The organism is Arthrobacter sp. Y3224055 (assembly GCF_059090825.1).
Window position 1 is genome coordinate 55,997 of record NZ_JBNHGB010000003.1, and the last position, 115,343, is coordinate 171,339.

A 115,343-nucleotide genomic window follows, 5' to 3' on the forward strand; every position below is an offset into this window, starting at 1 on the left:
ACCCACACCCACTGCCCGCGTTGCGGCCACCGCACGGAGATCGAGCAGGGCGGCTGGGTTCGCCGCTGTCCCGCCGACGGAAGCCAGCATTTCCCGCGCACCGATCCCGCCGTCATCGTTTCGGTCATCGACGAGGACGACCGCCTGCTGCTCGGCCGCAACAGCGCATGGCCGGCCAGCCGGTATTCGACCCTTGCCGGCTTCGTCGAGCCGGGGGAGTCGCTCGAGGCCGCGGTGGTGCGGGAAATCGAGGAGGAGTCCGGCGTCGTCGTGCACTCGCCGCGCTACCTTGGGTCCCAGCCGTGGCCGTTCCCGGCATCGCTGATGATTGGTTTCACGGCGGTCGCGACGGACGCGGCGTCGGTGCCCGACGGCGTGGAGATCCTGGACACACGGTGGTTCAGCCGGGAGGAACTGGCCGCGGCACTGAAGGCCGACGAGGTCCAGGTGGCCAGCGGCATTTCAATTGCGCGGGCACTGATCGAGCACTGGTACGGCGGCGAACTGCCGCAGGCCGGACGATGAGCGCAGCGGCAGCCGGGCCCCTCCCGGACAGCAGCCTCGAAGACCGGATCCTGGCCGGACTGGACGACGAGCAGCGGCAGGTGGCCACCAACCTGGCCGGACCGCTGTGCGTCCTCGCCGGAGCGGGCACCGGCAAGACCCGGGCGATCACGCATCGGATCGCCTACGGGGTACACACCGGGGTGTATACGCCGCAGCGGGTGCTGGCGGTGACGTTCACCGCGCGCGCGGCCGCCGAGATGCGGACGCGGCTGCGCGACCTCGGTGTTGGCGGGGTGCAGGCGCGAACGTTCCACGCCGCGGCGCTGCGCCAGCTGCAGTTTTTCTGGCCGCAGGCGGTCGGCGGTCCGTTGCCCGGCCTGCTGGACCACAAGGCCAGCGTCATCGCCGAATCTGCCCGGCGCCTGCGGCTGACCACCGACCGCGCCGCCATCCGCGACCTGGCGGCCGAGATCGAGTGGGCCAAGGTGTCCATGCTCACGCCCGAGAGCTATGTCCGCCGGGCGGCCGGGCGCGCCGCACCGGCAGGCTACGACCTGACGACGGTGGCGCGGCTGTACCAGGCCTATGAGGACGTGAAGACGGACCGGAACATCATCGACTTCGAGGACGTCCTGCTCATCACCGTGGGGATCCTCGAGGAAGACCCGAAGGTGGCGGCCGCCGTACGGGACCAGTACCGGCACTTCGTGGTGGACGAATACCAGGACGTCTCGCCGCTCCAGCAGCGGCTCCTGGACCTCTGGCTGGGTGACCGTGAAGAACTCTGTGTCGTCGGCGACGCCAGCCAGACCATCTACTCCTTCACGGGAGCGACCTCCCGGCATCTGCTCGAGTTCACCAAACGCTTCCCCGGAGCCGACGTCGTCAAACTGGTCCGGGACTACCGCTCCTCGCCGCAGGTGGTGCAGCTGGCCAACTCGCTGCTGGCCGCCCGCACCCGGCAGCCGGCGCGGGACAACGACAGCTGGCCGACCCCGCTGGAGCTCATCGCCCAGCGTCCGGCCGGGCCCGAGCCCTCGTTCACGGAATGCGCCGACGACGAGGCCGAGGCGGCCCAGGTGGCCACCCGCATCCGCAAACTGCTCGACGACGGCGTGGGCGCCGCCCAGATCGCCGTGCTGTTCCGCACCAACGGGCAGTCCCAAGCCTACGAACAGGCGCTGGCCAATGCCGGCATCGGCTATCAGCTGCGCGGCGGGGAGCGGTTTTTCCAGCGGCGGGAGGTCCGCGACGCGATCCTCCAGCTGCGGGCCTCCTCCCGGGCCGCCGGAACCGAACCCGTGCCGCAACTGGTCCGGGACGTGCTGGCGAACCTGGGCTACACGCGGGAAGCTCCGCAGACCGGCGGCGCGGTGCGCGAACGCTGGGAATCCCTGGCCGCGCTGGTGGGACTGGCCGACGAGCTGGACGCGGCCCGCGGTTCCGCGGCGGGCGGTGTTTTCACCATGTCCGACTTCGTGGCAGAGCTCGACGAACGCGCCGCCGCCCAGCATGCCCCCACCGTACAGGGTGTCACCCTCGCCTCGCTGCACTCGGCGAAGGGCCTCGAATGGGACGCAGTCTTCCTGGTCGGTTTGAGCGAGGGGCTGATGCCGATCTCCTTCGCCGACACCGACGAGGCCGTGGATGAGGAACGCCGGCTGCTCTACGTGGGCATCACCCGTGCCCGCCAGCACCTGGCGCTGTCCTGGTCGCTGGCCCGGACCCCGGGAGGCCGCGCCAACCGCAAGCCGTCCCGGTTCCTGGACGGGCTGCGGCCGGCCTCTTCCTCCTCCGTCCGCAGCACGCCGGGCCAGCGGCTGGCGCGGCGCAAGCAGGCCGCACCGGCGGCGTGCCGCGTCTGCGGCACCCTGCTCGGCAGCGGGGCGGAACGCAAGGTGGGCCGGTGCCACAACTGTCCGCCCACCTACGAGGAGTCGACGTTCGAGGCGCTGCGCGAGTGGCGCAAGGAGACGGCCAGTGAAGCCTCGATGCCCGCCTTTGTGATCTTCACGGATGCCACCCTCGTGGCCATCGCCGAAGCCCGGCCCCAGTCCTTGCAGGAGCTGTCCAGGCTGGCCGGCGTGGGGCCGTCCAAACTGGAGCGTTACGGCGAGGAGGTGCTGCGCGTCCTGGCCGCGAACTGAGACTGTGCGGGCCCGGAGGCGAGCGCGCTCAGGCCGCCGCGCCCAGCACGCAGCCGCAGCCCGGGTGCGGCGGGTAGGCGTGGCGCGACACGGTGCCGTCGCCGCTGTCGAGTTTGAGCACGGCGGAGAAGCTGCCGGGCTGGTTCCGTCCATCCAGGAACAGCAGGGCCTGCACCGCCGCCAGGCCGGCCGCGGCCACCGCCTGCGACACTTCGTCGGCCGCGCCCCGGTCTGCCTGCGGCTCCGCCGGCCGGCTGGTCAACCGGGCAACGACGTCCGGCCACCCCGGATCGGCGTCGGCGCGGTGCAGTTCAACGCAGCCAAGGCAGCTTGTCTGGCCGGGGACCACCAACGGTCCGATCAGGGTGTCCTGCTCGCGCACCAGGACGCTCAGGTGCGGGTGTCCCCGGCTCATGAGCGCCGCGGCGACCCGGGGATCGGCCACGTCGCGGTCGACGTAGACGGCCAGGCTGAGCGCGCGCGGAAAGATGCCTGCGGCACCCTGCTCCGCGGTCGAGCCGGGCAAGAGGTGGCAGGCTACCGTGGGATCCACCTGGTGCACCGCCCGCCGCACGGCCTGCCCGCGGCCCAGGCCGATGTCGGCGAGCCGGATGGCGCCGGAACCGACATCTGAGGCGGCGGCGACCGCCGAATCCTCGAGCAGAAGCGTGCCGACGCCGGCCGCAGCCAGGGCGGTGCCCAACGCTGCACCGGTGCGTCCCAGCCCGATCAGCTGAACGATGCAGCGGCCCCGGGCGGCCAGCGGTCCTTCACCGTCGGCCGAGTACACCGCCGACCAACGGCGCGCGTCCGGCGCGAGCCGATCGGCGCGCAACCCCGACAGGCGTTCCCCGCCGGAGTCCGGCAGCAGGACCGGTGCCAGTGCCGCCAACAGCGACGCGGCCCGCTCCCTGTCCAGGCCACAGGCTGCCCGCACGTCATCCAGGTCGGCCGATTCGATGCCCCGGCACAGCCGGGACAGGAAGTGCCGGTCCGCTTCCCCGGTCCCCTCGACCACCAGTCCGCCGGCGCCCAGGCCGAACTGGACGCTGCCCGCGGCGCCCTCCAGCATGCGCAGGCCTGGATTGATTCTCAACTGTGCCACCGCAACCCTCCTCGCCGCCTGCCCGTGGTCCGGGCGCGGCCCGGTCCTCCATGCTGGCACGGCGGCCGCAGGCGTCGGAGGGTTATCCACAGAAAACCGGGCACCGGGCCTGGGCGGATGCGGACGGTCGGATTGACCCGGTAACCTCGTCGCATGTCCCGAGCAGATCAGACGCAGGAATCCCGTGCCAGTGCAACGCCTCCGCGGCCGGTCCCGCTGGTGGCCGACACGGGGGAGCGGGTGGCGCTGACCACATCCACAGGGGCCCCCGTGGTGGTCAAACGGTCAGCACGCCGGCGCCGGACCGTCTCCGCCGCGTGGCGGGACGGGGCCGCCGTGATCTCCATTCCCGGCCACTTTTCGCCGGCGCAGGAACGGGAGTGGGTGCAGCGGATGCTGGCCAGGCTCGAGACGCGCGGCTCCCGGCCGGAGGGACGGACCGCCGCGGGCGACACTGACCTGGCCCGCCACGCGGCGGAGCTGTCGCAGCGTTACCTGGCCGGCAACGCCGTCCCGACCAGCATCCGATGGGTTTCCAACCAGAACGACCGCTGGGGGTCGGCAACGCCGGCCCGGGGCACCATCCGCATCTCGGACAAGATCAAGGACATGCCCGCCTGGGTCGTCGACTACGTGATCCTGCACGAGCTGGCACACCTGCTTGAGCCCGGCCACGGCCCACGCTTCTGGCGCTTGCTGCAGGCCTATCCGGAGCTCGAACGGGCCAAGGCCTTCCTCTCCGGCGCCGCCTTTGCCATGGGCCGCGGCCTGCAGGACGGGGACGACGTGGACGGTGCCGGCGAGAGCGACTGCTAGCCGCGGTCTCCGCTTCCGGAACCGTCCGGGCCTCCGTCGGCGGTGCCGGTATCCTCACCGCCAGCGGAGCCGTCCGGACCTCCGCCGGCGCTGCCGGAGTCTCCACGGTCGGCGGTGCCGTCCGGCTTCCGGGCATCGCCGTCGCCGGGCTGCTGCCCTTCGAAGCCACCGCTTAAGAGTTTCTGCAGCGCCTCGTCGACTTCCGCCTCCGAGGCGTCCAGCAGCTTCCGCCGGGCGCTGAAGCCGGCCGGATCGTCCAGATCCTCCGCGGTCGGCAGCAGGTCGGGGTGGTTCCAGATCGCGTCCCGTCCTTCGACCCCGCGTTCCTCCTTCAGGGCGGACCACAGGGCGGCGGCATCCCGCAGCCGGCGGGGGCGCAGCTCCAGTCCGACCAGAGCCGCGAAGGCGTGTTCCGACGGACCGCCGGTGGCCCGCCGCCGTCGGACCGTTTCGCGCAGCGCCGGTGCCGAGGGCAGGTTGGCCGCTGCGCCGGCGGTGAGCTCGTCCACCCAGCCCTCGACCAGCGCGAGCGCAGTTTCGAGCTTGGCCAGGGCGGCTTCCTGTTCCGGCGTGCGCTTCGGCATGAACACGCCCTGCGAGAGTGCCTGCTGCATGGATTCGGGGTTTGTGGGATCGAGGTCGCGGGCCACTTCCTCGATCCGCCCCATGTCGATATGGATGCCCCGCGCATAGCTTTCGATAGCGCCCAGCAAATAGCCGGAGAGCCACGGGACATGCGTGAACAGGCGGGTGTGCGCAGCTTCCCGGATCGCCAGGAAGAGCAGCACGTCCTGCCCCGGGATGTCCAGGCCCTCGCCGAACGACTTGACGTTGGCCGGCAGCAGGGCCATCTTGCCTTCCACCAGCGGGACACCGATGTCGCTGGAACTGACCACGTCCTTGGCCAGGGCGCCCACGGCCTGGCCCAGCTGCATGCCGAACATCGCGCCGCCGAGGTTCTGCAGCATGGAGTGTGCCCCGCCGAGCATCTGCTTCATCTCCTCCGGCACCTGCTCGGTCAGCGCGCTGGTCAGCGCGAAGGCGATGCTGTTGGCGACCGGCTCCGTCAACCGCTTCCAAGTCGGCAGGGTTGCCTCAACCCACTCGGCGCGGGACCAGGCCCTGCCGATGAGCCCGGTGCCGGGCATGCTCGTCACCGGATCGAGCCACATCTCGGCCAGCCGGAGCGCTTCGTCGACGGCGCGGCCCTGTGCCGTAGAGACGGACGGGTCGCTGTCCGAGGCGGCCACCTTGCGGGCGCTTTCATGGGCCAGTTTCCAGTTGACCGGACCTTCGGCGGGGGCACTCATCATCGCCTGGACCTGCTGGAACATCTGCGCCAAGGCAGTGGGGTCGGAGGGAAGTCCTGCCGCCTTGGCTATTTCCGCGGGATCCATTGCCCCGGCCTGGCCACCGAAGAGCTTGGCGAACATCTCCGCCAGCGGATCCTGCGGGTCGTCGTCGGGCTGCTTGGGGGTCATCACTACCACCGGTCCTCGAGGGTTGGAGCGGGCACGGGCCGCAGCGGCTGCCGGGGAGGCGGCGGGGGCTGTGCCCGGGGTGTTGCGTGAGTTCCACGTTACCGGCAGCCGGGATTCCTTGTCGCGCCGGGCACCGGCAGTTCGCTCAAGGCCGAGCAGGCGCAGCACCACCGATGCCGGGCCGACGGCGTACGCTAGAGCAGGCGCCGCGAGCGCCCCGGGCGGCAGCGCGTTGGGTGCACGGCCCGGACAGCTGCGGGAGGGAACCACCAGGTGACACAGTCCACCAACAACGGCACGGAGCACGGCACGGACGGCTGGTCCGGCAACGTTCCCGGCCCGCAGCCGGCTGCGCCGCCGACCCGAAACCGCAGGCAACCGGTCCTGGCGGCCGCCGCCGTCGTCGCTGTGGTGGCCGGTGCCGCAGGGCTGGCCCTGCCGGCGGGCTACGTCATCGAGACGCCCGGTCCTGCCATCAACACCATCGGTGAGGTTTCCGGCACCCCGCTGATCGAGGTTCCGGACCGGCCCACCTACGAGACTTCCGGCGCCCTGGACCTGACGACGGTGTACGTGGAGGGCGGGCCCAACTCGAACGTCAACATGCTGCAGGTCCTGGCCGCCTGGCTCCATCCCCAGCGCAGCGTCGCACCCGCCGACCTGGTCTACCCCCCGGACGTCACGCAGGACGACATCCAGCAGCAGAATGCGGCGCTGATGGCCTCGTCGCAGGAGTCCTCGATCGCGGCGGCCCTGACCCAGTTGGACGTGGAGTACTCGCAGACCCTCTCGGTGGCCGATTTCACCCCGGACGCGGCGGCGGCAGGAGTCTTGGAGCTGCAGGACGCGATCCGGACCATCAACGGCCGGCCGGTCACCGGCATCGAGGTGCTGCGTGAGGAGCTCAATGCCAGTGCCGGCGCCCCGGTCGAACTGGGCATCGCGCGCGACGGCCGCGAGGAAACCGTGGATGTGGCACCGCGGGCCAACGGCGACGGCGACTACCAGTTGGGCGTCCTGCTGGGCACCGACTTCGACTTTCCGTTCGAAGTGAAGATCCAACTGGACAACGTGGGCGGCCCCAGCGCGGGCATGATGTTCGCGCTGGGGATCATCGACATCCTGACGCCAGGCGAGATGACCGGCGGCAAGCACTTCGCGGGGACCGGCACGATTGACGCCGAAGGCACCGTCGGGCCGATCGGCGGCATCCGGCAGAAAATGCTGGGCGCGCGGGAGGCCGGCGCCACCGTCTTCCTGGCGCCGGAGGCTAACTGCGCGCAGGTCGCCGGACACGTTCCGGAGGGCCTTCAGGTCGTGTCGGTGGCGACGCTGGACGACGCCGTCAAGGCCGTCACCGCGATCGGCGGCGGCGGCGACGCTGCCGCCCTGCCCGGCTGCAGCTGATTCGTTTCAGCGGCGGCGCGGTCACATTCCGGCAACGGTGCCGGACCGTTCCCGCGCCGCGGTTCGCCGGGGCCGGTGTTGACAAGGCAGAATGGGAACGGAACCCTCCGAGACCGCCGTTCGTGGCATCTAGGGGGAGTCTCCCCGCAGCGGCGGTTTCGCCGTGATGCCACGCATGCAGACAACGAGGTAACGAGTGACGTTCGGACAAGACCGGTCTTACGGCGACCGGCCAACACCGCTTAACAGTCCTGGCAAGAAACGTTCCGCATTGGTGCCCACCCTGATCGTGGTGGCCGTCCTGGTGGTGGGCTTCGTCTTCTTCTCCCAGATCTACGCAGACATCCTCTGGTACAACCAGCTGGGCTACCTGGAAGTCATGCTTAAGGAAACCGGCACCAAGATCGCCATCTTCCTCATTGCCTTCCTGATCATGGGCCTTGCCGTCTACTTCAGCCTCCGGCTGGCATACCGTTCACGCCCGGTGTACGCGCCGGACAGCTCGCTGCAGGACAACCTTAACCGTTACCAGCAGCAGCTGGAGCCGGTGCGGCGCCTGCTGATGATCGGCATCCCGGTAGTGCTCGCCGGTTTCGCCGGCACCGCCGCCGCCTCGGCGTGGCAGACCGTCCTGCTGTTCTTCAACCAGCAGCCGTTCGGCCAGACCGATCCCCAGTTCGGCCTTGACTTCAGCTTCTACATGAACACCCTGCCGTTCCTCGGTTTTATTAACGGCTTCCTGATCAGCGTGGTGCTGATTGCCGGCATCGCCGGGCTGCTGACCCACTACCTCTACGGCGGGATCAGGCTGGAGGACAAGGGGTTCTTCGCCTCCACCGCGGCGAAGATCCATGTGGGAATCTTTGCCGCGCTGTTCCTCATCCTGCAGGGTGTCAACTACTGGCTGGACCGGTACGCCACCGTGCAGTCCAACGCCGGAAACTGGACCGGTGCGCTGTACACCGACGTCAACGCCGTGATTCCCACCAAGGCCATCCTCGCCGTCGCCGCCGTGCTGGTGGCCATCCTCTTCATCGTCTCGGCCTTCATCGGCCGCTGGCGGCTGCCGATCGTCGGCACGGCCATGCTTGTCGTCACCGCCATCCTCGCCGGCGGGGTCTACCCGTGGATCGTCCAGCGCTTCCAGGTGATCCCGAATGAGCAGGACGTCGAGGCCCCGTACATCGAACGCAACATCGCCCTGACCCGCCTGGCCTACGGGCTGGACGACGTCCAGACCATGAACTATGAAGCCGTCGTGGAGGCAGAAGCCGGCGCGCTGCGCGAGGACGCCGAAACCACGGCCAATATCCGCCTGCTGGATCCGAACCTGGTGTCGGACGCGTTCGCGCAGCTGGAACAGTTCCGCCAGTACTACCAGTTCGACGAGACCCTCAACGTGGACCGCTACACGGTCGACGGCGAGGTGCAGGACACCGTCATCGCCGTCCGCGAACTGAACACCGCGGGCGTGCCGGCCGGCTGGGTCAACGAGCACCTGCTCTACACCCACGGCTACGGCGTCGTCGCGGCTGCCGGCTCCCGCGTGGAGCCGGACGGCAAACCGTCGTTCATGCTCTCCGGGATCCCGTCGCAGGGCGTGTTGGGCGACGACTCGACCTACGAGCCCAGGATCTACTTCGGCGAAGCGTCTCCGGACTATTCGATCGTCGGTGCGCCCGAGGGCAGCACCCCGATCGAGATCGACCGGCCGCAGAGTGCCAATGCCGAAACCGATACCCGGAACACGTTCGACGGCGACGGCGGTCCCAACATCGGCAACTGGTTCAACCGGTTGGTCTATGCGCTGAAATTCCAGTCGACGGACCTGATGCTGTCGGACGCGGTCAATTCCGAATCGCAGATCCTCTACGACCGCGATCCGCGCCAGCGTATCGAAAAAGTCGCTCCGTACTTGACGGTGGACGGCAATGCCTACCCCGCCATCGTTGACGGCCGCGTGAAGTGGATCGTGGACGCCTACACCACCAGCGAGCACTTCCCGTACTCGACTCCGCAGCAACTGGAGTCGGCCACCATTGACTCCGGGACCACCGGGGGCGCCACGGTGGCACTGCCGGCGGAGGAGGTCAACTACATCCGCAACGCCGTCAAGGCAACCGTGGACGCTTACGACGGGTCCGTGGACCTCTACGCCTGGGACGACCAGGATCCGCTGCTCAAGGCCTGGACGAACGTGTTCCCGACGACGATCAAGCCGTACAGCGAGATGTCGGCCGACCTGATGGCGCACGTGCGCTACCCGGAGGACCTGTTCAAGGTGCAGCGGGAGTTGCTCACCAGGTACCACGTGACCAACGTCAACCGCTTCTACGAGAACTCCGACGCCTGGAGTGTTCCCACGGATCCGACGCTGGGCGAGGGATCGACCGTCAAGCAGCCGCCGTACTACCTGTCGCTGCAGATGCCCAACCAGGACGCGGCGTCCTTCTCGCTCACCACCCCGTTCATTCCGTTCGCCGTTCCCGGCGAGCAGGCACGCAACGTGCTGTACGGGTTCCTTTCCGCCAACGCGGACGCCGGCACCGGCGAAGACGGCGTGAAGTCCGAGGACTACGGCACGCTGCGGTTGCTCGAACTGCCGCGCGACATCACCGTGCCCGGTCCGGGCCAGGCACAGAACCTGTTCAACTCGGACACCGAAGTGTCGCAGGCGCTGAACCTGCTGCGCCAGGGCGCTTCCGAGGTGAAGAACGGCAACCTGCTCAGCCTGCCGGTCGGCGGGGGCATGCTGTACGTGCAGCCGGTCTACGTCCAGTCCTCGGGCGCTTCCTCCTACCCGATCCTGCGCCGCGTGCTGGTGAGCTTCGGTGAGGAAGTCGGCTTCGCCCCGACGCTGTCCGAAGCATTGGACCAGGTGTTCCAAGGCGATTCGGGCGCCACCACCGGCGACGAAGAAAACGTCGGGGAGACACCGGCGACGCCGGACGCACCGGAGACCAGTGCCGAGGAGGACCTGCAGGCGGCCCTGCAGGCCGCGCGCACCGCGATCCAGGAGGGACAGGCCGCGCTGGCGGAGGGCGACTTCGCCGCCTACGGCGAAGCCCAGGAGCGGCTCCAGGCGGCGCTGCAGGACGCCATCGACGCCGAGGCAGCGATCTCCGGCGCCGCCCCCGAAGGCGGAGCGGACGGGGCAACGGAGCAGCCTTCTCCGGAGGCGACCGAGGGCAACTGACCGATTTGCTTCGTTACCCCGCGGCCGGTAATGTATTCACTGCGCCGCGGGGTGGAGCAGTTCGGTAGCTCGCTGGGCTCATAACCCAGAGGTCAGAGGTTCAAATCCTCTCCCCGCAACCAAGAGCAAGGGCCCCGTCCGATGTCATATCGGGCGGGGCTTTTGCATGCCCCGATGCCGCAAGCCGGACCGGCTGTGCCCGGGGGGCCGCAAGCCGGACCGGCGTGCCCGGGGGCCGCGAGCCGGACCGGCTGTGCCCGGGGTGCCGCAAGCCGGACCGGCGTGCCTGGGCCGCAAGCCCCGGGCCGCGAGCCAGGCGGGTTAGTGCCCGAGGCCACAACCCCGACCGGTAGTATGGTTTCACCCGTCCCCGATTTTCCCTCGGAAAGATCGTTGTTGTCCCATGCTGGAATCAGTGAGCAGCTACGCCCTGGCCGCCGGAGCGGCAGCCCTGTTCAACCCCTGCAGCCTGCTCCTGTTGCCGGCGTGGCTCCTGATGGCCGCCGGCAGCAGCTGGCACAGCACGGCCGCTGACGCCGTGCGCCGGTCCGCCGTGACGGCTCTTGTCTTGACCGGCGGCTACACGACGTCGTTCTCGTTGGCGCTCCTGGCGGCAGGTAATCCGGCGACCCATGCCGGGGCCCTGGCCTACATTTCGGCCGGGACCGGGATGTTGTTGGTCCTGCTCGCGTCCTTCCTGGTGGCCGGCGGGCGGGTCCGGCTGTTGCAGGCAGCGGCGGCGGGAGGCGGAGCGTTCGTCCGGCTCAGCGCGATGGCTGTTGCTGGTGCGGTGCTCGGGCTGGCCTCGCTCGCGCCACAGCTGCCGGAATTGCTGGCCGCGGCCGGGGAGCAGGGCGGCGCGGAAGCCCCTGTCGCCGGCATGGCCGCCTACGTCCTGGGCCTGCTCGCCGGTTTCGGCCTGCTGTGCGCCGCAGCGTCCTCGGTCGGGGCCGCCGCCGGCCGGCGATGGCCCGAAGCCTGGCCGGTGCTGGAAAGAGCCCAGGGCTACCTGCTGCTGCTCGCCGGGCTGGGCACCGCCTACTACGCCTTCTTTGCTGTCCGGAATGCCGCGGGACACCAGGTCGAGGACCGGCTGATCGATGCCGCGCACGGGGCCCACGGGTTGCTTACCGATGTGCTGTACGCCGTCCCCGCCTGGTTGGTTCCAACTGCCTACCTTGCATTGATCGGCTGGCTACTGCTGCGCAGGCGGCGTCCCGGGCCCCCGGAACCTGAGTCCGGGCACGACCGGGCCGCCACCCCTGCTCCGGCCGCGGCGCCCGCCACCCCTGCTCCGGCCGCGGCGCCCGCCACCCCTGCGCCGGCCGCGGCGCCCGCCGCACAGCCGGCTCCGGCGGCGTCCCGGGCGGGCTCCCGCCGTCGTCCGTCGCCAGAGCAGGACGGGGGAGTGGCTTCGGCGCCGCGGGGGCGGGGCGCCGGCGTGCCGGACGCAGTCGAGCACCGTCCCCGGCACTACAACCCCAAGGCCCTGCGCCGCGCGCGGATCCGCGCCTCCGGACCCGGCCGTTTCACCGGCCGCAGCCTTCTCCGGGCCGTGAAGCCGCGCCGTTAACGCGATCGCACCGCCCCCGGAAAGGAAGGACCCGGGCCGACAGGAAAGGCTCCGGGCCACACCGGAAGGTGCGGCACGGAGCCATTCATGCCAGGGCGGCCGGAGGGCTGGTGCTCAGTAGCTCTCTGAGGTAGCTTCCTTGCCGGCCTCCAGCGACGACGGGGCCGGGCCGGTCCCGGACTTCAGGGCTGCCAACCGCGCCTCAACCTCCGTCTGCTCGCCGAGGTCTTCCAGGCTCTCGAACTGGGCATCCAGGCTGGAAGCGGCCAGCTCGGCCTGGCCGCGTACCTTTGCTTCCTCGCGGCGGATCTTCTCCTCAAAGCGGCCGACTTCGCTGGTCGGGTCGAGAATGTCGATGCTCTTGATGGCGTCGTGGACCTGCGACTGGGCCTGCGCGGTCTTGGCGCGCGCGATCAGCTCGTCACGCTTGTTCTGCAGCTCATTGAGCTTGGACTTCATCTGGTTGAGTCCCTGCTTGAGCTTTTCCACGATTTCGGTCTGCGAGGAGATCGTGGGCTCGGCGCCCTTTGCTTCGTTCTCCGAGGAGATCTGGCGCTGGATTGCCACCTTCGCGAGGTTGTCGAACTTCTCGGCGTCGGCGGCGTGGCCCGAGGTGCGGTACTCATCGGCCTTTCGGCTGGCGGCCAAGGCCTTGGCACCCCAGCTGCGGGCGTTCTCGAGGTCTTCGTTGTAGTCGTCCTGCAGCATGCGCAGGTTGCCGATGGTCTGCGCGACGGCGCTTTCGGCTTCGGCAATGTTGTTCGTGTAGTCGCGGACCATCTGGTCCAGCATCTTCTGCGGATCCTCCGCCTGGTCGAGCAGCGCGTTAATGTTTGCCTTGGCCAACTGTGCCATGCGGCCGAAAATTGAGTGCTTTACCACGGTGATGCCTTTCGATCGGGATTACTCGAACTTTGCCTTCCAAGCAGCCAGGATGGCTGCCCGGTCTGTCTGGTCTAGAAACCGCCGCCGGCTCCGCCGCCGTCGCCGAAGCCACCGAAGCCGCCGCCGCCACCGCCGAAACCGCCGAAGCCGCCGCCGCCGAAAACGTCACCGCCGCCGCCGCCACCGAAGATCCCGCCGCCGCCGTGCGAGCCGTGTCCGCCGTGCAGGATGGAATCGATGAGGATGCCGCCGAGGATTGCCCCGCCCAGGCCGCCGCCCCGACCGCCGAACATTCCGCCGCCGCCGAAGCCGCCCATGCCGCCGCCGAAACCGTCCACATCCTCCTGGGCCATCTGGCTGGCCTGCTGCGCCAGGGCATTGGCTTGGCGGGCGTAGTGGAGCGCCTGCTCCGGATCCGAGTCGGCGATGGCCAGCGCATGGTCGAGATTTCGTTCCGCCTCCGCCAGCCGGGTGCGTGCCTCGCTGCGAACGCCGCCGCGCCGCGCCTGGATGTAATCCGAGGTGCCGGAGATCTGGGCCTGCGCGGACATGATGGCGTGCTGCAGGGCCTCGCGGGCACGCCGGTTGCGGTCCTGGGCGTCCCGGATCCCGGAGAGCGAGGCATCCAAGGGCTCCATGGCTGCCTCCAGCCGCTGCACCATCATGATCGGATCGATGCGTCCCCCGGCGACCTCCTGCCGGACGGCGGACACGGCCGCCTCCAGCCCGGCCAAGGGGCCGGCAAGCTCGGGGTGCTGCCCGGAGGCGATGATGGCCCTGGCTTGGGCGATGTCCTGGGTCGCGTCGGCGATGCTGCGTTCCATGCTCTGCCGGGCGTCCTCGAGGTCCTTGGCCGTCCTGGCGATGGCCTCCAACAGGATGTTGGCCTGGTGCAGGCTCTCCTCGGCCGCGCGCACGGCGATCACGGCGGCGCTGCGGTCTCCTTCGTCGAGCTTGTCCTGCGCGGTGTCGGCCGCGTTCTCGACGAAATCCAGTCGTTCCCCGGCCTGGCCGATGTTGTCGGCGACCTGTTGCAGCGCGCTGTCGGCGAAGCGGGCGCGAAGCTGTTCCAGCCGGGCCGTGCCGTCGTCCAGCCTGCCGCGGGTTTCCCGGGCGGCGGCCCGAGCCTGCTCAAGCGCCTGCGGTGCGGTTTTTTCCAGCTCCCGCAGCGCGTCGAAGTCCTCTTTGTGTGCCTGGAGGGAATCGTTGACTGCCTCACAGCGGCGGATGATGTCGCCCAGCCAGGCGCGCTGCTCTTCTTCGGTGTCCGGAATATGGTCATCGAGCTGCTGCTGCAGTTTGAAAGACTCCATCATGTGGGACTTGGCCGCGGTGATGTCCTGGCGGAACGGCTGCACGGCTTCGTCCCCGTACTGGGCCATGGCGAAGCCCAGTTCCTGCTCGCTCGATTTGATCGCGTCGTCGGCGGCCACCAGCAGGCTGCCGGCCTTCTTGCGAAGGTCCTCCACGGACATGGCGTCATGCGGATCCAGCGGCCGCCCGTCGGGGCCGGTCTGCAGCTGAGGCTGCGGGCGCTGGTTCTTGTTCCGCTTGAATCGGGCATACAGCAGTGCCGCGCCGCCGCCCACCACCACGACGCCGCCAATGAGCAGCACCGGGCCCAGCGAGCCGCCACCGGATCCGACGGAACCGTCACCGCCGGTGGCGGCGTCCTCGACCGCCGCCACGGCGGTCAGCGCGGCCCCTGCCCAGTCCGCTTCGCCGAGGGCAGGCCGGATCGATTGCGCGATGTTCTGGTCCTGGGAGACGACGGGGTTGCCCTCGGCCGACTGGAACAGGTATTCGCGGCCGTCGACCGCAACGGCCAGCAAGCTGTCGACGGAGCCCAGCGAGTTGAGCTCGGCCATCTCCAGCACCCACTGCTTGCGGTCGGCCGGTTCGGTGAATTCATCCACGAAGACGATGTAGACGTTCAGGCCTTCGGACTGCTGCAGCTCGCGTACCGCGTCCTCGACCTCGGCCGTCCGGGCACCGAGCACACCGGCCTGGTCCACTACGAACTCGCCCGGCGGAATGTCGACCGGCGGCACCGCGTGCGCCAGCGCTGCGGGCGCGAGAAAGACTGCCGTCAGGCCGGCTACGGCCGCCAGACGCCTGAACGGTGAGCGCATAAAGGTCCCTTCAGCAGCAGCTGGGGCCGTGGCGCCCCGGCTCATCGGCGTGGTCCTGGCCCCGGGCGGGGCGGATCCACCCACTCGTGATTCTATGGTCCTGCGTTTGGCACCGTCCACCACAGCCCTCCGCCCGCGGCGAACACTCGAGCAGCTCCTCCGCCGCATGTGGAGGACTGCGATACACCGTTTGACCCTGCGGGCGGGCGTGCGGAGGCTTCCGGCGGGGCCGCGCCCCGCCGCCGGCATACGGCTGGTTTCCAGATTCCTTACAGGAAACGTGCGACGTTATCCCAGCGAAGCCGTGCATAGTGGAATGCAGACCAAGAAAGGACCTGCCATGAGCGAGAACAACCAGGAGCCGCAGCAGCGGCCCGCCCGGCCGATGCCACCGTTGCCGCAGAATCCGCCGGCCTTCCGTGCCGAGGAGCAGCCGGCGGCAGCCGACGAGACCCAGCGGTTCCGTCGCCCGGCACCGGAAGCTGCGCGGCAGGTTTCGGCGCAAGACCAGGCCCGGCAGGAGCCCCAACACCACACCCCGCAGCAGCCTCAGTACGGCCAGCACGCCCCGGGCACGTTTGGCCAGTATGCCGTGCCGTCCTACGGCCCGGAGAACGCCGGCAGTCCAGGCGGCTACGGGGGACAGGGCCACACCCCCGGATACGGGAGCGGCAGCCACGGGCAGGGGAACGGCTACGGAAACCCGGCAGGCGGGCAGCGTGCCGGGGCGGGCGCCAGGAAACGCTTTGGCACCGGGACGCTGATCGCCGGCATGTTGCTGGCAGGCCTGGCCGGCGGTGGAGTCGCCGTGGGTTCGCAGGCGCTGGCGGACGGCTCGGCGGGCACCTCCATCACCGGCAGCGGTCCGGAGCAGCTGATCGTGAACAACACGGACTCGGTCAACGAGATCACCGCCGCGGCGGCCAAGGCCTCGCCGAGCGTGGTGACGATCTCGGTGGCCAGCGGCAACACCGGGGGATCAGGATCGGGCATCATCCTGGACACGGAGGGGCATATCCTCACCAACGCGCACGTGGTGACGCTGGGCGGCCAGACGGCTAATCCCGACGTCGAGGTGCGCACCAGCGACGGCGGCGTGCACAAGGCCAAGGTGGTCGGCACCGATCCCTTGTCGGACCTGGCCGTGATCAAGATCAATGCCAAGGGCCTCACGCCCGCGACGTTTGCCGACTCCGACAAGCTCAACGTCGGCGACACCACCATTGCCATCGGAGCGCCGCTGGGCCTGGCGGGCACCGTCACCGACGGCATCGTGTCCACCTTGAGCCGCACCATCAGCGTCTCGTCCTCCGCCGTGCCGGAAAATTCAGGCGACAGTGCCCAGCCGGGCCCGGGCGACCAGTGGAACTTCCAGTTCCCCGGCGAGGAACGGTCCTCGAACCAGGGCAGCATTTTCCTGAACGTCATCCAGACCGACGCGGCGATCAACCATGGCAACTCGGGCGGTCCGCTCGTGAACACCAACGGAGAGGTCATCGGCGTCAACGTGGCCATCGCTTCCTCGGGCGAAGACAGCGGCAGCATCGGCGTGGGCTTTTCCATCCCCAGCAACTACGCGCAGCGGATCGCCCAGGACCTGATCGAAGACGGGACGGCGAGCCACGGCCAACTCGGTGTGACGGTGACGGCCAAGCCCTCCGGCAACTCCTCCGGCAACACCCAGTTCTCGGTGGGGGCGGCCGTCGTGGAGGTGGTTGAGGGATCGCCCGCCAAGGAGGCCGGCCTGCAAAAGGGCGACGTCATCACCCGGGTGGAAAACCGAGTCATTGACGACAGCCAGTCCTTGACCGCGGCCATCCGCGAACACGCCGCCGGCAGCACCGTGCAGGTCACCTACCTGCGTGGCGGCGAAGAACGCACCGTCGACGTGACCCTGGGCGAAGGCCAGGCCTGACCGCACGTCCCCGGTGAGGCACCAGCCCTCACCGGGACGGCGCACACCGGCAGCCCCGCAGGTGTTTACCGCCGTGGGGTTTGCCGTGGCGCAGGCGGCGGCCCCGCAGGTGTTTACCGCCGCGGCGATGCCGGTAAGGTTAGGGTGTTTGCAGCGGCCCGCAACACCCGCGCGGGCCGTGGACGGCGGAAGGAAGTTCAGCGAGGATGCAAAAAGCAGCAGGCACAGCCTTGAACATCGTGGTGCTGGTCAAGCACGTACCGGACGCACAGTTCGACCGGCACCTGACCGGCGATCCGGCAACGGTGGACCGCTCGGAGAGCATCCTGTCCGAACTGGACGAATACGCCATCGAAGCCGCCCTGCAGCTGGCGGAGGAGCGCGGCGGCCCGAAGGCCGGGAACCGGGTCATCGCACTGAGCATGGGCCCGGCAGCAGCGGCCACCGCCGTGAAGAAGGCGCTCCAGATCGGCGCCACCGAAGGCATGCACGTAAACGACGATGCCCTGGCCGGCTCGGACGCCGCCGGGACGTCGCTGGTGCTGGCGGCCGCCGTCCGCAGCCTCGGCGACATCGACCTGGTGCTCACCGGGATGGCATCCACCGACGGCGAAACCTCGCTGGTTCCGGCGCAGCTGGCCGAGCGCCTGGGCCTGCCGCAGCTGACCTTCGCCGCCAGCCTGGAGGTCGACGGGACCACCGTGCGCGCCCGTCGGGACGGCGATACCCACGCCGACAGCCTGGAAGCGGAACTCCCCGCGGTGGTATCGGTCACCGACCAGATTAACGAACCGCGTTACCCGAACTTCAAGGGCATCATCGCCGCCAAGAAAAAGCCCGTGGCCACCGTGTCGCTGGCGGATTTGGGCATCGAACCCGGCGCGGTCGGCACGGCGGGTGCCTGGACCGCCGTCGCCAAGGCAGAAGCGCGGCCGCCGCGGTCGCAGGGCACCATCATCACCGATGAGGGCGACGCCGGGATCCGCCTGGTGGACTTCCTGGCCGCCCAGAACCTGCTCTAGTCCGCCACGGAAACCGCGAAGGATATCGGCACCATGACTACTGTTCTTGTCTTCATCGACCGTCCCGGTCACGCCCTGCACAAGATCCACCGGGAACTGCTCACGCTCGCCCGCAACATCGGAGAACCGGTGGCAGCATTTAACGGCGATCTCACCGACGCCCTGCGGACCGAGCTCGGGGAGTACGGCGTGGGCACCGTCTACCTGCCGGCCGCGGACGTGGACGGCGCCCTGGTGGCCCCGAAGGCCGCCTTCCTGGCGGCGGCCGTGCGCCAGGCCCCTCCGGCTGCGGTGCTGCTGGACAACACGTTCGAAGGCAAGGAGATCGCCGCACGGGCCGGCATCAAGCTGTCATCCGGGGTCATCACCGACGCCATCGACGTCTCGGCGGACCTGACGGTCACCAAGAGCGTGCTGGCCGGCGCCTATACCGTGCAGGCCAACGTCACCGAAGGCACGCCGGTCATCACCGTGAAGGCCAATGTTGTGGCCGAGGCGCCGGCGGCCCAGGCCGCGGCGCCGCAGGTCGTGACGGTCGACGCGGGGGACTTCGGCCCCGCCGCCCGCATCACCGAACGCACCGAGAAGACCGCCACCGGCCGTCCTGACCTGACCGAGGCACGCGTCGTCGTGGCCGGGGGCCGCGGCACCGGCGGCGATTTCGCGCCGATCGAAGACCTGGCCGACGCGCTCGGCGGGGCGGTGGGTGCCTCCCGGGCCGCCACCGATGCCGGCTGGATCGAGCACTCGGCGCAGGTCGGCCAGACCGGCAAGACCGTCTCGCCCCAGCTCTACATTTCCGCGGGCATCTCCGGGGCCATCCAGCAGAAGGCCGGCATGCAGACCGCCAAGGTGATTGTTGCGGTCAACAACGACGCCGACTCGCCGGTCTTCGAGATCGCCGACTTCGGCATCGTGGGCGACCTGGCCACCGTCTTGCCGCAGGCCGCCGCCGAGATCCGCCGGCGGAAGGGCTAGCGGCGGTGACGGTTGAGGAATTCCAGCCGGCACGCGTCCTGGTCTTTGCCGCGCACCCCGACGACCTGGACTTCGGGGCCGCCGGCACCATTGCCCGCTGGACCGCGGCGGGCGTTGAAGTCAGCTACTGCATCATGACCGACGGCGACGCCGGCGGCTTTGACGACGCCCAGCGCGCCGGCATCGTCGAACTGCGGGCGGCCGAGCAGGCCAAGGCCGCGGCGCTGGCCGGCGTCACCGACCTGCATTTCCTGCATCAGCCAGACGGCTACCTGGAGCCCACCCACGAGGTGATCCGCCAGGTGGTGGAGCTGATGCGCCGCATCCGGCCCGACATCGTGCTGTCCATGCACCCGGAGCGTGCCTGGGACCGGATCCAAAAGAGCCACCCGGACCATCTGGCCTGCGGAGAAATCGTCACCCGCGCGATCTACCCGGCCGTGGAAAACCCGTACGCCTATCCCGAACTGCTCGAGGCAGGGCTGGCCGCCTACAAGGTGCCGTTCCTGTGGTTCTACGGCGGGCCGCGGGAACGCGAGAACCACTACGTGGACATCACCGACCACGTCGACACGAAGCTGGCCGCCATCAGGATCCACGCGAGCCAACACCCAGACCTGGCCGCCATGGACGCCCGTGTACGCCAGAACCTGGCGGAGAACGCCATGCGCGGCGGCCTGCCCGGACGCAGCGCCGAAGCCTTCCACGTGGTGGGGATCAATACCCCGGAAACCATCGCCGGATTCTGACGCAGGCCGCCCGCCGGCCGATCTGCCGCTCACGCCGGCACGGTGGGAGACCTGCGCCCCCACGGCGTCACAATGGCCGGTCGCGCCGGGTGCGTGCGCCCGTGCCTCGGCAGGTGGCCGGCGGCGCCGGGCTACGGCGTGGCGAGCGGAATGACGACGGCGAACGGCAGGCGGGGCGATTCCGCTCCGCCGGGTGCCTCGATGGAGACGGCCAGTTCGCGGCTGGTGGAGATGCCGTCGATTACCACCGGCTTGCCCGAGGTGATGTCGGCGGCGTCGATGGTGCCGGCCGACACCGGCGCCGAACCGTCCACCGGAAGCCGCCAGACCTGGTACGTGCGCCCCTCGGACGCCTGGACGCCGTGGAACGTCAGGACGGCGGCGTTCTCGCGGAGCGACACCGAGGCATCCACGGTGCCGCCTCCCTCCAGTTCCTGCTGGCTGGCGACGACGTCCGCGGCAGCCGTGACGTCCTGGTCCGAGGTTCCGCCCACGGTTTTCGCTACGGCGATGGCCCCCACCACCACGACGACGGCGGCCAGGGCAAGCAGCAGCCACTTCGTGACGGCCGGCATCGGCCGCCGCTCGGCGTCTTCCGATCCGCCGGTGAGCTGGTCGGCGTGCAGCACGGAGGCATCGTCATCCGGTGCGTAGTCGTTGTCCCCGGGGGAGTTACCGGGGCTGGCCAGGCGATCAGATGGCTGGGGCGTATCCATAGGATTCAAGTCTATCCGTCCCCGCCGAAGGCAGGGTCCAGCCCGACACGCCGCCGCACCGCACAGCGTGGCGCTACAGTTTGGCCCCGGCAAAACCGTGCTGCCGCCACGCCTCATAGACGGCGATGGAGGCCGCGTTGGCCAGGTTCAGCGACCGCAGCGACGGAAGCATGGGCAGGCGCAGCCGCGCCGTGACGTGCGGATCCTGTTTGACCGATGCCGGCAGCCCGACCGACTCCGGCCCGAACATCAGCACGTCGCCGGGAGCGTAGGCGACGTCCGTATAGGAACGCTCCCCGTCGGACGCAAAAGCGAAGACCTGTTCCGGCTGCAGGGCGTCCCACGCAGCCTCCAGATCCGCGTGGACCCGGACCACGGCAAGATCGTGGTAGTCCAGCCCGGCGCGGCGCAGCTTGGAGTCTTCGAAGGTGAAGCCCAGCGGCTCGACCAGATGCAGTTCGGCTCCGGTGACCGCGGCCAGCCGGATGGCGTTGCCGGTATTGCCGGGGATTTCGGGGGCGTAGAAGAGGATGCGGAACACGGATTACATCCTAAACGCGCCTCAGCCGCGGCCCGGCATCCGGCTGGCGGGCGGAGCAGCGCCCGGGGGGCGGAGAAGCACGCCGTCAGGCGTGCATGCCGCCCAGCAACTTCGCGAGCGAGGGGACGTGCACGGTGTTTGGCGCCGGGCCGGAGGACAGGAACTGTTTGAGCTCGCGCACCAGCCGCGCCGCGTTGACCACGTGCACCGGGACGATCCCGTCCGGGTCGTAGCCGCGCGTGTAATCGATCACCGGTTCGTGGAGGTTCCCGTCGGCGGAGTGGATCACCGTCCAACCGGTGACATTGAGCTCCGGAAACAGTTCCTGCATCCTGCGCACCGCCGGTGCCAGCCTCGGCGGTTCCACGATCCGTCCGTCCTTGTGCAGGGTGCGGCCGTCCCAGCGGAAATTCCCCCGCGGCAGCAGCATCGAATCAATCAGTGCCAGCCGGTAGCCTGCCAACAGCGCGTGGTCGATGAAGCCGTTGTCCGCCGGCGAGTGCAAGCCGTTGACCAGCCGTGCGGACGGGATGGCCGGCAGGATCTGCCGGCTGATCAGCTGCGCCGTCAGCGCCTCGCGCCGCAGCCGGGCCCCGGCGCCGAAGATGCCACGCTTCCGCGGCGCCCCATGGATGTGTTGGCGGGCGATGTTCTCCGGCAATGCGGGGGATTCGTCCGGGGAGCCGTAGGCGGGAACATAGACGGGGGAGTCCGACGCCGACGGGCCGCGTTGTCCGGGCGCAGAGTGCCGGGGGCCGGGGCCGGCCGCGAAGGTTCCGGTGCTGTCCGTCGGGGCGCCTGGGCCGGCGGCACCGTAGGAACGGTCGTAGCGGGACCTGGCCTGCGGGTTGCTGAGGACTTCGTAGGCCTGGCTGACGCGGCGGAACTCGGCGGCATCCCCGCCATGGTCCGGGTGCGTGGCGCGGGCGGCCCGGCGGTACGCGGCCTTGATCTGGTGCGCCGTGGCATTAACCGGCAACCCCAGGACGTCGTAGTGGGATAGGGGAATCACCGGCCGCCTCTCTGTCGGGTCTCGGGAGTCCTGCGCGAAGCCAAGTGTAACTGCCGGCCGCCTGTGTCGTACCGCGACCGCGGGCCGCCGCGATGCCACAATGATCTGCTGTGACCTCGCTGCCGTCCTCTGCGCCGATCGCCGTCGCGGTCAACCCCCGTGCGTCCTTTGGAACGGCCGCCGGTGCGGGAGCGGAGGTCATGGCCGAGCTCGCCCGGCGTGGCCGCCCCGCCGTCGAGCTGCGGGCGGAAACGGGGGCCGCGCTCGCCGACCTGGTCGCCGGCGCGCTGCGCCGCGGGGTCTCCGCCCTCCTGGTGGTGGGCGGTGACGGAATGGTTCACTTAGCAGTCAACGCGCTGGCGGGCACACAGGTTCCGCTGGGCATCGTGCCGGCGGGCACCGGAAACGACTTTGGCCGGCTGTTCGGCCTGCCCGCCGGGCCGGCCGCCGCCGTCGGGCATTTCCTGCACGCCTTGGAGCAGCCGCGCAGGGTGGACCTGGGCCGGGTGACGCATCCGGACGGGTCCACGGTTTGGTTCGCCGGGGTGCTCTCGGCCGGCTTCGATGCGGCCGTCAACGACCGTGCCAACCGCTGGAGGTTCCCCCGCGGCCGGCTGCGCTATCCGCTGGCCATGCTGCGCGAACTCGCCTCCTTCCGGCCCATCCGCTACCGGCTGGTCGTGGACGGCGTGCCGCGGGAGGTCGACGCGATGCTCGTCGCCGTGGCGAACGGCCGCTCCTTTGGCGGCGGGATGCGCGTGGTGCCGGGGGCGGCGTACGACGACGGTTTGCTGGATCTGTTCATCGTCTCGCCACTGTCCCGTCGGGCCTTCGTCGGCATCTTTCCGCGCGTCTACGCCGGCCGGCACCTCGGCCATCCGGCCGTCCGCATCGAGCGGGTCGGGACGGTCCGGTTGGAGGCTGCCGGCGTCACCGCTTACGCCGACGGCGAGCGGGTGGGGAGGCTGCCGGTGTCCGTGGACGTGGTCCCCGGTGCGCTGTCCGCGGCGGTGTAACGCAACAGCAGCATCGACCCGGACTCGAGCACCTGCCGCAGTTGAAGCCGCTGCAGCGACTCGCGCGCGCCGGGAACATGGTCTGATATCCGCTTGGCGGCCCCGCCGGTTAACACCGGGCTGATCGTCAGGCACAGCTCGTCCACCAGCCCCGCCGCCTGGAAGCTGCCGAAGAGAAGCGGCCCGCCTTCGCTGTGGATCTGCTCGTAGCCGCGGGCGGCCAGCGCCTTCACCACCCGCGCCGGTTCCACCCTGGTGGTGCCGGCGTCGAGCACGTCGGCGACCGGTTCCAGCGCCCGGCGCCGGGTCGCGGGCGACGCGGCGCTGGTCAGCACGATCGGCCGCACGGGCGCGGCGGTGAAGAATGCGCTGCCCGGGTCCAGGTCCAGCGACGCCGAGACCACGGCGACAGGCGGATGCGCACTCATGCCGCGGGCCAGGCGCCACGCCTGGGACTCCGCCGAGAGCAGCTCGCCGCCGTAGCCTTCGGCCCGGATCGTTCCGGCACCGACCAGCAGGACATCGGCCAGCCTGCGCAACAGCAGGAAGACCCGCTGGTCCACCTCGTCGCCCAGGGTTCCGGAGCGGCCGGCATAGGTCGAGGCGCCGTCCAGGCTGGCCACGAAATTGAAGCGGACCCACGGGCCGGAGCGGGGGAGATCGCCGTACCAGGCCAGCAGCTGCTGGTCGGTGGCCTGCTCCGGCCCAGGCGGCAGGAGGCGCCGGATCGGGCGTGTCACGGCGCCGCCGGTTCGTTGACGTCGCCCATGTTGTGCCTCAGGCAGGACGGTTCCCGCCAGCCCATCACGGCCTCGGTCATGCGGATGGCGGAGCTGGCTTCCGCGACGTTGTGCATGCGCAGGATCCGCGCCCCGTTCATGATGCACATGACCGCTGCGGCCAGCGAGCCGGAGAGCCGTTCCTGCTTGCGCTGCGCCAGCGTCTCGCCGATGAAGTCCTTGTTGGACACCGCCGCCAGCGCCGGGTAGCCGAGGGACGCGATTTCGGCAAAGCGCCGGGTGATTTCCAACGAATGCAGCGTGTTCTTGTTCAGGTCGTGGCCCGGGTCGACGATGATTTTCCCGGCCGGGATGCCCAGGTCCAGGGCCAGCTGCACCTTTCGTCGCAGGAACCCGGCGACGTCGTCGACCACGTCGTCGTAACGGGGGCGGGGAAAGACGGTGCGTGGGGCGGCGAGCGAGTGCGTGATGACCAGATGCGCCCCGCCTTCCGCCACGACCGCCGCCAGCTCCGGGTGGTGCAATCCGGTGGTGTCGTTGATGACGTTGGCTCCGGCGCGGATGCTCGCTTCGGCCACCTCGGGCAGGAAGGTGTCGGCGGAGATGATGGCGTCCGAACCGGCCCGCACGGTCTCGATGACCGGGACAACCCGCTCGGCTTCCTCCCGCGCTGACAATGCCGGGCCCGGGGCGAACGGCACGCCGCCGATGTCCACCCAGTCCGCGCCCGCGGCCACCGCCGCCAGGGCGGCGTCGATGGCGGCCCGCCGGGTGAAGGTGCGGCCGGTGTCGTAGAAAGAGTCGGGGGTGCGGTTGATGATGGCCATCAGCGCCACCTGGCGGCGGAAGTCGATCCGTCGGACACCGAAGTCATGCACCGGGTGGTACAGCTCGGGCAGGAAGGCGCTGGACGGCGACCGCGTCGTCAGTGGCTGGCTCACAGGCTGGTCAGCTCCTTGTCGGGATTGGACAGGTCCGCGGCATCGACGCTGCGGCCGGAACGGATCAGGTCCTGGATGGGCTCCTGGACGTCCCAGATATTTACATTCATACCAGCCACCACCTTGCCCTCACGCAGCCAGAACGCGATGAACTCCAATGAGTCCAGGTCCTGGTAGTTGCCCCGGAACACCGGCTCGCCCCGCGCCGACCAGGGGAAATAGCCGGAGTACTCCATGCCGATCCCGAACTGGTCGGTGTAGAAGTACGGGATGTCGTCGTTGGACGCGTCCTGGCCCAGCATGGCGGCAGCGGCGGTCTTCCCTTGGGCCAGGGCGTTCGCCCAGTGCTCGCTGCGCAGCGGGCCGCCGTAACCGGGATGGTAGGCACGGGCAACGTCGCCGGCAGCGTAGACATGCTCGGCGGAGGTGCGCAGGGTCTGGTCGGTGTCAATGCCGCTGGACACGGCCAGCCCCGCAGCTTCGGCCAAGGCGGTGTTCGGGACGGCGCCGATGGCCACCAGGACCAGGTCGGCGGGCAGGCGCTCGCCGTTGTCCAGGACAATGCCGGCGACCCTGCCCTCCCCGCCGTTGCCGTCCTCGCCGAAAATTTCCACCGGCCAGCGACGGGTGCGCAGCAGGACGCCCTCGCGGCGGTGGGTATCGGCGAAGATGCTGCCGACGGCGTCGCCCAGGGCGGGGGCGAGCGGGATGTCGCCGCGGCCCAGGACCGTGACCTCGTTGCCGAGCTGGCGCGCCGTGGCCGCAACCTCCATGCCGATCCAGCCCATGCCGATCACGACCAGCCGCTGGTCCCCGGAAGCCAGCACGGCGTGCAGGGCCCGGCTGTCCGCCAGCGTGCGCAGGTAGTGCACGCCGCCCAGCCCGGCGCCGGGCAGCTCCAGCCTGCGCGGCGATGCCCCGGTGGCCAGCAACAGCTGCGAGTACTCCAGCGTGCCCGCATCGGCGAGCGAGACAGTACGCGCAGCGGGATCGAAGGCTTCCACCGTGGTGCCGCGCAACAGTTGGACGCCGTGCTCCGCATACCAGTCGGGCTGCTGCACGAGCCCCGACTGTTCATCCTCCCGGCCCGCCAGAAAGCCCTTGGACAGCGGCGGACGAAGATAAGGGGGCTGGTCCTCGGCGCCGGCCAGCACAATCTCGTCGCTGAAGCCGCCGCTGCGCAGCTCCCTGGCCGCTGTCGCACCGGCCAGGCCGGCCCCGGCGATGACGATCGGTTTCCCAGCCATGGCAGCGCTCCTTCATGTGCCGGCGGGCACGCGGCGGGTCCGCCCCCTGGCCGCCGATCTGATGGAAGCACCGGCAGCTGCCTGTCGGGGCAGGGCCAGATGTTCTAAAATGGGTACATCCGACTTTAGAAACCGGTTCCGGATAAGTCAATGCACCCCCCCACCGGAAAGGACCCCATGGCCGACCAGCCGCCACCCGGACTCCCTGCCGTCTCGGCCCTTGGCGACGACGTCCGCCGCCGCCTCTTCGAATTCGTCCGCTACAGCGCCGAACCGGTGACCCGGGACCAGGCAGCCGCCGCCCTGGATTTGCCGCGCAGCACCGTGTCCCTCCAACTGGACGCGCTCGCCGGGCACGGACTGCTGAGCATCGAGTTCAGGAAACTCAGCGGCAAATCAGGGCCGGGCTCCGGCCGGCCGGCCAAGGTGTACGCGGCGGCGGTGCCGGAAGTATCGGCCTCCGTGCCCGAACGTGCCTACGGCCTGGCCGGCGAGTTGCTGGCCACGGCGGTCGAGGAATCGGCCAGGACCGCCCGCCCGGCGCACGAACTGGTGGCCGAGGCCGCCCACGCCAAGGGCCGCGAGCTGGGGGCCGGCGCCGGCGGCCTGGCGGAAGCCCTCGCCGCGGCGGGCTACCGGCCGCTGCCGGACGCGGCCGGTTTCGCGCTGGGGAACTGCCCGTTCCACTTGCTGGCCCGCAGCCACACGGAAACGGTATGCGGCCTGAACCTCGCCCTGCTGCAAGGGATGCTGGCCGGCTGCGCGGACCAGTCCCACCGCGTCGCCGCAGATCCGGACGGGCCGTTCTGCTGCGCCAGGATCAACCGGCGCTGAACCGCCCGCGGGCTCCGTGCCTCCCGGGGCCGGGCGACGGGCTGCAACCAGGCGCACCGGGGCATGTAAAATATTGGCGTGCCCGTGTACCTTGACCACGCGGCGACCACGCCCCTTGTGGCGCAGGCCCTGGCCGCACTCACCCATGAACTCAGCCGCAGCGGAAACCCCTCCTCGCTGCACGGTTCCGGCCGGCGTGCCCGCAGGGTGGTCGAGGACGCCCGCGAAACCATCGCCGCCGCGGCCGGGGCGCATCCGTCCGAGGTGATTTTCACGTCCGGCGGTACCGAAGCCGACAATCTTGCCGTCAAGGGCCTGTATTGGTCCCGGCGCGACGCCGACCCCCGGCGGCGGCGGATCCTGTGTTCGCCGGTGGAGCACCATGCCGTGCTCGACACGGTGGAATGGCTGGCGAAGCATGAGGGCGCCGAGGCGGTCTGGCTGCCGGTCGACGCCCACGGCGTGGTCTCCGTCGAGGCCCTGCGGCGGGAAATCGAAGCCGACCCCGCAGCCGTGGCGTTGGTCACGGTCATGTGGGCCAACAATGAGGTCGGCAGCGTCCAGCCGATGGCAGAAATAGTCGCCGCCGCGCAGCCGCACGGCATCCCGGTCCACTCGGACGCCGTCCAGGCGTTCGGCCACCTGCGGGTGGATTTCAAGGCCTCCGGGCTGGACACCCTCGCCATCAGCGGGCACAAGATCGGCGGCCCGGTGGGGGTCGGTGCGCTGCTGGTCGGCCGGGACGTGAAGCTGACGCCCGTCCAGCACGGCGGCGGCCAGGAACGCGACATCCGGTCGGGCACCCTGGACACCCCGGCGATCGCGGCCTTCGCCGCGGCCGCGGAGGCCGCCGTCGGGCAGTTGCCGGAAGAAGCCGCACGGCTGGCGGAATTGCGCGACCGGCTCATCGCCGGCGTCGCGCGCGGCGTCCCGGAGGCGGTGTTGCGGGGCACCCCGGATCCGCAGCACGAGGGCCTGCGGTTGCCCGGCAACGCGCACTTCACCTTCCCGGGCTGCGAGGGCGATTCGCTGTTGTTCCTGCTGGACCTGGCCGGCGTGGAGTCCTCCACCGGGTCGGCCTGCACCGCGGGAGTGCCCCGGCCATCGCACGTCCTGCTGGCCATGGGGCTGAGCGAAGAAGAAGCCCGCGGGGCCCAGCGCTTCACGCTCGGGCATACAACAACCGAGTCAGACGTTGACTCACTGGTGGCAGCGTTGCCGGAGGCATACGCGCGGGCCAGGAAGGCCGGGATGGCCGGCCACGTCTCCAGCATCCAGACCGCGGGCACGCAGTTCGGCTGAGGCCTCGGCGGACCGGGCAGGTGCGGTGGGGTACACGGAACGTGGCGGCCGCGGGGACACGACAACGAATCAGTAGGGAAACGAATTCATGAAGGTACTGGCAGCGATGAGCGGCGGCGTAGACTCCGCCGTGGCGGCGGCACGGGCGGTGGAGGCCGGCCACGACGTGGTGGGCGTGCACCTGGCCCTGAGCCGGATGCCCGGCACACTCCGCACCGGCAGCCGCGGCTGCTGCACCATCGAGGATTCGCGTGACGCCTGGCGTGCCTGCGACATTCTGGGCATCCCGTACTACGTCTGGGATTTCTCCGAGCGGTTCAAGGAAGACGTGGTGGACGATTTCATCGCCGAATACGCCGCCGGCCGGACGCCGAACCCCTGCATGCGCTGCAACGAGCGGATCAAGTTCGCCGCGCTGCTGGAGAAGGCACTGGCGCTGGGGTTCGACGCGGTATGCACCGGCCACTACGCCAAGGTCATCGAGGACGAGCACGGCAACCGCGAACTGCACCGCGCCGCCGACTGGGCCAAGGACCAGTCCTACGTGCTGGGCGTGCTCACCCACGAACAGCTGAAGCATTCCATGTTCCCGCTGGCCGAAACGCCGTCCAAGGCCGAGGTGCGCGCCGAGGCGGCGGCGCGCGGGCTCTCCGTGGCGAACAAGCCGGACAGCCACGACATTTGTTTTATTTCCGACGGCGACACCCGCGGCTGGCTGGCCGAAAAGATCGAGATGGAATCGGGATCCATCGTTGACCAGGACGGCCAGGTGGTCGGCGAACACGAGGGCGCCAATGCCTTCACCGTCGGCCAGCGCCGCGGACTGAAGCTGGGCCGGCCGGCGCAGGACGGCAAGCCGCGGTTCGTGCTGGAGATCCGGCCCAAGGAGAACAAGGTGGTGGTGGGCCCCGAGGACCTGCTGGCCGTCGACCAAATGCGCGGCATCAAGGTCTCTTGGGCGGGCCTGCCGTTGCCCGAGGTCGAGGCGCACACCGAGTTTGACTGCATGGTGCAGGTCCGCGCGCACGGCGACCCGGTGGCGGCGCGGGCGCAGGCGGAAGTTGGCGAGGATGGCCGGCAGCAGTTGGTCGTGACCCTCATCGAGCCGATGCGCGGCGTGGCCCCGGGCCAGACCATGGTGCTCTACCAAGGAACGAGGGTGCTGGGCCAGGCAACCATCGATTCGGCGCGTTCGCTGAGCTGGGACCCTGCCAACGTTTCCTAGATGACGCGGCACGCGCGGTGCGGAACACCTTCGTCCGCCGCGCCGGCGGCGGTCGTCCTTTCACGCCGGGGACGCGGGCCGGGACGGGCGGTGCTTCACAGAGCGGTAACCGGTGCACCTCCCGCGCGGGCCGAACCATAAACTGGTGGCATGACCGACCCCCACCTTGCCGATGACTACGACCCGACCGCCAGCTCCCTCTCCGATCAGGTAGCGCCCGAGGTGATGGCGGAGCTGTTGGCGGTGCGGGGAAGCATCGACAACATCGACGCAACGCTGGTCTATTTGCTCGCCGAGCGGTTCAAGGCGACCCAGCGGGTGGGGTACCTGAAGGCCGCGCACAAACTGCCGCCGGCTGACCCCGATCGCGAGACCGCTCAGATCAACCGGTTGCGGCGGCTGGCCGAAGAAGCGCATTTGGATCCGGCCTTCGCCGAGAAGTTCCTGAACTTCATCATTTCGGAGGTCATCAGGCACCATCAGGCCATCTCCGACGAGCACAACGGCGGCAACTGACGTGGCCGCCGGTTCCCACGGGCCTGCCGCCGACGTGCCCACCGCCGGGCGGCCCGCCCACGTGAGCGCCACCGGGCTGGGCAGCTGGCCCGGCACGGAACCAGCCGAGGCCGCGCGCATCGTCCGCGGTGAACTGGGCGAGCCGAACCTGCCGCATCTGGTCGAGCTGCCGGACCGAGGCGCCGGGTCGGATCCGACCGCACGAACCGCGGGCATGCTGGAGGGGCTGTTCATCGATCTGCAGCCGCACGGCTGGCGCTTGGTGGACCGTCCGGGGCAGGATCACCGCAGGACCGTGTCCGCGCTGCGGACCGACCTGAACGTGCTGGCCGATGTGGTCGGCGCCGAAGACCGCCCCGGCAGCCAACTCAAAATCCAAATGCGCGGACCGATGTCCCTGGCCGCCAACCTCCACCTGCACAACGGCGAACGCGCCCTGATCGACGCCGGCGCCCGGCGGGACCTCGCCCAGTCGCTCGCGGCAGGCGCGGCCGGACACCTGGCCAACGTCAGGGCCGCGCTGCCGGCCGGCACGGAACTGGTGGTCCAGCTCGAGGAGCCGGAGCTCGATGCCGTGCTGGCCGGGACCATCCCCACGGCCAGCGGATACCGCACGCTGCGCGCGGTCGCGGCCACGGAGGCCTCCGCCGGCTGGGATTTGGTGGCCGCCGCACTGCGCGATGCCGGAGCCGTGGAGGTGGTGGCCCTGGTCCCCGCCGCCGATGCGTCCCTCGACGCCGTGGCGGGCAGCGCACTGGACGGGCTCGCCCTCCCTACCGGTGCCCTGACCACCCGGCAGTGGGAGACCATCGCCGCCGCGGTGGAAGCGGACCGGACCGTGTGGGCAGGCATCATTGACCCGGCCGCGGGCGCCGTTCCGCAGGTCAGCGCGCTCGTCGATGCGGTCGTCCGTCCCTGGCGGCAGCTGGGCCTGCCGTTGACGCGGCTGCCCCGGGTGAGGATCACGCCCTCCGCCGGCCTGGCCGGACGTTCGCCGGAGACGGCGCGCGCGGTGGTCAAGCGGCTCACCCAGACGGCCGACGCCCTGAACCAGGTCGTCGCCGAGGCATGAGCCCGGAGCGGCTCCGCCCGGAGCGGCTCCGACAAGAGCCGGCGGCGGGCGGCCGGCAAAGAATCCCGGATTGCGCGCTGTGTTGGACTTCGATTAGGCGTGCACCGCGTACGTAAAGGATCCGGAGTATTCCAGCACGGTGCCGAGTTGGCGCTGGATGACCTTTGTCCGGATCCGGAAACGGCCCTCGGATCCGTCCCACCACTGTTCCGTGAAGGCCGCGGCATCCAGCAGCAGCGGAAGCCCGATGGTGAGCGGGCCGGCTGATATCCGGCATCGCCGCGACGCGAGGCGCATCCGGCCGTCGGCACCGACCGAGCACGCCACGTCCGTCAGCAGCCGACCGCTGCGGCCCAGCGCACCGACGGGCCGGCGCAGATCGTCGTCCCAGCTGGTCCGGTCCTCCACGATCCGGGTCCGGTCGTCGAAGCTGAGCGTCCTGACGGCGGTGAGCTCCGGCTGGCCGCTGGCGTTCAGGGAAGCCCGGTTCTCGATGCTGAAGGGCACATTCTGCTGGTACTCGGGGAACAGAGCGTTGTCGCCGCTGGTCAGGCCGAGGAACGGCCGCATCGCCGGAACCGGGCAGCCGGCGACGTCGAACAGGCCGGACCCGATGCCCCGGGCTTCGTGTCGGCCGTCGTCCGCTGCCGGCGGGGCGAGCGAGAAGTATTCCTGCAGTTCGGGCGCCAGACGGGGAAAGTCCGGCCCCAGGGCCATCTGGTAGACGGAAACCATTGCATCACCATCCGGGTCGGGAGGCGGGCCGGCCAGGCAGGCCGGCAGCGGGGTCCATGGCGGTTACAGCCGTCCGGCGGCTTTGAGCCGGATGTACAGGTCGGCCAGTTGAGGCGGCAGTTCGTGCGGGGGAGCGTCCACCACTTCCGCGCCGAACTGGCGGATCCGCGCGGCGACTGCCGCCCGTTCCAGCACGGCACGCTCGGCGGCGGCGGCCCGGTACGTGTCGTCGGCGGTCCCGCGGACGGCGCGCAGCCGGTCCACGTGCGGATCGCTGACGGAGGCGACCACCACGGTGTGCTTGGCGGTCAACTGGGCCAGCACCGGCAGCAGCCCCTCCTCCGCCGCCCCGGAGTCCAGCGAGGTCAGCAGCACGACCAGCGACCGGTGCGAGGACAGGGCGTGGATCTCCGCGGGTATCTGCGACCAGTCCGCTTCGATCAGTTCCGGTTCCAGCGGGGCCATGGCGTTGACCAGCTGGTTGAGCAGGTTGCCCTTGGCCGCGGAGGCAACCCTGGCCCGCGGCCGCCGGTCGAAGGCCAAAAAATCCACGCGGTCGCCGCCGCGCTCGGCGAGCACGGCCAGCAGCAGCGACGCCTCGATTCCGGTGTCCAGCCGCGGCTCGTCCTCGATCCGTGCGGCCGAGGTGCGGGAGGTGTCCAGCACGATCACTACCCGGCGGTCGCGTTCGGGACGCCAGGTGCGGACGACGACGGCCTGCCGCCGGGCGGTGGCGCGCCAGTCGATGGAGCGCACGTCGTCGCCGCGCACGTAGTCGCGCAGCGAATCGAACTCGGTGCCGGCCCCGCGGATTTGCACTGCCACGCGGCCGTCCAGTTCGCGCAGCTTGCGCAGCTTGGAGGGCAGGTGCCGCTTGGAATGGAACGGCGGCAGCACCCGCAGCCGGCCGGGCAGGGCGATGGTGATCTGGCGCGCGGCCACCCCCAGCGGCCCCAGCGACCGGACGGTGACGTGGTGCGCCTGCAGGTCGCCGCGGCGCTGCGGCGTCAGCTGCACCTCGACCAGCCGCCGTTCCCCCGGCGCGAGGCGCGCGCGCTGCTCCGGGTTGGTGGCGCCGGCCGAGGGCTGCCAGCCGTCGCGCACCACGGCCCGCAGCCGGCGGCGGCCATTGTTTGCCAGCAGCAGCCTGGCCGTCACGGATTCCCCCAGCCGGACATTCGACGGCAGCCTCCGCTGCAGCCCGACGCGGCGCGGCGACAGCGCCAGCGACAGGTCCACGCCGACCGCCGCGGCCAGCAGCAGGCAGCACACCAGGGCCGTGACCGGGCGCGGGAAGAGCATCAGCGGGATGACGCCCGCCAGGGCCAGCAGGACGAAACGTCCGGTGATCGCCACGGCGTCACTCAGCGGGGAACCGGCACGGTGGCCAGGATGCTCTGCAGTACGTCGTCGGCCTGCACTCCGTCCATCTGCGCCTCCGGCCGCAGTCCCACCCGGTGCCGCAGCGCCGGCAGGGCCATCGCCTTGACGTCGTCCGGCGTGACAAAACCGCGGCCGTTAAGCCACGCCCATGCCCGGGAGGTGTTGAGCAGGGCTGTGGCGCCGCGCGGCGAAACGCCCAGCTGGAACGACGGCGCGGACCGCGTGGCCCGGACCAGGTCCACGATGTAGCCGACCACCTCCGGCGCGATCGCCACCCGGGCCACGGCGGCCCGGGCCCGCACCAGGTCCTCGGCGGAGGCGGCGGCCCGCACCCCGGCGGCCTGCAGGTCGCGCGGGTCGAAGCCCTGGCTGTGGCGGCGGATGATTTCGATTTCCGCGTCCCGGTCGGGCAGGTGCATGGTGAGCTTCAGCAGGAAGCGGTCCAACTGCGCTTCCGGCAGCGGGTAGGTGCCCTCGTATTCCACCGGGTTCTGCGTGGCCGCCACGATGAACGGTTCGGGCAGCTTCCGTGAGGTGCCGTCCACCGACACCTGGCGTTCTTCCATCGCTTCCAGCAGCGAGGCCTGCGTCTTCGGCGGCGTCCGGTTGATTTCGTCGGCCAGGAGGATGTTCGTGAAGACAGGGCCCTCCCGGAAGCGGAATTCGGCCGTGTGGGTGTCGTAAATCATGGAGCCCGTGACATCGCCCGGCATCAGGTCGGGCGTGAACTGGATCCGTTTGGTGTCCAGGCTCAAGGCTGCGGAGAGCGAGCGGACCAGCAGCGTCTTGGCGACGCCGGGCACTCCCTCCAGCAGCACATGCCCGTGCGACAGCAGGGCGATCAGCAGCCCGGTGACGGTGGCATCCTGGCCCACCACTGCCTTCGCCACTTCGGTGCGGACGTCATGCAGGGTCTGGCGCAGGCGGTCGTCGTCGGCGGGCGGCGTGGCGACGGCCGGCCCTCCGCCGTACTGGGATGCCTGCCGCTGTCCTGGCTGATCGCTCATCGGTGCGTTACCTCTTTCTCTAGCTGCTGCAGTTCTTGTGCCCAGGCCGCCAGCCGGGCTTCGGTGCCGGGTGCCTCGTGGCGCAGGAGGCGCTCCAGTTCGGCACGCGGGCGGCTGCTGTCCCGGGCTACCGCATCGACGACGTCGGCGCTCGCGGCGCCTGCGGGCAGCCGCAGGTGGGCGGCGAGCCGGGTCAGGGTGGCGGCGCGCAGGTTGTCGGCGGCGTGGTTCACGGCCTTGGCGCTCCGGTACAGCCGGGCACGGCCCTCGATCGTCTCGGCCGAGCGGACCACCACCGGCAACGGCTCGGACACCAGGGGCCCGAGCCGGCGTCCGCGCCAGAACATCGCGGCGACGCCGACGGCCATGAGCCACAGGGACACCGGAAGCACCCAGGCGGGCAGCAGGCTCATGGGGTTGACCGCTTCGCCGGACACCGGAAGGTCCTCCAGTCCCGCCCGGTACCACACCAGCCGCTCGGTGGCTCCCAGCGTGCGCAGGGCCAGCGCGGCGTTGCCGGCGCGGACGACGCCTTCGTTGCTGAGCACATGGCCGGCGCCGAGCACGATGGTGGCTCCGTCGTCGGACACGACGAAGGGCGCCGCGTCATCGGCCGGTGTCTCGAAGGCGAAGCACAGCTCGCCGCCGCCGCGGTAGGCCAAGCCGCCGCGGGTGATTTCGCCGGCCGCGGCGGGGCCGGGCAGGCCGCAGGCGGCCGCGAGGTTGCCCCCGTCGGCAGGGACGACGCCGGCGGCCCGGACGCCGGGGGCAAGGGCCCGCAGCGCCTCAAAGCCGGGCTCGAGCAGCACGATCCGCGCGGCCTGCTCCTTCAGCGGTTTCAGCTGCCCGGCGGTCAGGTAGCCGTCCGGGTCGTGGATCAGCAGGGCGGCGTCGCCTGCCGTCAGCTGGTCCCGGGTCTCCTGCAGCGAATTCGTGGCGGTCACCTGCACCCCCTGCTGGCGAAGCACTTCGGCCACGGCCTGGGCCCCGTTGGGCGCGGCGTTGCCGGGGGAGAGGTCGGCGCGGTCGGCGGCCGGGCCGCGGAGCAGTTCCAGCGCCACGACGCCGCACAGCAGCACCAGCAGCAGGAGCCAGAAGCTCCACCGGCGCAGCCGGTCGCGCAGCGTGGACAGCACCGAGCCGCCGTCGCCGACGGTTTCCGGCAGGTCTCCGGGTGCGCCGCCGGTTCCGGTGGTGCCTCCGGCGAAGCTGTTGGCTGCCGCAGCAGTCCGGTCCGCGGCGCGTGCGTGGCTCATCGCGGAACCGCCAGCGGCGCCGGGCCGCTGCCGCCCGGCTGCGGGGAGGCCGCGGCCAGGGAATCGTCCAGGGCCGCCAGCTGGTCAAGGTCCGCACGCGTGGCGGGAACGTTGCCGTACCGCACGGCGTCGAACCGGTTGGCCGCAACCCGCAGCCGCCCGGCCTCGGCGCCGAACGCGGCGGCGATGCCTGCGGCCGCTTCGTCGGCGGTGCGGCCCGGCCGGGCATCCAGGACCACCCGCTCTTCCATCGAGCGCACCAGCGCGCGGAACCGCTCCGTCAGCGCCGCATCCCAGTCGCCCCGGTCCGCGGCCGCCCGGGACTTGCGGCGGTGTTCGTCGGCTGTGAGCGGGACGGCGCCGTCGAACATCTCCGCCGCCGCGCGGCTGCGGGCGTTGCGCCGGGGCTTGATCAGCCACACGGCCGCGCCGATCAGCAGCAGGGCGGCCAGGACCAGGACCAGCGTGCCGAGATTGGGGCTGAAGCCATTGAGTTGGGCGACCAGCCCGGCCAGCCAGTCGAGGATGGCCTGCAGCACCGATTCCAAGACCCCGGGCCGGGCATCCTGGTACTCCTCCTTGGCCAGTTCGCGGACGAGCAGTTCGCGCGCCTCTTCCGGCCCCGGCTCCACCGGGACCTCGAAGGGGACAGCTGCGGAACCCGGTGCCGCTGCCGCGATGCCCGGGGCGTGCACGGTCACGTCGGCCAGGGGCCGGCCGGCCCGGGAACCGCGGGGCCGGGTGCCGCGCCCGCGCCGAGTCCCGGAATGGTCCGGGTCTCCCGGCCGCCGGAGGCTTCATGTTCGCGCAACAGCACGACGTCGAACCCTTCGCGGCGGATCCTCAGGTCGATGTAGACCAGGGCGATCACGGCCGCTTGGAAGGCGTAGCCGATGGCCGAGAAGATGGAAGACAGCAGCATCGAGACCAGCGTGAGCGGCCCCATGGTCGCCAGCATGCTCTCGGGCGATGTGGGGTCGCCCAGCAGCGGACCGGCGAGTCCCACGATGAACGAGATGGGCATGCTGACCACGGAGGTGATCACCGTGACGATGATGGTGCACAAGAGGATGATGCCAAAGGTCCGCCACCAGCTGCGGTCGGTCAGCTGCCACGACCGGGCGAGCGCCCGGAAGACCGAGGCGCGTTCCATGATGATCACCGCAGGTGCCAGCATCAGCTTGATGCCGATCCAGACGGATACCGCCGTCAGGCCCACAATGATCAGCACGATGATCCAGGCCGAGGACACGCCGAGCTGGTCGGCCAGGAAGAAGGAGCCGGCGATGATCGCGACCAGTGCGGCAGCGGTGAGGGCGAGATAGAGCAGGGCCAGCCCGACCAGCGCACCGATCCGGCCCTTCGCAAGCGCGAACATCAGGCCGAAGCCGGTTTTCTGGTTGACCGCGGCCCGGGCGGTGGGAATGGCGAGGACGCCCTGCAGGACCAGGATCCCCACCCCGGACAGCAGGCCGAGCACGAGCGAGGAGATGATGATGGACAGGCCGAAGGCCACCGCGGATGCATCCGTGAGTTCCTCGTTGGCCATGACCTGCAGGCCGCCGAAGGCCGAAATGATCAGCCCGCCGACCAGCCAGGCCAGCGCGCTGACGACCACCTGGAGCAGCACCGCGGTGCCGAAGACCGCCGCGGCGTTCTTGCGGGCCGCCTGGAAGGCGCCGTCGAGGATCTCGCCGACGCCGAGCGGACGCAGCGGGATGACGCCCGGTTTCGGCGGAGCCACATAGCCGCGGTAAGGGCCCGGACCTGCGGGCGCCGGCCAGCCTCCCTGCTGCTGTGCGCCGGGCGCGGGCTGTCCCCACTGCGGCTGCGGGTTCCACCCGGACTGGGAGGGCGCCGGCCAACCTTCCTGCTGCTGTGCGCCGGGCGCGGGCTGTCCCCACACCGGCTGCGGGTTCCATCCGGGCTGGGAGGGCGGAGGCTGCTGGCCCGGCGGCGCCCACGTCGGGTGTTGCGCGCCCGGCCCGGGCTGTCCCCAGGCCGGCGGCTGGCCCCACACCGGCTGCTGCCCCCACGCAGGCTGGCCCGGCGCCTGGCTGTCGGCCCCGGCGCCGTTGCCGGGGCCCGTGCCGTCGGGGCCCTGGCCTTGCGGATCCCTGCTGTCGTGCCCGGCGTCATTGGCCCCGTGGCTCATCGCGTCCCGTCTTCCTCATCTCGTGTCGCCGGCTGCGGGAGGCCTCCGGCGAAGTGTTAGCCTCTCATCAGCCTATAGTTTCGGTCCGCCAGTTCCTACCATCCCGGCGCGGGCCCGCCGTGGGCGCAGTGTCGGTGTGCCCTGTGCGTCGTTACGTCAGGGATGAGGGGAATAGGGAACAATAGGGAGATATGAAGGCACGCATTCTGGTCGTAGACGACGACGAGGCCCTGGCCGAGATGATCGGCATCGTGCTGCGCAACGACGGATTCGATCCCGTGTTCTGCGCGGACGGCGCGCAGGCCCTCGAGGTCTTCCGCAGCAGCAAGCCGGACCTGGTGCTGCTCGACCTGATGCTCCCGGGGCTGGACGGCATCGAGGTCTGCCGCCAGATCCGTGGCGAATCGGATGTTCCCATTGTCATGCTGACGGCCAAGTCGGACACCTCCGACGTGGTCCGGGGCCTGGAATCCGGTGCCGACGACTACGTGCCCAAGCCGTTCAAGCCGGCAGAACTCGTAGCCCGGGTGCGCGCGCGCCTGCGCCCGGGCGACCAGCGGGCGCCCGAGACCCTGCGGATCGCCGACGTGGTGATCGATGTTGCCGGGCACGTGGTCCACCGCGGGGACGAGAAGATCTCGCTCACCCCGCTGGAATTCGACCTGCTGGTGGCCCTGGCCCGGAAACCCTGGCAGGTCTTCACCCGCGAATTGCTGCTGGAGCAGGTCTGGGGCTACCGCCACGCCGCAGACACCCGCCTGGTCAACGTTCACGTCCAGCGGTTGCGCTCCAAGATCGAACGCGATCCGGAGGCCCCCGAAGTGGTGCTCACGGTGCGCGGCGTCGGTTACAAGGCCGGCCAAGGGTAAGTGGAGCCGGTTCTCAGCCGGTGGACAGCCAAGCTGAAGGCGGCAGCTGAGGCCGCTTGGCATGCCACGCTGCGGGCCCGCGAGTTCCTGAACCGGAAATGGCGGCGGTCGCTGCAGTTCCGTACGGTGACCGCCGCCGTCCTGCTCACCGCCTTCGCCTTCATGGGCGTGGGCGCGTTCCTCTCCAGCCAGATCGCCTCCGGGCTCTACCAGGAGCGGGTAAACCAGGCGGAAGCCGAGTCCCGGCGCGGGCTGTCCCAGGTCAAGACAATCTTCGAGAGTTCCTCGGCCAGCGACCGGGCGACCGTCTCCAGCATGGTGGCGGACACGCTGAAACTGCTGGAAGGCACCGGCGCCGAAGCGCCGCGCTACTACCTGCTGACGCCGCTGCCGGGCGGCCAGAACCTCTACGTGTTCAGCCAGTCGAACACCTCCATCACCGCCAACATCATTCCGGAGGGGCTGGCCCGGGAAGTCGCCACCGGCACCGGGCAGTACCGCCAGGCGCTCGCGCTGCCCGTGGGCGACAGCGATGTCCCCGCGATCGGATTCGGCACCAAGGTGTCGTTGCCGCCGGGCAATTCGTATGCGCTGTACCTGATCTACGACCTCTCCTCGGTCCAGCAGACCCTGGACTTCATTCACCGGGTGCTTTGGATCGGCGGCGGGCTGCTGCTGATCCTGGTCGGCGGCATCGTCTGGCTGCTGACCCGCGCCGTCGTGCACCCGGTCAGCCAGGCGGCGATCGCCTCGGAGAAGCTGGCGGCAGGACAACTGCAGGAGCGGCTGGAAGTCCGGGGCGAGGACGAACTCGCCCGGCTGGGGGCCTCCTTCAACCACATGGCCAACAGCCTGCAGGAGCAGATCACGCAGCTGGCGGCGCTGTCGGAAATGCAGCAGCGGTTCGTGTCCGATGTGTCGCACGAACTGCGGACGCCGCTGACCACGGTCCGCATGGCCGCGGAGGTGCTGTACGAATCGCGCGGGGACTTCGATCCCATCAACGCCCGCTCCACGGAACTGCTGTACAACCAGGTGGAGCGTTTCCAGGCGCTGCTCGCCGACCTCTTGGAAATCTCCCGTTTCGACGCCGGTGCTGCCGCACTGGACGCGGAGCCGACCGATTTGGTGGAGATCGCCCGCACCGCGCTCGACGCCGCCCAGCCGCTTGCGGAGAACAGCGGGTCGGAGCTGCGGCTGATTGCCCACGAGCCGCGCTGCATCGCCGACATGGACCGTCGCAGGATCGAACGCATCCTGCGCAACCTGATTGTCAACGCACTGGAACACGGCGAAGGCAAACCGGTGGAGGTCACGGTCGGGGCAACCGAGGACGCCGTGGCCGTCTCGGTGCGGGACTACGGCATCGGGATGACGCCCATGGAAGCCTCCAGGGTGTTCGACCGCTTCTGGCGCGCCGACCCGGCCCGGGCTCGGACCACCGGCGGCAGCGGTCTGGGGCTGTCGATTTCCACCGAGGATGCCCGCCTCCACGGCGGCTGGCTGCAGGCGTGGGGCGAGCCGGGCAACGGTGCCTGCTTCCGGCTCACGCTGCCGCGGCACAGCGGCGGCACGCTTACCCATTCGCCGCTGCCGCTGCCACCGGCCGGCGCCTCCGCGTGGCACGGCCAACTGGTGGCCGAGAATGTGCTCCTCGAACAGCAGGAGGAAAACGGTGTTCCGGATCCCAGCTGAGCCTGCCCGCCCCTCCCGGCTGCGCGCCGTCGTCGTCATGCTCTGTGCCATGCTGGCGCTGGTCTCCTGTTCCTCCATCCCGATGTCGGGGCCGGTGGGCACGGTCCAGGCCGATTCGGGCGAAACCGGGGGGACCGGCTACACCTTCAACCCGCCGGGGCCGTCGCCGGGGGACTCCCCGCAGCAGATCGTCGCCGGCTTCATCCAGGCGGGCACGGCCACGCAGGACGATTACCGGATTGCGCGCGAATTCCTCGCCCCGGACCTCGCCGGCGAATGGCAGCCGGTGCAGCGGACGCTGGTGTACCGGAACGTCGTGCGGATTGTCGGATCGCCGTCCGAAACCGAATTCGTGCTCCAGGTGGAGGTCGATGCCACGATCAACGAGTCGGGCGTCCGCACCCAGGCGGAGGAAGGGGCCACCGAATCGCTGCCGGTGGAACTGGCGCAGGTGGACGGCGAATGGCGGATCTCCAGCGTTCCGGACGGGACCATGGTCTCCACGGTGGACTTCCGCACCTTGTTCTCCCCGTTCAACCTGTACTACTACGACCCGACGTACACGTATGCCGTGCCGGACGTGCGCTGGTTCGCCAACCGGCAGGGCATCTCGGCGGCCATCGTGGCTGCCATGCTGGAGGGGCCCGCGCCGTACCTGGCCGGCGCCGTGATCAGTGCCTTCCCGGAAGGCTCGCAGCTGGTTCGGCGGGCCGTACCGATCGAATCGGGGGCTGCCAGCGTGGACCTGTCGGCCGAAGTCCTCACGGGCACCACGTTCCTGCGCCGGCAGCAGATGCAACAGCAGCTGGAACTGACGCTGGGAGAGCTCAATACCGTCTCCACCGTCCAGATGACCGTGGACCAGCGGGAAGTGGACCTGGGCAATTCCCCCGATCCCCAGTTCCAAGCCGCGGTGACGGACCCCGCGGTCGGCAACGTGCAGATCGGGGTTTTGGACGAGGAACTGGTGTTTTACGAAGGATCGCGGCCGGTCAAGCCGGAAGACCTGCCGTCCGTCAGCCGGCTGCGCCCGCGCGAACCGGCGATGTCGCTGGACCAGGAACGCTTTGCCTTCCTGACCGCCGAGCGCAACCGGATGTTCGTGATCGGCGAGGACCGCCGCGCGGTGGAGGCGGCAACCGGAAGCAACCTCACCGGACCCAGCGTCGATCCCTTCGGCTGGGCCTGGGCGGCGGCCGGCGACGGCAGCGGGAAAGTCTCCGCGGTTTCCGTCGAGGCGCCGGACGAATCGGTGGCGGTCAGCGCCCAATGGCTGACGGAGCGGACCGTGACCGAGCTGCAGATTTCACGTGAAGGTTCCAGGGCGCTCATCACCACCCGTGAAGGCGAGAGCACCTCGGTCTACGTTGCCGGCGTCGTCCGCGACCAGGACGGCCGGCCCCGGGGCATCACCACCCCCAAGCGGCTGAACCCCTCGGTGCCGGTGGACTCGGGCGTCTGGGCGGACGAGGATACCGTCGTCGTCATGCAGGCCTCGCCCGACCAAGCGGTGACTGCGGAGGTGCTGAACCTGGACGGCAGCACCCTGCGGACCGCGCCCCTGCAGGGGATGGTGGAGATCAGCGCGGGCAACGGCGACCAGGACGTGTACGCCCAGACCAACGAGATGCTCTACATCCGCGTCGGCAACAGCTGGGCTCCGCAGCGAAATTCCCCGCTGGTCATCGATCCGTCCTTCCCCGGATAGCCCCGCCTCCACAGCGGCCGCAGCACCGGAACACTCCACAGCCGGCGCCCGGGCCGCCCCGGGCGGGCGGGGGCGCGGCCAGGCTGAAGGGATGGCGGGGACACGGTGATGAAGGTGACGGCGGACGTGGGCACCCGGCTGGACAGGCTGTATTTCAGCCGGGCCGCGCAGGCGCTGCGGATCTGGTCCGGGCAGTTCGGCCGGCTGCTGCTGCCGACCGACTGCGTGGCCTGCGGTGCGACGGATTACGTCCTGTGCGCTGCCTGCAGGCGGCGCCTGCGGCGCTCGACGGTGCGACCGATCGCCGTGGAGCAGGACGCCGACTCCTTGCCGCTGGACGAGGCAGGCCGACCGCTGCCGGTGACCGCCGGGGGGCCCTACCGGCGTGAACTGTCCCAGGCCGTGCTGGCCTTTAAGAACCACGGCCGGACCGAGTTGGCGCCGGTGCTGGCCGTCGTGCTGGCCGGAGCCCTGGACGCGGCCGCGGCACGTGCGGGCCGGCCCGCCGCGGCGGTGCTGGTCCCGGTTCCCTCGCGCGGCAGCTCCCGCCGGCGCCGCGGCTACGATCCGCTTCAACTGCTGCTGTCCCGCCTGGCCCGGCAAGGCCTGCTGCCGGCCGGCCTGCAGTTGCTGCCCGCCGTCCGCCAGGTGGACCCGGCGCGGCGCCTGCAGCGGCCGGGTTCCCCGGGCGGGCAGAAGTCGCTGGGCCGGTCGGCGCGGCAACGGAACGTTGCCGGCAGCATGGCCGTGCCGCCGGGGTACGCACCCCTGATCGCCGGGAGGTGCTGCCTCCTGGTGGACGACGTGCTCACCACCGGTGCCACGATGGGTGAGCTGGCCCGGGCCCTGCGTGCCGCCGGCGGACATCCCCTGGGCGGAGCGGTGCTGGCAGCCGCCTCGGCCCCGGCCGGGCCCGCCGGCCGGGATGCGGGCCGGGAGGCCGCGAGCCGGCCCTCGTGAGCACCGCGGAATGACGCGGGGTGTAACGATTATGCAGTGCCGGCTGCACCGGCCCTCGGAGTGCCCTCGGACATCGTCGGCAAATGTTGTAGATATTCGTGGGTAAAGGGTGAATAAAAGGTGTCCGTGATCTAACGTGAAGTATGGGCTCCCGCGAGGGAGGCAACCCGTCTTCAGCGGCTGAAAGGAGTTTCTCTTTTCGGTCGCTGTTGTGTCATCTAGGCAATTATGGAGGGCACCATGGAATTCAACATCAACGGCCGCAACCTGTCCGTTTCGGATCGGTTCCGCGAGTACGCTGAGGAGAAGATCTCCAAGATCGAGCAGTTGGGCGACAAGGTCCAGCGGCTTGATGCCAAAGTCACCAAAGAGGCTAATGCCCGCAATGCCGAAAGCTCGATGACCGTCGAGCTCACCGTGCTCGGACGGGGCAGCGTGGTCCGCGCCGAGGCCAAGGCCGCGGACAAGTTTGCAGCTTTCGACATTGCCTATAACAAGCTTTTGGAGCGCCTGCGCCGCGCTCGGGACCGCCGCAAGGTCCACCACGGCCGTCACACCCCGACCGCCGTCCATCAGGCCACCGCCACGCTGGAACCGGCCAGCTCGGACATGCCGCTGCACGAAGCGGCGCTGGCTGCGGCAACTGCCCAGGACCAGGCCGAGGACCGGACCGGCTACGACATCGACAACGATGTTCCCGCCGGAGACTCACCGGTGCTGATCCGCCGCAAGGTCTTCCCGGCCGCGTCCATGACTCTCGACGATGCCGTGGACAACATGGAACTGGTGGGACACGACTTCTACCTGTTCATCGACAAGGCGACGAACGCACCCAGCGTCGTCTACCGCCGTCGTGGCTGGACGTACGGCGTGATCACCCTCGACGCCGATTGCAGCGCCGAAGAAGCCAAGGCGCGCGAAGAGGTGCTGGCCTACCGCGCGTCGGCGGGCGCCAAGGCCTGACAGCGCCGCGGCTGCCTAGTATGAAGGCATGACAGCCCGCATCACTCCGGCCCAGGCCCGCCGCATCGCGCTGGCGGCGCAGGGCTTGGTTCAGGAACGGCCCACCGGCCTTGTCACGGCAAGGCAGGTGGGCCGGACCTTTGACCGGCTGCGGCTGCTGCAGATTGACTCCGTGAACGTGCTGGTGCGCTCGCATTACCTGCCGTTCTTCTCCAGGCTCGGCGGCTACGACGTCGACATCCTCCACCGGTTTGCGGGAAAAGCGCCGCGCCGCATGATGGAGTACTGGGCGCACGAAGCCAGCTATATCAAGCCGCAGGATTTCGCCGATCTCCGCCAGTGGCAGCGTCGCCGGTGGGTTGGCGCCGCCGGCATGGACCCGGTCCTCGTCCAGGACCTGACCGCCAAGATCCTGGACACGCTTTCCTCCTCGCGCGGCCTGACCGCCCGGGCGGTCGCCGACCGGATCGGCCATGACGCGCACCAGCCGAAGACCGACTGGGGCTGGAACTGGAACGCGGTCAAGCGGGTGCTGGAGGACCTCTTCGAACAGGGGCTGGTCAGCGCCGCCGCGCGGACTCCCCAGTTCGAACGGCTCTACACCCTGACCGAGCGGGTGCTGCCAGCCCCGCACGACGCACAGTACCGGCCCGATCCTGAACAGGCGATGCTGAGGCTGATCGAGGCCGCCGCGCTGGCTCACGGCATCGGGACCGTCAAGTGCTTCGCCGACTACTTCCGGGTGCCGGTGCGGGCGGCCGCCGACGCGGTGCGGACCCTGGAGGCGGCCGGAAAGCTGGAAGCGGTGCAGGTGGATGGCTGGAGGGGCGACGTGTACCTGCACGCCGAGGCGGCCCGGCCGCGCCGCGCCACCGGCAGGGCACTCCTGAGCCCCTTCGATTCCTTGGTGTTCGAACGCCAGCGGGTGGAGCGGCTGTTCGGCTTTCGCTACCGGATCGAAATCTACACGCCGGCGCCGAAGCGGACCTACGGCTACTACGTCCTGCCGTTCCTGCTGGGGGACCGGCTGTGTGCCCGCGTGGACTTGAAAGCGGACCGGGCCTCGGGCAGGCTCGTGGTCCGGGCTGCGCACGCCGAAGACGACGCCCCGCCCGGAACCGCCGCGGAGCTGGCAGCCGAGCTGGCCGGCATGGCCGAGTGGCTGGCGCTGGACGCCGTCGTGGTTCAGGAGAGCGGCGGTTTGGCCCCGGCCCTGGCCCGTGAGAGCGCGAAACGGCCGCCGGGAACCAAAACGCTGCGGGACTCGTCTCTCACGTAGACTGAACGAGCCAGATTTCTGCGCAACTGACTGGGAGCTATGTAGTGCCAACGATTCTCGAGCGTGTGCTTCGTACCGGCGACAAGAAGACGCTGAAGAGGCTGCGCGGCTACGCCGATGCGATCAACGTCCTGGAAGAGGACTTCAAGTCCCTCACGGATGCCGAGTTGCGCGGGGAAACCGACACGTTGAAGCAGCGCTACCAGGACGGCGAGCTGCTCGACGACCTGCTCCCGGAGGCATTCGCGGCCGTCCGCGAAGCCGCCAGCCGCACGCTCGGCCTGCGCCACTTCGACGTCCAGCTGATGGGCGGCGCAGCCCTGCACATGGGCAACATCGCGGAGATGAAGACCGGCGAAGGCAAGACGCTGGTGGCCACCGCGCCCGCCTACCTGAACGCGCTCACCGGCAAGGGCGTCCACGTGGTGACGGTCAACGACTACCTGGCCGAATACCAGTCCGACCTGATGGGCCGTGTTTACCGCTTCCTGGGCCTGACCAGCGGCTGCATCCTGTCGAACCAGAACCCGGCGACGCGCCGCGAACAGTACGCGGCGGACATCACCTACGGCACGAACAACGAGTTTGGCTTCGACTACCTGCGCGACAACATGGCCTGGAGCCGTGACGAACTGGTCCAGCGCGGACACCACTTCGCGATCGTGGACGAAGTCGACTCGATCCTGATCGACGAGGCCCGCACCCCGCTGATCATTTCCGGCCAGGCCTCCGGCGACGTGAACCGTTGGTACACCGAATTTGCGCGCGTCGTGATGCGGCTGAAGGACACCGAAGACTACGAAGTCGACGAGAAGAAGCGTACCGTCGGCGTGCTGGAATCCGGCATCGAAAAGGTCGAGGACTACCTCGGCATCGACAACCTGTATGAATCGGCGAATACGCCGCTGATCGGGTTCCTGAACAACGCCATCAAGGCCAAGGAGTTGTTCAAGCGGGACAAGGACTACGTGGTGCTCAAGGGCGAGGTGCTCATCGTCGACGAGCACACCGGCCGCATCCTGGCCGGCCGGCGCTACAACGAAGGCATGCACCAGGCGATCGAGGCCAAAGAGGGCGTCGAGATCAAGGCCGAGAACCAGACGCTGGCCACGGTGACCCTGCAGAACTACTTCCGCCTCTACGGCAAGCTCTCGGGCATGACCGGCACCGCCGAAACCGAAGCGGCCGAGTTCATGAGCACCTACAAGCTCGGCGTGGTTCCGATCCCGACGAACAAGCCGATGGCCCGCATCGACCAGTCGGACCTGATCTACAAGAACGAAGTCGCCAAGTTCGACGCCGTCGTGAAGGACATCGCCGAGCGCCACGAAAAGGGCCAGCCGGTCCTGGTGGGCACCACCAGCGTGGAGAAGAGCGAGTACCTGTCCAAGCAGTTGGCGAAACAGGGTATCCGGCACGAAGTGCTCAACGCCAAGAACCACGCCCGGGAAGCGGCGATCGTCGCGCAGGCCGGCCGCAAGGGTGCCGTCACGGTGGCCACCAACATGGCCGGCCGCGGTACGGACATCATGCTCGGCGGCAACGCCGAGTTCAACGCGGTGGCCGAATTGGAACGCCGCGGCCTGGACCCCGCCGCGAACCCGGAAGACTACGAGGCCGCCTGGCCCGCCGCCCTGGCAGCGGCGCAGAAAGCCGTGCAGGCCGAGCACGACGAGGTCAAGGAGCTCGGCGGTCTCTACGTGCTGGGCACCGAACGGCATGAGTCGCGGCGCATCGACAACCAGCTCCGCGGCCGCTCGGGGCGCCAGGGCGACCCGGGTGAATCCCGCTTCTACCTCTCCCTGACCGATGACCTGATGCGGCTGTTCAACTCGGGCGCGGCCGAACGCATCATGAACTCCTCCCGCATGCCCGACGACGTGGCGTTGGAGTCCAAGATGGTTTCCAAGGCCATCCAGAACGCCCAGGCACAGGTCGAAGGCCGGAACGCCGAGCAGCGCAAGAACGTGCTGAAGTACGACGACGTGCTCAACCGGCAGCGTGAGGCAATCTACAACGACCGGCGGCGCATCCTGGAAGGCGACGACCTGCACGAGAAGGTCGCGTTCTTCCTTGAGGACGTGGTGACGGCGATGGTCAACGAAGCCACCGCTGAGGGCCATGGCGACGACTGGGACTACGAGCAGCTGTGGACCAACCTCAAGCAGCTCTACCCGATCGAACTGACGATCGACGAGGTGCTGGAGGAAGCCGGCGGGCGCTCGAGGGTCACGGCGGATTTCCTGCGCGCCGAAATTGTCTCCGATGCCAAGGTCGCCTACGCCCAGCGCGAGCAGACGCTCGGCTCCGAGACTATGCGCGAACTGGAGCGGCGCGTGGTGCTCTCGGTGATCGGCAGGAAGTGGCAGGAACACCTCTACGAGATGGATTACCTCAAGGAGGGCATCGGACTGCGGGCCATGGCCCAACGCGATCCGCTGGTCGAATACCAGCGCGAGGGATTCGTGATGTTCCAGGCCATGATGGAGTCCATCCGTGAAGAGAGCATCGGCTATCTCTTCAACCTCGAGGTCCAGGTTCAGCAGCCGGCCGAGGCGACGGTCCCCGGGGTCGCTGACGCCCGGGCGGCGGCGGCGCCGCAGATCACCGCGGCCGGCCTGGAAGCTCCGCAGCGGCCGGCGGCCCTGCAGTTCACGGCGCCCAGTGCATCCGGGGAAGCCGAGACACGGGTCGAACGCCAGGCCCCGGCCAAGGCGGCAGCGCCCGCCAGGGACAAGCGCCCCGCCAAGAGCGGCAAGCGCCGGAAGTAGTTTGGGGCTTCAGCCGATCTCCAGGGCCGTGACCTTCCACAGTCCGCGGATCCACTCCAGCCGCAGCGCCACCGCGCGTATCCGGCGGGTCTCGGCCACCACCAACGACGCTTCATAGGCGCTGTCGGCGGCACGGCACACCCGGGCGGAGCGGACCACGGGGCTGCGGTGCAGCCGCAGCGGTGCCCGGCCATCGGAACGCAGCTGCGCCTGGTGGGCCCTGGCGATGTCCGCCCGGTGCACCAGCTTTTCGTAGCTGGCGGGGTCAAGCCAGCGGGCCAGCTGTTGGACCGGCCGTGTGCCGGAGACGGCCTCCAGGCAGGCCTGCGCCACGGACCGGGCCATCGCCGTGACGTGGAGCAGTTCGGCCTCCGCCTCGGGGTCCCCGCCCACCGGCAGCGGAACGGGACGGGGCACTGCGGCGGGTCCGGCCGTCCCGCGGGTGTCATCCGGTCGCCTGGGCTGCAACCGGATGACGGGCGCAAAGTAGCCGTCCGGCCCGGCCGGTTTGACCCGCCGTACCGTCAGGGGCCGGGGCGCCCCGCTCGCCGGTGCCAGCGTGTCCAGGCGCGCGCCCGCCGCGGCTTCCTTCTCCGGCGTCTGCACGGCCGGGAGGTGTCGCACGTTGTCCATGTCCTGCCCTTCCTTCCACTGGTACTGCCTTGGCTTCCAGCCGCGCCACACAGCACGGCTCCCGTGTGCGTCTCTCGGCCGCTTCCGGAAAGCTTCACTATCCGGGCGGAGGTACGACGAGCGTTTGCCCGGGTTTGATTAGGGAGGGGTCGTGACCGATGAGGGTTTGGTTGGCGGCATACCACTCCGGCCACCGCTCGGCGATTTCCACGTCGGTCGCCAGCGGGCCCAGCTCGGCGGCCGCGAGCTGCCAGAGGGAATCCCCGGCGGTGACGGTAACCAGCCGGGGTGCGTCAGAGGCTTCCCGGGTTGGCGGCTTGACGACGGCGCCCGGGGCCGCGGCCGGCGGAGCGGGCTTCCATGAGGGGTCCACCGGAGGGTTTATCCGACCGGCCAGGCCGTCCGGCTGCCACCGGGGATCCACAACGGCAGCGCTGGACGCGCCGGTCCCGGCCGCGGCTTCGGCCGGACGCGTTGCGGCCGCCGCATGGGCGCCCGCGACCACCACCAGATTGAGGCCGACGACGGCGCCCGCCAAGCGCCGCAGGAACGCGGGACTCCACACGGCCCACCGGGCCGCCAGGCGACTGTGGCCGGTCCTGGCCAGCACCGCGCAGGCCGCCGCTGCCGCCATGCCCAGGAGCAACCAACAGAGCACGGCCGCGCCGGCTCCGATCGACAGGAGCGCCAGCAGGTCCTGATAGTTCTGCGAAGGCCACGTGGCGCCGGTGGCCAGCTCCCTCCCCGCGAGCACCAGCACGGCGGCACAAGCCGTCACCAGCCCTGTGGTTGCCAGATCGGCGGTGGTTCTGAGCATGGGAAGCGCCTCCGGAGAGAAACGTGTTACTGCCGTTTGATGTAGTTTGGTTATGTTTAGTGCTATTTGTTTTCCAATAGTGGCAGCTTCAAACACTTGTTGTAAAGCAGTCGGTTTTCCGTTGACGGTATGTGGTGCAGGTTCCTAGGCTGGCGCCATGCGTTGGGACGCCCTGTTTGCCGATTTGGAGACCCAGCTACACGCCGCAGACCGGCTGGAGTTGGAAGCGGAGGTAAACGAGCGCGCCCGGATCGAGTTGGCCGCGGTGGGTCTGGCCGACCGGCTTCGGGGGCAGCTGGGCAGCAGGTTGCGCGTCCGTGCAGGCACAGACCTCAGGTTCGAGGGGACGCTGGCCCATGTCGGATCAACCTGGTTGGTGCTGTACGAGGGAGTGCGGAGCGTGCTCCTGCCGTTGGCCGCTGTCCAACTGCTCGAAGGAATGGGCCGGCATGCGGTTGCCGACTCGACCGGGGCGCGTCGGCTCGGGCTCGGATCCGCACTGCGCGCCCTTGGCCGCGACCGCGCACCGGTCGCGGTCTACCTGTCGGGCGGCCCCGGCATCCCGGCGGCCGAGGGGGTGGTCGACAGGGTCGGGGCGGACTCCTTCGACCTCGCGGCGGTGCCGTCGGGCGAGGACAGGCGCGCGGCAAATGTCCGGTCGGTCTACACGGTGCCCTTCGCGGCCATTGCGGCCCTCGTGTCGCGCAGCCCGGACTGAATGCTCATTCCGTGGTGGACTTGGCCTCTTCGATCAGCCGCCGCGTCTGGGCATACTTGTCCTGGATGTACTGGTCGAGCATGACCTGCTCGACGCGCCATTGGCCCCGGCCGCCGATCTGGATGGCGGGAAGTTCGCCGCTGCGAACCAGGGCGTACGTCTGCGACGAGGAGATCTGCAACTCCTCCGCCACATCGGACAGGGTGAGGAACCGCGGCATGGGCTGATCCTTCGGAGCGGGGACGGTTTCAGCCATTATGGCACCGTTTGACGTCGTTTGATCCAACTGGACCCGTTGCTTCTGAAAAGTTTTCCCCAGATCCGGCCCGGGTGGCCGCGGCGGTTCCCTTTCCCCTGGGCCACGACCAGAATGGTGCCACCCGCGGCCTCGGGGCCGACTCTCGGAGCGCAGGCTGGCTGTCCCCTGGGGCGCGGGAATAAGGGGGGAAAATTCGTGAGCGCTGCCATCGCAGAAAAAACCGTCGCACAGCGGTTGAAACGCCCGTCGTGGAAAGATCCCCGGTTGCTGGTGGGGCTGCTGCTCGTGGCGGCTTCGGTGGCCGGAGTCGCAGCGCTGGTCAACAGCGCGGATAAGACCACCGGTGTCCTGGCGGCCAGGACGGACATCGCGGTGGGACAACCGATCTCCGCCGCCGACGTGGTCGTCGTCGACGTTCGGCTGGGCGAGGCGGGCAGCCTTTATCTGCCGGCAGCAACGGGGTTGCCGGCAGATGCCGTCGCCACCGCGCTGGTCCGGGGCGGTGAACTGCTGCCGGCTTCCGTGCTGGGCGCCGGCGACGACTTGGACCGGAAACCGATCGGCCTGAGTATCGAGAGCCCGTTGCCCGAGGAGGCCGGTCCCGGTTCCCGGGTCGATGTATGGGTGTCGCTGCCCGACGGACGCAACGGTTTCAAGGAGCCGGAGAGGCTGCTCGAGGCGGCCGAGGTGTCGCAGTTGACGCGCGCCACCACCGCTTTCGGCTCGTCCGGGGCGGAACGGCTGCACGTCCTGGTGGGGGATGACACCATGCCGGCGCTGCTGCATGCCCTCGCCAACGGGGCACGCATCAACGTGGTACTCAACCCGGCCGGTACTCCATGAGTCTGCCGGTCGTCACGCTGGGAACGGCGGCCGCCGACTTCGTGACCGGCCTGGAACGGCTCCATGGGCCTGTCACCGTGGTCCGGCGCTGCACCGACCTCGCGGAGTTGCTGGCGGCGGCGCAGTCCGGGCTGGCCCGGGCGGCCATCGTGGCGGGCCGGACGAGGGAGCTCGACGGCAGTGTGCTGGAGCGGCTGCACGGCGCCGAGGTGTCCGTGGTGGCGTTGACCGACGACGGCGGGGAACGCCTCCGGCTCGAAGCGCTCGGCATCCGCACGGGTGCCGCAACCGTTGAGCCCGTGGCCCTGGCAGCACTGGTGGCCGAGTCCGTCGCGCAGCTGCGCTCGCTGACGGCGGCCAAAGCGGCAGCAGGAGCCGCTGCGCCGGGAGGGGCGGCGCTGGCCGACCCCGCCCGGGCCCTGCGGCCGCACGACGCTGCAGTTAAACCGCCGGCACCTGCAGGGGCCAAGGGTGAACTCGTCGCGGTGTGGGGTCCGGCCGGGGCGCCGGGACGCACCACCGTGGCGGTCAACCTCGCCGCCGAATACGCCGCCGCCGGCCGGCGGACCTGCTGATGGATGCGGATACCTACGGGGCCAGCGTCGCCGCGTTCCTTGGCCTGCTCGATGAATCTGCCGCGCTTGCCCACGCCTGCCGGCTGGCGGACCAGGGCGTGCTGGACAGCCCGGCCCTGGAACGGGTCTGCCTGAAGGTAGCCGTGGCCGGAACCTCGATGCTGGTGCTGACCGGGATTACGAGGGTGGACCGGTGGACCGAGCTGAGGCCGTCGGCGCTCGGGGCGGTGCTGGACGTGGCGCGGGCGGTGGCGGAGACCGTCGTCGTGGATTGCGGTTTCTCGCTGGAACACGACGAGGAGCTGAGCTTTGACTCGATGGCGCCGCGGCGCAATGGTGCCACGTTGCGGGTGCTGGAGGCGGCGGACCGGGTGCTGGCCGTGGGCAGCGCGGATTCGGTGGGGCTGCCGCGGCTGGTCCGCGCGCTGGACGAACTGGCGCATGCCGTCCCCTCCGCCTCGGCCGAAGTGGTGCTCAACAAGGTTCGGGCGGCAGCCGTGGGAGCCCGGCCGGAAGCACAGTTGCGGGAGGCCTGGGAACGGTTCGTGCCGGCCGCCGGCGTCCCCGCCCTGCTGCCGTCCGATACCGCCGCAGCCGATGCCGCCCTGCTGGGCGGCTCGGTCCTGTTGGAATCCGCGCCGGGCTCTGCGCTGCGGCACGCCATCGCCGGGCTGGCCGGAAGCCGGCCGGCGCCGCCCAGGCGGGGAATCTGCCGTCGTGCCCGCTCAAAGTGAAGTTTTGAACGCGCCGCGTTAGGCTTGCCGAAGGACCGCAACGGCGCGGTTGGGACCCACCTATCGGAGGCGTTTTACATGTCGACTGGATCCAGCATGGCGGATCTGTCCAGCTCAGCTACCGGCGATGAGGAATTCATCGCTAAATACTATGAGCACCTGGCCGCGGAGGATGCCGCGAGCTACAGTCCGGATGTGCTCCGCGCCCGCGCGCTGGCGCACCGGGAGCTGGCGGTTCACCGGCCGCCGGCGCAGCCCGTGACCGCCATCCGGGACGAACCCGAGGCCAGCGTCGTCATGATCGTCACCGATGACATGCCGTTCCTGGTCGATTCGGTGACCGCGGAGCTGCTGCGCCACGGCATTGCCATCCGGATGATCACGCACCCCACCTTTGTAGCCACCCGGGCCCGGGACAGCCACGACCTCACCGGCGTGGAACAGGTGCCGGCCGCCGCCGGAGTCTCCAGCGGCGACACGGCGGCACTGCCGCAGCTGGGATCCTTTGAGACCGGCGGCGACCAGGTCCTGCGGATCGAATCCTGGATGGCCGTGGAGACCGGGCGGATCGAGCCGGACAAGGCCGCCGAGCTGATGTCCGGCCTCAAGAGCGTCCTGGCGGATGTCCGGGCATCGGTCGAGGACTGGCCGGCCATGCGCCGGCAGGTGCGGCAGGTTGCGGCGTCGCTGGATGCGGTCGTGGGAGCGGAGGAGATTCCCGACCTGCAGGAGGCCAAGGAGCTGCTTGAGTGGCTCGACGACGGGAATTTCACCTTCCTGGGCTACCGCGAATACGATCTCGTCACCCAGGACGGGGAAGACGTGCTCCTGGTCCGCGAGGACAGCGGCCTGGGCATGATGCGCCACATCGGCGACACGAAGCGGGTCCAGCACCTCACCGAAGAGGGCCGTGCCCGCGCCCGGGAAAAACGCGCGCTGGTGATTACCAAGGCGAACTCGCGGTCCACGGTGCACCGCGCGGCATACCTGGACTACATCGGCGTGAAGAGCTTCGATGCGCAGGGCAACGTCGACGGCGAGCGCCGCTTTATCGGCCTCTTCGCCACCAGCGCCTACAACCGTTCGGTGAAGAGCGTCCCGATTGCCCGGGAAAAGGTCGCGGCAGTGCTGCAGCACAGCGGCTTCCCGGCCGATTCGCACTCCGGCAAGGACCTGCTGTCGATCCTCGAAACGTACCCGCGGGACGAGTTGTTCCAGATGGACGTCGAGGAGCTGGCCGCGACCGCGATGGGCATCCTGCGGCTGCAGGAGCGGCGCCGGACCCGGCTGTTCCTGCGCACCGACGCCTACGGCAGGTTCGTGTCGGCCCTGGTGTTCCTGCCGCGCGACCGCTACACGACCGCCGTCCGGCTGCGGATCGAGCAGGAGCTGCGCAACACCTTCGACCCGCAGAGCATCGACTACGAGGCGCGGATGTCCGAATCCGCCCTGGCCAGGCTGTTCTTCCGCATCCGCCTCAAGCGTGCCTCCACGGTGCCGAAGGTCGACACGGCCGACCTTGAGCGCCGGCTTGCCCAGGCGTCCCGGTCCTGGTCGGAGGGCATCGAAGAGGTGCTGCGCGCCAATTTCGACGGCGAGGAGGCTGCCCGCCTCTCGGCGAACTGGAAGGACGCGTTCCCGCCCAGCTACCGGGTGGACTACGAGGTGGAAGACGCGCTCGAGGACATCGCCCGTTTCCGCAACTACGAGGGAGGCGACCCCGGCGCGGCCCCGGTGCTGCACGTCTACGTTCCCGAGGACAGCGCCGACGTCCTCGCCGCCGACGCCCGGCTGAAGCTGTACCTGCCGGAGGCCCGGTCGCTGAGCAACATCATGCCCGTGCTGCAGAACACCGGGCTGGAGGTACTGGACGAGCGCCCGTTCGAGATCAACACGGCGGACGGCGAAGACTACTTCCTGTACGACTTCGGCCTCCGGTATCCGGCGGGCGTCGACCCGATCGCCACCGGCGACCTGCTCGAGGAAGCCTTCGGCGCTGCCGTCACCGGACGCAGCGAGTCGGACGGCTTTGACCGGCTGGTCCTGGCCGAGGGCATCGGCTGGCGCCAGGTTGCGGTGCTGCGCGCGTACACCCGCTACCTGCGGCAGCTGGGCAACCTGGTCTCCTACGCCTTCGTCTCCGACACGCTGCTGGCCAACCCGGCAGTGGCCCGCGCCCTGCTGGCGGTGTTCAACGCCAGCTTCGATCCGGACCTGGAAGGCGACCGCGAGGCGGCGGTCGAGGCCGCCCGCTCCGAGCTCGCGGCGGGACTCGAAGCCGTGCCCACCCTTGACGCGGACCGGGTGCTGCGCTCGCTGGCCAACCTGATCGACGCGACGCTTCGCACCAACTACTTCCAGGACAAGCCCTACTTCAGCTTCAAACTCAGCCCGTCGCGGATCGAGGGTGCACCGTTCCCGCGGCCAAAATACGAAATCTGGGTCTACTCGCCGCGGGTGGAAGGCGTCCACCTTCGCTTCGGCGACGTGGCCCGCGGCGGACTGCGCTGGTCGGACCGGCGGGAGGACTTCCGCACCGAAATCCTGGGACTGGTCAAGGCGCAGACCGTCAAGAACGCGGTCATCGTGCCTACCGGCGCCAAGGGCGGCTTCTTCGCCAAACGGCTGCCCGACCCCGCCGTGGACCGCGCGGCCTGGATGGCGGAGGGGCAGGAAAGCTACCGCACCTTCATCCGCGGCCTGCTGGACATCACCGACAACCTGGTCCGGTCCGCAACCGGCCAGGACGTGGTGCCGCCCGAGCGGGTGGTCCGGCTGGACGGCGACGACACCTACCTGGTCGTCGCCGCGGACAAGGGGACCGCAAGCTTCTCCGACATCGCCAACGACATCTCGCTGGAATACGGCCACTGGCTCGGCGACGCCTTCGCGTCCGGAGGCTCGGTCGGCTACGACCACAAGGCGATGGGCATTACCGCCCGCGGCGCGTGGGAGTCGGTCAAGCGGCACTTCAGCGAACTCGGCGTCGACACCCAGACCGAGGACTTCACCGTCGTCGGCGTCGGGGACATGAGCGGCGACGTCTTCGGGAACGGGATGCTGCTTTCCGAGCACATCCGGCTGGTCGCGGCCTTCGACCACCGGCATATCTTCCTGGACCCGGATCCCGACGCCGCGGCCTCCTTCCAGGAGCGCCGGCGCCTGTTCGAGCTGCCCCGTTCCTCCTGGGCGGACTATGACGAGAAGCTGATCAGCGCCGGCGGCGGGGTCTACCCGCGGTCGGTGAAGTCGATCCCGTTGTCCGCGCAGGTGCGGGAAGTTCTCGGCCTCGATCCGCAGGTCACGAGCATGAGTCCGCCCGAACTGCTGCAGGCCATCCTGAAGGCGCCGGTGGACCTGCTGTACAACGGCGGCATCGGCACCTATGTGAAGGCGTCGACCGAGTCGAATGCCGAAGTCGGCGACAAGGCCAACGACGCCATCCGCGTCAACGGCGCGGACCTGCGGGTCAAGGTGATCGGCGAAGGCGGCAACCTGGGCATGACTCAGCGCGGCCGGATCGAAGCCGCCGGGAAGGGGATCATCCTCAACACCGATGCCATCGACAACTCCGCCGGCGTGGACTGCTCGGACTACGAAGTCAACATCAAGATCCTCGTGGACCAGATGGTCGCCGCCGGGAAACTGCCGGTAGCGGAGCGGGCCGACCTGCTGCATTCGATGACCGAGGAAGTCGGACGCCTGGTCATTCAGGACAACATCGACCAGAACGTCCTGCTGCTCAACGACCGCCAGCGGATCATCGAGTGGAGCCCGAGCTTCGAACGCCTGATGGACTGGCTGGAAAGCCACGCCGAACTGGACCGGCAACTCGAAGCGCTGCCTACCACCGAGGAGCTGCACGAACGGATCGCGGCCGGCCAGGGCCTGACCTCTCCGGAGCTGTCCGTGCTGGCGGCGTACTCGAAGATCGAGCTGACCCATGCGCTGACCGAGAGCAACCTGGCCGACGACCCGTACTTCGACGGCGTGCTGCGCGGTTATTTCCCGCACCAGCTGGTCGAGCGGTTCGGCGACGATATGGCGGGCCACCCGCTGCGCCGGGAAATCATCGCTACCGTCGTTGCCAACGACATGATCAACATGGGCGGCATCACCTTCGCCTTCCGTGTCATGGAGGAAACGTCCGTCTCCGAGGCGGACGTGGCGCGGGCGTTCGTGGCGCTGCGCGAGATCTACGAATTCGACAAGCTCGTGGAAGCGTTGAACGCGTTGCCGGCCAGCTTCCCCACGGATTTGTGGTGCATGGTGCATCTGGACATGCGCCGCCTGCTGGACCGGGCAGTGCGTTGGTATATCAACCATGTCGACAGCGGAACCCCGGTGGCAGAAGGCGTCGCGATGTTCAAGCCCCAAATGGACCCGTTGCGCAACAACCTGGCTCAGTACCTGCGCGGCGACGACCTGGTCCGCGTGCACGAATGGCTGGAAACGGCCGAAGAACGCGGGCTGCCCGCAGGGATCGCCCGGCAGTGGGCCGAGCAGTTCGAGAGCTTCGGTTTGCTCGACGTCGCCCGCATCGCCGGGCAGATCGACGAACCGGTCGAGTCCGTCGCACGCGTCTACTACGCGGTCTACGACCGGTTCGACGTCGACAACCTGCTCGAGCGGATCACGGCGCTGCCGCGGGAGGACCGCTGGCAGTCGCTCGCCCGTGCCGCCATGCGCGACGACCTGTACACGACGGTCACGGACATCACCGTGGCGGTCATGCAAAGCACCCCGGCAGGGGAGCAGGCCGAGGCCAGGCTCGACGAGTGGGAACGGGCCAACGCGGAGAACATCAAGCGCACCCGGGACATGTTCGAGGAAGTGAACAGGCTCGAGCAGGACGACATGGCGTCGCTGTCCGTGGCACTGCGACTGATGCGTTCGACAGTGCGGCGATAGCTTGGCGATCTTCACCGATCCCATCCGCGACTACGCGGACTTTCGTCCGGGTGACGCGGAGTGGCTCCACCTGCTGGTGGGCGACTGGCAGCTGATCGCCGACCTGGCGTTCGCCGACCTGGTCCTGTGGTTCCCGACGCCGGACGGGAGCTACGTGGCGCTGGCGCATGTGCGCCCGTCAACCACCCACACGGTGTTCCACCGGGACTTCGTGGGGGAGCGGATCCGTGAGGACCTCAAGCCGCTGGTGGACCAGGCACGCCGGTCGCAGGCGATCGAACGGTCGTCGGAGGCGGACTGGACCACGGAGATGGCCATGCGGGTCGAGGCGGTGCCCATGGTCCGCAACGGCCGGACGCTCGCCGTCGTGACGTCGCACATGGACCTGTCCAGCTCCAGAATGCCGTCGCGGCTGGAGCTGACCTACCGGCAGTGCGCCTACGATCTCTTGAAGATGGGAACGCTGGGACTGTGGCCGGACTTCGCCTCGCCGACCGGGTCGCGCCGCGGCGCGCCCCGGGTCGGCGACGGCCTGATCAGGCTGGACGCCGACGGGGTGGTGGAATACGCCAGCCCCAACGGGGTTTCTGCATTCCGGCGCCTCGGCGACGTCGAGTCCCTGGAGGGCCGCTCACTGGCCGAGGTGACGACGGCGCTGCTCAAGGACCGGCGGATGGTCGACGAAACCCTGCCGCTGGTGGTCACCGGCCGGATGCCCTGGCGCACGGAGATTGAATCCCGCGGCGTCTCGCTCTCGCTCCGGGCCATACCGCTGAGGAACGAACAGGAGCGTTTCGGCGCCCTGGTGCTGTGCCGGGACGTCTCCGAGCTGCGCCGGCGGGAGATGGAGCTGGTGTCGAAGGACGCCACCATTCGGGAGATCCACCACCGCGTGAAGAACAACCTCCAGACGGTCGCGGCGCTGCTGCGCATGCAGTCGCGCCGGATGGTCAGCGACGAAGCAAAGCAGGGGCTGGAACAGGCCATGCGCCGCGTCGCCTCGATCGCGCTGGTCCACGAAACGCTGTCCCAGGGCTTGGCGCAGAACGTGGACTTCGACGAACTGATCGGGCGTCAGTTCCGGCTCTCGGCGGAAGTAGCCTCGCCCACGCAGGCCGTCCGCACGGAGCGCAGCGGCGAGTTCGGGGAACTGCCCAGCGAGTTCGCCACCCCGCTGGCCCTGGTGATCAATGAACTGGTCACGAACGCCGTCGAGCACGGGCTGGCCGGGCGGCACGGCACCGTCCGGTTGACTGCCCGGCGGAGCCGGCGGGGCGAAGACGAATTGCTAACCGTCTCGGTCGAGGACGACGGCGTGGGCCTGCCCGAGGAACCGCGGCGGGAGGGCCTGGGCCTGCAGATTGTCCGCACCCTCGTCACCAGCGAATTAGGCGGCCGGATCGAATGGACCCCGCGCGACGGCGGGGGAACGTGTGTGCGGATTGACCTGGTGCTCAACACCAAAGGGGCCCGCTGAGCGCGGGCGGATCAGCCGACGCGAGAGGCCGCTGCCGAATCCGGCAGCGGCCTCTCGCCACACTGGGGGTACCGGGTCAGGAGGCCCGGCGGGCCCGGGCGGCACGGCGCTTCAGCGCCCGGCGCTCGTCCTCGCTCATGCCTCCCCACACGCCGGCGTCCTGGCCGGATTCGATGGCCCACTGCAGGCAGGTATCAATCACCGGGCAGCGCCGGCAGACGCTCTTGGCCTCTTCGATCTGCAGGAGTGCCGGCCCGGTGTTCCCCACGGGGAAAAACAGTTCCGGGTCCTTGTCCAGGCATGCCGCGCGGCTACGCCAATCCATGCTGATCACATACTCCTTTAAATGGTGTCCGGTGGTTTTTGTGAAAACATTCACGAACAGACTCATAGAAAAGGGAGCCCGACCGGCCCCCTCTGCGCTTCGCCATCAAGCGTTTCATGTTAAATCCGCGTAAACAAGAGGTCGTGCGGACTTAACCGGCCGTAATACCTGAGTCATTCGTCACAGGGTGATATGGTTCGGCTCCAAGCGGGAGCCGGTGCCCGGCGATCTGGAGCCGTTATTCCGACTATCTAAGGTAGGGTGCGAGTGTGTCAATGCCTGCACCCTCATCCTTCCCTGCCGCCCGTCCGATCGCCATCAAAATCGTAGCGGCGGCAGTGGTGCTGGAAGCACTGGTGCTCTTGGGCGGAGCGGCCCTGTTCGCGTACGGGCTGGCCACCCAAACCCCGATATCGCTGACCAGCAGCGTCTTCCTGCTGGTCCTGATGTTGGTCTTCGGCCTCTGGCTGCTCGTCGTCGGGCATTACCTGTTCCGCGGGTACCGCTGGACCCGCGCTGCTGCCCTGGTGTGGCAGATCTTCGTGGTTGTTGTGGCCATCTCTATGATCCAAGGCGGCCAACTGCTGCTGGGCCCGGTCCTGTTGGTGGCGGCCGCAGCCTCCTTCGTCCTGCTGCTGACCAAGCCCGTGACGGATTTCCTGGTCAAGGGCGCCGCACCCCGCGCCCTGTAGCCAGCGCCACCTGCAGCGGGACGGCCCGGCCGGCCTCGATCCGGTAGCCGCGTCCCGGCGGTCTCCACCCGTCGTTGAGCCGCACACCGAAGAAGTCCGCATCCGCGCCCGCCCGCGGCGCCAGGACCATGCCGCGCCCGCGTGCCCTGGCCTGCAGGACCAGCGGAACCTGCTGCGGCAGCAACGGCCCGGGGCGCGCGGCCACCACGGCCGATGCACCGGCGGCGATCAGGGCCGCGATGGCACCGTGGGCACGCGTGCCCAGGTCCTCGGCGTCGTCGACCAGCAGGACGGCGCCGCGCCCGACGGCCGCGCGGCCGGCCCAGAAGTCGTCGGCGTCTCTGCCGTGCGGCGGTGCGCAACAGGTCCTCAGTCCCTCCAGCGCCCGCTGCAGCACGACCATCAGGTTGGTCTTCCCGCTGCCATCGGGCCCCAGCACCAGGTACACCTCGCCGGCGGCCAGCGGCAGCGTGGAGGGCCCCAGCTCGTCGCCCTCGACGCCGATCACCGGTAGCCCGCGGGCCGCGCGGGGCAGCGTGGCCGCGGGAAGGGTCAGCGGCAGCGCTTCGACCCGAAAGGGACGGGCGCGGGCCGCGGCCGGCGGCGGGCAGCCGGTTGGATCGGTGACCAGCTGGCAGGCCCCGCCGTCGCCGCCGAAACGGCCCTGCACAAAAGCCCTGCCGGACACCGCGTTCATGGGAGGAAGGCGGGGCCAGCCCAACAAGGTTTCGGGACCGGCACCGGTCGGAAGGTAAAGCCGGTTGGCCATGAGCGGCAGGAAGCGGCTGCCGGACAGCTCTCGGTCTCCGGACACAACCAGGACGACCCCCGTGGCCTGGCCGTCGCGGGCCAGATCCTGCAGGCAGTCTTCTGCCCAGCCGAGCCGGCCGGCCCGGAAGCCACCGAGCCAGCGGCCCCACCCGCTGACCAGCAGGGCCAGCGGAACGACGGCTGCCGGATCGGGCGGACCCCCGGCCGAGGCCAGGCTGCCGAGCCGGGCGGAAACCTCGTTGGCCAGGCGCCGCAGCACCCTTGCCGCCCGTTCGCTGTCCTGGGGGCCGACGTAGGCGCCGGTCCGGCCGGCGTCCGCGGCGAAGCCGAGCGAACCGTCACCGTCCAGCACGTAGCAGTGGCGTTCCACCGGTCCGCCCAGGAGCTGCGTCGCCAGGACCCGCAAAAACTCCCGGTGTCCTCCGCCCCCTACCCCGAGAACTGCCAGGTGGCCGTCGTGCTCCGGTTGCCAGCGCAGCGGCACCTGCCGTTGCCGCGACGGCATGTCCAGCAGGCCGATCGGGATGCTGCCCCCGTCCTGGGGCGCGGCGGCGGGGACCGGGCTCCCGCCGCCGTCGTCGCCGCCGGGAGAGCGGGCGGGAGCGGACGGCCCGGGCCCCGCGAGGTCGGCGGCGGCCAGGCTCAGCGGCAGGGCGGGCGGCAACCGCCGGGCCTCCGGCAGGCCGAGGTCACGGGAGGCTGCCGCTGCCTCGGCCACCAGCCGCTCCACCACTCCGGTGCCCTCCGGCGCTGCCGCTGCCGGTGGTTCTGCCGCCAGCCATTCGTCCACGGTCCGGAAGAGCGGGAAGTGTCCGGCGGCCGGCAGGGTGCTGCAGGCGGACTGGAAGGGCACCGCATCCTGCGTGCCGACGCGCAGGTAGGCCCTGCCCCTCGCGGTCACCGGAATGTCGGCGGCCACGGGCGAATCCAGCAGGTCGCGGGACTCGACCGTGTTCTGCGTCCGCAGCACGATCATGGTGGTGATATTCGCGCGGATGTCCGAGGAGACGGCACCCTGCGGCCGTTGCGTGGCCAGCACCAGGTGGATGCCCAAGGCGCGGCCCACGGTGGCCACGCGCATCAGCTCGGGAAGCGCCTGCGGCGCGTCCTCGCCCAGCATCCGGAATTCGTCGACGACGACGACGAGCCGCGGCAGCGTGCCGGGCGTGCAGGCCGCGATGTCCCCGATGCCGCGGGCTGCCAGCAGGGCTTCGCGGCGGCGTACCTCCGCCTGCAGCCAGGCCAGCGATCGGCCGACTGCCTCCAGCGTCAGGTCCGTGAGCAGGCCGGCGCAGTGCGGCAGCCGTGCGAGCGGGCCGAGCCCGGAACCGCCCTTGAAGTCGATCAGCAGGAAATTCACCGTGTTGGGGGACCTGGTCAGGGCCAGCGAGAGGACAAGGCTCCGCAGCAGTTCGGACTTGCCGGAGCCGGTGGTGCCGGCGACCAGCAGGTGCGGCCCGTGGACGGCCAGGTCGAGCGCCAGCGGCCCGGCGGCGCCGGCACCCGGCAGGGCGGTGAGGCCGGGATGGCGGTCCCCGCGGGACCAGCGTTCGGCCAGCGGCTCCCGCGGCAGCATCGACTGCAGGCGGCAGCGCGGCGGCACCGAACCGGTGGCCGGCAGCGTCTCGGAGGGCATGGCCGCGGCGGCCAGCCGGGCAAGGCGGTCCAACGTGGGGGCCTGCACCAGATCCGCCGAGAACACGACGTCTCCGCCGTCTGCGCTCAGGCGGGAGGCCTGTCCGGCCACGATGATCCGGGTCCCGGCGTCGGCCGGACCGCCGAACCAGAGCTGCGCGGCCGGCCGTCCGGAATTCGCCAGGACCCGGGCCGCCTCGCCGCCGCGTCCGGCGACCAGGAGCACGAGGGTGCCGCCGCCGGTGGCGAGCCGCTCCGCCAGTTGTCCGGGCCGGTCCGCCAGCTCCACGCCGGGAAGGAACCGCGCCGACGCGCGAACGGACTCCGGCAACGCGTAGCAGACAACGCGCAGGGCGGTTCCCGCCGCCCGTGCGGCCAACTGCAGCAGGGCCGAACGCAGCAGACCGTCCAGCCCGAAAGGTGTTCCCTGGATCCGCAGCGGGGGCCCGGCGAGCAGGTCCACGCACAGCGGAGCATCCCTCGGCGGCGGGGGCGGGACCACCGGCGCCGACGCCGAACCGATGTGTGCCGGCAGGCCGGCCGTCCCCAGCCGCAGCCACACGTGCGCCGGGCGGTCCGGAGGGCCGGGGTCCCCGGCAGGACGCCGGGCCCCCGTCCCGGCCCGCAGCAGGGACACGGCCAGATCCGCGGCACCCGGGGCCGCCAGACGCCGCCGCCGCGCATCGGTTTCCGCCGCCGCGTGCACCGCGGCCCGGTAGCGGCGGCGCTGCCGGCGCCCGGCGGCGTAGGGCACGGCGGCGGCCAGCAGGGACATGGCGCTGAAGACCAGGAAGAACCACAGGCCCGTCAGCAGGGCCAGCGCGAGCCCGGCGAGCAACGGAAGCCCGGCCAGCAGCAACGCCGTTTTGGCCCGTTGCTCCGGAGGCTTTTCAGCCACGGGCACCGGATCGGCCAGGTCCGTGTCCGGCCGGAACGGATCGTCCGGTTCGCTGCCCACGACCAGTTGCAGCCGGGTGGCACCGATCCGCACGCTGCGGCCCGCCTGCAGCACGACCTGCCGGGTGAGCCTGCCCCGCCAGAAAATGCCGTTGGACGACCCGGCGTCGCGCAGCATCACCTGGCGGTCGGTGACGTCCACGGTGGCGTGCAGCCTCGAGAGCGCCGGATCCGCGATGGTCAGCGTGCAGGCATGGCGGCCGACGCTGAAGCTGCCGCGCCCGAGGGTGAACAACCGGCCGGCGTCGGGGCCGGCGGTGACGGCCAGCAGCAGCGGCGGCAGCGCGGGCGGTTCCCGGCACGGCACCGCCACCGCGTCCGGGGCGCAGACGACGACGGCGCCATCGACCAGCGGGGACACGCCGGCGGCGAGGGAGGACAGCCTCCGTCCGGCCACCGTGAAGGCCGCCCCGGGCAGGCGCCCGCCCAGCCAGGCAGCCAACGGCGCGGCGCTGCTTCCCGACTCCAGCCCCGCGACGGCATCGGCATGCGCCGCGACCCAGGCCGCCGCGGTGGCCGGAAGGCCGGGGGCCGCCACCAGCGTCAGATGAAGGACCATGACAAGGAACCTAGGCAGAAGGGCGCGCTATTTTCCTGTTCGGCTTCCGGTATGTGGATAACCTGCGGTACCGGAGGCTGACGCGAACAAGCGATACCCTTGACTCTGGGCCGAAGGGCCGACACACCGACACAACGAGAAAAGGCCTTTGCTCTTGAAGATCGCTGTCATTGCTCTGGGAAAGATCGGGTTGCCGCTGGCCGCCCAGTTCGCCTCGAAGGGGCACGAGGTCGTCGGCGTGGACGTCAACCCCGCCGTGGTCGATCTGGTCAACGCGGGCAGCGAGCCGTTCCCGGGAGAGGCGGGGCTCCAGGACAGGTTGGCCGAGCTGGTGCCGGCGGGCAGGCTGCGGGCGACCACCGACTATGCGGACGCGGTGCCGGGAGCAGACGCCGTGGTGCTGGTGGTGCCCCTGTTCGTGGACGCGGAGGCCAAGCCCGACTTCGGCTGGATGGATGCCGCCACGCAGGAGCTGGCCAGGCACCTGACGCCGGGCACGCTGGTCTCCTACGAGACCACGCTGCCGGTGGGCACCACCCGGACCCGGTGGAAGCCGATGCTCGAGGCCGGCTCCGGCCTGGTCGAGGGCGAGGACTTTCACGTGGTCTTTTCCCCGGAGCGGGTGCTGACCGGGCGGGTGTTCGAGGACCTGCGGAAGTATCCCAAGCTCATCGGCGGGCTCTCCGGGGCCGGTGCCGTGGCGGCGCAGGAGTTTTACGAGGCGGTGCTGGACTTCGACGACCGCCCGGACCTGCCGCGCGGCAACGGCGTCTGGGACCTGGGCTCGGCCGAGGCCTCCGAGCTGGCCAAGCTCGCCGAGACCACCTACCGGGACGTGAACATCGGGTTGGCGAACCAGTTCGCCCGCTATGCCGCGACCGCCGGGATCGACATCTACCAGGTGATCGAGGCGTCCAACTCCCAGCCCTACAGCCATATCCACCAGCCCGGCATCGCCGTCGGCGGGCACTGCATCCCGGTCTACCCGCGGCTGTACCTCTGGAACGATCCGTCGGCCACGGTGGTGGCTGCGGCCCGGGCCGCGAACGCGGGCATGCCGGACTACACGATCGGCCTGCTGGAGGGCGCGTACGGCGACCTGGCCGGCGCGCGCGTGGCCGTGCTGGGCGCTGCCTACCGCGGCGGCGTGAAGGAGACGGCGTTCTCCGGGGTGTTCGGCGCCGTGGAGGCGATCAACGCGCGGGGCGGCACCGCCGTCGTGCATGATCCGATGTTCAGCGACGCCGAGCTCGCCGCCTTGGGCTTCACGCCCTACCGGCTGGGCGAGCCGGCCGACGCCGCGGTGGTGCAGGCCGACCACGCCGAATATGCGCAGCTGGGACCGGACGACCTTCCCGGCGTGAAGGTGTTCGTCGACGGCCGGCGGGTCAGCTCGGCCGAACGGTGGCCGGGCGTGGCGTACCGGGTGATCGGCAAGGCATGAGGGCCGGAGCGTAGAGGCAATGGATGGTGGAGCAGCGGTCGCGAGCGGAAAGAGGGAACCCATGGCGTTCATCGCCGATTCGGCGGACGTCGCCGACGCCGCCCGGCTGGGCAAGGGCACGAAGATCTGGCACTTGGCGCAGGTCCGCGAGGGCGCCGTGCTGGGAGAGAACTGCATCGTGGGCCGGGGCGCCTACATCGGCACCGGGGTGCAGGCCGGGGACAACTGCAAGATCCAGAACTATGCGCTGGTGTACGAGCCGGCGCGGCTCGGCCGCGGCGTGTTCATCGGACCGGCGGTCGTGCTGACCAACGACACCTACCCGCGGGCGGTCGCCCCGGACGGGTCGCTGAAGAGCGCCGACGACTGGACGCCGGTGGGCGTGGACATCCGCGACGGCGCGTCGATCGGCGCGCGGGCGGTCTGCGTGGCCCCGGTGACCATCGGCGCCTGGGCCACCGTGGCGGCAGGCTCCGTGGTCACCCGCGACGTGCCCGACTTCGCCCTCGTGGCCGGTGTTCCGGCCAGGCGGATCGGCTGGGTGGGCCGGGCCGGACAGCGGCTGGTCCAGGACCCGGCGGACCCGTCGGGCTGGGTGTGCCCGGCGACCGGCGCCCGGTACCGGGAGGACGAGGGCATGTTGCACGAAGTTTCGGACGAAACCGGAGGAGAGCAGCTGTGAGCAAGGACTTCATACCGGCGGCCAAGCCGATCATCGGAGACGAGGAACGGGCCGCGGTGGACGCCGTGCTGGCCTCCGGGATGCTCGCCCAGGGGTCGGAGGTCGCCGCCTTCGAGCGGGAGTTCTCGCAGGTGCTGCTGGACGGCCGGCACGCGGTGGCGGTCAATTCCGGGACGTCGGGCCTGCACCTGGGCCTGCTGGCCGCCGGTATCGGCCCGGGTGACGAGGTCATCGTCCCGTCCTTCACGTTCGCGGCCACCGCGAACTCGGTGGCCCTGACCGGCGCCACTCCGGTGTTCGCCGACATCGAGCCGGAGCACTACTGCCTGGACCCGGACGCGGTCGCCGCCGCCATTACGCCGCGGACCAAGGCCGTCATGCCGGTGCACCTGTACGGCCACCCGGCCGACATGGACGGGCTGGGCAGGCTCGCCGCGGAAAAGTCGCTGCTGCTCTTCGAGGACGCCGCGCAGGCCCACGGGGCGTCGCTGGGCGGCCGGCCGGTGGGCACGTTCGGCGAGTTCGCGATGTTCAGCCTGTACCCGACCAAGAACATGACCTCCGGCGAGGGCGGCATGGTGTCCACCGGCAGCGACGACGTGGCGCGCCGGCTGCAGCTGCTGCGCAACCAGGGCATGGAACGCCAATACGAAAACGAACTGGTCGGCTTCAACGCCCGGATGACCAACCTGCACGCCGCGATCGGCCGCGTGCAGCTGGGCAAGGTCCTCGGCTGGACCGAACGGCGCCGGGCCAACGCCGCGTTCCTGGACGCGAACCTGGACGGTGTGGGCACGCCGAAGGTGGCAGCCGGGGCGGTCCACGTGTACCACCAGTACACCGTGCGGATCGGCGCGGGGGAGCGCGACCGGTTCGCCGCGGCGCTGAAGGACGAATACAACATCGGGTCCGGGGTCTACTACCCGATCCCGAACCACAGGCTGCCCTCCTTCAACGTTGCCGCGGACCTGCCGGCGACCGAAGCCGCGGCCGCTGAGGTGCTCTCGCTGCCGGTGCATCCCTCCCTCGACGCCGAGGACCTGGACCGGATCGCCACGGCGGTCAACGCCCTCGCGAAGGCAGGGGCGTGAGCATGGCGGGTAAGAACGTGCTGCGCGCCGGGCTGATCGGCCTGGGCATGATGGGCCGCCACCACGCCCGGGTGCTCCGCGAAACCGAGGGCGTGGAACTGGTGGCCGTGGCCGACGCGTACGGCGACCCGCACGGCGCGGCGCCCGGCCTGCCCGTCTTCGGCGGCGTCGAGGAGCTGATCGGGGCCGGGATCGACATCGCCATGTGCGCGGTGCCCACCGGCCTGCACGTGGAAGTCGGAATGGCCCTGGCCGAGGCCGGCATCCACACCATGGTGGAAAAGCCGATCGCGGACACCGTCGCGGGCGGCGAGAAGCTGGCGGACGCGTTCGAATCCCGCGGGCTGGTCGGCGCCGTCGGGCACATCGAACGCTACAACCCGGCGCTGCAGTCGCTGCGCGCGCGGCTGGAAGCCGGCGAACTCGGCCGGATCTTCCAGATCGCCACCCGCCGGCAGGGCCCCTTCCCGGCGCGGATCGCGGACGTCGGCGTGATCAAGGACCTGGGCACGCACGACATCGACCTCACCGCCTGGCTGGCACAGGCCGGCTACGCATCCGTCAGCGCCAACACCACCATCCGCACCGGCCGAGAGCACGAGGACATGGTGGCGGCCACCGGCCTGCTGGACAACGGCGTGATCACCAGCCATCTGGTGAACTGGCTGTCGCCGACGAAGGAACGCGTCACGGTGGTCACCGGAGAACGCGGCGCCTTCGTGGCCGACACGCTGACCGCCGACCTGACCTTCCACGAAAACGGCACCATCAACACCGAGTGGGAGTCCGTGGCCAATTTCCGCGGCGTCTCCGAAGGCAACATCACCCGCCTGGCCATCCCCAAGCGCGAGCCGCTGAAGGTCGAACACGAGGCCTTCCGCGACGCCGTGCTCGCCACCCGCGGCCTGCCGCCGGGTTCCCCGGCTGCCCGGCACGACGGCGGTGCCCGCCCCGGCCGCCTGGCGGCCAGCATCGTCACCATGCGGGAAGGGCTGAACACGCTGCGCGTGGCCGAAGCCATGATCGCCAGCGCGAAGGAATCCCGCACCATCGGGCTGCACGCCTGATGGGCCTGCGGATCGTGCTGGCCACCCGGATCTACGCGCCGGAGGCCGGCGCCGCCGCCTACCGGCTGGCCGCCACCGTGCGGGCCCTGACCGAGGCCGGCCACCAGGTCACCGTGCTCACCACCCGGCCCCCCAAGGGACTCCGTGCCGCGACGGGGACCAGCGGCGACGACGCCAAGATCCTCCGCTGGCCCGTGCTGCGGGACGCCAGCGGCGCCGTGCGGGGCTATCTGCAGTACGCCAGCTTCGACATCCCGCTGTTCTTCCGCCTGCTGGCGCAGAAACCCTTCGACGTGCTGCTCGTCGAGCCGCCGCCGACCACCGGCGTGGTGGTCCGGGCCGCGGCCGCGCTGCGGCGCCGTCCCTACGTGTACTTTTCCGCCGACGTCAGCTCCGATGCGGCGGCCGGAATCGGAGTGCACCCGCAGGTGGTCAAGGTGCTGCGGGCAGTGGAACGCTGGGTGGTGACCGGCGCAGCCGGCGTCCTGAGCATTTCGACCGGCGTGACCCAGGCGCTGGTGCGGCTGACCTCCGGACGCGCCAGGGTGGCCGAGGTGGGCACCGGCATCGACACCGGCACCTTCAGCCTGCACGGGCCCCGGGACGAGCACCCCGGCCCCACCTTCGTCTACGCCGGAACCATGTCCGAAATCCAGGGCGCCGGCGTGTTCGTGGACGGGTTCCACAAGATCATGGACCGGTACCCTCACGCGCGGCTGCTGATGTACGGCGGCGGCGTGGAGCTGGAGGAGCTGCGCCGGCGGGCGGCACCGGCGGGGGAGCGCATCCGCTTCATGGGAACGGCCGACGGCGGCACGATCGCCGGCGCGCTGCGCTCCGCTACCGCGGGGCTGGCCTCCGTGCGGCCGGCCCGCGGCTATGACTTCGCCTTTGCCACCAAGGCCTTCGTCTCGCTGAGCTGCGGCACGCCCGTGGTCTACGCCGGCGTCGGCCCGCTGCGGCAGCTGGTGGCCGACCACGGGCTGGGCCAGAGCGTGGACTGGGACGCCGGCCAGGTGGCCGAGGCCCTGGCCGCGGCGCTGGAACGGACCCCGGACGACGCCGAGCGCCGCCGGCTGTCCGACTGGGTCGAGCGGAACTACTCGCTGCGCAGCGTGGGGGCCCGCGCCGCCGAGGCCATCGCGGGTGCCGCGAAAGACTTCCGACCGCGCTGACGCCGGCTCCGGCAGCGCGTCGGCAGGGTCGCGGGAGTGCCTCCGGTGGTGGCGCGCTCAGGGGGTCCGCAGCCCCGAAAGGATTCCTTCGGCGACGGCCTCGATCAGGGCGTCAGCAGGGCCGCGAGGATGCCCCTGGTGACGGCCTCGTCCTCGGCCGAGCTGAGCGCCGCGGCGGCTCCGTGGGCGTTGGCCTTGTACTTGTCCACCTGTTCCGTGGTCAGCGACGCCAGCGCCCGGGCCAGCGACTCGGTGCTGAAGTCCTCGGTCACCACGCCCAGGTCGTAGGCCTTCATCAGCGCCGCGGTCTCCGGGGACGGGCTGAACACCAGCGCCAGCCGCGCCTGGACGAAATCAAAGAACTTGTTCGGCAACATGAACCGGTGGTTCATCGTCTGCGGCGGAAGGGAAAAGACCCCGACGTCATAGGCATTGAGCGTTGCCGGCAGATCTTCCGGCGGCACCGCGTCGTGGAAGGTGATGCGTTCGTCGCCGTCGGCCAGGTCCTTGAGCTGCTGCCAGTAGCGCCCGCCGTCGCGCGCCTTGATCAGGTACAGATCCAGCGTGAAGCGGTCATCGAGCAGCTTTACGGCGTTGATGGTGCCTTCCAGGTTGCGTCCGGGTACCGCGGCGCCGCTGTGGACCAGCCGGATCTTCCCCGGCACGGGGGCCGACGGGTCCAGATATCGGAACGGCCCCGCGTTACGGACCACTTCCACCGTGCAGCCGAACTGATCAGCATACATCCGGGCGATCGATCCGTTAACGGCGGTGACCGCGGCGCTGATCGGCAGGTACTTGGCGCAGAGCCTGTGCATATACGGCGCGACCAGCAGCCGCCAGGGCAGTACATGGGAGCGTTCCTCCGGCGCCCACTCGTGCATGTCTCCCCACACCGGTGCCCCCTGAGCCACGGCGTGGGCCAGGGGCAGGGCGCGCGCCTCATTCGCCACGACCAGGTCGAAGCGGCGTCCCGCCACCAGTTCGCGGGCCTGCCTGATGGCGGGGGCAGCCAGCTCCACCGCAGAATACAGGCGCAGCGCCAACAGCAGCACACCCAGCGGCGTCTGCGGCAGCGAGGGCAACGACGCGTCGATTTCGAGGTGGTGGGTGGCTCCGGGGGGACGCTTGCCGTAGCTGAGCGTGGTGACCTCACCGGCTTCGGCCAACAGCTTGACTTGCCGCAGCACCCGGGAATCGGCCTGGATATCCGAGAACGAGATACACAGGATCTGCTGGGCCACCACTGCTCCTTGTCGCTGACGCCGGGCGAATGCCGGACACTGAAAGATTACCGTCCGGGAATCGGTCCGCCGCGGCGCGACGGTGCACCGGGCGCGCCGGACCGCGGCGCGAGGGGAGGATGCGGGCCCGGGCTGCAGGCCTCCGGCCCAGGGCAGCCGGGCTCATGGCAGCCCTGCGGACCCCGGGCCGCGGCAGGGGCCCGGGCGGGGCCCGGAGCCCCGGGTGGCGTTCAGGACGCCGGGCTAGGATGGCGATAAGCCGCACCGAGCCGGCTGCAGCCCACCAAGATCCGGGAGCCCCGTGAAGATCGCCATCACCAAGAGCACGTTGCGGATTCCGCCAACGTACTTCGCCACGGCGCACGCCGAGCGGCTGAAGGACAGGCACGACTTCCGTGTCTTCACGCTGGTGGCCGAGATCGAGGATTCGTCCGTCACGATCCCGGTGACGGACTTCGTCCCGGTGCCGCGGCTGGGCTTCCGGCGCCGCGAGCTCATGATGCCCGCTTTCATGCCGGCCATGACCGTGGCAGTGGGCCGGTTTGAACCGGACATCATCCATCAGCACTTCGCCACCTGGTCGACGCCCGCCGTCAAGGCCTCCATGGTGTCCGGGACGCCGCTCATCACCACCATGCATGGCTCCGACATGGTCTCGCTGGGGAATCCTGCGGACACAGTGATGGCCCGGTGGCACCACCGGAACGTCCTGGCCGCGGCGGCGCACAGCACCCGCATCCTGGTGGTCAGCAACTACATGGCCGGCCGCGCAGCGGAGCTGGACCTGGACACCGCGAAAATCCAAGTGCATTACCAGGGCGTCGATACCGACTATTTCGAGCCGGTCCGCTACGAGGCCGATGAAGTGCCGGTGGTGCTCTTCGTCGGCCGGCTGAACACGCAAAAGGGCATCCGGGATCTGTTGGACGCCTCCCTGGCCGTCTGGCGCAAGGCCCGGCACCGGCTGGTGGTGATCGGGGACGGGCCCTTGCGGGACACCGTCGCCGAGCAGGCCGCCAGCCATCCGCACATCGACTACCTGGGCCGCCAGGACAGGAGCGCGATCCGCTCCTGGCTGCAGCGGGCGCATGTCCTGGTGGCACCCAGCCAGGAAGCCGGCGGCGCCCGGGAGGCGGCCGGACTGGTGCTGCTGGAAGCCCAGGCGTGCGGCACTCCCGTGCTGGCGTACCGCAGCGGGGGCATTCCCGAAATGATGGACGACGGCGTCACCGGCCTGCTGGCACCGGAAGCCGAGTACAACCAGCTGCAGGACGGGTTGCAGCAATTGCTGCAGCTGGGCAGCGCGGAGTACCTGGCCATGCGCCGCGACGCGCGCAAGTTCGTGGTGGATCAGCGGAGCCTGGCGGGCAGCGTGCGGGAGCTGGACGGCCACTATCGCGACGTGGCAGCCCAGCCGCCGGCCGCCGGATGGCAGGGCCCGCCGCCGCCGGAACAGCCGTGACCATTCCCTGTGTGGAATACTAGGCGGGTGAGTCGCTGCTGGGTCGTCGTGCCGATGTACAACGAGGCCACCGTCGTCGGTTCAGTCATTCAGGAGCTGCTCGAAACCTTTCCCCACGTGGTCTGCGTGGACGATGGCAGCACCGACGATTCAGCCGCCCTGGCCCGCAAGGCCGGCGCCGTCGTCGTTGCCCACCCGGTGAACCTGGGCCAAGGCGCCGCCCTGCAGACCGGAATCGAATATGCCGTGCAGGATCCGCAGCTGGACGCGGTCATCACCTTCGATGCGGACGGCCAGCACCGGGTCCAGGACGCCGCGGCGATGCTGGCGCGGATCAGGGCCGGCGAAGCGGACGTGGTGCTCGGTTCCCGCTTCCTCGACGGGCGGGGCGAGGTCTCGGCGCTCAAGCGCCTGGTCCTGCGCACGGCGGCCATCCAGTCCCGGATTTCCACCGGCTACCGCCTGACCGATGCCCACAACGGGCTGCGTGCCATCTCCGCCGACCTGGCCCGGAAGATCCACCTGACCCAAAACCGGATGGCACACGCCTCCGAACTGGTCCACCAGTTCGCCGCCCTCGATGCCCGGGTCGTGGAACAACCGGTACACATCGTCTACACGGAATATTCCAAGTCCAAGGGGCAGTCCCTGCTCAACGGCATCAACATCCTCGCTGACCTCTTCTTCCGGTGAACCCATGCTCATAGTCGTCCAAATCGTCCTGGTCCTGGCCGTCGCCCTCGGCGCGCTGGCGCTGATGCGCGGCGGCCAGAACGCCCGGCACCAGGCCGTGCGCCGCATCCTGCTGATGCTCTTCGCGGTCCTGGCCGCGCTGTCCGTGTTCTTCCCGGGCATCCTGACCGCCGTGGCGAATGCGCTGGGCATCGGCCGCGGCACCGACCTGGTGCTGTACGGGCTGATCGTGTGCTTCCTGATCTACATGGCCAGCTCATTCCAGCGCACCCGGCAACTCGAGGAGCGGATCACCAAGCTGGCCCGGCGCATCGCGCTGGACGAGGTGCCCAAGCCGGATGACGTGGCCGGACCGAGCGACGCGGCACCCCCGGGAAGCGGGACATGAGCGTGCCGGAGAACCTTGGCCGCCACGACAGCGGTCCGGAAGCCGAGATCGTGATCGCCGTCCATACCGCTGACCGGCCCGTCCGCCGCGCCGTGGACTCGGTCCTGGCCGCAGCGCCCGGCCGCGTCGGCGCCACGGTGGTGTGCCACAACATGGACCCGAATCCCGTGCGCGGGCAGTTGGCCGGCCTGCCCGAGACCGTCCGGGTGCTGGAACTGGCCGACGGGATACCGTCCCCGGCCGGGCCGTTCAACCACGGGCTGGGCCAGGCCCGGGCAGAATTTGTCGGCATCATGGGATCCGACGACACGCTGGAGCCCGGCTCGGTGTCCGCCTGGCTGGACGCCGCGCACGCCACCGGCGCGGTCGCCGTCGTCGCACCCCTCCGCTACCGCGGCGGCGCACGCGTCCTCACGCCCCGCGCCCGGGTGATCAGGGGCCCGCTGGTGGATCCGCTCCGCGACCGCCTGGCCTACCGGACGGCACCCCTGGGACTGATCCGGCGCGAGGCGGTCGGCCGGTTGGGCCTGCGGCTGACCGAAGGGCTGCGCACCGGGGAGGACCTGGAATTCGGCCTGCGCCTGTGGTTCTCCGGTGAAAAGATCGCCTACCCGGCCCACGCCCCGGCGTACCTGGTGGGACAGGACGCGGACGAACGCGTCACCGCCGCGGTGCTGCCGCTGCGCGCCCAGTTCCAGGACGTCGAGTCGCTGGTGTCCGGGGACTGGTTCCAGTCGCTGCCCGCCGCCCGGCGCGAGGCCATCGCGGTGAAGCTGCTGCGCGGCCACGTCATCAGCGCCGCGCTGCGCCGCGGCGCGGGCTTCGCGTGGGGAGCCGAGGACCGGGAGGCGATGTCCGCCGTCGTCCGCTCCCTGACCAACGCCGCGCCCGGGGCGCCGCGCCTGCTGGGCGCCCCGGACGAACGGCTGCTGCTGGCCCTGCGCGATGCGGCCTCCGCCGCGGACCTTGCCTCGGAGATACGACGGCGGGAGGCCGCCGGCGCGCTGCGGCGCACCTTCACCCGGAGCTGGCCGGACAACGCCCGGCGCGAAGCCCCGCTGCGGACCAACCTGAACTCGCTCGCGTTCACCGCCGCCTGCCGGTTGCGCAATACGCGGCTGCGCGATGCCCGGCTGCCGGCAGGCCCGGCCGCCGCGGCGGGACGCCCTGCCGGGGCCAGCGGCTTCTCCGCCGCCCCGGAATCCGCCAGCCCCGACGTAAGGCAGCCCCGTGACTGATTCCCGCTCCCTGCTGGTCCTCTCGCTCTCGCCGCTGCGCAGCGACCCGCGGGTGCTCAAGCAGATCACCCTGTTCAAGGATAAGTACCGGGTCTTCACCTGCGGCTACGGCCCCGCGCCGGACGGCGTCGCCGGGCACTTCGAGCTGGACACCGCGCTGGCCAGCTGGCCGCGCGATCCCCGGCGGCTCGCCCTGCGCCGCTACGTGGACGTGTATTGGAACATCGCCGCTGTCGCGCAGGCCCGGAAGCTGCTGGGAGGCCGGCGCTTCGACGCGGTCCTGGCCAACGACACCAACACCGTCCCGCTGGCGCTGAGCCTGCGACCCGACCACGGCGTCCACGCCGACCTGCACGAGTTCGCGCCGAAAGAGCACTTCAACAAGCCGGCCTGGCGGGCGCTGGTCGCCCCCTACGTCCGCTGGCTCTGCCGCACCTACCTGCCGGCCGTGCGCTCGGTGACCACGGTGGCCGAGGGCATCGCCGAGCAGTACACCAAAGACTTCGGGGTCGCCGCCTCCGTGGTCACCAACGCCGCCCCCTACGCGGACCGGCAGCCGCGGGCCACCGGCGCGAAGATCCGGATGATCTACAGCTCCGCCGGACAGCGCTACCGCAAGATCGAAGACATCATGGAGGCCATGCGCGGCGCGCCCGAGCACCTGGAGCTGGACCTGATCGTGATGCCCAACGAGCCGGCCTACGTGGCCGAGCTCAAGGCCCTCGGCGAGGAACTGCCGCGGGTGCGGTTCCGCGAGCCGGTCCCGTATGACCGGCTGGTGGACACCGTGGCCGAATACGACGTCGCCATCTCCATCATCCCGCCCACCAACTTCAACCTGGCCCACGCCCTGCCGAACAAGTTCTTCGAGGCGGTACAGGCCCGCACCGGGTTGATCATCGGGCCCTCGCCCGCCATGGAGACGCTGCTGCGCCGGCACGGGCTGGGCGCCGTCACCGCCGACTTCACGCCCGCGGCCCTGGTGGAGGTGCTGAAGACCCTGACGCCGCAGCTGGTGGACGGGTGGAAGGCCAACGCGCACGCCGCCGCCCGTGAGTTGTCCTCCGAGCACCAGATCAAGGGCTGGGAGCAGGCCGTGGACCGTCTGTTCGCCCGGCAGGAGGCCTGAGCGGTGGCGGCAGAACAGCGCGTCCTGCACATCTACGACGCCGCCGACGTCGGGGCCACCCTGGTCAAGTACGGTCGGCGGGCGGGGCGTCCGTGGCGGCACTTCAACGTCATCCCGCCGGAAGGCGCGGCGTCGTCGGCCGCGGGCCGGGCGGGGAAGCTGGCCGCCGGTGCCGTGTGGCAGGCCCGGCGGGCGGCCGCTATTCTGCGGTCGGACCTGCTGCACGTGCACTCCGGGTCGCGGATCGGCGTGGTGCGGTCCCGCCCGGTCAAGCCCTTCGTGCTGCATTTCCACGGCACGGACATCCGCAGCCAGTACTACGATCCCGTCCGCCGGCCCGCGCTGCAGTGGGGCGCCGACCATGCGGTGAAGGTGCTGTACTCCACCCCGGACCTGCGCGAACACGCGGAAACGGCCCGCCCCGACGCCGTGTACCTGCCGAACCCGGTCGACCTGGAGGAACTGCCCGAGTGGCGGCCGGCCGAGCGGCCGCGGATCGTTTTCGCTTCCCGCTGGGATGACTCCAAGGGCGGCCGGCGGCAGCTGGAGCTGGTGCGTGCCCTGCAGATTGCCGCCGGCAGCCAGGTGGAACTGCAGGGGCTGGAGTGGGGCGGCGGCGCATCCCGGGCGGCGGAGCTCGGCGTCGTGATGGTGCCGAAGATGCCCAAGCCCGGGTACTTGCGCTGGCTCGCGTCGGCGCACGTGGTGATCGGCCAGAGTGCCGGCATCCTGGCCATGAGCGAGCTGCAGGCCATCGGCATCGGGGTTCCCGTGGTGATGCAGCCGGGGGAGGGGTACTACCGGTCGCCTCCCGTGCTGCAGGGGGAGTCGGCCGACGCGCTCGCGGCTGCGGCCGCGGCGGCGCTGGGGAACCCGTCCCGCACCTCCGCGGCCCTGGGCGGCCGCACCTGGCTCCGGGAACACCACGACCCGGCACGCCTGGTGCAGCGGCTGGCAAGACTCTACGCCGAGGCCGCAGCCGGATAGACCGGCCGGCTCCGCGGGTGCCTGGAGATGCCGTGGCGGACGCGGGCTCAGCGGTGTTCTTCCACCGGCTTCCCGCTCTTTCCGAGGCCGGCCAGGGCGGCCTGCTCCGCGAAGTCCGGCACGGTGGCCACCACCTCGTCGAAGGTTCCGGCGGCCGCCACCGTTCCGCCGCGCATGAAGAACACGATGTCGGCGTCCCGGATCGTGGCCAGGCGGTGCGCCACGGTGATGACGGTGACGTCACCGTGCAGCTGCCGGATCGCCGTCGTCACCGCCGCCTCGGTGGCGGTGTCGAGTGCCGAGGTGGCCTCGTCCATGACGAGCACCCGGGGGTTGTCGTAGAGGGCGCGGGCGATGCCGAGCCGCTGCCGCTGCCCGCCGGAGAGCGCCATGCCGCGCTCGCCGACCAGGGCGTCCAGGCCGCCGTCGCGCCCCATCACCGTGTCCAGTAGTTGCGCGCGCCGCAAGGCTACGGTCACGCGCTCGCGGTCCACCCGGGACTGGTCCCAGGCGAGGGCGACGTTCTGCGCGATCGAGGCGTCGAAGAGGGAGACCTCCTGCGGCACGTAGCCGATGCGCCGCCGCCAGGAATCCAGCACGAACTCCATCGGTTCGCCGCCCACAAGGATGCGCCCGCGGCTCGGCTCGAGCAGGCCCAGGAGCAGGTCCACCATTGTCGACTTGCCGGCACCGGACGCCCCGACGAACGCCACGTGGCTGCCGGCCGGAATCCGGATGTTCACGTCATGCAGGGCCGGTGCCGCGGTATCCGGATAGCTGAAAGCGACGTCCCGCAGCTCGATGTCGGCGGCGTTGTCCGGCAGCTCGTGCTGCGGGCGCTCGTCGCGCAGCCGCGACATCTCGGCCTCGCCCTCGTGGATGTCCTCGACGATCTGCCGGGCGAAGGACGCACTGGTATTCACGGAGGACTGCACGGCCTGCATGCGCGTCAGCGAGGGGATCAGCCGGAACCCTGCGACGGCGAACAGGCCGACGGCGCTGACCGCCCCGGCCGGTCCGCCGGTCAGGTAGCCCACGCCGCCCAGCAGCGCGAAGCCCAGGACCAGGGCCGTCTCCAGCACGTAGCGCGGGATCTGCGAGATCTGGATGGCGCCGGCGCGCGCTATGGAGGACTTGGTGCGGGTGCCGTGCACCTGCTCCTGCACCTCGGGCCCGCGGCCGGCCAGGGTGATTTCCTTGAGCGCGCCCAGGGCCTCGTAGAGGGTCTTGGCGGTGCGGTTGGACCATTCCCGGTTTTCCCGGCCGATGGCCACGGCGCGCGGGGAGATCACCTTGGCCAGCAGCAGCGCCACCAGGCCCAGATAGATCATGGTCACCACCGCGATCAGCGGCTGGGCCACGAACAGCACGACGACGACGGCCACCAGGGTGCCCAGTTCGCCGAACAGGCTCATCGCCGGCATCAGGACACCCGAGACGGTGATGCCCACGCCCACGTCGACGGAGCGGACGATCTCGGCCGAGTTGCGGCCGAGCCGCTTCTCCCACGGGGAGGCGAGGTAGGCGGCGAAGAGGCGGTCGCCGATGGCCACCTCGTGCCGGGCGAAGCGCTTGGTGGCAAAGCGCAGCAGCAGGACGGCCAGTACTCCCTTGAGCACGATCAGCAGGCAGATGAACGCCAGCAGCGGCAGGGCCAGGCCGTTTTCGGCGACGTTGCCCACCAGCGGCAGCTCCGCGTCGGAGCTGCCCACAAGGGCCGGCAGGAGCGCGGCGATCAGCCCCAGGGCGACGACGTCCAGCAGGGCCAGTGCAGCCGACGCTGCGCCATAGCCGGTGAGGAAACGCCGGCTGCCCTCGGGCAGGGTACGCAGCAGCGGCACAAGAACGTCGAGGATGCTTTTCATACTGTCCCTCAGCCTATTCCATCGCGCTCTTATCACCCGCGACGGCTACTGGCCAGTGGCGGATCGAAGATGGGACGGTTTTTCCACATTCGGGGTGCGGGGGCTGGCCGGTCCGAAGACCGGCCGCTAGGGTCGGTGGACACACCCGACCGCTAGTCTCAGCTTCGCGTGGCGGGGGTTGCGCCCGAACTCTGAGGGGGGAGAAGGGATGGAGGGCATCCGGATCGTCGAGGGGGAGGTCCGTGAGCTGATCCGCCAACGCGGCCTGGACCCTGTCCGGCAAGGTCCGGAGGTCCGGCGGCTGGTGGAAGCCGCGGTGACCGACTATGACGAACGGTCCTTGCTGGGATCTCTTCCGCCGCTCGGACCCTTGGATGCCGCGCGCAAGTACGTTTTTGACGCCGTGGCCGGATTCGGTCCGTTGCAACCGCTGCTGGACGACCGCTCGATCGAAGAAATCTGGATCAACTCTCCGTCCGAGGTCTATGTAGCCCGAGGCGGCGAATCTGAACTGACGTCCGTCTCGCTCACCCAGCAGCAGGTGGCGGACCTGGTGGAGCGGATGTTGAAGTCGTCCGGGCGCCGCCTGGACTTGTCATCGCCCTTCGTAGATGCGGCTCTTCCGGACGGATCGAGGCTGCATGTTGTCATTCCGGACATCACCCGCCGGCATTGGGCGGTCAACATCAGGAAGTTCATCGCCCGTGCTTCGCGGTTGGAGCACTTGGTGGAATTGGGCTCGCTAACGCCGGAAGCATCCCGGTTCCTGGGAGCGGCAGTCAGCAGCGGACTGAACATCCTCGTGTCAGGAGCAACGCAGGCGGGCAAAACCACCATGCTCAACTGCCTGGCTGCCGCCATCGGCAGCCGGGAGCGGGTGGTCACGGTGGAGGAGATTTTTGAACTGCAACTGCCCCTGCGCGACGTCGTGGGGCTGCAGTGCCGGCAACCGAATCTTGAAGGGGAGGGCGCCATACCGCTGCGGCGGCTGGTCAAGGAGGCACTGCGCATGAGGCCCGACCGGCTGATCGTCGGTGAGGTCCGGGAAGCCGAAAGCCTTGACATGCTCGTGGCGCTCAACAGCGGGTTACCGGGGATGTGCACAGTCCATGCCAACAGCGCGCACGATGCCATCACCAAGATTTGCACCCTGCCGCTGCTGGCCGGGCAGAACATCTCGTCCGCCTTCGTGGTTCCTACTGTGGCATCGTGCATCGACCTTGTGGTCCATTGCGTCCGCCGGCCAGACGGCAGGAGACAGGTCGCGGAGATAGTTTCGCTGGGCCGGCGGGTGGAGAACGGGATTATCGAAACGTCCACGTTGTTCAGCCGCCAAGACGGCCAGCTTGAGGTGAGTCCTTCTGCCAGCCCCGCGGAGGAGAAGTTCGCGCGCGCGGGATATGAAGTCATGCAGCTGTTGGAATCGGTGCCGTGACGACGGCGGCGGGGCTCCTTGGCGGCGTGGGGCTCTTTTTGATTTGGTGGTCCTGCTGGGAAAAACCGCCCCCGCAAGTGCGGCGGACTCGGCCGGGCCGGCTCCAGCGGATGATCAGCCAGGCAGGCATCGAGAGGGTATCGCCGACTGCGCTTATATCCAGCTGCGTGGCAATGGCAGCTGCGACTTTCCTGATGGTGTTTGCACTCGCAGCGTCCGGTCCCATCGCAGCCTGTTTCGGCTTGTTCGGGGGATGGCTCCCGTTCGCCCTGGTGAGTTGGAGGGCTCGCCGCCGCGCCGCCGTCTTGCGCGAAATCTGGCCGGACGCCGTCGACCACCTCCGGTCGGCCATCCGGGCAGGACTCTCGCTGCCCGAGGCGCTGGTGCAGTTGGGAACGCGAGGCCCGGTGGAGCTGCGGCCGGCCTTCAGCGAATTTGCCTCCGACTACCGAGCGGGCGGGAATTTCGACGACGCGCTGGAGCGGCTCAAAACAAGGCTGTCCGATCCGGTGGCCGACCGCATCGTGGAGGCCCTGCGCTTGACTCGTGAGGTCGGCGGTACCGACTTGGGCAGGTTGCTCGGGACGCTGGCGGATTTCCTCCGCGACAGCGCTCGGACGCGCAGCGAACTGGAGGCCCGCCAATCCTGGACTGTCAACGCCGCCCGGCTCGCCGTTGCTGCCCCTTGGATCATCTTGATGCTGCTGGCTACCCGGCCGGAAGCTGTGGCTGCCTACAACACGACCGTGGGGGCAGCCGTCCTGATGGGCGGGCTCGTGGTGTCGATCGTGTGCTATCGACTGATGCTGCGCATTGGGTTGCTCCCGGAAGAGGAGCGGGTGCTCCGGTGAATCACACAGTTGCAACGGCAGCGCTATTGGGCATCACGTTGGGCGTGGGCCTCTGGCTGACGGTAGTCCGGTTGCCGTTCTTCCGCCGCAGGCGCTTCGCGGAACGGATCGCCCCTCAATTGAGGTCGATCGAGATGAAGTCGCGGCTGCTCGACGGCGGACCGGGAAACATCACCCCGTTTGGCCCCCTGGAACGGATTTTTCGCCCGGTGCTCCGTGACTCGGTCACCTGGCTTGGAAAGTTCAATTTCGGTTCCACCTTGTTGTCCAAGCGGTTGCTGCAGGCCGGACGCAGACAGGGAACCGTCGATTTTCGCGCCGAACAATTGCTGTGGGCGGCGGCGGGACTTGTCATCGGTATTGCGTGGACGATCACTTCGGCGGCAGGAAATTCGCTGGATCCGGTGCTTGCTGTGATTGTCACCTTGGGCCTGGCAGTGGGCGGGTTCATGCTGCGGGATTATCTTTTGAGCGTCCAAATTCGACGCCGTGAGGAAAAGATGCTGGCGGAATTTCCCAGCCTGGCGGAGTTGATGGCACTTGCGGTCAGCGCTGGAGAGAGCGCAACGGGAGCACTTGAGAGGATCTGCCGCAGCGCGCAGGGCGAACTCGCCGGTGAATTTGCAGTGGTGCTCGCACAAACGCGATCCGGTACGCCGATGCTGGCGGCGTTGCACGACTTTTCACACCGCACCCGCGTGCCAGCGCTGGTGCGGTTCGTCGACGGGATCACGGTTGCCGTCGAGCGTGGAACTCCGCTGGCGGACGTCCTGCGGGCGCAGGCCCAGGACGTCCGCGACATGGCGAAGCGGAACCTGATGGAGTCGGCCGGAAAGAAGGAAATCGGCATGATGGTGCCCCTGGTTTTCGGGGTCTTGCCGCTGACCGTGCTGTTCGCCGTGTATCCGGGCCTGGCGCTGATCAATCTCGGCTGGTGAAGTCCACCGATGGAAATTCTCACTGGGGGTAAAAGGGAAGGAACTAAACCATGATGAAACTCCCGCTCATGTTCACCGTCACGATTTCGCTGCTGTGGAGCGGAGGTCTGGATCGATTGCGACGCGCGGCGCAGGCCGAAGATGGCGAACGCGGAGATGTGCCGGGGTGGGTGATGATCACCTTGATGTCGGCCGTGCTCGTGGCCGGCATCCTGGCGCTGGCCAAGCCGGCTCTGGAAGGACTGTTCAATGACGCCATCGGCCGCGTGACCCAGCCCTGACGTGGGATCGAGCGACCGTGCCCGCGGAGTTCGGCCGTCCACCGCTTCCCGCCTCGGCAGCAGTTCCAACCGGGACCGGGACGGTTCCGACCGAGGCTCTGCGAGCGTGGACTTCGTGCTGGTTGGCGGGGTCCTCACCCTGATATTCGTGTCGATCATGCAGCTGAGCCTGGTCCTGCATGTACGCAACACGCTTATCGACGCCGCGGGGTCCGGTGCCCGCTACGGGACCTTGGCCGATCGAGGCGCCGCCGACGCGCGCGAGAGGACCGTTGACTTGATCTCTGCTTCGCTGACCGATGAGTACGGTCAAGATGTCCAGGTTGAAGAAATCGTCCGGTCCGGCGTCCCCACGTTACGGGTGACGGTCCGGGCTCCGCTGCCTGCGCTCGGACTGATCGGTCCCGAGGGCGCGCTGGAGGTCCACGGGCATGCGGCTCTTCCGCGATGACGGGGCACCGCACGGGGCGCCGGGTCTCAGGGGCGGCCCGGACCCATCCCGAAACTTGCCGGAGGGCTCGGTGACGGGTCTGTGGCAGAGGCTGAAGGACTGCCTGCAGGCAGAGGATCCGGAACGGGGGGGGCGCCGTCGTTGAATTCGTCTTCCTTGGCACGCTGCTCCTGGTTCCGGTGGTCTATTTCGTCATCGCGGTCTCACAGGTGCAGGCCGCGTCGTTCGCCGTCGTGAATGCGGCGGACCAGGCGGCGAAAGTGTATGCGGGGTCGGACGAGGCCGCAGCTGCTGGTCCGGCCGCGCAGCAGGCGGCGCTCTTGGCCGCAGAGGACTTCGGTTTTGGCCCGGAGCGTATGGATATCAGGATTAGCTGCGGAAACGGAGGCTGTTTGGAAGCGGGGTCCTGGGTCACCACGGATGTCGAGATTTCGATCCCGCTGCCGTTGCTGGACGGCACGGGACTCACCATGGCGACGGTGAACTCCTCGGCGACCCAAATAGTGGAACGCTACCGATGATGCCCGAAAGACCTTCAGGCGCCCGGAGTGCCCGTTGCACCAACGGCACTGGAAGCCGAAAGGACGGGACCGACGATCAGGGCCAGGTGCTGGTTCTGCTCATCGGCTTCGTGTTGCTAAGCCTGTTGATCCTGACCGTGGTGATGGGGGCCTCCGCCGTGTATGTCGAACGGAAGAAGCTGCTGTCCGTTGCGGATGGGGCCGCGATGGCTGCCGCGGACACTTTCGCCCTGGCCGACGTCGAGACGGCCTCGGGGGTGCCGGTGCCGACGCTGGACGACGGTTCCGTGAGGGGATCCGTCTCACGGTATCTGTCCGACACGGGTGCGTACGGGAGGTTTGACCAGTTGACCGTAGGCGGCGACACAGGCTCCCCGGAGCAGCGCACGGCGCACGTGGTGTTGAGCGCGGTCGTCCGGCCGCCGGTGGTCAATTTCCTCGTTCCGGCCGGTATACCGATTACCGTTTCCAGCGACGCGCGCTCGGAACTCAGGCGCTGACCGGGACGGGCAAACCTCTCGCCCTGCCAGGGTGATTTCCTTGAGGGCGCCCAGCGCCTCGTACAGGGTCTTGGCGGTGCGGTTGGACCATTCGCGGTTTTCCCGGCCGATGGCCACGGCAAGCGGGGAGATCACCTTGGCCAGCAGCAGCGCCACCAGGCCCAGGTAGATCATCGTCACCACCGCGATCAGCGGCTGGGCCACGAAAAGTACGACGACGACGGCCACCAGGGTGCCCAGCTCGCCGAACAGGCTCATCGCCGGCATCAGGACACCCGAGACCGTGATCCCCACCCCTACGTCCACGGAGCGGACGATCTCGGCCGAATTGCGGCCGAGCCGCTTCTCCCACGGGGAGGCAAGGTAGGCGGCGAAGAGGCGGTCGCCGATGGCCACCTCGTGCCGGGCAAAGCGCTTGGTGGCGAAGCGCAGCAGCAGGACGGCCAGCAGTCCCTTGAGCACGATCAGCAGGCAGATGAACGCCAGCAGCGGCAGGGCCAGCCCGTTTTCGGCGACGTTGCCTACGAGGGGCAGCTCGGCGTCGGAGCTGCCCACCAGGGCCGGCAGGAGCGCGGCGATCAGCCCCAGGGCGACGACGTCCAGCAGGGCCAGCGCCGCCGACGCCGCGCCATAGCCGGTCAGGAAACGCCGGCTGCCCTCGGGCAGGGTACGCAGCAGCGGCACAAGAACGTCGAGGATGCTTTTCATACTGCCCCTCAGCCTATTCCATCGCGCCCCTATCACCTGCGAGGGCTGCTGGCCAGTGGCGGATCGAAGATGGGAAGGTTTTTCCACATCGGGGTGCGGGGGCTGGCCGGTCCGAAGACCGGCCGCTAGGGTCGGTGGACACCCGGCCGCTAGTCTCAGCTTCGCGCGGCGGGGGTTGCGCCCCAACTCTGAGGGGGGAGAAGGGATGGAGGGCATCCGGCTCGTAGAGGGGGAGGTCCGTGAGCTGATCCGCCAACGCGGTTTGGACCCCGTCCGCCAAGGTCCGGAGGTCCGACGGCTGGTCGAAGCCGCTGTGACTGACTACGACGAACGGTCCTTGCTGGGGTCTCCTCCGCCGCTCGGACACCTGGACGACACGCGCAAGTACGTTTTTGACGCCGTGGCCGGATTCGGTGCGTTGCAACCGCTGTTGGACGACCGCTCGATCGAAGAAATCTTAATCAACTCTCCTGTAAAGACTGTATTTATATAGCTCTGTCGTATCGGCTTTGGGTTCCACAAGCCGATTACGGTAGTTCAACTGGACCTAGGTGGCGCAGCGTAGCTGTACAGCCACCCCGCGGTGCCCAGGTTGCACCGCGGGGTGGCTCACATCGAATGGACGAAACGGCCTTCACATTGCTGATCCGGAAGGCCGGAACCATCCTGGCGCACACTGGGCTGATCGAACCGGCCGACATACCCGGCTGGTGGCGCTGGCGAGAAGGGCCCGACCCGGCCGGTCTGGAGACCGGTTTTGATCCCGGGACAAACCCTGCAGGGGAACTCGAAGTAGCCAATGAAGGAACCAACGAGGGAAAGGGGTCCGGATGTGTCTACGTTTACTACTTCCCCAGCTACAAGGAACTGGCCGACCTCAGGAAAGAAGCACGGTGGCCGGTGAAAGTCGGGATGACGATTCCCATATCCGGATGGCGAACCAACGGGGCACCGCCATGCCCGAGGCCCCCGTGGTCGCTTATACCCGGCTGACAGACACACCCCGCAAACTAGAACAGACATTGCATGCCATCCTCTCCCTCAGGGGCCTGCAGCTTGCTGATGCCCCCGGTGCCGAAAGGTTCCTCTCCAGCCCCGATGAGGTCAAGGCGATCGTGGACTGGGTTGCTCGGCCCCAGCCCCCGGCGTTAGAGGGCGGGGGCCTGACGTGTTAGTTGTGGTTCCAGAGTTTGATTGAGGACAGGACGACGAGCAGCACAAGCAGTGGGATCAGGACGAGGCTGGGGATGACACCGAGCAGGAGACCGCCGATCACGGTTCCCGTGATGGATCCCAGGGTCACACCCGTATTGCACCTTGGCCCTGGTCATTTATGTCCACTATGAGTTTTGCAGGACGCTGCTCTAGGTAACGTCTCAAGACATCGGCAAACACGTTGACGTTGTCTCGCGCGCGGGTGATACGAGCCCGCGCCATGGCAAGCTCACTAGTCGAAGTCAAGATGTAGTTCTCCCGTTGCGGTTGGCCCTCTACCAGCATCTTCCCAGAGCACAGTGGCCGCTTACGCTAATCCGCCCAGAGGGCCTGTCCGTTCTTGACGCATTCTCCCATCTATGAATGCCGATTCTGTCGCACCTATCATTATCAGGAACCCATTGCCATGAAAGAGGACCCGATGAATACGGTGCTGATCAACACTGCGCCCAGGCCACGTTTACTGCTTCTTGGACCGAAGATCCGGGACGAGGAGATCGCGCGCCTACAGGAGCTTGTCCCCACGGTTGTCTATAAGGAGCAGCTATCGGAAGTCCGTCAGGCTGAATTTGATTTCGTAATAACGAGTTCACCCTTTTCGATGCTGGATGAACATCTTGCGGTCATCTATGTGGCTCCTAGCAAGATCTGGGAGGGGGCGATCGCAGAGGGGTACAGCTGGTCACGATCCATAAAACACTGGCCCGGGCACATTTCCAATGAGCTCAAGAGAGTCCAGGATCTACCGCACACCATCGCAAAATTGGCCCACGAGGGCCTTGAGCCGACGGTCAAGAACCGCGGAGGAATCCACACCGTGTTTGGGTATGGCCACCCATCATCGGGCGGTCTTGGAGCTACGAAAAACAGCCCGCCTGAGTTACACCCATTCCTCCTAACGGGAGACGACAAGTTCCTGGCGGGCAAATTCGCAAGAAGCGATGCTTCGGAGGCATGGTTTCTACCTTCTGACACCCCTGACCTCTTGCCGTGGGTGAAGGCCGCTCTGGCTGAATGGAACAAAATTGACCCCCAACGCTTTCCGGGACTCCCGGACTGGTCGCACGAAGAAGCATGGACAACTCTCAGGGAGCGACAGCTAGATGAGAAAATTGCTAACGAAGTAACAGCCTTCGAAAAGCTTGCAGCTGAGCATAATCACCTGCTCCAAAAGCTGACCGAACAACGCGAACAGGCACGAACAGAGGCAGATCACTTCGAGCGTGCTCTGCTAACCACGCAGTCCGAGCCCCTCGTGATGGCTGTCGCCAAGGCGTTAGAGGAACTTGGCTTCCAAGTCGAAAACCGAGATCTGTCCGCTGGCCCGGGAGATCACTTGGAAGACCTGCGCCTGCGGGTGGAGACAGAACCTGGATGGGTATGCCTTGTTGAGGTGAAGGGGTACACGAAAGGTGCTACTACCGCGGCTCTTACCCAGTTCCTTCGATTCAACGCTCGATACACCCAGGAGAACGGCACCCCACCTTCAGCCAACTGGTACATCGTCAACCAGTTCTTGCGACATGATCCGGGAAGTCGCCAGCCCGCCCTGCACGGCAAAGATGACGATGTTGATGCCTTTGCAGACGGCATCTCAGGACTCGTCGTGGACACGGTCGAGCTTTTCCGATTGCACAGGAGATTCAAGTCCGGACGAGTGACTGCCGCAGAAGCCCGGAAGTTACTGATCGGAGCTACCGGACGTTTTGCTGTTTCGGACGCACATGACGTTGACTTCGAAGGGCTCAATAAGACCTAGACTCGAATTTGACCAGCGGGCTCTCAGCCCGTCCCGTTTCTGCGCCAATTACCGGTTCCGGTACTGGACTGCTTTGCAGCTTGCTGGCTGGTGAACGCCACGAGGTCATAGGCGTCGAGCCAGCAGCAGGCACGTGATACACAGCCGCCGTCCCATAACGGAGCGGATCGCCCAACCTCACCCGACCTTGAATGATCAATGGGACTTGGGACGGCTGTCCCTCCTGAGGCTGCAGCGGTCGAAGCTGGCCGACGGCTCACCCGGCTGGCCGCAGGCCATGCGGAAGAGTCTTTGAATGAGGTCAAGGCCGGCTGGTCGTGAGAGCGAAGGAGTGGCTCGAAGGCAACAGTTGGCCCGAACCCGTGATCGAGATGGCTACGACTTGGCTGCCGGTTACGGGGGGGGGGGGGGGCGGTCCTCGGGAGCTGCTGAAGTCCGCGCATCCGCGTGTCAAGAGCCGAACTCCATGCCTGTTGCCCGGATCCTGTTGTCAGAGCAGTTGCGGGTGGAAGCCGGCGGTGACACTACGCACCTATCGATCCTAGGGCCGCGTCCTTCTACCGGTACGGAATATCGGAGGGAATCAGGGGAACGGTCTTGTATCCGCACTCATCCATGAGTTGGCGGGCGGCGTACTCCTGCTCGGCGGAGGCTGTCGGGCCAAGGCGTATGGCCGTGATGGGCAGCTTCTCTACTGTAATAGCACCGGGGCTCATGAAGATCAGCGGTACATAAGGGATCGGGCCCTGCGCCGACGCACGTGTTCGGGGCTGGACTCCTGACAGCATGAGCGTCGTGCGAAGTTCCCGCTCGTCCTCGTAGGCCGGGTGCTTGAAGCTGGCCACCTGAAGGATTGTCAACAGCTGGTTGGCCACGACCTGGGCAGGATCGATCGTTTGAGAAGCAGCCGGGAGGCTGGTCATTATGCCGCGCAGGAAGTGCGTCGCCCGAGCCAACTGCACGTTCCGCTGATAGATCACCTTGACCCAGGAAAAGTCCCAGATCTCCGGCGAGCTGACGATGGCACCCCGCGGATCCGCCGTCAACGGGAACTGGGTGTCCAAACCGATGCTGAACCCATCGGTACCCGCGTAGGAGCGCCATTGGGACAGGTTGTCCCCGTTCCGGCAGGCGGACAGCAGGTGTACATGATGGAATGCCGTCGCCAAAGCCTCAAAATCCAGGAGGTGGTGGAAGTGTTCAACCGCCCGGGCATTGACGGCGCCCTTCGGGCATGCAGTCCATGCCTCCCTGAGGACCTCAAGTCCGTATGCAATCTCTCCCGGGTCGTTCATTGACCTGAAACTGGAGGCCCACAGGGAGTTGCTTTCCAAGATCCCGCGGAGACCTGTCAACCCGGTGTAGTGCCATGCTGTTCCAGAGGTGATCCCGGCTGGGTAGCGCTGATCCGGTTCCAGCACCGGGATTGTTGATTTTGGAAAATTAGCAAGCCGGTTTGCGTCTTGCGCCATGCGGCGAACTGCTTCTACAGCGGCTTCCTCGGAGAGCCAACGTGAATGAAGCTGTACAGGACTATCCATGAACGTATAAATACCTTTCAGGAGACCGGTTTAGTGTAGCTGTCTGCCTCACGGAAGGCGGGTAATCCGATCATTACGACGCGCCAGGATCGAGCAGCCGGAACGAATCCGCGTGAAAGGACCTATACGTTGTCCACGACGACGAAGCGCGCTCGCCCCCAATCGGCTCAGGGCGAACGACCCAATCGGCTCCTGACAGGGAATTTACGATGTGGACATGACCTACACCGCACACGCCGTAACCGTGATGATCGCGTCCCCATCCGACATGCCCGATGCCCGTGATGCCGTGGAAGACGCCATCCGCAGCTGGAACGTGGCCCACGCGCGCAACCGGCAGATCGTGCTACTGCCGTGGCGCTGGGAGGACAACGCGGTCCCCACCATGGGAGACCGCCCCCAAGCGCTCATAAATACCCAAGGCGTTGACCAGTCCGACATCGTTTTCGCACTATTCGGCAGCCGCTTGGGCAGCCCCACCGGCGAGGCCATATCCGGCACCGTCGAAGAAATCGAACGTGCCCAACAGCAAGGCAAGCATGTGCACGTCTACTTCTCCAAGGGCCCAGTGGCCAACGACGTGGACCTCGAGCAGCTTGGCGCCGTACGCAAGTTTAAGGACGCCCTACAGAAGAAGAGCCTGCTCGGGGAATTCACCACACCGAGCGAACTGAACTATGAAGTATGGAAGGCCATCGAACACGACTTGGCGGAGATGGACCTGGGTACCCCAGGAACGCCTAAGCGTAACACCGGCGTGGACCTTCTCGTGCAGCCCCGCCGGGAGCGTGAGTTCAAGAAGACCAACAAGCAGGGAAATCCGCAGTACACCACGCGGCACTGGCTGGAAATTACCAATCAAGGCGACCAAGACGCGAAGGATTTCAGAATCGAGGTCGCGAACCCGGAAGCGGGGATGATCCTGGCGGGCGGTGACGACGGACCGACTACCATCCATCGCGGTCAGATGCGGACCGTCCCGGTAATTATGATGGGCGGCGAGGGGAAACCCATGGTCCGCCTGTTCTGGACCGAGGAAGGCCAGGAGAAGTCGGACGAATTCCACGTCGGCTGACGTACTTTCGGACCACGACAGGTCTCATCGACTTGTCCGACGCTCGGGCACGGCTGGTTGCCAGAGAACGGGCTGACGCCTAAGCGCAGGTCCAAGGTGCCTCTGCGGCATCGGTGAACAGTTTCCGTGGATCCTGATAGTGCCGGCGCAACCCTTTGGAGTGCCCCCCGTGACCGGCAGCGGTGTGTCTATCTAGCGAGGCAATGAGTACGACGACGAAGCCGACCGCCCCCGCTGCTGGATCGGCCAGTCTACTTATCGTCGTCTTGCAGCCGCGCAATTATCTTTCGCAGGTCCGAAATGGCTTGTTCGAGGGTCTGGATTGCGAAGGCAGCATCTTCTGCGCCATTTGCAGCGTTCGACGGGTATGTATCCGTGCCTAGAAAGTTGTTAGCCCTGTGAGAGATTTCATCCCTGGCACGTGCGGCTGCACCCTGAAAGCTTTGGACTTTGTGGTCTGAGAACTGAAGCTCGGTTCCGGTCGCCAAAGCTACGTGCCCGTTCTTGCGCAGAGTGGCCAGAAGCTTTTCGTCAATGGTTTCTGTTCGAGTGCTGTTCGCGGTCATGGAGTGAGCGTACCCGCCGTCTTTCAGAACTCGCTTCTCTGTGAGCATTCGTGAAGTTTCTGGTCACAACTGATTCTGTCAGCCATATTTGATCGAAAAGTGCAGTCGTCCGGCGTCCGATACGGCTCTCGCACCGGCCACCAATATAACGGCGGTGAAGCCTGTAGCCACAGATGGAAGCAATACTGGACTCGCTGCGACTGACCAGATACGCCTCGAAGGTCTGCCGCAGACGCGTCGAGTTCGCTAGGGAGTCAGGTCAAGCGTGGCCAGAAGTAAGACAAGGCCCACGAGTTGCAATCAGTCGAACACGAGTTTCACCCTCCGATTCCAACTTTCTGGCTGACACATGTCACGACCGAACGCAGCCGCTGGAGCAACTCGGCAGAGCCTCCCGACCTGCTGTGGGTCCGCTCAGGGACAGGGGTAAGGAGGTCGGCGAGGCGGACCGCCAGTTCTCGGAATGTTTGACGCTGCCGATTGACGAGAAGCGCGACTTCATCCGGAGCAGGTTCCATGTGATTCTGCGTCCACACACGCAAGGCTCGGCGCGAATCTTTGATCCGGACACGGTGAGTGTCCATCCGCGTACTGCGTCCGACGGCTTGATCCTGCTGGGAGCCAGATCGAGGAATTGCCAGACGCCACGGTTGGGGAGGACTCCATAGCGGTCTATGACAGCTTTATGGCTCGTTGGGGTAGCCAGTTCGGAATATAAGACGGACGGGCCTTTCAGCCGCGCGAGATGCTTGGGCAAGCGGGCGGCGGGGTGAAGGCTCAAGCGGTAAATCGGGCCGTACGACTGCAGGCCAATGACGTCTTTGATGGATGTCGAAAGCAACGTGCAATGGCTGCTAGACCGTGGCTCTGGTACCAAGCCAAGCTGATGGTTGCTGGTGGGAGGATAGCATCGACGAATATCAAGAGTAAACGTTTTCACGGGGGGAAGGTCGCATGTTCAGGATTGGCAGTCGGTATGACAAGGGCAAAGCTGAGTTGGTGCGGTTTTACCGTTCTTCATATTTCCATTTTGGGATGCCCCATCCTAATGTGCTTCGACAAGGAGAGAGAGTGCCTGTGGAGGTTTATACAGGCTCCTGGGATGGCCGGATAAATGGCTTTGCTGTGCATGGGACCCAACTAAACCCAGCTGGTTTTCTTGCCACGGGCTGGGATAGTACCTTCAGCCGGATCGCTCGCGACAACGCCCCTAAACCTCGAAAAGCGTGGGCTTTCGACACGTCCCGAATCCACGAAGGCATTCTCAAGGGGACAATCGTAGGTGAAAACAGCCCGGAGCACCGCCAGTCTGAAGCTTGTCTCGAAGTGTTTCGGACCCTCGGCCGAAGCGGTCTGTCCTCGCAGTTGGCAGTAGTCCCTCAGCTATCCCTAAATTTCCAATCATTGTGGGAGTCAGCCAGTATCCCTGACCGGATTGAAATAAAGGTGGAAACCTATCACCCTATGTCAGAGGCTGTAGCAAAGCGCATCGTCGAAAACCTATCCCACACTTACCGCGACCGGGGTGGGGCAGGGGCTGCGTCGTCTTACCGGTTCAACGCTGAGGAGGGGAAGCTTGTCCTTCTCATGAACCCTGACGTTCCGATGCACATGCCCGAACGTGTGCAGCAACCCACATCGCTTCTGGCCATGGGCGTTCAGTGGTACGAGCAACATCAGGAGAAGCAGCGTGCGGAACGGGACGAGTACTTGGCTTGGGAACAAGCGCGCCAGGCTCAGCAGCAGGCAGCATGTGAAGAAGAGTCAAGGCGGCGGCAATGGGAGCGGCAGCAAGCTCAGCAACCTGCGCAGGAACGTGGCCAGGCTCAACAGCAACCTCAGCCCGCGAGGGAGGAGCAGCACGACAAAGCTGACACTTTCCCCTACGACTTTTATCGCGGGCTGGGCCTGATCGACGATGAGGATTGCGTGCTAATTGACAGTGTTCTTGGCCCCATGCGGGTTCGGATGACGTCACCGCAAGCAAGGGACTTTTTACTCAGCTACAAGCCGTAACCCTCCCTATTCGTGTCGCCACTCGTTCCAGCGCCGAGCTACTTACGACAAGAGACGGGCAGGAATGTCTGTAGCGCATGAGAACCTACCCTCATGATGTTTGAAGATGATCGGACCGCTGTGCCACGCGCTTACGTCGCACTCCCACACGACCACCTCTACCAGGACCATGAAAGGGATTTGGCAGCGACAATTGCATGGTGTCTTGAGCATGCCGGCGGGAACGCCCGGGGCGTCGGGATCCAGGTCGGCCGGGAGGAAGATCTGGACGACGAGCAGCTGCTGGGTCATTTCGTGGCTGCAGGGGCCAAGGTCTATGCTGACTCTCGCGGGAAGCTCGGCGGACTGCCTTCAGGACCAGTTCTCATGTACCGCCCTCTCGCAAGCCACCTTTGGCAGGTAGAGACGAAAAGGACACCGTCGGCCATCGCAGCATTCGGAATCACAGGCCCCGATCACTACAAAGGCCAAGTTGGGACGGCGGCCATGGTTGGATGCCAGCCGTGGATTACCGCATATAAGCCGCTGCACCTAGGCGGTCCTGTCATTCCGGGCAAGGAGCCGGCACTCGCTGATCCGGTCATTGCCGCCGCCATGGACTCATTTACGAACTCCATCAATTCATCAACGGGACTCTCCGACAGTCGGGACCGTTCGACCGTTCTCGAAGGGCTCACAAAACTGCGAGCAGCCGGCCATCTCTTTGACCCCGATGACCTTCTTGCCGGAGCCCTGAAACGAAATTGGCGTGGAGATGCAGCTGTTGAACTCAGAGATCTAGCTGCTGAAATCAACTCGGGTAAGAACAAACGGTTTACGTCCCGATTACGTCCTGACATCGTCGACATGTGGCGCAAGGGGGGGGCAGAATAGGCGGGCGAAGTTCCATCACCCACTGATTAGTCGGACGCGGGCAATTGTGCAGCGAGCTCCTGCCACCAGTCCTCAATCCGGGTTATGACGGCCATATGAAGCATGCCGATTCGCCCCCGAGGTCTGCGGCACCACAAATAGTTTGGACCTTCCGATGGACCAGCCCAGAGGCCCCCAACCGGGGGCGGGCGCACGGCAGTGAATTCTTGCCATGGAACGCGACGACTGCCGGTTGCCAACTCTCAGTCTTGTCAAGGAAGGTCGGCACATCGAACACGGGCCGCGGTCATGAGATTGGGACTCCGTCTTGTTGAGGTCCGTCAAACCGAAACCGTACCGGGAAAGCGTGGAGTCATCTTCAGGAGAAAGTAGGCGGGGAATGAGCCCGGTGCTGTAGAGTACTTCCCAGAAACGGTTGCCAGGACCTGCGTAATAGTGGCCTCGGGCCGCAGAGGCCGGCGACGAACTCGACACCGATGCCGCCGGCTGCGTGCAACCTCGCGTTGATGCCCAGGCTTGTGCACAGGGCAGTCATCTTGCTGGCGCATTCTTCGGGGGTGAGCTTTGGTCCAGGGAATCGAAGTCACTTTCGCCCCTTCGTCGGCGTCCCGCCGCGATGTGCTGGGTTTCGTGTTCAGTTCGGCCAGGGATAAGAAGGCCAATGCGCGGGAACATGTGGCGAAAATCAGGGACCGTCAGATCGCGGCGTTCATCGCCTACATGCAGGCGATGGCTGATTTGCATCTTCACTGGTCGGCCGCTGCTTCCTTGAATCGCCCCGTCGATCCTGAAAAACCGGGTGACGCCGAACAGCTGAGAGCGGCGGTGGAGGAGAATAAATCACAACTTTGGCGATGCGATGGCGCGGTCATCGACAGAACAGTTCAAATTAGAACTGCTTGCCCCGTACTTGAAAGACCATTTGGTTCATTTTCGGCAGGCCAGCATGCCGAACCCCCGCCGGGACCGCAAGGTGGTTTTGGACGAGTGGCTGGCTGCGCGGGACGAAATGTTCGCTTTCGCGCGTGAGGCGTTTGAGCTATCCGACGGCAGAGACAAAGAACCTCCCGCCGGTTTATGGGCGAGGGGTGCTGTGGGGGTCGCTAGGTGGTTTGGGAAAGCGCGGTCTCGATTGACTGCCGAGTCCTGAGTTCGACGGGCTTACCGTCGACCAGCGGCAGCACGGCGTCGATTTCGGACCGGGCGTTGCAGCGTGCTCAGTTCTTACTCGTCGCCCAGACCAGCCGCAACCGTTCCTCGCCACGGAACGGGGCGTTACCGCCCGCATGGCGTCGATCCGGCGGCAGCACGTCGACGCGGTCCAGCCCCAGTTTCAGGAATTCGCGGCGTTCTGTGACCGTCCATGCCGCCCAGGGTGAGTCGGGACCTATCGGGCCAGCGTCCGCGTAAGCCGGAGCATCAAACCACGGTATGAATCCTCGGGCCGACGCAGGCAGGTTAGCCAGCCCCTTCTGCGCGTTTTCCAGCCGTTCGGTCAGGCTGTTGACCTGTCGCCGGTAGCGGGCGGTTCCGGTGTCGCCGTCGAACAGTCCGGCGGCGCGGTCGTCGTCCAGCCGTTCCAACGCGGCGCGGGTGGCGTCGATCGCATTCTGTAGGCTGCGGCGTTCCGCGGCCAGTTCGCCGTCCTCCGTCTGCGCGGCGAACCGTTCCGTGGCGGTCAGCAGCAGGTCGGCATCGTCGGGATCCTCCGGGTCCAGTGTGGCGAGGCGTGTAAACACTGCGCGGGCGACATAGTCCTCCGCATGGCGGATCGCTACAGACGTCCCTGTGCAGGTGCCGCTACGTCGGTGCTTCATGCACCGGTAGTTGCCGCCGCTGGTTCCGCTGCGGCGGTCAGCACCCATGCCGCCGCCGCATAGGCTGCAAACTAGTAGGGCAGTGCCGCCCAAGCAGCGACGGTTCTTTCGCCGTGCCGCGGACAACAGGGCGCGCATCCAGCACGTCTTGCAGCCGGTGCCATTCCGCCGGGTCGATGATCGGCGTCCAGGGTTGCATCGGCATCCCGTCGGCGTCTGTCTGGATCACCACGCGGGGGAAACTCATTGATCATTCCCTTGCCGCCATGGCCATGGTGCTCTATCCTGTGGACCCAGGGCCAACGGGGGGGCCCACGCAACAGGGGGTGCTTTCATGGCATTGGGGATGGGGCCCTGTAATGCTTTCTAAGGGCGTGGAAATCCGCGTACATGGGATTGGGGATCACCATCTCCTGTCCGCCTTGGGTTCACCAGATGTGCTGTACGAGCGAAAAAAGCGAGGCAGCACGGTTGTACGCCCACCTCCGGGTGTCGACCATGACCTCATCTTGGTCAATTGGTCGCGTATGTCGCGTCGAGGCTTAGGCCCATTGTTTTGGTACTTGGCATTCCCATTCACTTTGGTCAACGTGGCATTTGAGATGAGGCCTAGCCGTCGCGGATGGCGACGGCAAGTGCATGTCGGCGCACTAGTGGTTTGGAGCCTGATACTCACGGGGGTGACAGCCTGTTGGTTGATCGCCCTTTCGGAGTCGTTGTCGCTTTTAGTCGATCTCCCGGACGACTTGGCGGCACATCGCCTGACGCTGGCGGTGGTAATTGGCGCGATCCTGCCTGCCCTCGTGATTTTCGTGAGGGCGATGCGCGCAGAATCGACATGGCATCGCCTGTTCAGCTTCATCCATCTCTTGGTGATCGGGGCGATCGCGTTTGGGGCACTGAGGTTTCGCCCCGGAGAGTGGCGAGTGGATGATTACTCATTGGTACGCTTTTTCAGCGTACAGGGGCCCACGAACGAACAAATCAGATCGGGCTTCACCAGGGATCAGCTGTATCAGACTCCTCTCTGGCTAGACCCGGTTGGCCTGGTTTCATACCTGGTCCTGACGTTGTGCATCTGCGTGGCTGTCATTCTTTTAGCCACTTGGGTGCGGTCGGAGCCGGGGCCTGCAGCGGGTGCTTCTTTGGCTGTGCTGCTCTCGGGTGTCCTTGCGATCCTGATTACCAGCAGCCTCCACTCAGGGGTGACGCAATTTGTCAGTCAGCGTGGCCCATTCCGAGTGTGGGGGACTCCTGATGTCATCCTCCCCGCTGGGGCCCTTATGTCTCGGCTGGGCCGCAGCTATCCCACAACGCTGCTTCCGGGGCTGGGGATCTTACTTCTGCTAGTTCTCGTGTTTTGGCTGATGCTCTGTGTTTTCCAGTTCAGGTGGCTGTCGTGGTTGCCCCCGAGCAAACACCGCGCGAAGTTTTTACGCTTTACGCACAAAGCGGTGGTACAGCTTCCCAGTACTCTGGTCCTTATTTCCGTACTCTTTGCCGCCTCAACCTATGCGCTCGGCTGCATACTGTCGTTCGTATTCCATGAACGTGAATACCGCGGATTGTTCTGCGGCCCGTTTGAGGGTACGAAATGTCTTCCCGGATGGATGAATGCCATTGGTTGGCTTGCAGGCATCAGTGCTGTCGTAGGCTTCCTACTTATACGCAAGGCACACTCGCTGCCCGCTTTGAGAAACGTACTGACCAGCACTGCGGACATAGCCGGCTTCTGGCCCATCACGCTCCAACCCTTAGGCGCCAGAACTTATCGTGGCGATGCTGTGGAAAGTATCAAGGAAGCTCTCAATGTCCAACCGGAACAACGAAGAGTGCTGGTGGGTCATAGCCAGGGGTCGGTCCTAACAGCTTGGGTCGTGGCGGAACACGCAGCAGTGTTTGAAAACGGAACCACGCCAGCGCTCTGCACCTGCGGCACGCCGCTCGGTTCGCTCTACTTCAGATTCTTCCCGCAGACGTTCAACGAGGAACTTCTTAATCGGATCATCACCCAGAGCGACGACTGGGCCAATTTTTGGCGGCCAACTGACCCTATCGCCACCGCGCTGACCGGCCAGAACGAGGCTCCCGAGGTCGCCGAAAACCGCAATACGAAAATCGAGGATCCTTCGGAAGCCGGGCAATGCGTCTACGGGCACAGTGACTACTGGAAAGCAGACCAGCAGAGGTCGTGGATCACGGGTTATCTCAACCGAACCACGAATGCGCCGCCTGCAACTGTTGCCGAGGATTCCCCAGTCAATTGAACTGGGCCTGCGTCATACAATGGGCCATCATCTGAGGCCGCTGATGGCCTAACCCTGGGCATTGGGGCATCCCATCTGGAAGCGGGACAATCCAGTGGGAATATTTCTGACAGTGAGAGCTTTGAGGTGGGTTGTTCAAAGGCCCACACGAGCCTCCTGCCTGGTGCGGCCCGGCTCCTATCGTTCAGAAGCCGAACTGGTCGAGCTATGTGAGCCGGGATGGCTCCGATCTTTTGCGGAGCAGTGGTCCTCTGCACACGCGGATCAAGGAATCACCAAACGTAGACCCCAGGTTGGAAGATGATCCCAACATACTGGACTTATCCGGCAAGGCCGCTCCCGTGCAAGTGCGGACGCAGTTCTGCGCGGCATTTGTGGCATGGTCAGCCAGTACACGCGGCGGTCGCCGCGTTTCGAGCGTGCGGAGCCTACGGTCAGGAGTCTCATCCTTCCTGCGGTGGACAAACTATTGGAACAAGGCATGTGCGAATGAAGTCTTGTCTGCCATGTGCGCCGGTATCCGGGGTCACCTGGCTCTGGCGAGAGCAGGGCCGGCCGACTGCCAGCTAGGCCCATGCAGAAGTGCCCCAGCCGTTACCGGCCGGGCCACTCTACTGCTGTCTTAGGGACGAGGCTACTCTTTGATCTCTAGTCCGCTGATCTTCCATTCGGTGCCGTCGTGTTTGAGGCTGATTTTGCCGACCTTGCCACCCTCGCTCGGCTTGGCGCTTTTTCCGGTGCTGCCGTTGTCAATGTCGATGTCGCTGCCCAGGATCGAGGCCTTGTCATCGTTTATCTCGATGGCGTCCTCGCTGATGGTCGCCGGCTCTTGGGTGAACATGCCCAGTAGGGCGAAGATGCCTACCAGTGCGGCGGCTTCCTCCTCGTTCATGTCGAGATAGCCGTAGGACTCAGGGAACGCAGCCTTCAACTGCGCGGCAGTCTCCTCCGGTGTCGCATCCTCGGCCGGCGGGTTCGCCATCATTTCGCCCATGTGCGCCTTTGCTTCCTTGGCCGAAGTCTTGAAGAAACCGTTCAGCGTCTTGGCGACGTCGGCCGGCGAATGCTCGACCTTTTCCTCGACCGGGGCGGAGGCTTCTGCGACAGGCGATGCACCCCCGGTCGGAACGGGGGAGGATCCGCAAGCTGTGGCGCCGAGGCCAACGGAAAGAGTTAGGAGCGTGGCTCCGAGCGCGCAGGTGGTTTTGGACATGGTGGTTCCCCCAGAGTTGGTGAAGTGATTCATCCAACTCTAGTCCGGGAGGACCGGGGGTTTTCGCTCGTCCGATTATTCGCTGTCTTCGATGCCTGTCCGTGAGTCCCCGAGAATCAACGACTCCGCGGCGGTTCTCAGTGAGCACACCAAATTTCGCTTCGAACAGCGCCTCAGCGACACAGTCTTCGTCCGCAATGTTGACCATTGCGAGGCGGATGTCATGCGAGGTTCGCTCCACGCCCGTGACTGCTTGTGCCCTAGGACTAGAAGGGCACCACGGTGGTTAGGTAACCGTAGTACCGGCCCGGTACTGGTCGCAGGGGGTCACCGATGAACCCGTACTGGGGATTCTCTTGGTTGTACTCCGCGACCACTGCGCGGAATTGCTCTATCACGGCCGTCCCGTCGCCTTGGCAGACCCCGCTCTCAAGGCACCGGGCCACCGAGCCGGCTACGATCGGACTGGAGAAGCTGGTGCCGTGTGAGTTCGCGTACCGGTCGCCCGGCACCGTAGAGGTCATGCACACTCCGGGGGCCGCGACGGTGTGCTCCTGGTCGGCAGGCTGGGTGGCGAAGTTGGAGAAGAGGGCGAACTCGTCGTCCGGGGTGGGAAAAGGGTATCCGCTGCAGCTCGCTGTTGCCGTACCGCCGGGGCGGCCGTCGAAGTCAGCCATGGCGGTGGCGGTGAGCACCTCGTCATACGCGGCCGGAACAGTGTTCGAGAAGTCCGCGGTCTCGTTGCCGGCCGCGACCGTCCAGACCACCCCCTGCTCGGCGCCTTGGCAAATCATCTGGTGCAGGGGATCGACCCCGTTGCCGCAGGTTCCCTGCTCTTGGCCCGGGCTGCCGATGCTGATGTTCGCCACCCTGATGTCGTTGCCCGGGTCCTCGTCCGTGTGAGTGGAGACCACCCAGTCGGCGCCGCAGAGTAGGGCACTTTCTGTGATGGTGCCGTCGTCTGCGATAACCCGGACGGACCACAGCGGGGCGCCGCTCGCGGTGCCGATGATCCCGGCGTTGTTGTTCTTCGCGCCAAGGATTCCGGCGACCATGGTTCCGTGCCCGAACAGGTCGACGGGAGCCACCTCGACCGGAGTGCCGGACGAGCAGTCCACCCCGCCGCGCACGTTCAAGTCCGGATGGGTGCTGTCGATACCGGTGTCGATCACGGCGGCGTTGACCGTAACCTGCCGGCCGTCCTCGGCCGCCTCCTCTGGTGTGCCGCCGACCCGCGACCACCCGGGCGGGAGGAATTCGGCGCCGCTGGTTCCGTTATTCTCGCCGCCCACGTTTTCCGGCAACGCGAATTGCCGCTCGGGCGCAACGTATTTAACGGCGGGGTCGGCGGCGAGTTGCTGCGCCTCCGATGCCGTCATGGTGCCGGAGTATCCCTTCAGCGCGTGTTCGTAGGTGTTGGACCGCGTAAACCCGTACTTCTCCCCGTGGGCCGTGGCGGTGGAATCGACATTCCCGATGCTGTCCTTGAGGACGACCGTGTAGCCGTGTTCTTCTCCCGCTGCGGCCGCGGCGGCGCTCGCGCCAGGGGATCCGCCGGCGGCGGCCCCCGCGGCGGTAGCTCCAGCGGCAGCAGGTCCGGCGGCGGCTGGTCCGGAAGCGGCGACGGCGGTTGCTGCGGCCAGCACGAGCGCGCCGAGAGCCCCCAGGATTCTTCGCGATTTGGTTGACCGCGGGCCGTCCTGCCGGCCTTCGGGCTTCCGGCTCTTCCGCAGGCCCTGAACAGATCCGTGACTTTGACTGGGCATTGCAGCCTCCCCCAAATAATTTGGATTTAGATCAGGCCCCAACCCCATACGCGGCACCTGCATCCCGCACTCTCCAAAGGTTATTGCACGCGCCCGCGCTTGAGCTAGGGGCTGTCAGGCGCCGTCATTGCGGGACAGAGGATTCCCCGCCATGGCGTAGGCTGGAAGAACCATGGCTGAGATCGACTTTCCCGCTGAAATCCGCGCTCTGCGCGCCACGTATGACTCCATTGAAGCCGTCTCCGACGCGGAGGCGATCCGCAAAGATATTGCCGAGCTGAGCGAGCAGGCGGGCGTGCCGGACCTGTGGGACGACCCGGCCGCGGCGCAAAAAATCACCTCCAGGCTCTCGCACCGCCAGAGCGAACTGGAACGGCTGGAAAAACTGGCGGCACGGATCGACGATCTGGAAGTCCTGGTGGAACTGGGCCAGGAGGACGCCGGCGACGCGGACTCCATGGCCGAGGCGGCCAGCGAACTGACCTCGCTCAAGAAGGCGCTCTCCGAACTCGAAGTCGTCACGCTGCTCTCCGGCGAGTACGACGAGCGCGAGGCCGTCGTGACTATCCGCTCCGGCGCCGGGGGAGTGGATGCCGCCGACTTCGCCGAGATGCTGATGCGCATGTACCTGCGCTGGGCCGAACGCCATGGCTACCCGACCCAGGTGCTGGACACCTCCTACGCCGAAGAGGCCGGGCTGAAGTCGGCCACATTCGAGGTCAAGGCACCCTATGCCTTCGGCACCCTCTCCGTGGAGGCCGGTACCCACCGCCTGGTGCGGATCAGCCCCTTTGACAACCAGGGGCGGCGGCAGACCTCGTTCGCCGCCGTCGAGGTCATCCCGCTGATCGAGCAGACCGACTCGATCGACATCCCGGACAACGAGATCAAGGTGGACGTGTTCCGCTCGTCCGGTCCGGGCGGGCAGTCGGTGAACACCACCGACTCCGCCGTGCGGTTGACCCACATCCCCACCGGGATCGTCGTCTCGATGCAGAACGAAAAGTCCCAGATCCAGAACCGTGCGGCCGCGCTGCGCGTGCTGCAGTCCCGGCTGCTGCTGCTGCAAAAGGAGCAGCAGGACGCCGAGAAGAAGGCGCTCGCCGGCGACGTCAAGGCGTCCTGGGGCGACCAGATGCGCTCCTACGTGTTGAACCCGTATCAGATGGTCAAGGACTTGCGCACCGAACACGAGGTCGGAAACACGGGCGCGGTGCTCGACGGCGAAATCGACGACTTCATCGACGCCGGCATCCGCTGGCGCGCCAACAACCGCAACGCGGAAAACTAGCCACCAGCCGGCACGCGGAAAACTAGCAACCGGCCGTTTTGCCCGAAGCCCGGCCGCTCCATCAGGAGCGGCCGGGCTTTTGTCGTCTGGGCGTGCGCCTGCACCCGGGCCTCAGCCGCCTGCAACCGAATCGTGACCTTCGCGACCCGGCGCGACTGTTGACACCTCTGTGAGCCGCACCATAGATTTGCCGTAATCTGAATCACCTTTCAGGTTGGGGGACCTGACCATCAGGTTCAGACAGTTCCAGAGTTACTCCTCAAGAGATTTTTCAACGAAAGGCATCGGAGTGAAGGCAACGAAGAAGTTCCTGATGGCCGCGGCGCTGGTCACCGGACTGACCGTGAGCGCGTGCGCGCCGACCGCCGGCGGCGACACCGCCGGAGCGGCCGGCAAGGAAGGCAACGCTCCCGAGAGCATCAACGTGGGCATCGTCTATTCCGAATCCGGCCCGCTGGCCGCCTACGGCGCGGCCTACTACCAGGGTCTCCAGGCGGGCATCGACTACGCCACCGAGGGCACCGGCGAGGTCAACGGCACCAAGCTCAACCTGACCTACCACGACGACGGCGGTGACCCCGACAAGGCGGTCAACGTCGCCAAGGACCTGATCGGCAAGGACTACAAGATCCTGGCCGGCACCGTGGTGTCCGGCATCGCGCTGAAGCTCGCCGAGCAGGCCGCGCAGAACAAGGTGCTCTACATCTCCGGCCCCGCCGCCACCGACGCGCTGCAGGGCATCAACGATTACACCTTCCGCTCCGGCCGCCAGAGCCTGCAGGACGTCGCGACGGCGGGCACCTTCGTGGACGACCTCAAGGGCAAGAAGGTCGTGGTGTTCGGCCAGGACAACGCGTTCGGCCAGGGCAACCTCGCCGCCGTCGAAGCCGTCCTCGGCGGGCAGGGCGCCGAAGTCGATGACGTGCTGGTACCTGAAGACGCCACCGAGTTCACGCCGTTCGCCCGCCAGCTGATCGACGCCAAGCCGGATCTGGTCTTCGTTGCCTGGGCCGGCGCCACGTCGGGATCCATGTGGCAGGCACTGAGCCAGCAGGGCGCGTTCGACGCCGCCCCGATCGTGACCGGCCTGGGCGACGCCGCGACCTTCGGCGCCTACGGCAAGGCCTCGGACAAGATCAGCTTCCTGAACCACTACTTCCCGGGAGCAGCCGGCAACGACGTGGAGAAGGCCATGATCGAAAGCGTCGAGGCCGAAGGCAAGAAGGCCGACCTCTTCACCCCGGACGGCTTCGTCGCCGGCCAGATGATCGTGCAGGCGGTCAAGGAGGGCGGCAACGACGTCGACGCCATGGTCGAGGCGCTGGAGGGCTACAGCTTCGAAGGTCCCAAGGGCGAGACGACCATCCGTGCCTCCGACCACGCGCTGCTGCAGGAGATGTACCAGGCCAAGCTGGTGGAGAAGGACGGCGAGTGGGTGCCTGAGCTGATCAAGGCCATTCCGGCCGACACGGTGGCTCCGCCGGAAGCCAAGTAACCGCAGCACAACCACAGGCAGGCCCGCACTGCTGCAGTACCGGGGCGCCGCCGACCTAACCGGCGGCGGCGCCCCGGCCCGCGGACAGGGTCCTCGACCGGACAGAAAGTGACATGATGACCTCCCCAGATCAGCCCGCGCTCACGGTGCAGGGCCTCGGCCTGCAGATCGGCGGCGCCCGCATCCTCGAGGATGTCGGATTCTCCGTCGCGACCGGAGAGATGGTCGGCGTGATCGGACCGAACGGTGCCGGCAAGACCACCTTGTTCAACCTCATCTCCGGCGTCCTGAAGCCGACGGCCGGTTCCATCACGCTCGACGGCAAGGACGTCACGTCGGCCTCGATCCACAGCCGCGCCCGCGCCGGACTGGGCCGAACATTCCAGACCTCCAGCCTGTTCCCGCGGCTCAGTGTGCTGGAAAACGTCCGGCTCGCGGCCCAGGCAGCGCTCGGCGGAAGCGTCACGGTCTTCCGGTTCCCCTCGCGGACGGATTCCGCGACCGCCGCCGCGAAGCAGAACGTGGCCGAGGTCGGGCTGGAGGACAAGCTGCACACCGCGGCCGGCGACCTCGCCCACGGCGACAAGCGCAAGGTGGAGATCGCCATGCTCCTGGCAGGCAACCCCTCGGTCATCCTGCTCGACGAACCGATGGCCGGCGTGGCCTCCGGCGACGTGCCGGGGCTGAGCGCCATCATCCGCCGGATGCACCGCGACCGCGGCTGCACCGTGATGATGGTCGAGCACCACATGGACGTGGTCCTCGGGCTGGTCGACCGCGTGGCGGTCATGCACCACGGCAAGCTGCTGGCCATCGACACCCCGGACGCGGTGATGGCCAATCCCACCGTCCAGAGCGCCTACCTGGGAGAACCCGTATGAGCCAGCACCCGGAACCCCGCGCGGCCGCGCCGCAGGACGCTGCCCAACCCCTTGCGACGACGACCACCGCGACCGCCACGGCCACGTCGCCGGCCGCGACCCGGCCGGACCGCCACGCCCGCCCGGTGCTGGAGGTAGCGGGGCTCAGCGCGCACATCGCCGGCCAGCAGGTGGTGGAGAACGTCAGCTTCTCCGTGCCGGCCACCGGCATCACCGCCCTGCTGGGCCGCAACGGCGTGGGCAAGACCAGCACCATCAAGGCCATCATCGGGCTGATCTCCCGCAGCGGCAGCGTGACGCTGGACGGCACTCGGATCGATAAGGAAGCGACCTACAAGATCATCCGCCGCGGCGTGGGCTACGTCCCGGAGGACCGCGAGGTCTTCTCCAAGCTGACCGTGGCGGAGAACCTGCGGCTGGCCGAACGGGACGCCTCACCGCGCCGGCAGCTGGTGGAGGAACTCTTTCCCGACCTGCTCAAGCGCGCCTCGCAGATGGCCGGGACGCTCTCCGGCGGGCAGCAGCAGATGGTCTCGCTGGCGCGTGCGCTGCTGAATGAGAACAAGCTGCTGCTGATCGACGAGCCGACCAAGGGCCTGGCGCCCAAGATCGTGCAGGAAGTCTCCGAGACGCTGGAGCGGGCCGCCGCAACGGTGCCGATCCTGCTGGTGGAGCAGAACCTGCAGGTGGTCCGCCAGCTGGCCGCCGGCGCGGTGGTGCTGTCCGGCGGGCGGGTGGTCCACACCACCGACAGCGCGCTGGATTTCCTGGACAACGAAGACCTGACCCAGCGGCTGCTGGGCGTCCACGCCGAAGGCGGGCACGACGACGAGGCCGGCCCCGCCGCCGGCGCAGACGGCCGGGACACGGCCCCCGCCGCCGTATCCCTTTCCGAGACCGGCACCGACCCGAACGGGGTGCACAAGTGAGTACCATCGTCCTGCTGACCGTCACCGGCCTGGGCCTGGGCGCGCTCTACTTCCTGGTGGCCTCCGGGCTGAGCCTGATCTACGGGCTGATGGGCGTGCTGAACTTCGCGCACGGCTCCTTCCTGACCCTGGGCGCATTCGCCGGCTGGGAAGTGGCCCGCCGCGCCGGCGCCGACAACTGGTGGACCTTCCTCGGCTCCCTCCTGGTGGGCGCCGTCGTGGGGGCCCTGTTCGCCGCCTTCACCGAGTTCGTGCTCATCCGCAAGCTGTACGAGCGGCACATCGAACAGGTCCTGGTCACCGTCGGCCTCTCGCTGGCATCGGTCGCGCTGTTCGACGGGATCTGGGGCACCGACCCGGTCTATATCTCCGGACCCGAATGGTTCAGCCAGACCACCAGAATCCTCGGCGCCGACATCGCGAACGATCGCTTCGTGGCCATCATCGCGGCGGTGTTCGTGCTGCTGGGCCTGGTGTTCTTCCTCAAGCGCACCCGCTACGGCATGATCATCCGCGCCGGCGTGGAAAGCCGCTCCATGGTCACCGCGCTGGGCATCGACGTCCGCAAGGCGTTCACGCTGGTCTTCGCCATCGGCGGCGCCGCGGCCGGCCTGGGCGGGGTGCTGGCCAGCCACTACTTCGGCTACGTCTCGCCGCTGCTGGGCGGATCGCTGCTGATCTTCGCCTTCATCGTCACCGTGATCGGCGGCCTGGGCTCGCTCACCGGCGCGGCCATCGCCTCGGTGGTGGTGGCGCTGCTGCAGCAGTTCGCGAACTTCTACCTCAACGGCACCGGGGATTTCGTCGTCGTCGTGGCCCTGGCCCTTGTCCTGCTCTTCCGGCCCTCCGGCCTGCTCGGGAGGAAATCATGACCACCAGCAAGACCGACCCCCAGTCGGACGCGCAGCCGAATCCTGCCGCCGCAACCGCTGGGCACGCCGAGGCCCCGGGCGCCGCCGGAGGCGAGACGCCGCGGCGCGGACGGAAGGGCAGGAACGACGGCGGGGCTGCCGCCGGCGGGGTCCGCGGGCTGCTCAAGTGGGCCGCCGGGGGTGCGGCCGTGGTGCTGCTGGCCCTGCTGCCGCTGCTGAACCTCTCCCTGCCGGGCGTGCTGCCCGGGCCCACCTACACCCCAGGTTCGCTGCAGCTGATCGCCATGTGCATGCTGATGGCCGCCGCGGCGCTCAGCTACCACCTGCTGCTCGGCGTCACCGGCCTGCTGTCCTTCGGCCATGCGCTGTACTTCGGCGCCGGGGTCTACGGACTCGGCGTCATCCTGGACACGTTCGACATCCCGTTGCTGCCGGCCATGGGCCTGACGCTGCTGCTGGTCATCGTGCTGGCCCACGTGGTCGGAGCGGTCGGCCTGCGCGTGACGGGCATCCCGTTCGCCATGGTCACCCTGGCCTTCGCGGAGGCCGGCCACGTGCTGGTGGGCCGCAACCCCGGCCAGGCCACCGGCGGCGAAGAGGGCCTGACCCTGGCCACGGAAAACCTGCCCGAGGCCCTGCTGGGCGTGGCCAACACCCGCAACCTGTACTGGCTGGCGCTGATCGTGCTGCTGGTGGTCTTCGCCGTCGTCAGCTGGGTGCAGTTCAGCCGCGCCGGCCACGTGGCCGCGGCGGTGCGCGAGAACGAGCTGCGCGTGCGGGTCATCGGGCTGCAGCCCTACCTGGTCAAGCTGCTGGTGTTCGTGGTCGGCGGCGTGCTGGCCTCGGCGGTCGGCATGGTCTACCTGCTGCTGCAGTCCGGTGCCGTCCCGCGCAGCCTCTCGGCCGACTTCACCATCACCCTGCTGGTCATGGTGGTGCTCGGCGGCGTGGGCTCGCGCTGGGGAGCGGTCATCGGCGGCGTCTTCTACACGCTGCTGGACCAGCGGCTGACGGCGCTGGCGCAGTCGGAGGCCATCGCCAACCTGCCGGACATCCTGCGGATCCCGCTCTCGGAGCCGCTGTTCATCCTCGGTACACTGTTCATCCTGGTGGTCCTGTTCCTGCCCGGCGGCATCACCGGCGCGGTGCAGCGAGCCACCCTCAGCCGCGGCCAGCGCCGCCAGGCAGCCGCCCGGCAGCGCGACATCCTGGAGAAAGCCGAGTGAACCTGCAGCCCCACCCGCCCGCCGGCGGTCTCCATACCCTCGGCCGCTGGACCGCCGACCGCGCGGTGTCCACCCCCGACCGGGTGGCGATCGACGACCGCGGGGTCAGCCTGCGCTATCGCGACCTCGATGCCCGGGCCGTCGCCCTGGCCGCGGGCCTTCGCGCCGCCGGCTACGGGGTGGGGGACCGGATCGCCACCCTGACCGGCAACTCCGCCGACCACGTGGTGCTGTTCTTCGCCTGCGCCAAGGCCGGCCTGGTGCTGGTCCCGCTGTCCTGGCGGCTGTCGCCCGGGGAGATCGCCGAGCAACTGCAGCTGGCGGACCCGGCGCTGCTGCTGGTGGAGGATGAATTCGACGCGCTGGCCGCGGCCGCCGCCACGATGCTCCCGCTGCCGCCGCGCACGGCGGCGCTGGGGCCCTCCGGAGTGGAGCGGCACGTGCCCTGCCCCACCCGCCGGCTGGACAGCACCGGGGCGCCCGTGCAGCGGGACGTGCGCGACGACGATGCCCTCCTGATGATCTTCACCTCCGGGACCGAGGGGCCGAGCAAGGCCGCCATCCTCACACACGCGAACTGCTTCTGGACCAACCTCTCGCTGTCGCGGACCATGGAGCTCTCCAGCTCCGACGTGGTGCTGGCCGCGCTGCCGCAGTTCCATGTGGGCGGCTGGAACATCCAGCCGCTGCTGGCCTGGTGGACCGGCGCCACGGTGGTGCTGGAACGCACGTTCGACCCGGGCCGGATGCTGCAGCTGATCGCCGAACGCAGGGTCACCACCATGATGGGCGTCCCCACCCAGTACGCCCTGCTGGCCGAGCACCCCGGCTTCGCGTCCGCCGACCTGTCCAGCCTGCAGCACGCGATCGTCGGCGGCGCCTCCATGCCCGCTCCGCTGTTGCGGATCTGGCACAAGCGCGGCGTGGCCCTGAGCCAGGGCTACGGCCTGACCGAGGCCTCGCCCAACGTGCTCTGCCTGCCCAACGAAGACGCGGCCTCCATGATCGGCTACGCGGGCAAGCCCTACCCGCACGTCAGCGTGGCGGTGGCGGACCCGGCCACCGGCGAGATCCTGGACGGCGCGGCCACCGGTGAGCTGCTGGTCTCGGGACCGGGCGTGTTCGCCGGCTACTTCCGGAACCCGGAGGCCACCGCGGCGGCGCTCGCCGGCGGCTGGCTGCGCACCGGCGACCTGGTCGAACGCACCGCGGACGGCTTCTTCCGGATCGTGGACCGGATCAAGGACCTCTACATCTCCGGCGGCGAGAACGTGGCCCCGGCCCAGGTGGAGCAGGTCCTGCTCTCACATCCCGCGGTGGCCGAGGCCGCCGTCGTCGGGGTTCCCGACGAACGCTGGGGCGAGACCGGGCTGGCCTACGTGGTGGTCCGGCCGGGCCGGATCACCGACGCCGAGGAACTGGCCGAGCACTGCCGGGCGCAGCTGGCCGCCTTCAAGGTCCCCGGCCGGTTCGCCTTCGTGCCGGCGCTGCCGCGCACCGCACTGAACAAGGTGGTCCGGGGGAGGCTGCGGGAGGCCGCCGTCCGCCCCGGCCGCCACCCGCTGACCGCAGGATCGGAGCAGGAATCATGAGCGCTGCACCACGCACCGCCCGGGGCACCCGGACGCGGGCCAAGTTGCTGGAGGCTGCCGAAGCGGTGTTTGCGTCGGTGGGCTACCACGAGGCCTCGATCGTCAAGATCACCGAGCAGGCCGACGTCGGACTGGGCACCTTCTACCTCTACTTCGAGGGCAAGCAGGCCGTCTTCGACGAGGTCGTCGAGGACCTCAACCGGCGGGTGCGCCACGCGATGACCGAGGCGGCCAAGTCGGCGGAGAACCGGCTGGAGGCCGAGCGGGCCGGGTTCAAGGCGTTCTTCCGCTTCACCGCCGAACACCCCGCGCTCTACCGGATCATCCGGCAGGCGGAGTTCGTGTCGCCCGGTGCCCTGCGGATGCACTACACGCGCATCGTCAACGGCTACATTGAGGGACTGAAGGCGGCGCAGGCCACGGGCGAGGTCCGTCCGATGGACCCCAACGTCGCGGCGTGGGCGCTGATGGGCATCGGCGAACTGATCGGCATGCGCTGGGTGCTCTGGGAGGACGACGACGGTGCGCAGCCCGTCCCGCGGGAAGTGCCCGACCACGTATTCGAAGAGATGATGCAGTTCATTGAGCGGGCGCTGGCGCCCGGACAGCAGACGACGGAAGGACCCACCCATGGCTGAGAAGACTCTGACGGGCCGCAGCGCCATGGTGACCGGCGGGGCCAGCGGCATCGGCGAGGCCTGCGCGCGGGCCCTGGCCGACCGCGGCGCGAAGGTCACCGTGGCCGACCTGGACGGCGCGGCCGCCGAACGGGTGGCGCAGGAGATCGGCGGGGTCCCGTGGCAGGTGGACCTCAGCGACACCCGGGCGCTGGAAACGGCAGCGGTGGACACCGACATCCTGGTCAACAATGCCGGGATCCAGCGGATCAACCCCATCGAGGAGTTCGACCCGGAGGCCTTCCGGCTGATGCTCCGCCTGATGCTCGAATCCCCGTTCCTGCTGATCCGCGCGGCGCTGCCGGGCATGTACCAGCGCGGTTTCGGCCGGATCATCAACGTCTCCTCCGTCCACGGGCTGCGGGCGTCGGCCTACAAATCCGCGTACGTCTCCGCCAAGCACGGGCTGGAGGGCCTCTCAAAGGTCACCGCGCTGGAGGGCGGCGCGCACGGGGTGACCAGCAACTGCATCAATCCCGGCTACGTGAAGACGCCGCTGGTCGAGAAGCAGATTGCCGACCAGGCCCGGATGCACCAGCTGCCGCCGGAAGAAGTGGTGGCGAAGGTGATGCTCACCGAAAGCGCCGTCAAGCGCCTGGTCGAGCCGCACGAAGTGGCCTCGCTGGTGTGCTGGCTCGCGGGGCCCGACGCCGGCATGGTCACCGGCGCGTCCTACACGATGGACGGCGGATGGTCCAGCCGATGAGCGCCGAACCCGCAGCCCTGCCCTACGCCGCCCGGGACGTGCCGGTCCGCGGCGGCACCCTGCGCACCGGCGTGTGGGGACCCCGGGACGCCGAGGCGCCGGCCATCCTGGCCGTGCACGGCGTGACCGCCTCCCACCGCACCTGGGGCCTGCTGGCGCAGGAGCTCGACGGCGTGCGGGTGATCGCCCCGGATCTGCGCGGGCGCGGGCGCAGCAACGCGCTGCCCGGCCCGTTCGGCATGGCCGCGCACGCCGACGACCTCGCGGAGGTGCTCGCGGCGCACGGCGTGGGCCGGGCCGTCGTCGTCGGCCATTCCATGGGGGCGTTCGCCTCCGTGGTGCTGGCCCGGCGCCACCCGCGGCTGGTGGAGTCCCTGGTGCTCGTCGACGGCGGCCTGCCGCTGCAGGTGCCGGCCGGGCTCAGCGACGAGGAGGTCATCCAGTCGGTGCTCGGCCCGGCCGCCGAACGGCTGGCCGCGACGTTCCCCACCCGGGAGGCGTACCGGGACTTCTGGCGGGTGCACCCGGCGTTCGCCGAGCATTGGAACGCGCTGGTGGAGGACTACGTGGACTACGACCTCGCCGGTGAGGCGCCGCTGTTGCGGCCGGCGACGAATTACGAGGCGATGGCTCGCGACACCGCCGACCTGAACAGCGGCGCCGTCCTGATGGACGCGCTGGAATCACTCGCAGTCCCGGCGGTGCTGCTGCGGGCCCCGCGCGGGCTGCTGAACGAAGACGCGGGCCTGTACACGCCCGGATACGTGGACGGCTGGGCGCGTCGGCTGCCGGCGCTGCGGGTGCGCGAGGTCGCCGGAACCAACCACTACACCATCGTCATGGACCGCCCGGGCGCGGCGGCGGTGGCCGATGCGGTGCGCGACGCCATGGCCGGCCGGGCGGCGGGATGGGCCGCGGGCCAGGGGCCGGTCCGGTGAAACGACACACCGAACAAGCTGCAGGATAAACTCAAGACTGCGTGCCTATAGTCGAGAGGCTGAGGTTTCTTCCCCCAAGCACAAGCCCTCGTCCTCGGCCTGAGGCACAAAGTAGTCATGATTCGATTCGATAACGTCACGAAGATCTACGACCAGAACTCTCGTCCGGCCCTGGACAAGATCAGTCTGGAGATCGACCGCGGCGACTTCGCGTTCTTGGTCGGTTCGTCCGGCTCCGGGAAATCCACGTTTATCCGCCTGGTTTTGAAAGAAGACCGCGCCACCCGCGGCTCGGTCTACGTCGCCGGCCAGAACGTGGCCAACATTCCCAGCTGGCGCGTGCCCAAACTGCGCCGCGGCATCGGCGTGGTGTTCCAGGATTTCCGGCTGCTGCCCAACAAGACAGTCTTCGCCAACGTGGCGTTCGCCATGCAGGTGATCGGGCGCAGCCGGGCGGTGATCCGCGAGACGGTGCCCGAGGTGCTCAAGACCGTGGGCCTGGAGGGCAAAGACCACCGCATGCCGCACGAGCTCTCCGGTGGCGAGCAGCAGCGCGTCGCCATCGCACGCGCCGTCGTGAACAAGCCCGGGATCCTGCTGGCCGACGAACCCACCGGCAACCTGGATCCGACCACCTCGCTGGGGATCATGAAGGTGCTGGACCGGATCAACCAGAACGGCACCACCGTGGTGATGGCCACGCACGACAACGTGATCGTGAACGAAATGCGCAAGCGCGTAATCGAGCTGCGCGACGGCGTGCTGGTGCGCGACCAGTCCGAAGGCATCTACCTGGGCGAACCGGAGGAGGCCAAATGAGGCTGGCTTTTATCCTCGGCGAAATCGGTTCCGGCCTGCGCCGCAACCTGTCCATGGTGGTCTCCGTGGTGCTGGTGACTTTCATTTCGCTCAGCTTCGTGGGCGCGGCCGGCATGCTGCAGATGCAGATCAACCAGATGAAGGGCTACTGGTACGACAAGGTCCAGGTGGCCATCTTCCTGTGCGTCGACACCTCGACGACGGCCAGCTGCGCTGCCGGCCCCGTGACCGACGAACAGCGTGCGGAAATCGAGGCCACGCTGACCAGTCCGGCCGTGGAACAGTACGTGGACACCTACCTGTACGAGTCGCAGGACGATGCCCTGGGCCACTTCCGCGACCAGTTCGCGAACTCGCCGATCGTGGACTCGGTGACGGCCGACCAGCTGCCGGAGTCCTTCCGCGTCTCGCTGGTGGATCCGCAGAAGTACGAGGTCATCAACGAGATCTTCTCCTCGCTGCCCGGCGTCGAAGTAGTCGTGGACCAGCGCGAGATCCTGGAAAAGGTCTTCAGCGTCATGAACATCGCCTCGCTCGTGGCGGTGGGCATCGCCGTCGTCATGATTGTCTGCGCCATCCTGCTGATCGCCACCACCATCAGGCTTTCCGCCTTCAGCCGGCGCCGGGAAACCGGCATCATGCGCCTGGTCGGTGCCTCCAAGGCCGTGATCCAGCTGCCGTTCGTGCTGGAAGGGGTGATCGCCGCCGTGCTCGGGGCGCTGCTGGCCTCGGTCACGCTGTGGGCCGTGGCGCACTTCTTCATCGGCGGCTGGCTGGCCAGCCAATACCCCGACACGGCCTTCATTTCCTCCAGCACCATGCTGGTGATCGGTCCCGCGCTGGTGCTGCTGGGCGCCGTCCTGGCCGGAATATCGTCCCTTTTGACCCTGCGCCGCTACCTTAAGGTCTAGACTCATGAAACGTGCACAGAACTTGACATTGGGGAGCCAGGCTGTGAGCCGTACTAAGCCGCGGAAGAAATGCCTTCCGCAAGGGATTTTGAGTGCCGCCATGGCCGCCCTGCTCGCGTTCTCGCTGGGCTCCGCCGGCCCCGCCCAGGCAGACGACCTCGACGACCGCAAGGCCGCCCTCGACCAGGAAATCCAGCAGATCGAATCGTCGCTGGAGTTCCTCAACGCCGACATCGTCGAGGCGGTCAAGGAGCTGAAGCAGCACCAGAGCCGGCTGCCGGCGGCGCAGCAAAAGCTCTCCGAGGCCGAGGGCCGGGTGGACGCCGCCGCCAACAAGGTGGCCGCACTGGCGCAGCGCGTGGACCTGGCGCTGCAGACCAAGGACAAGATCAACCAGCAACTGGCCAGCGATGCCGAGGAGCTGGAGGAAACCAAAAAGGTCATCGGCCAGATTGCCACCCAGGCCTACAAGCAGGGCGGGGTGCCGTCCAACCTCTCGCTGTTCTTCGGTTCCGACGGCGACGCCAACCTGGCCAGCACCATCGACCTGGCGGACCAGGCGCTGCGCAGCCAAAACGCGGCACTGGACAAGCTGGCCCAGCAGAACGCGACGAATGTTAACTCCCGGGCGCGGCTGGAGGCCGTGGAGGAGGAAATCCGGGACCTGAAGGCGCAGGCCGAGGAGGCGCTGGCGGCCGAACAGGTCGCCCGCGACGAGGCGGCCGCCGAAAAGCAGAAGGTCGACCAGCTGATCGCCGAGACCTCGGCGCTGTCGGACAGCCTGCAGGCCAAGAAGCCGCAGATCGAGCAGGAGCTGGCCAAGACCGAGCAGGCCCAGAACCAGGTGCTCTCGCAGATCAAGGAGCGGCAGGAACGGCTGCGCCGCGAGGCGGCGGAGAAGGCCCGGCGCGAGGCCGAGGAGCGGCGCAAGGCCCAGGAGGCCTGGGAGCGGGAACAGGCCCGGATCAAGGCGGCTCAGCAGGCGGCGCGCAACAGCGGCCAGCCGGTGCCGCAGCTGGTCCCGAGGGTGCCGCCGCCCCCGCCGGCCAGCCAGGCGCCGTCGTCCTTTGGCTTGATCAACCCGGTGAACGGGCCCATCACGTCCGGCTACGGCTGGCGGCCCACTCCGGCGGGCACGATGGACTTCTACGGCACCGGCGGCTACATGCACAGCGGGATCGACTACGGTTCCGCCTGCGGCACGCCGATCTACGCGCCGGCGGCGGGCACCGTGGCGCGCGCGGACAGCACGGTCTGGGGCGGCGGCAACAGCGTGACGATGAGCCACGGCGTGGTGGGCGGCAACGCGCTGGACACCAACTTCTACCACATGACCCGCTACGTGGTGTACGCCGGCCAGAGCGTCGGCCGGGGCCAACTGATCGGCTACGTGGGCAGCACCGGCAACTCCACCGGCTGCCACCTGCACTTCGAAACCATCGTCAACGGCAGCTTCGTCAATCCGATGAACCTGCTCTAGGTTTCGCCGGCGGCACCCGGCGCGCTGCGGCTGATCCGGCCGTGACGCCGCGGCGGCTTATGCGGCGGCAACACCGCGGCGGCGCTCCTGCCGTGGCGCCGCTATAATGGAACGTTCCGACGACGAAGGAGTACCCCGTGCCCAGAGAAAGTGGCCGAAAGGTAGTGGCCACCAATCGAAAGGCCCGGCACGACTACCACATCATGGATACCTACGAGGCCGGCATGGTCTTGATGGGGACCGAGGTGAAGTCTCTGCGCGAGGGCCGTGCTTCGCTCGTGGACGGCTTCGCCATCTTCTATAACGATGAGCTGTACCTGGAATCCGTCTACATCCCGGAATACCTCAACGGCAGTTGGACCAACCATGCCGCCCGGCGCCGGCGGAAGCTCTTGCTGCACCGAGCCGAGCTGGAAAAGATTTCCCGCCAGACCAGGGAGTCGGGCTACACGATCGTTCCGCTGCAGCTGTACTTCAACGACGGCCTGGCCAAGGTGGAGATCGGCGTGGGCCGCGGCAAAAAGGACTACGACAAGCGCCAGACGCTGCGCGAGAAGCAGGACAACCGCGAGGCCCTGCGCGCAATGCGGGAAAAGAACCGCGGGGCCTGAGCAGCTGCTTCACCGCTGCCGCCCGCCATGCCGCGGGCGGGAGCCGCCCCTGTTCCTTCCGCTGCCGCCCCGCCATGCCGCTGGCCGGAGAGCCCTATGTGGCATCAGCCCGCCGTCAGGGACCGACGCACCAAGTCCAGCCACCCGGGTAGGCCGCCGCGGGCCAGCGCCTTCCGCTGGCGCTGCGCACCGTTGCCCTCCAGCCGCAGCCGTGCGGCCTGCTCGCGGACCCAGCCGCCGTCCCCGTGCTGCTCCAACGCCTCATCGATATGTCGCAGCAAGAGTTCGAGGACATCGTGCGCGGGCCAGAGGGTGGCCGAGTCCAGATGCACCAGTTTCTCCGACAACCCGAACCGGGCCGCCTGCCAGAGCGCCACGTCCAGGTGTTCCGGATGGAAGTTGGTGACCGGGCGCACCGCGAGGACGGCGGCCTGCTCGGTGGCGACCAGCGCGCGGACCAGCCCGGCCAGCAGCACGCTGTCGGCCGCGGTTAGCTGGCTGTCGGCGGCCCGGACCTCGATAGTGGGGTAGTGGTCGGCCAGCCTTGCCAGCCAGGAGAGGTGCCCGGGATCCGGGACCACCCCGGAGGCGTACAACTGCCGCACGCGGACGCCGTAGTCGTGCAGGTCCGCGAAGAACGGCGGGCAGCCCTGGACCTGCCAGCGGCGGTACATGATGGTGCGCCAGCTGGCGAAGCCACTGTCCGCGTGCCGCCAGTACGGTGAGTTGGCTGCTACCGCCGTGAGCAGCGGGAGCCAGGGACGCAGCCGGTTAAGGACCTGCAGCCGCACCTCCGGATCTGCCACTTCGACGTGGATGTGCATGCCCGTCACGTACTGGTCGGCGATCAGGGCCGGCGCACGCTCGGCGATGCTGCGGTACCTGGGGTTGTCGG

Annotated in this window: 101 protein-coding genes, 1 tRNA gene and 2 pseudogenes (2 of these 104 running past the window's edge); 71 read left to right on the top strand and 33 right to left on the bottom strand. The window is 68.4% G+C overall.

The genetic code is table 11. From position 1 onward, the window contains the following. Together nudC and AC5RTY_RS08455 are read left to right on the top strand one after the other, a co-directional pair. Positions 1–525 carry the 3' portion of an NAD(+) diphosphatase gene (gene nudC / locus AC5RTY_RS08450; RefSeq protein WP_494012544.1) on the top strand. 423 nt of this gene lie to the left of the window's left edge, so the window shows 525 of its 948 coding nt (coding positions 424–948); the start codon falls outside the window, past its left edge; it ends in the stop codon at positions 523–525. Beyond that, positions 522–2,654: an ATP-dependent DNA helicase UvrD2 gene (locus AC5RTY_RS08455; protein ID WP_494139360.1), complete on the top strand. Its 2,133-nt coding sequence runs from the start codon at positions 522–524 to the stop codon at positions 2,652–2,654. The genes nudC and AC5RTY_RS08455 overlap by 4 nt, the downstream gene beginning before the upstream one ends. Positions 2,655–2,682: 28 nt before the next feature. Here the strand turns inward: AC5RTY_RS08455 and AC5RTY_RS08460 are convergent, their stop codons facing one another. Next, positions 2,683–3,759, bottom strand: a complete 1,077-nt coding sequence (locus tag AC5RTY_RS08460) for a TOMM precursor leader peptide-binding protein (RefSeq protein WP_494139361.1) — start codon at positions 3,757–3,759, stop codon at positions 2,683–2,685. Between the two features lie 153 nt (positions 3,760–3,912). On the opposite strand from AC5RTY_RS08460, the gene AC5RTY_RS08465 reads away from it, so the two are divergent. Then, a complete protein-coding gene (locus tag AC5RTY_RS08465) occupies positions 3,913–4,575 on the top strand; it encodes a M48 family metallopeptidase (protein ID WP_494012541.1) in 663 nt (220 codons plus the stop codon). On the opposite strand, the gene AC5RTY_RS08470 is transcribed toward AC5RTY_RS08465, so the two are convergent. Next, positions 4,572–6,056, bottom strand: coding sequence for a zinc-dependent metalloprotease (locus AC5RTY_RS08470; RefSeq protein ID WP_494075536.1), 1,485 nt, complete (start codon positions 6,054–6,056; stop codon positions 4,572–4,574). The two genes, AC5RTY_RS08465 and AC5RTY_RS08470, sit on opposite strands and share 4 nt — an antisense overlap. 273 nt (positions 6,057–6,329) lie before the next feature. Between AC5RTY_RS08470 and AC5RTY_RS08475 the strand changes: the two genes are divergently transcribed. The 4 genes from AC5RTY_RS08475 to AC5RTY_RS08490 all read left to right on the top strand — a co-directional run bounded on the left by AC5RTY_RS08475 (position 6,330) and on the right by AC5RTY_RS08490 (position 12,232). Then, positions 6,330–7,463: a YlbL family protein gene (locus AC5RTY_RS08475; RefSeq protein WP_494022659.1), complete on the top strand. Its 1,134-nt coding sequence runs from the start codon at positions 6,330–6,332 to the stop codon at positions 7,461–7,463. A gap of 271 nt (positions 7,464–7,734) precedes the next feature. After that, on the top strand, positions 7,735–10,659 hold the full coding sequence (locus AC5RTY_RS08480) for a UPF0182 family membrane protein (protein WP_494000249.1): 2,925 nt from the start codon (positions 7,735–7,737) through the stop codon (positions 10,657–10,659). Positions 10,660–10,704: 45 nt separating this feature from the next. Beyond that, positions 10,705–10,781: transfer RNA gene (locus tag AC5RTY_RS08485), tRNA-Met, on the top strand. A 293-nt stretch (positions 10,782–11,074) separates the two neighbouring features. After that, positions 11,075–12,232 (top strand): hypothetical protein, encoded by a 1,158-nt coding sequence (locus AC5RTY_RS08490; protein WP_494139362.1) that lies wholly within the window; start codon positions 11,075–11,077, stop codon positions 12,230–12,232. Between the two features lie 114 nt (positions 12,233–12,346). Here the strand turns inward: AC5RTY_RS08490 and AC5RTY_RS08495 are convergent, their stop codons facing one another. Together AC5RTY_RS08495 and AC5RTY_RS08500 are read right to left on the bottom strand one after the other, a co-directional pair. After that, positions 12,347–13,114, bottom strand: coding sequence for a PspA/IM30 family protein (locus AC5RTY_RS08495; protein ID WP_494000247.1), 768 nt, complete (start codon positions 13,112–13,114; stop codon positions 12,347–12,349). Between the two features lie 74 nt (positions 13,115–13,188). Then, positions 13,189–15,249 carry a TPM domain-containing protein gene (locus AC5RTY_RS08500; RefSeq protein WP_494139363.1) on the bottom strand — a complete coding sequence of 687 codons (2,061 nt, stop codon included), beginning with the start codon at positions 15,247–15,249 and terminating at the stop codon, positions 13,189–13,191. Between the two features lie 340 nt (positions 15,250–15,589). On the opposite strand from AC5RTY_RS08500, the gene AC5RTY_RS08505 reads away from it, so the two are divergent. From AC5RTY_RS08505 to AC5RTY_RS08520, 4 genes are all read left to right on the top strand, one after another. Beyond that, positions 15,590–17,164, top strand: a complete 1,575-nt coding sequence (locus tag AC5RTY_RS08505) for a S1C family serine protease (protein WP_494139364.1) — start codon at positions 15,590–15,592, stop codon at positions 17,162–17,164. Between the two features lie 206 nt (positions 17,165–17,370). Further along, the gene (locus AC5RTY_RS08510) at positions 17,371–18,186 is read left to right on the top strand and encodes an electron transfer flavoprotein subunit beta/FixA family protein (protein ID WP_494000244.1); all 816 of its coding nucleotides are present in this window, start codon (positions 17,371–17,373) and stop codon (positions 18,184–18,186) included. A 33-nt stretch (positions 18,187–18,219) separates the two neighbouring features. Beyond that, the gene (locus tag AC5RTY_RS08515) at positions 18,220–19,164 is read left to right on the top strand and encodes an electron transfer flavoprotein subunit alpha/FixB family protein (RefSeq protein WP_494049690.1); all 945 of its coding nucleotides are present in this window, start codon (positions 18,220–18,222) and stop codon (positions 19,162–19,164) included. 5 nt (positions 19,165–19,169) lie between these two features. Beyond that, positions 19,170–19,913 (top strand): PIG-L deacetylase family protein, encoded by a 744-nt coding sequence (locus AC5RTY_RS08520; protein WP_494012533.1) that lies wholly within the window; start codon positions 19,170–19,172, stop codon positions 19,911–19,913. 131 nt (positions 19,914–20,044) lie between these two features. Here the strand turns inward: AC5RTY_RS08520 and AC5RTY_RS08525 are convergent, their stop codons facing one another. The 3 genes from AC5RTY_RS08525 to AC5RTY_RS08535 all read right to left on the bottom strand — a co-directional run bounded on the left by AC5RTY_RS08525 (position 20,045) and on the right by AC5RTY_RS08535 (position 22,182). Beyond that, entirely contained in the window at positions 20,045–20,629 is a 585-nt protein-coding gene (locus AC5RTY_RS08525) for an anti-sigma factor (RefSeq protein ID WP_494012532.1), read from the bottom strand. 73 nt (positions 20,630–20,702) lie between these two features. Beyond that, positions 20,703–21,170 (bottom strand): tRNA (cytidine(34)-2'-O)-methyltransferase, encoded by a 468-nt coding sequence (locus tag AC5RTY_RS08530; protein WP_494049692.1) that lies wholly within the window; start codon positions 21,168–21,170, stop codon positions 20,703–20,705. 85 nt (positions 21,171–21,255) lie between these two features. Beyond that, positions 21,256–22,182 carry a J domain-containing protein gene (locus tag AC5RTY_RS08535; protein ID WP_494022665.1) on the bottom strand — a complete coding sequence of 309 codons (927 nt, stop codon included), beginning with the start codon at positions 22,180–22,182 and terminating at the stop codon, positions 21,256–21,258. Between the two features lie 110 nt (positions 22,183–22,292). Here AC5RTY_RS08535 and AC5RTY_RS08540 point away from each other — a divergent pair, with 110 nt between their 5' ends. Next, entirely contained in the window at positions 22,293–23,198 is a 906-nt protein-coding gene (locus tag AC5RTY_RS08540; RefSeq protein WP_494139365.1) for a diacylglycerol kinase family protein, read from the top strand. Here the strand turns inward: AC5RTY_RS08540 and AC5RTY_RS08545 are convergent. The 3 genes from AC5RTY_RS08545 to AC5RTY_RS08555 are packed head-to-tail and all read right to left on the bottom strand — an operon-like array spanning position 23,120 to position 26,126. Further along, on the bottom strand, positions 23,120–23,938 hold the full coding sequence (locus tag AC5RTY_RS08545) for a pyrimidine reductase family protein (protein ID WP_494139366.1): 819 nt from the start codon (positions 23,936–23,938) through the stop codon (positions 23,120–23,122). The genes AC5RTY_RS08540 and AC5RTY_RS08545 overlap by 79 nt on opposite strands. Then, on the bottom strand, positions 23,935–24,879 hold the full coding sequence (gene folP, locus AC5RTY_RS08550; protein WP_494128640.1) for a dihydropteroate synthase: 945 nt from the start codon (positions 24,877–24,879) through the stop codon (positions 23,935–23,937). Before folP ends, AC5RTY_RS08545 begins: the two co-directional genes overlap by 4 nt. Then, positions 24,876–26,126 (bottom strand): NAD(P)/FAD-dependent oxidoreductase, encoded by a 1,251-nt coding sequence (locus tag AC5RTY_RS08555; protein WP_494139367.1) that lies wholly within the window; start codon positions 26,124–26,126, stop codon positions 24,876–24,878. The genes folP and AC5RTY_RS08555 overlap by 4 nt, the downstream gene beginning before the upstream one ends. A gap of 177 nt (positions 26,127–26,303) precedes the next feature. Here AC5RTY_RS08555 and AC5RTY_RS08560 point away from each other — a divergent pair, with 177 nt between their 5' ends. From AC5RTY_RS08560 to AC5RTY_RS08580, 5 genes are all read left to right on the top strand, one after another. Continuing rightward, entirely contained in the window at positions 26,304–26,960 is a 657-nt protein-coding gene (locus tag AC5RTY_RS08560) for a helix-turn-helix transcriptional regulator (RefSeq protein WP_494139368.1), read from the top strand. Between the two features lie 78 nt (positions 26,961–27,038). Continuing rightward, positions 27,039–28,262 carry a cysteine desulfurase family protein gene (locus tag AC5RTY_RS08565; protein ID WP_494012524.1) on the top strand — a complete coding sequence of 408 codons (1,224 nt, stop codon included), beginning with the start codon at positions 27,039–27,041 and terminating at the stop codon, positions 28,260–28,262. Positions 28,263–28,350: 88 nt separating this feature from the next. Continuing rightward, positions 28,351–29,487, top strand: a complete 1,137-nt coding sequence (gene mnmA / locus AC5RTY_RS08570) for a tRNA 2-thiouridine(34) synthase MnmA (RefSeq protein WP_494139369.1) — start codon at positions 28,351–28,353, stop codon at positions 29,485–29,487. A gap of 150 nt (positions 29,488–29,637) precedes the next feature. Then, the gene (locus tag AC5RTY_RS08575; RefSeq protein ID WP_494022672.1) at positions 29,638–30,003 is read left to right on the top strand and encodes a chorismate mutase; all 366 of its coding nucleotides are present in this window, start codon (positions 29,638–29,640) and stop codon (positions 30,001–30,003) included. 1 nt (position 30,004) lies between these two features. Then, positions 30,005–31,075 carry a uroporphyrinogen decarboxylase/cobalamine-independent methonine synthase family protein gene (locus AC5RTY_RS08580; protein WP_494139370.1) on the top strand — a complete coding sequence of 357 codons (1,071 nt, stop codon included), beginning with the start codon at positions 30,005–30,007 and terminating at the stop codon, positions 31,073–31,075. Positions 31,076–31,168: 93 nt separating this feature from the next. On the opposite strand, the gene AC5RTY_RS08585 is transcribed toward AC5RTY_RS08580, so the two are convergent. The 6 genes from AC5RTY_RS08585 to AC5RTY_RS08610 form a co-directional block, all read right to left on the bottom strand. Then, positions 31,169–31,810: a DUF4166 domain-containing protein gene (locus tag AC5RTY_RS08585; RefSeq protein WP_494025558.1), complete on the bottom strand. Its 642-nt coding sequence runs from the start codon at positions 31,808–31,810 to the stop codon at positions 31,169–31,171. A 63-nt stretch (positions 31,811–31,873) separates the two neighbouring features. Next, on the bottom strand, positions 31,874–33,166 hold the full coding sequence (locus AC5RTY_RS08590) for a DUF58 domain-containing protein (protein ID WP_494139371.1): 1,293 nt from the start codon (positions 33,164–33,166) through the stop codon (positions 31,874–31,876). 8 nt (positions 33,167–33,174) lie between these two features. Continuing rightward, positions 33,175–34,200 carry an AAA family ATPase gene (locus AC5RTY_RS08595; protein ID WP_494012518.1) on the bottom strand — a complete coding sequence of 342 codons (1,026 nt, stop codon included), beginning with the start codon at positions 34,198–34,200 and terminating at the stop codon, positions 33,175–33,177. Then, positions 34,197–35,456 (bottom strand): DUF4350 domain-containing protein, encoded by a 1,260-nt coding sequence (locus tag AC5RTY_RS08600; RefSeq protein WP_494025560.1) that lies wholly within the window; start codon positions 35,454–35,456, stop codon positions 34,197–34,199. Before AC5RTY_RS08600 ends, AC5RTY_RS08595 begins: the two co-directional genes overlap by 4 nt. Then, on the bottom strand, positions 35,453–36,157 hold the full coding sequence (locus AC5RTY_RS08605; protein ID WP_494025561.1) for a DUF4129 domain-containing protein: 705 nt from the start codon (positions 36,155–36,157) through the stop codon (positions 35,453–35,455). The genes AC5RTY_RS08600 and AC5RTY_RS08605 overlap by 4 nt, the downstream gene beginning before the upstream one ends. After that, positions 36,154–37,611, bottom strand: a complete 1,458-nt coding sequence (locus AC5RTY_RS08610) for a glycerophosphoryl diester phosphodiesterase membrane domain-containing protein (RefSeq protein WP_494101745.1) — start codon at positions 37,609–37,611, stop codon at positions 36,154–36,156. The genes AC5RTY_RS08605 and AC5RTY_RS08610 overlap by 4 nt, the downstream gene beginning before the upstream one ends. Before the next feature lie 191 nt (positions 37,612–37,802). On the opposite strand from AC5RTY_RS08610, the gene mtrA reads away from it, so the two are divergent. From mtrA to secA, 7 genes are all read left to right on the top strand, one after another. Continuing rightward, a complete protein-coding gene (gene mtrA, locus AC5RTY_RS08615; protein WP_493989146.1) occupies positions 37,803–38,480 on the top strand; it encodes an MtrAB system response regulator MtrA in 678 nt (225 codons plus the stop codon). Further along, the gene (gene mtrB / locus AC5RTY_RS08620) at positions 38,481–40,175 is read left to right on the top strand and encodes an MtrAB system histidine kinase MtrB (protein WP_494012514.1); all 1,695 of its coding nucleotides are present in this window, start codon (positions 38,481–38,483) and stop codon (positions 40,173–40,175) included. Further along, complete coding sequence (locus AC5RTY_RS08625; RefSeq protein ID WP_494012513.1) at positions 40,156–41,883, top strand: LpqB family beta-propeller domain-containing protein; 1,728 nt, start codon at positions 40,156–40,158, stop codon at positions 41,881–41,883. The genes mtrB and AC5RTY_RS08625 overlap by 20 nt, the downstream gene beginning before the upstream one ends. 108 nt (positions 41,884–41,991) lie before the next feature. After that, complete coding sequence (locus tag AC5RTY_RS08630; RefSeq protein ID WP_494049700.1) at positions 41,992–42,843, top strand: ComF family protein; 852 nt, start codon at positions 41,992–41,994, stop codon at positions 42,841–42,843. 240 nt (positions 42,844–43,083) lie between these two features. After that, positions 43,084–43,806: a ribosome hibernation-promoting factor, HPF/YfiA family gene (gene hpf / locus AC5RTY_RS08635; protein ID WP_494000220.1), complete on the top strand. Its 723-nt coding sequence runs from the start codon at positions 43,084–43,086 to the stop codon at positions 43,804–43,806. 28 nt (positions 43,807–43,834) lie between these two features. After that, positions 43,835–45,085, top strand: coding sequence for a winged helix-turn-helix domain-containing protein (locus AC5RTY_RS08640; RefSeq protein ID WP_494012511.1), 1,251 nt, complete (start codon positions 43,835–43,837; stop codon positions 45,083–45,085). Positions 45,086–45,129: 44 nt separating this feature from the next. Next, positions 45,130–47,856, top strand: coding sequence for a preprotein translocase subunit SecA (gene secA / locus AC5RTY_RS08645; RefSeq protein ID WP_494012510.1), 2,727 nt, complete (start codon positions 45,130–45,132; stop codon positions 47,854–47,856). Positions 47,857–47,865: 9 nt separating this feature from the next. On the opposite strand, the gene AC5RTY_RS08650 is transcribed toward secA, so the two are convergent. Together AC5RTY_RS08650 and AC5RTY_RS08655 are read right to left on the bottom strand one after the other, a co-directional pair. Next, positions 47,866–48,489, bottom strand: a complete 624-nt coding sequence (locus AC5RTY_RS08650; protein WP_494049701.1) for an Rv3235 family protein — start codon at positions 48,487–48,489, stop codon at positions 47,866–47,868. 97 nt (positions 48,490–48,586) lie between these two features. Next, positions 48,587–49,306, bottom strand: coding sequence for a LysM peptidoglycan-binding domain-containing protein (locus AC5RTY_RS08655; RefSeq protein ID WP_494049702.1), 720 nt, complete (start codon positions 49,304–49,306; stop codon positions 48,587–48,589). Between the two features lie 157 nt (positions 49,307–49,463). Between AC5RTY_RS08655 and AC5RTY_RS08660 the strand changes: the two genes are divergently transcribed. After that, positions 49,464–50,024 (top strand): hypothetical protein, encoded by a 561-nt coding sequence (locus AC5RTY_RS08660; protein ID WP_494025569.1) that lies wholly within the window; start codon positions 49,464–49,466, stop codon positions 50,022–50,024. Between the two features lie 4 nt (positions 50,025–50,028). Here AC5RTY_RS08660 and AC5RTY_RS08665 read toward each other — a convergent pair whose 3' ends face one another. After that, positions 50,029–50,244 (bottom strand): helix-turn-helix domain-containing protein, encoded by a 216-nt coding sequence (locus AC5RTY_RS08665; protein ID WP_493979122.1) that lies wholly within the window; start codon positions 50,242–50,244, stop codon positions 50,029–50,031. Between the two features lie 234 nt (positions 50,245–50,478). Between AC5RTY_RS08665 and AC5RTY_RS08670 the strand changes: the two genes are divergently transcribed. The 5 genes from AC5RTY_RS08670 to AC5RTY_RS08690 all read left to right on the top strand — a co-directional run bounded on the left by AC5RTY_RS08670 (position 50,479) and on the right by AC5RTY_RS08690 (position 58,823). Beyond that, complete coding sequence (locus tag AC5RTY_RS08670; protein WP_494000214.1) at positions 50,479–51,126, top strand: hypothetical protein; 648 nt, start codon at positions 50,479–50,481, stop codon at positions 51,124–51,126. Next, a complete protein-coding gene (locus AC5RTY_RS08675; RefSeq protein WP_494139372.1) occupies positions 51,123–51,701 on the top strand; it encodes a CpaE/TadZ family protein in 579 nt (192 codons plus the stop codon). The genes AC5RTY_RS08670 and AC5RTY_RS08675 overlap by 4 nt, the downstream gene beginning before the upstream one ends. Then, a complete protein-coding gene (locus AC5RTY_RS08680; protein WP_494139373.1) occupies positions 51,701–52,435 on the top strand; it encodes a MinD/ParA family ATP-binding protein in 735 nt (244 codons plus the stop codon). Before AC5RTY_RS08675 ends, AC5RTY_RS08680 begins: the two co-directional genes overlap by 1 nt. Before the next feature lie 78 nt (positions 52,436–52,513). Next, entirely contained in the window at positions 52,514–57,346 is a 4,833-nt protein-coding gene (locus AC5RTY_RS08685) for an NAD-glutamate dehydrogenase (protein ID WP_494049704.1), read from the top strand. A gap of 1 nt (position 57,347) precedes the next feature. Then, positions 57,348–58,823 (top strand): sensor histidine kinase, encoded by a 1,476-nt coding sequence (locus tag AC5RTY_RS08690; protein ID WP_494139374.1) that lies wholly within the window; start codon positions 57,348–57,350, stop codon positions 58,821–58,823. A 76-nt stretch (positions 58,824–58,899) separates the two neighbouring features. On the opposite strand, the gene AC5RTY_RS08695 is transcribed toward AC5RTY_RS08690, so the two are convergent. Continuing rightward, complete coding sequence (locus tag AC5RTY_RS08695; RefSeq protein WP_086994524.1) at positions 58,900–59,148, bottom strand: WhiB family transcriptional regulator; 249 nt, start codon at positions 59,146–59,148, stop codon at positions 58,900–58,902. Between the two features lie 275 nt (positions 59,149–59,423). Here AC5RTY_RS08695 and AC5RTY_RS08700 point away from each other — a divergent pair, with 275 nt between their 5' ends. Continuing rightward, positions 59,424–59,840 (top strand): hypothetical protein, encoded by a 417-nt coding sequence (locus tag AC5RTY_RS08700; RefSeq protein ID WP_494000210.1) that lies wholly within the window; start codon positions 59,424–59,426, stop codon positions 59,838–59,840. Here the strand turns inward: AC5RTY_RS08700 and AC5RTY_RS08705 are convergent. Beyond that, positions 59,812–63,762, bottom strand: a complete 3,951-nt coding sequence (locus AC5RTY_RS08705) for an FtsK/SpoIIIE domain-containing protein (RefSeq protein WP_494139375.1) — start codon at positions 63,760–63,762, stop codon at positions 59,812–59,814. The two genes, AC5RTY_RS08700 and AC5RTY_RS08705, sit on opposite strands and share 29 nt — an antisense overlap. Before the next feature lie 154 nt (positions 63,763–63,916). Between AC5RTY_RS08705 and AC5RTY_RS08710 the strand changes: the two genes are divergently transcribed. The 5 genes from AC5RTY_RS08710 to AC5RTY_RS08730 all read left to right on the top strand — a co-directional run bounded on the left by AC5RTY_RS08710 (position 63,917) and on the right by AC5RTY_RS08730 (position 69,221). Continuing rightward, entirely contained in the window at positions 63,917–65,206 is a 1,290-nt protein-coding gene (locus AC5RTY_RS08710; protein ID WP_494139376.1) for a nucleotide sugar dehydrogenase, read from the top strand. A 61-nt stretch (positions 65,207–65,267) separates the two neighbouring features. Beyond that, on the top strand, positions 65,268–65,888 hold the full coding sequence (locus AC5RTY_RS08715; protein WP_494139377.1) for an acyltransferase: 621 nt from the start codon (positions 65,268–65,270) through the stop codon (positions 65,886–65,888). Beyond that, positions 65,885–66,979 carry a DegT/DnrJ/EryC1/StrS family aminotransferase gene (locus tag AC5RTY_RS08720; RefSeq protein WP_494139378.1) on the top strand — a complete coding sequence of 365 codons (1,095 nt, stop codon included), beginning with the start codon at positions 65,885–65,887 and terminating at the stop codon, positions 66,977–66,979. The genes AC5RTY_RS08715 and AC5RTY_RS08720 overlap by 4 nt, the downstream gene beginning before the upstream one ends. 2 nt (positions 66,980–66,981) lie before the next feature. After that, on the top strand, positions 66,982–68,046 hold the full coding sequence (locus AC5RTY_RS08725) for a Gfo/Idh/MocA family protein (protein ID WP_494139488.1): 1,065 nt from the start codon (positions 66,982–66,984) through the stop codon (positions 68,044–68,046). Next, a complete protein-coding gene (locus tag AC5RTY_RS08730; RefSeq protein ID WP_494139379.1) occupies positions 68,046–69,221 on the top strand; it encodes a glycosyltransferase in 1,176 nt (391 codons plus the stop codon). Before AC5RTY_RS08725 ends, AC5RTY_RS08730 begins: the two co-directional genes overlap by 1 nt. Positions 69,222–69,325: 104 nt before the next feature. On the opposite strand, the gene AC5RTY_RS08735 is transcribed toward AC5RTY_RS08730, so the two are convergent. After that, positions 69,326–70,465 carry a glycosyltransferase gene (locus AC5RTY_RS08735; protein WP_494139380.1) on the bottom strand — a complete coding sequence of 380 codons (1,140 nt, stop codon included), beginning with the start codon at positions 70,463–70,465 and terminating at the stop codon, positions 69,326–69,328. A gap of 301 nt (positions 70,466–70,766) precedes the next feature. Here AC5RTY_RS08735 and AC5RTY_RS08740 point away from each other — a divergent pair, with 301 nt between their 5' ends. The 6 genes from AC5RTY_RS08740 to AC5RTY_RS08765 are packed head-to-tail and all read left to right on the top strand — an operon-like array spanning position 70,767 to position 76,362. Next, positions 70,767–71,927, top strand: a complete 1,161-nt coding sequence (locus AC5RTY_RS08740) for a glycosyltransferase (protein ID WP_494110018.1) — start codon at positions 70,767–70,769, stop codon at positions 71,925–71,927. A gap of 27 nt (positions 71,928–71,954) precedes the next feature. Further along, entirely contained in the window at positions 71,955–72,620 is a 666-nt protein-coding gene (locus AC5RTY_RS08745) for a glycosyltransferase family 2 protein (protein ID WP_494110017.1), read from the top strand. 4 nt (positions 72,621–72,624) lie between these two features. Beyond that, positions 72,625–73,008: a DUF2304 domain-containing protein gene (locus tag AC5RTY_RS08750; protein ID WP_493979108.1), complete on the top strand. Its 384-nt coding sequence runs from the start codon at positions 72,625–72,627 to the stop codon at positions 73,006–73,008. After that, a complete protein-coding gene (locus AC5RTY_RS08755; protein ID WP_494139381.1) occupies positions 73,005–74,246 on the top strand; it encodes a glycosyltransferase in 1,242 nt (413 codons plus the stop codon). The genes AC5RTY_RS08750 and AC5RTY_RS08755 overlap by 4 nt, the downstream gene beginning before the upstream one ends. Next, positions 74,239–75,375, top strand: a complete 1,137-nt coding sequence (locus tag AC5RTY_RS08760) for a glycosyltransferase (RefSeq protein WP_494139382.1) — start codon at positions 74,239–74,241, stop codon at positions 75,373–75,375. Before AC5RTY_RS08755 ends, AC5RTY_RS08760 begins: the two co-directional genes overlap by 8 nt. 3 nt (positions 75,376–75,378) lie before the next feature. Next, complete coding sequence (locus AC5RTY_RS08765) at positions 75,379–76,362, top strand: glycosyltransferase family protein (protein ID WP_494139383.1); 984 nt, start codon at positions 75,379–75,381, stop codon at positions 76,360–76,362. 47 nt (positions 76,363–76,409) lie between these two features. Here AC5RTY_RS08765 and AC5RTY_RS08770 read toward each other — a convergent pair whose 3' ends face one another. After that, positions 76,410–78,227 (bottom strand): ABC transporter ATP-binding protein, encoded by a 1,818-nt coding sequence (locus AC5RTY_RS08770; protein ID WP_494139384.1) that lies wholly within the window; start codon positions 78,225–78,227, stop codon positions 76,410–76,412. A 208-nt stretch (positions 78,228–78,435) separates the two neighbouring features. Here AC5RTY_RS08770 and AC5RTY_RS08775 point away from each other — a divergent pair, with 208 nt between their 5' ends. From AC5RTY_RS08775 to AC5RTY_RS08805, 7 genes and pseudogenes are all read left to right on the top strand, one after another. After that, a complete protein-coding gene (locus AC5RTY_RS08775; RefSeq protein ID WP_494139385.1) occupies positions 78,436–79,662 on the top strand; it encodes a TadA family conjugal transfer-associated ATPase in 1,227 nt (408 codons plus the stop codon). After that, the gene (locus AC5RTY_RS08780; protein ID WP_494139386.1) at positions 79,659–80,513 is read left to right on the top strand and encodes a type II secretion system F family protein; all 855 of its coding nucleotides are present in this window, start codon (positions 79,659–79,661) and stop codon (positions 80,511–80,513) included. The genes AC5RTY_RS08775 and AC5RTY_RS08780 overlap by 4 nt, the downstream gene beginning before the upstream one ends. After that, entirely contained in the window at positions 80,510–81,451 is a 942-nt protein-coding gene (locus tag AC5RTY_RS08785) for a type II secretion system F family protein (protein WP_494139387.1), read from the top strand. Before AC5RTY_RS08780 ends, AC5RTY_RS08785 begins: the two co-directional genes overlap by 4 nt. A 53-nt stretch (positions 81,452–81,504) precedes the next feature. Beyond that, positions 81,505–81,732, top strand: a complete 228-nt coding sequence (locus AC5RTY_RS08790) for a hypothetical protein (protein ID WP_494001279.1) — start codon at positions 81,505–81,507, stop codon at positions 81,730–81,732. A 106-nt stretch (positions 81,733–81,838) separates the two neighbouring features. Next, positions 81,839–82,183: a TadE family protein gene (locus AC5RTY_RS08795; protein ID WP_494139388.1), complete on the top strand. Its 345-nt coding sequence runs from the start codon at positions 81,839–81,841 to the stop codon at positions 82,181–82,183. A 179-nt stretch (positions 82,184–82,362) separates the two neighbouring features. Continuing rightward, on the top strand, positions 82,363–82,704 hold the full coding sequence (locus tag AC5RTY_RS08800) for a hypothetical protein (protein ID WP_494139389.1): 342 nt from the start codon (positions 82,363–82,365) through the stop codon (positions 82,702–82,704). Then, positions 82,704–82,865 (top strand): annotated as a pseudogene (locus AC5RTY_RS08805) (hypothetical protein); the annotation flags it as partial. The gene AC5RTY_RS08800 and the pseudogene AC5RTY_RS08805, both read left to right, overlap by 1 nt. 141 nt (positions 82,866–83,006) lie before the next feature. Here AC5RTY_RS08805 and AC5RTY_RS08810 read toward each other — a convergent pair. Next, on the bottom strand, positions 83,007–83,912 hold the full coding sequence (locus AC5RTY_RS08810; protein ID WP_494139390.1) for a 6TM ABC transporter family protein: 906 nt from the start codon (positions 83,910–83,912) through the stop codon (positions 83,007–83,009). A gap of 205 nt (positions 83,913–84,117) precedes the next feature. Between AC5RTY_RS08810 and AC5RTY_RS08815 the strand changes: the two are divergent. Together AC5RTY_RS08815 and AC5RTY_RS08820 are read left to right on the top strand one after the other, a co-directional pair. Continuing rightward, positions 84,118–84,384 (top strand): annotated as a pseudogene (locus AC5RTY_RS08815) (CpaF family protein); the annotation flags it as partial. 146 nt (positions 84,385–84,530) lie between these two features. Continuing rightward, positions 84,531–84,905: a hypothetical protein gene (locus tag AC5RTY_RS08820; protein ID WP_494139391.1), complete on the top strand. Its 375-nt coding sequence runs from the start codon at positions 84,531–84,533 to the stop codon at positions 84,903–84,905. Positions 84,906–85,083: 178 nt separating this feature from the next. On the opposite strand, the gene AC5RTY_RS08825 is transcribed toward AC5RTY_RS08820, so the two are convergent. Continuing rightward, positions 85,084–85,215: a hypothetical protein gene (locus AC5RTY_RS08825; protein ID WP_494139392.1), complete on the bottom strand. Its 132-nt coding sequence runs from the start codon at positions 85,213–85,215 to the stop codon at positions 85,084–85,086. Between the two features lie 318 nt (positions 85,216–85,533). Between AC5RTY_RS08825 and AC5RTY_RS08830 the strand changes: the two genes are divergently transcribed. After that, positions 85,534–86,886, top strand: coding sequence for a hypothetical protein (locus AC5RTY_RS08830; protein ID WP_494139393.1), 1,353 nt, complete (start codon positions 85,534–85,536; stop codon positions 86,884–86,886). Between the two features lie 557 nt (positions 86,887–87,443). Here the strand turns inward: AC5RTY_RS08830 and AC5RTY_RS08835 are convergent. Continuing rightward, complete coding sequence (locus AC5RTY_RS08835) at positions 87,444–88,427, bottom strand: DUF2971 domain-containing protein (RefSeq protein ID WP_494139394.1); 984 nt, start codon at positions 88,425–88,427, stop codon at positions 87,444–87,446. A 217-nt stretch (positions 88,428–88,644) separates the two neighbouring features. Here AC5RTY_RS08835 and AC5RTY_RS08840 point away from each other — a divergent pair, with 217 nt between their 5' ends. Then, complete coding sequence (locus AC5RTY_RS08840) at positions 88,645–89,502, top strand: DUF4062 domain-containing protein (protein ID WP_494139395.1); 858 nt, start codon at positions 88,645–88,647, stop codon at positions 89,500–89,502. A 251-nt stretch (positions 89,503–89,753) separates the two neighbouring features. Here the strand turns inward: AC5RTY_RS08840 and AC5RTY_RS08845 are convergent, their stop codons facing one another. After that, positions 89,754–90,068, bottom strand: a complete 315-nt coding sequence (locus AC5RTY_RS08845; protein WP_494139396.1) for a hypothetical protein — start codon at positions 90,066–90,068, stop codon at positions 89,754–89,756. 1,071 nt (positions 90,069–91,139) lie between these two features. On the opposite strand from AC5RTY_RS08845, the gene AC5RTY_RS08850 reads away from it, so the two are divergent. After that, a complete protein-coding gene (locus tag AC5RTY_RS08850; protein ID WP_494139397.1) occupies positions 91,140–92,084 on the top strand; it encodes a hypothetical protein in 945 nt (314 codons plus the stop codon). Between the two features lie 93 nt (positions 92,085–92,177). After that, complete coding sequence (locus AC5RTY_RS08855) at positions 92,178–92,957, top strand: DUF1889 family protein (RefSeq protein ID WP_494139398.1); 780 nt, start codon at positions 92,178–92,180, stop codon at positions 92,955–92,957. A gap of 72 nt (positions 92,958–93,029) precedes the next feature. Here AC5RTY_RS08855 and AC5RTY_RS08860 read toward each other — a convergent pair whose 3' ends face one another. Beyond that, on the bottom strand, positions 93,030–93,431 hold the full coding sequence (locus AC5RTY_RS08860; RefSeq protein WP_494139399.1) for a uracil-DNA glycosylase family protein: 402 nt from the start codon (positions 93,429–93,431) through the stop codon (positions 93,030–93,032). Between the two features lie 90 nt (positions 93,432–93,521). Between AC5RTY_RS08860 and AC5RTY_RS08865 the strand changes: the two genes are divergently transcribed. Beyond that, complete coding sequence (locus AC5RTY_RS08865; protein ID WP_494139400.1) at positions 93,522–93,986, top strand: hypothetical protein; 465 nt, start codon at positions 93,522–93,524, stop codon at positions 93,984–93,986. A gap of 188 nt (positions 93,987–94,174) precedes the next feature. Here AC5RTY_RS08865 and AC5RTY_RS08870 read toward each other — a convergent pair whose 3' ends face one another. Both AC5RTY_RS08870 and AC5RTY_RS08875 read right to left on the bottom strand, forming a co-directional pair. Next, positions 94,175–94,822 (bottom strand): hypothetical protein, encoded by a 648-nt coding sequence (locus AC5RTY_RS08870; RefSeq protein WP_494139401.1) that lies wholly within the window; start codon positions 94,820–94,822, stop codon positions 94,175–94,177. Next, a complete protein-coding gene (locus AC5RTY_RS08875) occupies positions 94,812–95,021 on the bottom strand; it encodes a hypothetical protein (protein WP_494139402.1) in 210 nt (69 codons plus the stop codon). Before AC5RTY_RS08875 ends, AC5RTY_RS08870 begins: the two co-directional genes overlap by 11 nt. Positions 95,022–95,469: 448 nt before the next feature. Here AC5RTY_RS08875 and AC5RTY_RS08880 point away from each other — a divergent pair, with 448 nt between their 5' ends. Continuing rightward, positions 95,470–97,041 (top strand): hypothetical protein, encoded by a 1,572-nt coding sequence (locus AC5RTY_RS08880; RefSeq protein ID WP_494139403.1) that lies wholly within the window; start codon positions 95,470–95,472, stop codon positions 97,039–97,041. Positions 97,042–97,675: 634 nt separating this feature from the next. Here the strand turns inward: AC5RTY_RS08880 and AC5RTY_RS08885 are convergent. Together AC5RTY_RS08885 and AC5RTY_RS08890 are read right to left on the bottom strand one after the other, a co-directional pair. Then, positions 97,676–98,254, bottom strand: a complete 579-nt coding sequence (locus tag AC5RTY_RS08885; protein ID WP_494139404.1) for a hypothetical protein — start codon at positions 98,252–98,254, stop codon at positions 97,676–97,678. A gap of 266 nt (positions 98,255–98,520) precedes the next feature. Then, positions 98,521–100,020 carry a S8 family peptidase gene (locus AC5RTY_RS08890; RefSeq protein WP_494139405.1) on the bottom strand — a complete coding sequence of 500 codons (1,500 nt, stop codon included), beginning with the start codon at positions 100,018–100,020 and terminating at the stop codon, positions 98,521–98,523. A gap of 172 nt (positions 100,021–100,192) precedes the next feature. Between AC5RTY_RS08890 and prfB the strand changes: the two genes are divergently transcribed. The 14 genes from prfB to smpB all read left to right on the top strand — a co-directional run bounded on the left by prfB (position 100,193) and on the right by smpB (position 114,448). Then, on the top strand, positions 100,193–101,311 hold the full coding sequence (gene prfB / locus AC5RTY_RS08895) for a peptide chain release factor 2 (protein ID WP_494128476.1): 1,119 nt from the start codon (positions 100,193–100,195) through the stop codon (positions 101,309–101,311). A 289-nt stretch (positions 101,312–101,600) separates the two neighbouring features. Beyond that, positions 101,601–102,806 carry a substrate-binding domain-containing protein gene (locus tag AC5RTY_RS08900; protein ID WP_494139406.1) on the top strand — a complete coding sequence of 402 codons (1,206 nt, stop codon included), beginning with the start codon at positions 101,601–101,603 and terminating at the stop codon, positions 102,804–102,806. A gap of 116 nt (positions 102,807–102,922) precedes the next feature. Next, positions 102,923–103,687 (top strand): ABC transporter ATP-binding protein, encoded by a 765-nt coding sequence (locus AC5RTY_RS08905; RefSeq protein ID WP_493979135.1) that lies wholly within the window; start codon positions 102,923–102,925, stop codon positions 103,685–103,687. Beyond that, a complete protein-coding gene (locus AC5RTY_RS08910; RefSeq protein ID WP_494139407.1) occupies positions 103,684–104,616 on the top strand; it encodes an ABC transporter ATP-binding protein in 933 nt (310 codons plus the stop codon). Before AC5RTY_RS08905 ends, AC5RTY_RS08910 begins: the two co-directional genes overlap by 4 nt. Next, on the top strand, positions 104,613–105,488 hold the full coding sequence (locus tag AC5RTY_RS08915) for a branched-chain amino acid ABC transporter permease (RefSeq protein ID WP_494000186.1): 876 nt from the start codon (positions 104,613–104,615) through the stop codon (positions 105,486–105,488). The genes AC5RTY_RS08910 and AC5RTY_RS08915 overlap by 4 nt, the downstream gene beginning before the upstream one ends. Then, entirely contained in the window at positions 105,485–106,714 is a 1,230-nt protein-coding gene (locus AC5RTY_RS08920; protein WP_494074991.1) for a branched-chain amino acid ABC transporter permease, read from the top strand. Before AC5RTY_RS08915 ends, AC5RTY_RS08920 begins: the two co-directional genes overlap by 4 nt. Then, the gene (locus AC5RTY_RS08925) at positions 106,711–108,306 is read left to right on the top strand and encodes a class I adenylate-forming enzyme family protein (RefSeq protein WP_494139408.1); all 1,596 of its coding nucleotides are present in this window, start codon (positions 106,711–106,713) and stop codon (positions 108,304–108,306) included. The genes AC5RTY_RS08920 and AC5RTY_RS08925 overlap by 4 nt, the downstream gene beginning before the upstream one ends. After that, complete coding sequence (locus AC5RTY_RS08930) at positions 108,303–108,944, top strand: TetR/AcrR family transcriptional regulator (protein WP_493979076.1); 642 nt, start codon at positions 108,303–108,305, stop codon at positions 108,942–108,944. Before AC5RTY_RS08925 ends, AC5RTY_RS08930 begins: the two co-directional genes overlap by 4 nt. Continuing rightward, entirely contained in the window at positions 108,937–109,689 is a 753-nt protein-coding gene (locus tag AC5RTY_RS08935; RefSeq protein ID WP_494012472.1) for a 3-hydroxybutyrate dehydrogenase, read from the top strand. The genes AC5RTY_RS08930 and AC5RTY_RS08935 overlap by 8 nt, the downstream gene beginning before the upstream one ends. Continuing rightward, complete coding sequence (locus tag AC5RTY_RS08940) at positions 109,686–110,627, top strand: alpha/beta hydrolase (RefSeq protein ID WP_494139409.1); 942 nt, start codon at positions 109,686–109,688, stop codon at positions 110,625–110,627. Before AC5RTY_RS08935 ends, AC5RTY_RS08940 begins: the two co-directional genes overlap by 4 nt. A 117-nt stretch (positions 110,628–110,744) precedes the next feature. Further along, positions 110,745–111,446 carry a cell division ATP-binding protein FtsE gene (gene ftsE / locus AC5RTY_RS08945; protein ID WP_493979073.1) on the top strand — a complete coding sequence of 234 codons (702 nt, stop codon included), beginning with the start codon at positions 110,745–110,747 and terminating at the stop codon, positions 111,444–111,446. After that, on the top strand, positions 111,443–112,357 hold the full coding sequence (gene ftsX, locus AC5RTY_RS08950; protein ID WP_493979072.1) for a permease-like cell division protein FtsX: 915 nt from the start codon (positions 111,443–111,445) through the stop codon (positions 112,355–112,357). Before ftsE ends, ftsX begins: the two co-directional genes overlap by 4 nt. Before the next feature lie 100 nt (positions 112,358–112,457). Further along, entirely contained in the window at positions 112,458–113,837 is a 1,380-nt protein-coding gene (locus AC5RTY_RS08955) for a peptidoglycan DD-metalloendopeptidase family protein (protein ID WP_494000181.1), read from the top strand. A 137-nt stretch (positions 113,838–113,974) separates the two neighbouring features. After that, positions 113,975–114,448, top strand: a complete 474-nt coding sequence (gene smpB, locus AC5RTY_RS08960; protein ID WP_494000180.1) for an SsrA-binding protein SmpB — start codon at positions 113,975–113,977, stop codon at positions 114,446–114,448. A gap of 104 nt (positions 114,449–114,552) precedes the next feature. Here smpB and AC5RTY_RS08965 read toward each other — a convergent pair whose 3' ends face one another. Continuing rightward, positions 114,553–115,343, bottom strand: the 3' portion of a protein-coding gene (locus AC5RTY_RS08965) for a carboxylate-amine ligase (RefSeq protein ID WP_494139410.1). It continues 346 nt past the right edge of the window; 791 of the gene's 1,137 nt are visible here — the last part of the coding sequence; its start codon lies beyond the right edge, outside the window; it ends in the stop codon at positions 114,553–114,555.

Bases quoted from the DNA above. Each gene is read 5' to 3' on its own strand.
- AC5RTY_RS08455 (WP_494139360.1), top strand. From the start codon at position 522: ATGAGCGCAGCGGCAGCCGGGCCCCTCCCGGACAGCAGCCTCGAAGAC.
- AC5RTY_RS08465 (WP_494012541.1), top strand. From the start codon at position 3,913: ATGTCCCGAGCAGATCAGACGCAGGAATCCCGTGCCAGTGCAACGCCT.
- AC5RTY_RS08470 (WP_494075536.1), bottom strand. From the start codon at position 6,056: ATGACCCCCAAGCAGCCCGACGACGACCCGCAGGATCCGCTGGCGGAG.
- AC5RTY_RS08500 (WP_494139363.1), bottom strand. From the start codon at position 15,249: ATGCGCTCACCGTTCAGGCGTCTGGCGGCCGTAGCCGGCCTGACGGCA.
- AC5RTY_RS08505 (WP_494139364.1), top strand. From the start codon at position 15,590: ATGAGCGAGAACAACCAGGAGCCGCAGCAGCGGCCCGCCCGGCCGATG.
- AC5RTY_RS08510 (WP_494000244.1), top strand. From the start codon at position 17,371: ATGCAAAAAGCAGCAGGCACAGCCTTGAACATCGTGGTGCTGGTCAAG.
- AC5RTY_RS08515 (WP_494049690.1), top strand. From the start codon at position 18,220: ATGACTACTGTTCTTGTCTTCATCGACCGTCCCGGTCACGCCCTGCAC.
- AC5RTY_RS08525 (WP_494012532.1), bottom strand. From the start codon at position 20,629: ATGGATACGCCCCAGCCATCTGATCGCCTGGCCAGCCCCGGTAACTCC.
- AC5RTY_RS08555 (WP_494139367.1), bottom strand. From the start codon at position 26,126: ATGGCTGGGAAACCGATCGTCATCGCCGGGGCCGGCCTGGCCGGTGCG.
- AC5RTY_RS08560 (WP_494139368.1), top strand. From the start codon at position 26,304: ATGGCCGACCAGCCGCCACCCGGACTCCCTGCCGTCTCGGCCCTTGGC.
- mnmA (WP_494139369.1), top strand. From the start codon at position 28,351: ATGAAGGTACTGGCAGCGATGAGCGGCGGCGTAGACTCCGCCGTGGCG.
- AC5RTY_RS08575 (WP_494022672.1), top strand. From the start codon at position 29,638: ATGACCGACCCCCACCTTGCCGATGACTACGACCCGACCGCCAGCTCC.
- AC5RTY_RS08585 (WP_494025558.1), bottom strand. From the start codon at position 31,810: ATGGTTTCCGTCTACCAGATGGCCCTGGGGCCGGACTTTCCCCGTCTG.
- AC5RTY_RS08595 (WP_494012518.1), bottom strand. From the start codon at position 34,200: ATGAGCGATCAGCCAGGACAGCGGCAGGCATCCCAGTACGGCGGAGGG.
- AC5RTY_RS08600 (WP_494025560.1), bottom strand. From the start codon at position 35,456: ATGAGCCACGCACGCGCCGCGGACCGGACTGCTGCGGCAGCCAACAGC.
- AC5RTY_RS08610 (WP_494101745.1), bottom strand. From the start codon at position 37,611: ATGAGCCACGGGGCCAATGACGCCGGGCACGACAGCAGGGATCCGCAA.
- mtrA (WP_493989146.1), top strand. From the start codon at position 37,803: ATGAAGGCACGCATTCTGGTCGTAGACGACGACGAGGCCCTGGCCGAG.
- AC5RTY_RS08630 (WP_494049700.1), top strand. From the start codon at position 41,992: ATGAAGGTGACGGCGGACGTGGGCACCCGGCTGGACAGGCTGTATTTC.
- hpf (WP_494000220.1), top strand. From the start codon at position 43,084: ATGGAATTCAACATCAACGGCCGCAACCTGTCCGTTTCGGATCGGTTC.
- AC5RTY_RS08640 (WP_494012511.1), top strand. From the start codon at position 43,835: ATGACAGCCCGCATCACTCCGGCCCAGGCCCGCCGCATCGCGCTGGCG.
- AC5RTY_RS08650 (WP_494049701.1), bottom strand. From the start codon at position 48,489: ATGGACAACGTGCGACACCTCCCGGCCGTGCAGACGCCGGAGAAGGAA.
- AC5RTY_RS08655 (WP_494049702.1), bottom strand. From the start codon at position 49,306: ATGCTCAGAACCACCGCCGATCTGGCAACCACAGGGCTGGTGACGGCT.
- AC5RTY_RS08660 (WP_494025569.1), top strand. From the start codon at position 49,464: ATGCGTTGGGACGCCCTGTTTGCCGATTTGGAGACCCAGCTACACGCC.
- AC5RTY_RS08665 (WP_493979122.1), bottom strand. From the start codon at position 50,244: ATGCCGCGGTTCCTCACCCTGTCCGATGTGGCGGAGGAGTTGCAGATC.
- AC5RTY_RS08675 (WP_494139372.1), top strand. From the start codon at position 51,123: ATGAGTCTGCCGGTCGTCACGCTGGGAACGGCGGCCGCCGACTTCGTG.
- AC5RTY_RS08680 (WP_494139373.1), top strand. From the start codon at position 51,701: ATGGATGCGGATACCTACGGGGCCAGCGTCGCCGCGTTCCTTGGCCTG.
- AC5RTY_RS08685 (WP_494049704.1), top strand. From the start codon at position 52,514: ATGTCGACTGGATCCAGCATGGCGGATCTGTCCAGCTCAGCTACCGGC.
- AC5RTY_RS08695 (WP_086994524.1), bottom strand. From the start codon at position 59,148: ATGGATTGGCGTAGCCGCGCGGCATGCCTGGACAAGGACCCGGAACTG.
- AC5RTY_RS08700 (WP_494000210.1), top strand. From the start codon at position 59,424: ATGCCTGCACCCTCATCCTTCCCTGCCGCCCGTCCGATCGCCATCAAA.
- AC5RTY_RS08705 (WP_494139375.1), bottom strand. From the start codon at position 63,762: ATGGTCCTTCATCTGACGCTGGTGGCGGCCCCCGGCCTTCCGGCCACC.
- AC5RTY_RS08715 (WP_494139377.1), top strand. From the start codon at position 65,268: ATGGCGTTCATCGCCGATTCGGCGGACGTCGCCGACGCCGCCCGGCTG.
- AC5RTY_RS08725 (WP_494139488.1), top strand. From the start codon at position 66,982: ATGGCGGGTAAGAACGTGCTGCGCGCCGGGCTGATCGGCCTGGGCATG.
- AC5RTY_RS08730 (WP_494139379.1), top strand. From the start codon at position 68,046: ATGGGCCTGCGGATCGTGCTGGCCACCCGGATCTACGCGCCGGAGGCC.
- AC5RTY_RS08750 (WP_493979108.1), top strand. From the start codon at position 72,625: ATGCTCATAGTCGTCCAAATCGTCCTGGTCCTGGCCGTCGCCCTCGGC.
- AC5RTY_RS08755 (WP_494139381.1), top strand. From the start codon at position 73,005: ATGAGCGTGCCGGAGAACCTTGGCCGCCACGACAGCGGTCCGGAAGCC.
- AC5RTY_RS08770 (WP_494139384.1), bottom strand. From the start codon at position 78,227: ATGAAAAGCATCCTCGACGTTCTTGTGCCGCTGCTGCGTACCCTGCCC.
- AC5RTY_RS08775 (WP_494139385.1), top strand. From the start codon at position 78,436: ATGGAGGGCATCCGGATCGTCGAGGGGGAGGTCCGTGAGCTGATCCGC.
- AC5RTY_RS08790 (WP_494001279.1), top strand. From the start codon at position 81,505: ATGAAACTCCCGCTCATGTTCACCGTCACGATTTCGCTGCTGTGGAGC.
- AC5RTY_RS08810 (WP_494139390.1), bottom strand. From the start codon at position 83,912: ATGAAAAGCATCCTCGACGTTCTTGTGCCGCTGCTGCGTACCCTGCCC.
- AC5RTY_RS08820 (WP_494139391.1), top strand. From the start codon at position 84,531: ATGGACGAAACGGCCTTCACATTGCTGATCCGGAAGGCCGGAACCATC.
- AC5RTY_RS08830 (WP_494139393.1), top strand. From the start codon at position 85,534: ATGAAAGAGGACCCGATGAATACGGTGCTGATCAACACTGCGCCCAGG.
- AC5RTY_RS08835 (WP_494139394.1), bottom strand. From the start codon at position 88,427: ATGGATAGTCCTGTACAGCTTCATTCACGTTGGCTCTCCGAGGAAGCC.
- AC5RTY_RS08840 (WP_494139395.1), top strand. From the start codon at position 88,645: ATGACCTACACCGCACACGCCGTAACCGTGATGATCGCGTCCCCATCC.
- AC5RTY_RS08845 (WP_494139396.1), bottom strand. From the start codon at position 90,068: ATGACCGCGAACAGCACTCGAACAGAAACCATTGACGAAAAGCTTCTG.
- AC5RTY_RS08855 (WP_494139398.1), top strand. From the start codon at position 92,178: ATGATGTTTGAAGATGATCGGACCGCTGTGCCACGCGCTTACGTCGCA.
- AC5RTY_RS08870 (WP_494139401.1), bottom strand. From the start codon at position 94,822: ATGGGTGCTGACCGCCGCAGCGGAACCAGCGGCGGCAACTACCGGTGC.
- AC5RTY_RS08875 (WP_494139402.1), bottom strand. From the start codon at position 95,021: ATGAGTTTCCCCCGCGTGGTGATCCAGACAGACGCCGACGGGATGCCG.
- AC5RTY_RS08885 (WP_494139404.1), bottom strand. From the start codon at position 98,254: ATGTCCAAAACCACCTGCGCGCTCGGAGCCACGCTCCTAACTCTTTCC.
- AC5RTY_RS08890 (WP_494139405.1), bottom strand. From the start codon at position 100,020: ATGCCCAGTCAAAGTCACGGATCTGTTCAGGGCCTGCGGAAGAGCCGG.
- prfB (WP_494128476.1), top strand. From the start codon at position 100,193: ATGGCTGAGATCGACTTTCCCGCTGAAATCCGCGCTCTGCGCGCCACG.
- AC5RTY_RS08905 (WP_493979135.1), top strand. From the start codon at position 102,923: ATGACCTCCCCAGATCAGCCCGCGCTCACGGTGCAGGGCCTCGGCCTG.
- AC5RTY_RS08910 (WP_494139407.1), top strand. From the start codon at position 103,684: ATGAGCCAGCACCCGGAACCCCGCGCGGCCGCGCCGCAGGACGCTGCC.
- AC5RTY_RS08920 (WP_494074991.1), top strand. From the start codon at position 105,485: ATGACCACCAGCAAGACCGACCCCCAGTCGGACGCGCAGCCGAATCCT.
- AC5RTY_RS08930 (WP_493979076.1), top strand. From the start codon at position 108,303: ATGAGCGCTGCACCACGCACCGCCCGGGGCACCCGGACGCGGGCCAAG.
- AC5RTY_RS08935 (WP_494012472.1), top strand. From the start codon at position 108,937: ATGGCTGAGAAGACTCTGACGGGCCGCAGCGCCATGGTGACCGGCGGG.
- AC5RTY_RS08940 (WP_494139409.1), top strand. From the start codon at position 109,686: ATGAGCGCCGAACCCGCAGCCCTGCCCTACGCCGCCCGGGACGTGCCG.
- ftsE (WP_493979073.1), top strand. From the start codon at position 110,745: ATGATTCGATTCGATAACGTCACGAAGATCTACGACCAGAACTCTCGT.
- ftsX (WP_493979072.1), top strand. From the start codon at position 111,443: ATGAGGCTGGCTTTTATCCTCGGCGAAATCGGTTCCGGCCTGCGCCGC.
- AC5RTY_RS08955 (WP_494000181.1), top strand. From the start codon at position 112,458: ATGGCCGCCCTGCTCGCGTTCTCGCTGGGCTCCGCCGGCCCCGCCCAG.